The 115343-nt window shown below is 53.4% G+C and carries 99 protein-coding genes (2 of these 99 cut by a window edge); 56 read left to right on the top strand and 43 right to left on the bottom strand.

From position 1 onward, the window contains the following. On the top strand, nucleotides 1-296 hold the 3' end of the coding sequence (gene dacC, locus VH187_RS08835) for a serine-type D-Ala-D-Ala carboxypeptidase (RefSeq protein ID WP_329701088.1). 913 nt of this gene lie to the left of the window's left edge; 296 of the gene's 1209 nt are visible here — the last part of the coding sequence; the start codon falls outside the window, past its left edge; it ends in the stop codon at nucleotides 294-296. A gap of 103 nt (nucleotides 297-399) precedes the next feature. Here dacC and deoR read toward each other — a convergent pair whose 3' ends face one another. Together deoR and ybjG are read right to left on the bottom strand one after the other, a co-directional pair. Beyond that, nucleotides 400-1164, bottom strand: coding sequence for a DNA-binding transcriptional repressor DeoR (deoR, locus tag VH187_RS08830; RefSeq protein WP_329701087.1), 765 nt, complete (start codon nucleotides 1162-1164; stop codon nucleotides 400-402). A 74-nt stretch (nucleotides 1165-1238) separates the two neighbouring features. Beyond that, on the bottom strand, nucleotides 1239-1847 hold the full coding sequence (gene ybjG / locus VH187_RS08825; RefSeq protein ID WP_329701086.1) for an undecaprenyl-diphosphate phosphatase: 609 nt from the start codon (nucleotides 1845-1847) through the stop codon (nucleotides 1239-1241). Nucleotides 1848-2123: 276 nt separating this feature from the next. On the opposite strand from ybjG, the gene VH187_RS08820 reads away from it, so the two are divergent. Then, entirely contained in the window at nucleotides 2124-3353 is a 1230-nt protein-coding gene (locus VH187_RS08820) for an MFS transporter (protein WP_329701085.1), read from the top strand. A 34-nt stretch (nucleotides 3354-3387) separates the two neighbouring features. On the opposite strand, the gene VH187_RS08815 is transcribed toward VH187_RS08820, so the two are convergent. Both VH187_RS08815 and VH187_RS08810 read right to left on the bottom strand, forming a co-directional pair. Next, nucleotides 3388-4200: a Cof-type HAD-IIB family hydrolase gene (locus VH187_RS08815; RefSeq protein ID WP_329701084.1), complete on the bottom strand. Its 813-nt coding sequence runs from the start codon at nucleotides 4198-4200 to the stop codon at nucleotides 3388-3390. Next, nucleotides 4200-5402, bottom strand: a complete 1203-nt coding sequence (locus VH187_RS08810; RefSeq protein WP_329701083.1) for an MFS transporter — start codon at nucleotides 5400-5402, stop codon at nucleotides 4200-4202. The genes VH187_RS08815 and VH187_RS08810 overlap by 1 nt, the downstream gene beginning before the upstream one ends. Nucleotides 5403-5485: 83 nt before the next feature. On the opposite strand from VH187_RS08810, the gene VH187_RS08805 reads away from it, so the two are divergent. Beyond that, nucleotides 5486-6028 carry a TetR/AcrR family transcriptional regulator gene (locus VH187_RS08805; RefSeq protein WP_329701082.1) on the top strand — a complete coding sequence of 181 codons (543 nt, stop codon included), beginning with the start codon at nucleotides 5486-5488 and terminating at the stop codon, nucleotides 6026-6028. Between the two features lie 9 nt (nucleotides 6029-6037). Here VH187_RS08805 and VH187_RS08800 read toward each other — a convergent pair whose 3' ends face one another. Next, nucleotides 6038-7606, bottom strand: coding sequence for an EAL domain-containing protein (locus VH187_RS08800; RefSeq protein ID WP_329701081.1), 1569 nt, complete (start codon nucleotides 7604-7606; stop codon nucleotides 6038-6040). 153 nt (nucleotides 7607-7759) lie between these two features. On the opposite strand from VH187_RS08800, the gene VH187_RS08795 reads away from it, so the two are divergent. Further along, nucleotides 7760-8122, top strand: a complete 363-nt coding sequence (locus VH187_RS08795) for a VOC family protein (RefSeq protein WP_329701080.1) — start codon at nucleotides 7760-7762, stop codon at nucleotides 8120-8122. A 203-nt stretch (nucleotides 8123-8325) separates the two neighbouring features. Here VH187_RS08795 and VH187_RS08790 read toward each other — a convergent pair whose 3' ends face one another. After that, entirely contained in the window at nucleotides 8326-10011 is a 1686-nt protein-coding gene (locus VH187_RS08790; RefSeq protein ID WP_329701079.1) for an aspartate:alanine antiporter, read from the bottom strand. A 260-nt stretch (nucleotides 10012-10271) separates the two neighbouring features. Here VH187_RS08790 and VH187_RS08785 point away from each other — a divergent pair, with 260 nt between their 5' ends. Next, entirely contained in the window at nucleotides 10272-10646 is a 375-nt protein-coding gene (locus tag VH187_RS08785) for an inner membrane protein YbjM (RefSeq protein ID WP_329701078.1), read from the top strand. Nucleotides 10647-10661: 15 nt separating this feature from the next. On the opposite strand, the gene VH187_RS08780 is transcribed toward VH187_RS08785, so the two are convergent. After that, nucleotides 10662-10925, bottom strand: coding sequence for a GrxA family glutaredoxin (locus tag VH187_RS08780; protein ID WP_110509961.1), 264 nt, complete (start codon nucleotides 10923-10925; stop codon nucleotides 10662-10664). A 163-nt stretch (nucleotides 10926-11088) separates the two neighbouring features. Here VH187_RS08780 and VH187_RS08775 point away from each other — a divergent pair, with 163 nt between their 5' ends. The 10 genes from VH187_RS08775 (at nucleotide 11089) to rlmC (ending at nucleotide 19986) form a co-directional block, all read left to right on the top strand. Continuing rightward, a complete protein-coding gene (locus tag VH187_RS08775) occupies nucleotides 11089-11376 on the top strand; it encodes a DUF1418 family protein (RefSeq protein ID WP_329701077.1) in 288 nt (95 codons plus the stop codon). Further along, complete coding sequence (gene nfsA, locus VH187_RS08770) at nucleotides 11360-12082, top strand: oxygen-insensitive NADPH nitroreductase (protein WP_329701076.1); 723 nt, start codon at nucleotides 11360-11362, stop codon at nucleotides 12080-12082. Before VH187_RS08775 ends, nfsA begins: the two co-directional genes overlap by 17 nt. Before the next feature lie 57 nt (nucleotides 12083-12139). Next, complete coding sequence (gene rimK / locus VH187_RS08765; protein ID WP_329701075.1) at nucleotides 12140-13042, top strand: 30S ribosomal protein S6--L-glutamate ligase; 903 nt, start codon at nucleotides 12140-12142, stop codon at nucleotides 13040-13042. Nucleotides 13043-13148: 106 nt separating this feature from the next. Beyond that, complete coding sequence (locus tag VH187_RS08760; RefSeq protein ID WP_329701074.1) at nucleotides 13149-13637, top strand: type III secretion system chaperone family protein; 489 nt, start codon at nucleotides 13149-13151, stop codon at nucleotides 13635-13637. A gap of 405 nt (nucleotides 13638-14042) precedes the next feature. After that, nucleotides 14043-15155, top strand: coding sequence for a spermidine/putrescine ABC transporter substrate-binding protein PotF (gene potF / locus VH187_RS08755; RefSeq protein WP_329701073.1), 1113 nt, complete (start codon nucleotides 14043-14045; stop codon nucleotides 15153-15155). A 171-nt stretch (nucleotides 15156-15326) separates the two neighbouring features. Beyond that, nucleotides 15327-16460, top strand: a complete 1134-nt coding sequence (potG, locus tag VH187_RS08750; RefSeq protein WP_329701072.1) for a putrescine ABC transporter ATP-binding subunit PotG — start codon at nucleotides 15327-15329, stop codon at nucleotides 16458-16460. An 11-nt stretch (nucleotides 16461-16471) separates the two neighbouring features. Next, nucleotides 16472-17425, top strand: coding sequence for a putrescine ABC transporter permease PotH (gene potH / locus VH187_RS08745; RefSeq protein WP_329701071.1), 954 nt, complete (start codon nucleotides 16472-16474; stop codon nucleotides 17423-17425). After that, entirely contained in the window at nucleotides 17422-18267 is an 846-nt protein-coding gene (potI, locus tag VH187_RS08740) for a putrescine ABC transporter permease PotI (protein WP_329701070.1), read from the top strand. The genes potH and potI overlap by 4 nt, the downstream gene beginning before the upstream one ends. A 75-nt stretch (nucleotides 18268-18342) precedes the next feature. Next, the gene (locus VH187_RS08735) at nucleotides 18343-18816 is read left to right on the top strand and encodes a YbjO family protein (RefSeq protein ID WP_329701069.1); all 474 of its coding nucleotides are present in this window, start codon (nucleotides 18343-18345) and stop codon (nucleotides 18814-18816) included. Between the two features lie 42 nt (nucleotides 18817-18858). Beyond that, nucleotides 18859-19986: a 23S rRNA (uracil(747)-C(5))-methyltransferase RlmC gene (rlmC, locus tag VH187_RS08730; RefSeq protein WP_329701068.1), complete on the top strand. Its 1128-nt coding sequence runs from the start codon at nucleotides 18859-18861 to the stop codon at nucleotides 19984-19986. A gap of 87 nt (nucleotides 19987-20073) precedes the next feature. Here the strand turns inward: rlmC and VH187_RS08725 are convergent, their stop codons facing one another. From VH187_RS08725 to VH187_RS08715, 3 genes are read right to left on the bottom strand one after another with little or no spacing between them, the layout of a single operon-like run. Then, nucleotides 20074-20367 carry a hypothetical protein gene (locus tag VH187_RS08725; RefSeq protein WP_329701067.1) on the bottom strand — a complete coding sequence of 98 codons (294 nt, stop codon included), beginning with the start codon at nucleotides 20365-20367 and terminating at the stop codon, nucleotides 20074-20076. Between the two features lie 39 nt (nucleotides 20368-20406). After that, on the bottom strand, nucleotides 20407-21177 hold the full coding sequence (locus VH187_RS08720; RefSeq protein ID WP_329701066.1) for a molybdopterin-dependent oxidoreductase: 771 nt from the start codon (nucleotides 21175-21177) through the stop codon (nucleotides 20407-20409). A gap of 10 nt (nucleotides 21178-21187) precedes the next feature. After that, the gene (locus VH187_RS08715; protein ID WP_329701065.1) at nucleotides 21188-21787 is read right to left on the bottom strand and encodes a cytochrome b/b6 domain-containing protein; all 600 of its coding nucleotides are present in this window, start codon (nucleotides 21785-21787) and stop codon (nucleotides 21188-21190) included. A gap of 139 nt (nucleotides 21788-21926) precedes the next feature. Between VH187_RS08715 and VH187_RS08710 the strand changes: the two genes are divergently transcribed. Both VH187_RS08710 and VH187_RS08705 read left to right on the top strand, forming a co-directional pair. Continuing rightward, on the top strand, nucleotides 21927-22649 hold the full coding sequence (locus tag VH187_RS08710; RefSeq protein WP_329701064.1) for a response regulator transcription factor: 723 nt from the start codon (nucleotides 21927-21929) through the stop codon (nucleotides 22647-22649). After that, a complete protein-coding gene (locus tag VH187_RS08705; RefSeq protein ID WP_329701063.1) occupies nucleotides 22646-24118 on the top strand; it encodes a sensor histidine kinase in 1473 nt (490 codons plus the stop codon). Before VH187_RS08710 ends, VH187_RS08705 begins: the two co-directional genes overlap by 4 nt. 114 nt (nucleotides 24119-24232) lie before the next feature. Here VH187_RS08705 and artJ (VH187_RS08700) read toward each other — a convergent pair whose 3' ends face one another. From artJ (VH187_RS08700) to VH187_RS08675, 6 genes are all read right to left on the bottom strand, one after another. Further along, complete coding sequence (artJ, locus tag VH187_RS08700) at nucleotides 24233-24964, bottom strand: arginine ABC transporter substrate-binding protein ArtJ (RefSeq protein ID WP_329701062.1); 732 nt, start codon at nucleotides 24962-24964, stop codon at nucleotides 24233-24235. Between the two features lie 175 nt (nucleotides 24965-25139). Continuing rightward, nucleotides 25140-25808, bottom strand: coding sequence for an arginine ABC transporter permease ArtM (gene artM, locus VH187_RS08695; RefSeq protein ID WP_329701061.1), 669 nt, complete (start codon nucleotides 25806-25808; stop codon nucleotides 25140-25142). Next, a complete protein-coding gene (gene artQ / locus VH187_RS08690) occupies nucleotides 25808-26524 on the bottom strand; it encodes an arginine ABC transporter permease ArtQ (protein WP_329701060.1) in 717 nt (238 codons plus the stop codon). The genes artM and artQ overlap by 1 nt, the downstream gene beginning before the upstream one ends. Nucleotides 26525-26530: 6 nt before the next feature. Continuing rightward, nucleotides 26531-27262 (bottom strand): arginine ABC transporter substrate-binding protein, encoded by a 732-nt coding sequence (gene artJ / locus VH187_RS08685; RefSeq protein WP_329701059.1) that lies wholly within the window; start codon nucleotides 27260-27262, stop codon nucleotides 26531-26533. A 20-nt stretch (nucleotides 27263-27282) separates the two neighbouring features. Then, entirely contained in the window at nucleotides 27283-28011 is a 729-nt protein-coding gene (gene artP / locus VH187_RS08680) for an arginine ABC transporter ATP-binding protein ArtP (protein ID WP_329701058.1), read from the bottom strand. 208 nt (nucleotides 28012-28219) lie between these two features. Then, a complete protein-coding gene (locus tag VH187_RS08675) occupies nucleotides 28220-28732 on the bottom strand; it encodes a lipoprotein (protein ID WP_329701057.1) in 513 nt (170 codons plus the stop codon). A gap of 110 nt (nucleotides 28733-28842) precedes the next feature. Here VH187_RS08675 and VH187_RS08670 point away from each other — a divergent pair, with 110 nt between their 5' ends. After that, nucleotides 28843-29166: a heavy metal-binding domain-containing protein gene (locus VH187_RS08670; protein ID WP_329701056.1), complete on the top strand. Its 324-nt coding sequence runs from the start codon at nucleotides 28843-28845 to the stop codon at nucleotides 29164-29166. Then, nucleotides 29163-30005, top strand: coding sequence for an N-acetylmuramoyl-L-alanine amidase (locus VH187_RS08665; RefSeq protein ID WP_329701055.1), 843 nt, complete (start codon nucleotides 29163-29165; stop codon nucleotides 30003-30005). Before VH187_RS08670 ends, VH187_RS08665 begins: the two co-directional genes overlap by 4 nt. A gap of 3 nt (nucleotides 30006-30008) precedes the next feature. Here the strand turns inward: VH187_RS08665 and VH187_RS08660 are convergent, their stop codons facing one another. From VH187_RS08660 to poxB, 4 genes are all read right to left on the bottom strand, one after another. Further along, nucleotides 30009-31022, bottom strand: coding sequence for an NAD-dependent epimerase/dehydratase family protein (locus VH187_RS08660; protein ID WP_329701054.1), 1014 nt, complete (start codon nucleotides 31020-31022; stop codon nucleotides 30009-30011). 87 nt (nucleotides 31023-31109) lie between these two features. Continuing rightward, the gene (locus tag VH187_RS08655; RefSeq protein WP_329701053.1) at nucleotides 31110-32552 is read right to left on the bottom strand and encodes an SDR family oxidoreductase; all 1443 of its coding nucleotides are present in this window, start codon (nucleotides 32550-32552) and stop codon (nucleotides 31110-31112) included. 9 nt (nucleotides 32553-32561) lie between these two features. Further along, a complete protein-coding gene (gene ltaE, locus VH187_RS08650; RefSeq protein ID WP_329701052.1) occupies nucleotides 32562-33563 on the bottom strand; it encodes a low-specificity L-threonine aldolase in 1002 nt (333 codons plus the stop codon). A 153-nt stretch (nucleotides 33564-33716) separates the two neighbouring features. Beyond that, nucleotides 33717-35435 carry a ubiquinone-dependent pyruvate dehydrogenase gene (gene poxB, locus VH187_RS08645; RefSeq protein WP_329701051.1) on the bottom strand — a complete coding sequence of 573 codons (1719 nt, stop codon included), beginning with the start codon at nucleotides 35433-35435 and terminating at the stop codon, nucleotides 33717-33719. 152 nt (nucleotides 35436-35587) lie between these two features. Here poxB and VH187_RS08640 point away from each other — a divergent pair, with 152 nt between their 5' ends. Further along, the gene (locus VH187_RS08640) at nucleotides 35588-36022 is read left to right on the top strand and encodes a DoxX family protein (protein ID WP_329701050.1); all 435 of its coding nucleotides are present in this window, start codon (nucleotides 35588-35590) and stop codon (nucleotides 36020-36022) included. A 39-nt stretch (nucleotides 36023-36061) separates the two neighbouring features. On the opposite strand, the gene hcr is transcribed toward VH187_RS08640, so the two are convergent. From hcr to aqpZ, 4 genes are all read right to left on the bottom strand, one after another. After that, nucleotides 36062-37030 (bottom strand): NADH oxidoreductase, encoded by a 969-nt coding sequence (hcr, locus tag VH187_RS08635; protein WP_329701049.1) that lies wholly within the window; start codon nucleotides 37028-37030, stop codon nucleotides 36062-36064. Nucleotides 37031-37040: 10 nt separating this feature from the next. Further along, a complete protein-coding gene (gene hcp, locus VH187_RS08630) occupies nucleotides 37041-38693 on the bottom strand; it encodes a hydroxylamine reductase (RefSeq protein WP_329701048.1) in 1653 nt (550 codons plus the stop codon). A gap of 144 nt (nucleotides 38694-38837) precedes the next feature. Then, entirely contained in the window at nucleotides 38838-39737 is a 900-nt protein-coding gene (locus tag VH187_RS08625; protein ID WP_329701047.1) for a LysO family transporter, read from the bottom strand. A 124-nt stretch (nucleotides 39738-39861) separates the two neighbouring features. Then, entirely contained in the window at nucleotides 39862-40557 is a 696-nt protein-coding gene (gene aqpZ / locus VH187_RS08620) for an aquaporin Z (RefSeq protein ID WP_329701046.1), read from the bottom strand. Between the two features lie 397 nt (nucleotides 40558-40954). Between aqpZ and VH187_RS08615 the strand changes: the two genes are divergently transcribed. After that, nucleotides 40955-42613 (top strand): ATP-dependent endonuclease, encoded by a 1659-nt coding sequence (locus VH187_RS08615; RefSeq protein WP_329701045.1) that lies wholly within the window; start codon nucleotides 40955-40957, stop codon nucleotides 42611-42613. Here the strand turns inward: VH187_RS08615 and VH187_RS08610 are convergent. Continuing rightward, nucleotides 42610-43566: a VirK/YbjX family protein gene (locus VH187_RS08610; protein WP_329701044.1), complete on the bottom strand. Its 957-nt coding sequence runs from the start codon at nucleotides 43564-43566 to the stop codon at nucleotides 42610-42612. The genes VH187_RS08615 and VH187_RS08610 overlap by 4 nt on opposite strands. A gap of 150 nt (nucleotides 43567-43716) precedes the next feature. On the opposite strand from VH187_RS08610, the gene macA reads away from it, so the two are divergent. Together macA and macB are read left to right on the top strand one after the other, a co-directional pair. After that, the gene (macA, locus tag VH187_RS08605; protein WP_329701043.1) at nucleotides 43717-44832 is read left to right on the top strand and encodes a macrolide transporter subunit MacA; all 1116 of its coding nucleotides are present in this window, start codon (nucleotides 43717-43719) and stop codon (nucleotides 44830-44832) included. Further along, nucleotides 44829-46772, top strand: a complete 1944-nt coding sequence (macB, locus tag VH187_RS08600; protein WP_329701042.1) for a macrolide ABC transporter ATP-binding protein/permease MacB — start codon at nucleotides 44829-44831, stop codon at nucleotides 46770-46772. The genes macA and macB overlap by 4 nt, the downstream gene beginning before the upstream one ends. Nucleotides 46773-46840: 68 nt before the next feature. Here the strand turns inward: macB and cspD are convergent, their stop codons facing one another. Continuing rightward, nucleotides 46841-47068, bottom strand: a complete 228-nt coding sequence (gene cspD / locus VH187_RS08595) for a cold shock-like protein CspD (protein ID WP_329701041.1) — start codon at nucleotides 47066-47068, stop codon at nucleotides 46841-46843. A gap of 337 nt (nucleotides 47069-47405) precedes the next feature. Here cspD and clpS point away from each other — a divergent pair, with 337 nt between their 5' ends. Next, nucleotides 47406-47726, top strand: coding sequence for an ATP-dependent Clp protease adapter ClpS (clpS, locus tag VH187_RS08590; RefSeq protein WP_329701040.1), 321 nt, complete (start codon nucleotides 47406-47408; stop codon nucleotides 47724-47726). Between the two features lie 30 nt (nucleotides 47727-47756). Beyond that, the gene (gene clpA, locus VH187_RS08585) at nucleotides 47757-50033 is read left to right on the top strand and encodes an ATP-dependent Clp protease ATP-binding subunit ClpA (protein WP_329701039.1); all 2277 of its coding nucleotides are present in this window, start codon (nucleotides 47757-47759) and stop codon (nucleotides 50031-50033) included. 141 nt (nucleotides 50034-50174) lie between these two features. On the opposite strand, the gene infA is transcribed toward clpA, so the two are convergent. The 5 genes from infA to trxB form a co-directional block, all read right to left on the bottom strand. After that, a complete protein-coding gene (gene infA / locus VH187_RS08580) occupies nucleotides 50175-50393 on the bottom strand; it encodes a translation initiation factor IF-1 (RefSeq protein WP_002211347.1) in 219 nt (72 codons plus the stop codon). 273 nt (nucleotides 50394-50666) lie between these two features. Then, nucleotides 50667-51371, bottom strand: coding sequence for a leucyl/phenylalanyl-tRNA--protein transferase (aat, locus tag VH187_RS08575; RefSeq protein WP_329701038.1), 705 nt, complete (start codon nucleotides 51369-51371; stop codon nucleotides 50667-50669). A 98-nt stretch (nucleotides 51372-51469) separates the two neighbouring features. After that, nucleotides 51470-53191: a heme ABC transporter ATP-binding protein/permease CydC gene (gene cydC / locus VH187_RS08570; protein WP_329701037.1), complete on the bottom strand. Its 1722-nt coding sequence runs from the start codon at nucleotides 53189-53191 to the stop codon at nucleotides 51470-51472. Then, nucleotides 53192-54958: a heme ABC transporter permease/ATP-binding protein CydD gene (cydD, locus tag VH187_RS08565; RefSeq protein ID WP_329701036.1), complete on the bottom strand. Its 1767-nt coding sequence runs from the start codon at nucleotides 54956-54958 to the stop codon at nucleotides 53192-53194. Between the two features lie 115 nt (nucleotides 54959-55073). Next, nucleotides 55074-56042 (bottom strand): thioredoxin-disulfide reductase, encoded by a 969-nt coding sequence (trxB, locus tag VH187_RS08560; protein ID WP_329701035.1) that lies wholly within the window; start codon nucleotides 56040-56042, stop codon nucleotides 55074-55076. A 549-nt stretch (nucleotides 56043-56591) separates the two neighbouring features. Between trxB and lrp the strand changes: the two genes are divergently transcribed. The 10 genes from lrp (at nucleotide 56592) to VH187_RS08510 (ending at nucleotide 71055) form a co-directional block, all read left to right on the top strand. Beyond that, nucleotides 56592-57086, top strand: coding sequence for a leucine-responsive transcriptional regulator Lrp (gene lrp / locus VH187_RS08555; protein WP_000228473.1), 495 nt, complete (start codon nucleotides 56592-56594; stop codon nucleotides 57084-57086). Nucleotides 57087-57206: 120 nt separating this feature from the next. Then, a complete protein-coding gene (locus tag VH187_RS08550) occupies nucleotides 57207-61055 on the top strand; it encodes a DNA translocase FtsK 4TM domain-containing protein (protein WP_329701034.1) in 3849 nt (1282 codons plus the stop codon). A gap of 129 nt (nucleotides 61056-61184) precedes the next feature. Further along, entirely contained in the window at nucleotides 61185-61796 is a 612-nt protein-coding gene (gene lolA, locus VH187_RS08545; protein WP_329701033.1) for an outer membrane lipoprotein periplasmic chaperone LolA, read from the top strand. A 9-nt stretch (nucleotides 61797-61805) separates the two neighbouring features. Then, entirely contained in the window at nucleotides 61806-63149 is a 1344-nt protein-coding gene (gene rarA / locus VH187_RS08540; protein ID WP_329701032.1) for a replication-associated recombination protein RarA, read from the top strand. A gap of 91 nt (nucleotides 63150-63240) precedes the next feature. Next, nucleotides 63241-64533 carry a serine--tRNA ligase gene (gene serS, locus VH187_RS08535; RefSeq protein WP_329701031.1) on the top strand — a complete coding sequence of 431 codons (1293 nt, stop codon included), beginning with the start codon at nucleotides 63241-63243 and terminating at the stop codon, nucleotides 64531-64533. A 202-nt stretch (nucleotides 64534-64735) separates the two neighbouring features. Then, nucleotides 64736-67180, top strand: coding sequence for a dimethylsulfoxide reductase subunit A (dmsA, locus tag VH187_RS08530; protein ID WP_329701030.1), 2445 nt, complete (start codon nucleotides 64736-64738; stop codon nucleotides 67178-67180). A gap of 10 nt (nucleotides 67181-67190) precedes the next feature. Then, nucleotides 67191-67808, top strand: coding sequence for a DMSO/selenate family reductase complex B subunit (locus tag VH187_RS08525; RefSeq protein ID WP_329701029.1), 618 nt, complete (start codon nucleotides 67191-67193; stop codon nucleotides 67806-67808). 1 nt (nucleotide 67809) lies between these two features. Further along, nucleotides 67810-68673: a dimethyl sulfoxide reductase anchor subunit family protein gene (locus VH187_RS08520; RefSeq protein ID WP_329701028.1), complete on the top strand. Its 864-nt coding sequence runs from the start codon at nucleotides 67810-67812 to the stop codon at nucleotides 68671-68673. Between the two features lie 275 nt (nucleotides 68674-68948). Beyond that, complete coding sequence (locus tag VH187_RS08515) at nucleotides 68949-70097, top strand: MFS transporter (protein ID WP_329701027.1); 1149 nt, start codon at nucleotides 68949-68951, stop codon at nucleotides 70095-70097. Between the two features lie 85 nt (nucleotides 70098-70182). Then, a complete protein-coding gene (locus VH187_RS08510) occupies nucleotides 70183-71055 on the top strand; it encodes a LysR family transcriptional regulator (protein ID WP_329701026.1) in 873 nt (290 codons plus the stop codon). Between the two features lie 27 nt (nucleotides 71056-71082). Here VH187_RS08510 and pflA read toward each other — a convergent pair whose 3' ends face one another. The 4 genes from pflA to ycaO all read right to left on the bottom strand — a co-directional run bounded on the left by pflA (nucleotide 71083) and on the right by ycaO (nucleotide 77383). Further along, the gene (pflA, locus tag VH187_RS08505; RefSeq protein ID WP_329701025.1) at nucleotides 71083-71823 is read right to left on the bottom strand and encodes a pyruvate formate lyase 1-activating protein; all 741 of its coding nucleotides are present in this window, start codon (nucleotides 71821-71823) and stop codon (nucleotides 71083-71085) included. A 204-nt stretch (nucleotides 71824-72027) separates the two neighbouring features. Continuing rightward, the gene (gene pflB, locus VH187_RS08500) at nucleotides 72028-74310 is read right to left on the bottom strand and encodes a formate C-acetyltransferase (protein WP_329701024.1); all 2283 of its coding nucleotides are present in this window, start codon (nucleotides 74308-74310) and stop codon (nucleotides 72028-72030) included. A 51-nt stretch (nucleotides 74311-74361) separates the two neighbouring features. Continuing rightward, nucleotides 74362-75219, bottom strand: coding sequence for a formate transporter FocA (gene focA / locus VH187_RS08495; RefSeq protein ID WP_329701023.1), 858 nt, complete (start codon nucleotides 75217-75219; stop codon nucleotides 74362-74364). A 397-nt stretch (nucleotides 75220-75616) separates the two neighbouring features. Further along, complete coding sequence (ycaO, locus tag VH187_RS08490; RefSeq protein ID WP_329701022.1) at nucleotides 75617-77383, bottom strand: 30S ribosomal protein S12 methylthiotransferase accessory factor YcaO; 1767 nt, start codon at nucleotides 77381-77383, stop codon at nucleotides 75617-75619. 137 nt (nucleotides 77384-77520) lie between these two features. Here ycaO and VH187_RS08485 point away from each other — a divergent pair, with 137 nt between their 5' ends. The 13 genes from VH187_RS08485 to VH187_RS08425 all read left to right on the top strand — a co-directional run bounded on the left by VH187_RS08485 (nucleotide 77521) and on the right by VH187_RS08425 (nucleotide 92460). Beyond that, nucleotides 77521-78213 carry a DUF421 domain-containing protein gene (locus VH187_RS08485; RefSeq protein ID WP_329701021.1) on the top strand — a complete coding sequence of 231 codons (693 nt, stop codon included), beginning with the start codon at nucleotides 77521-77523 and terminating at the stop codon, nucleotides 78211-78213. 178 nt (nucleotides 78214-78391) lie between these two features. After that, nucleotides 78392-79480, top strand: a complete 1089-nt coding sequence (serC, locus tag VH187_RS08480; protein ID WP_329701020.1) for a 3-phosphoserine/phosphohydroxythreonine transaminase — start codon at nucleotides 78392-78394, stop codon at nucleotides 79478-79480. Nucleotides 79481-79548: 68 nt separating this feature from the next. After that, on the top strand, nucleotides 79549-80832 hold the full coding sequence (aroA, locus tag VH187_RS08475) for a 3-phosphoshikimate 1-carboxyvinyltransferase (RefSeq protein WP_329701019.1): 1284 nt from the start codon (nucleotides 79549-79551) through the stop codon (nucleotides 80830-80832). Nucleotides 80833-81016: 184 nt separating this feature from the next. After that, a complete protein-coding gene (cmk, locus tag VH187_RS08470; RefSeq protein ID WP_329701018.1) occupies nucleotides 81017-81700 on the top strand; it encodes a (d)CMP kinase in 684 nt (227 codons plus the stop codon). A gap of 126 nt (nucleotides 81701-81826) precedes the next feature. Continuing rightward, nucleotides 81827-83500, top strand: coding sequence for a 30S ribosomal protein S1 (rpsA, locus tag VH187_RS08465; RefSeq protein WP_329701017.1), 1674 nt, complete (start codon nucleotides 81827-81829; stop codon nucleotides 83498-83500). A gap of 129 nt (nucleotides 83501-83629) precedes the next feature. After that, the gene (ihfB, locus tag VH187_RS08460; RefSeq protein ID WP_329701016.1) at nucleotides 83630-83914 is read left to right on the top strand and encodes an integration host factor subunit beta; all 285 of its coding nucleotides are present in this window, start codon (nucleotides 83630-83632) and stop codon (nucleotides 83912-83914) included. Nucleotides 83915-84149: 235 nt separating this feature from the next. After that, nucleotides 84150-86411 carry a ComEC family protein gene (locus VH187_RS08455; RefSeq protein ID WP_329701015.1) on the top strand — a complete coding sequence of 754 codons (2262 nt, stop codon included), beginning with the start codon at nucleotides 84150-84152 and terminating at the stop codon, nucleotides 86409-86411. A 36-nt stretch (nucleotides 86412-86447) separates the two neighbouring features. Then, nucleotides 86448-88196 (top strand): lipid A ABC transporter ATP-binding protein/permease MsbA, encoded by a 1749-nt coding sequence (gene msbA / locus VH187_RS08450; RefSeq protein WP_329701014.1) that lies wholly within the window; start codon nucleotides 86448-86450, stop codon nucleotides 88194-88196. Continuing rightward, complete coding sequence (lpxK, locus tag VH187_RS08445; RefSeq protein WP_329701013.1) at nucleotides 88193-89173, top strand: tetraacyldisaccharide 4'-kinase; 981 nt, start codon at nucleotides 88193-88195, stop codon at nucleotides 89171-89173. Before msbA ends, lpxK begins: the two co-directional genes overlap by 4 nt. A gap of 41 nt (nucleotides 89174-89214) precedes the next feature. Further along, a complete protein-coding gene (locus tag VH187_RS08440; protein ID WP_329701012.1) occupies nucleotides 89215-90444 on the top strand; it encodes a winged helix-turn-helix domain-containing protein in 1230 nt (409 codons plus the stop codon). Nucleotides 90445-90497: 53 nt separating this feature from the next. Beyond that, nucleotides 90498-90680, top strand: coding sequence for a protein YcaR (gene ycaR / locus VH187_RS08435; protein ID WP_097163568.1), 183 nt, complete (start codon nucleotides 90498-90500; stop codon nucleotides 90678-90680). Continuing rightward, nucleotides 90677-91423 carry a 3-deoxy-manno-octulosonate cytidylyltransferase gene (kdsB, locus tag VH187_RS08430; RefSeq protein ID WP_329701011.1) on the top strand — a complete coding sequence of 249 codons (747 nt, stop codon included), beginning with the start codon at nucleotides 90677-90679 and terminating at the stop codon, nucleotides 91421-91423. The genes ycaR and kdsB overlap by 4 nt, the downstream gene beginning before the upstream one ends. A 143-nt stretch (nucleotides 91424-91566) precedes the next feature. Further along, entirely contained in the window at nucleotides 91567-92460 is an 894-nt protein-coding gene (locus VH187_RS08425; RefSeq protein WP_329701010.1) for a YcbJ family phosphotransferase, read from the top strand. Here VH187_RS08425 and elyC read toward each other — a convergent pair. Then, complete coding sequence (elyC, locus tag VH187_RS08420) at nucleotides 92440-93216, bottom strand: envelope biogenesis factor ElyC (RefSeq protein ID WP_329701009.1); 777 nt, start codon at nucleotides 93214-93216, stop codon at nucleotides 92440-92442. The two genes, VH187_RS08425 and elyC, sit on opposite strands and share 21 nt — an antisense overlap. A 122-nt stretch (nucleotides 93217-93338) precedes the next feature. Here elyC and cmoM point away from each other — a divergent pair, with 122 nt between their 5' ends. The 7 genes from cmoM to VH187_RS08385 all read left to right on the top strand — a co-directional run bounded on the left by cmoM (nucleotide 93339) and on the right by VH187_RS08385 (nucleotide 103976). Further along, entirely contained in the window at nucleotides 93339-94133 is a 795-nt protein-coding gene (gene cmoM / locus VH187_RS08415) for a tRNA uridine 5-oxyacetic acid(34) methyltransferase CmoM (RefSeq protein ID WP_329701008.1), read from the top strand. Next, nucleotides 94126-95448 carry a chromosome partition protein MukF gene (gene mukF, locus VH187_RS08410; RefSeq protein WP_329701007.1) on the top strand — a complete coding sequence of 441 codons (1323 nt, stop codon included), beginning with the start codon at nucleotides 94126-94128 and terminating at the stop codon, nucleotides 95446-95448. The genes cmoM and mukF overlap by 8 nt, the downstream gene beginning before the upstream one ends. Further along, the gene (gene mukE, locus VH187_RS08405) at nucleotides 95429-96139 is read left to right on the top strand and encodes a chromosome partition protein MukE (protein WP_329701006.1); all 711 of its coding nucleotides are present in this window, start codon (nucleotides 95429-95431) and stop codon (nucleotides 96137-96139) included. The genes mukF and mukE overlap by 20 nt, the downstream gene beginning before the upstream one ends. Further along, nucleotides 96139-100587: a chromosome partition protein MukB gene (mukB, locus tag VH187_RS08400; protein ID WP_329701005.1), complete on the top strand. Its 4449-nt coding sequence runs from the start codon at nucleotides 96139-96141 to the stop codon at nucleotides 100585-100587. Before mukE ends, mukB begins: the two co-directional genes overlap by 1 nt. Nucleotides 100588-100772: 185 nt before the next feature. Continuing rightward, a complete protein-coding gene (gene ldtD, locus VH187_RS08395; protein WP_329701004.1) occupies nucleotides 100773-102581 on the top strand; it encodes a L,D-transpeptidase in 1809 nt (602 codons plus the stop codon). Between the two features lie 180 nt (nucleotides 102582-102761). Further along, the gene (gene mepK, locus VH187_RS08390; protein WP_329701003.1) at nucleotides 102762-103313 is read left to right on the top strand and encodes a peptidoglycan L,D-endopeptidase MepK; all 552 of its coding nucleotides are present in this window, start codon (nucleotides 102762-102764) and stop codon (nucleotides 103311-103313) included. A gap of 15 nt (nucleotides 103314-103328) precedes the next feature. Continuing rightward, nucleotides 103329-103976 carry an MBL fold metallo-hydrolase gene (locus VH187_RS08385; RefSeq protein WP_329701002.1) on the top strand — a complete coding sequence of 216 codons (648 nt, stop codon included), beginning with the start codon at nucleotides 103329-103331 and terminating at the stop codon, nucleotides 103974-103976. A 55-nt stretch (nucleotides 103977-104031) separates the two neighbouring features. On the opposite strand, the gene VH187_RS08380 is transcribed toward VH187_RS08385, so the two are convergent. From VH187_RS08380 to pncB, 4 genes are all read right to left on the bottom strand, one after another. Then, nucleotides 104032-105222 carry an amino acid aminotransferase gene (locus tag VH187_RS08380; protein ID WP_329701001.1) on the bottom strand — a complete coding sequence of 397 codons (1191 nt, stop codon included), beginning with the start codon at nucleotides 105220-105222 and terminating at the stop codon, nucleotides 104032-104034. Nucleotides 105223-105406: 184 nt separating this feature from the next. Beyond that, complete coding sequence (locus tag VH187_RS08375) at nucleotides 105407-106585, bottom strand: porin (protein ID WP_414713919.1); 1179 nt, start codon at nucleotides 106583-106585, stop codon at nucleotides 105407-105409. 607 nt (nucleotides 106586-107192) lie between these two features. Continuing rightward, nucleotides 107193-108593: an asparagine--tRNA ligase gene (gene asnS, locus VH187_RS08370; protein ID WP_329700999.1), complete on the bottom strand. Its 1401-nt coding sequence runs from the start codon at nucleotides 108591-108593 to the stop codon at nucleotides 107193-107195. 170 nt (nucleotides 108594-108763) lie between these two features. After that, nucleotides 108764-109966, bottom strand: a complete 1203-nt coding sequence (gene pncB / locus VH187_RS08365; RefSeq protein WP_329700998.1) for a nicotinate phosphoribosyltransferase — start codon at nucleotides 109964-109966, stop codon at nucleotides 108764-108766. Between the two features lie 264 nt (nucleotides 109967-110230). Here pncB and pepN point away from each other — a divergent pair, with 264 nt between their 5' ends. Beyond that, complete coding sequence (pepN, locus tag VH187_RS08360) at nucleotides 110231-112843, top strand: aminopeptidase N (RefSeq protein WP_329700997.1); 2613 nt, start codon at nucleotides 110231-110233, stop codon at nucleotides 112841-112843. Nucleotides 112844-112929: 86 nt separating this feature from the next. On the opposite strand, the gene ssuB is transcribed toward pepN, so the two are convergent. The 3 genes in view from ssuB to ssuD are tightly spaced (at most 9 nt apart) and all read right to left on the bottom strand, a layout consistent with a single transcriptional unit that may run on beyond the window. After that, nucleotides 112930-113697 (bottom strand): aliphatic sulfonates ABC transporter ATP-binding protein, encoded by a 768-nt coding sequence (ssuB, locus tag VH187_RS08355; RefSeq protein ID WP_329700996.1) that lies wholly within the window; start codon nucleotides 113695-113697, stop codon nucleotides 112930-112932. Beyond that, the gene (ssuC, locus tag VH187_RS08350) at nucleotides 113694-114485 is read right to left on the bottom strand and encodes an aliphatic sulfonate ABC transporter permease SsuC (protein WP_329700995.1); all 792 of its coding nucleotides are present in this window, start codon (nucleotides 114483-114485) and stop codon (nucleotides 113694-113696) included. Before ssuC ends, ssuB begins: the two co-directional genes overlap by 4 nt. A 9-nt stretch (nucleotides 114486-114494) precedes the next feature. Continuing rightward, nucleotides 114495-115343, bottom strand: the 3' portion of a protein-coding gene (gene ssuD, locus VH187_RS08345; protein WP_329700994.1) for an FMNH2-dependent alkanesulfonate monooxygenase. 297 nt of this gene lie beyond the right edge of the window; 849 of the gene's 1146 nt are visible here — the last part of the coding sequence; the start codon falls outside the window, past its right edge; it ends in the stop codon at nucleotides 114495-114497.

The following is a 115343-nucleotide window of genomic DNA, read 5'->3' as shown; positions in this document are numbered from 1 at the left end:
GGTACGGTGACAGCAGTCAGGCAAAACTGGGCGCAGGGGACGCGGGGTCGATTACGTTACCGCGCGGACAGCTGAAAAACCTGAAAGCGAGCTACAGTCTCAATGAACCGCAATTGACCGCGCCGCTGACCAAGGGGCAGGTGGTTGGCACCATCGACTTCAAGCTGAACGATAAAACCATCGAACAGCGTCCGCTGATTGTGATGGAAGCGGTGAATGAAGGCGGTTTCTTCAACCGGATGGTTGATTTTGTGCTGATGAAATTCCACCAGTGGTTTGGTAGCTGGTTCTCATAATTGCGCAGTCTGTATTGCCCGGTGGCGGCTACTCCTTACCGGGCCTACGGGGTTTTGGTTTGCTGTTGTAGGCCTGCGCAAGCGTAGCGCCGCCAGGCAAGTATTATTTGTCGAACAGCAGCGTGATCCCACGCTGCTTCGCCAGCGCCGTCAGTTCATCATCCGGACGGCGGTCGCTGGCAATCACATCAAAGGCGCTTAAATCGCCCATCTTCGCCGGTCGTACCTTGCCAAATTTACTGTGATCGACCACCAGCACATGTTGCTGCGCACTGGCTAACGCCCAGTGTTTCACCGGCAATTCATCGAGATTAAAACAGGTTGCGCCGTGTCCGGGGTGAACGCCCGCCGCGGAATAGAAAGCAACATCCGGGCACAAATGGCTCAGGGTATCTTGTGGGCTGAGTGGTTTAAAAATGGCGTTGCTGGCATGGAATTCCCCGCCGCAGAGAATGGCGCGACACAGCGGTTTTTCCTGCAATGAGAGAAATGTATTCAGCGAATAACACACTGCGGTAAACGGCAGGTCGTCATCAATGGCGTCGATAATCCACGGGGTGGTGGTGCCGCAATCAAAAAAGGCCATCTGATGGGCTTTCAGTAATTTTGCCGCAAGGCGTGCGGCCTGACGCTTTTCGTCAACCAGCCGTGTTTTTTGGTCACTCAGCAGATAATGGCTGCCGCTGCGCGGTTCAAGTACCACGTAACCGCCGAGTAACACCACGGGCCCGCTGATGCTGTTAAGGTCACGGCGAATGGTCATTTCAGAAACGCCGAGTAACGCCGCCGCTTCTTTCAGATGGAGCTTATCGCTACGTTTAAGAGCCTGAATAAGCTGGCTGATTCGCTCTTCGCGCCGTGTTTCCATAAAACCCCTGTTAGCCGCAACGCCCTCTGCGTCAGGCAGAGGGTCTGGCTGCAATTTTACCTGCGCAATGGGTCTTAGTCACGTACCCAGCCTTTACGGATTGGCAATGAGAAGCAAAAGCGGTAGGCCGCTTGCAAACGGCGGTAGAGCGCTTGGCCGAAAAGATGCCACAGTAACTGCGCTGTCAGACACCCGCTGAGCCCTGCGAGGAACCCTCCAACCATATCCAGTGGCCAGTGTACGCCAAGGTAAACGCGTGACCAGGCAATCGCGCCGCCAATGACCAGTAACAGCACACCAGACCACAGGCGATGCCAGAAGATAAAGGCCAGTGCAAAGGTGAAAATCACCGTGCCGTGATCGCTTGGGAAAGAGTCATCCGCCGAGTGATGCAGGAAGTTATAGCCCACGCCGTCAACAAAGGGTCTGTCATGCGGGAAAATATGCCCGACAATCCAGGAGAGCAGCAGGCTGATGCCGATTGCCATCGCGACTTTGATAACCAACTGACGCTGAGCGCAGACCTGACCACGAGGACCCCACAACCACAATATCACCGCCAGCAATGGGACGATGGAGATGAGATCTTTGGCGATAAAGGTCGCCATAGCAATCATCCACTGCGGCGAGGCTGGCGTGGCGTTAATCCAGTAAAACAGCGAGTAATTCAAATTTTCCAGCATAGCGTGCGGACTCTTACCATTTGATGACGATGTTCACCTTAAAAATCGCAGCCGGAGCGGTAAAGGGGGATTGTCTTAATTGTCCGGATGTTACGATTTCTGTTCAGGCAACGTTTACAATTCTGCTTTCTGAAACGGCAGTATAGGGGGCGCAACTTAAGCGAACCTTAAACGAGTAAAATTGTGCTGTAACAGGGTGTTTCCCCCACTTTTCGCTATCGTCGTTCGATATCATTTATTACACTTCTCGCGATTTTTTCACCTTTAAGAGATTGCATGCACAACCCTTCATTATCTGGTAAACGCCTCGGTCGTCAGGCGTTACTTTTCCCGCTCTGTCTGGTGCTTTACGAATTCTCTACTTATATCGGCAACGACATGATCCAACCGGGCATGTTGACGGTGGTAGAACAGTTCAACGCCGGAATGGAATGGGTGCCGACGTCAATGACCGCCTATCTGGCTGGCGGTATGTTCTTGCAGTGGCTGTTAGGGCCGCTGTCGGATCGTATTGGACGTCGTCCGGTGATGTTGACGGGTGTGGTGTGGTTTATCATCACTTGTTTGGCAACGCTGCTGGCGCAGAACATCGAGCAATTCACGGTACTGCGTTTCCTGCAAGGGATAAGCCTGTGCTTTATCGGGGCGGTAGGGTATGCCGCGATCCAGGAATCTTTTGAAGAGGCGGTGTGCATTAAAATCACCGCGCTGATGGCGAACGTGGCACTGATTGCGCCATTGCTCGGGCCTTTGGTGGGCGCGGCTTGGGTTCACGTCGCGCCGTGGGAAACCATGTTTGTGCTGTTCGCCGTTCTGGCGCTGATTTCGTTCTTTGGTCTGCAACGGGCGATGCCAGAGACAGCGACGCGTCTGGGCGAAAAACTGTCATGGAAAGAGCTGGGGCATGACTACGGTCTGGTGCTGAAAAACCTGCGTTTCGTTGCCGGCTCACTGGCAATCGGCTTCGTTAGCCTGCCGCTGTTGGCGTGGATAGCACAATCGCCCGTGATTATTATCAGTGGCGAGCAGGCCACAACGTATGAATACGGAATGTTGCAGGTGCCGATTTTTGGCGCGTTAATTCTCGGCAATCTGGTGCTGGCGAAGCTGACATCCCGCAAAGCCGTACGCTGGCTCATTATTGCGGGCGGCTGGCCGATTATGGCGGGGCTTATTTTAGCTGCGGCGGCAACGGTGGTATCTTCGCACGCCTATCTGTGGATGACGGCGGGCCTGAGTGTGTATGCCTTTGGTATCGGTCTGGCGAATGCGGGTCTGGTGCGTCTGACACTGTTCGCAAGCGACATGAGTAAAGGCACCGTTTCGGCAGCGATGGGCATGTTACAGATGCTGATTTTCACCGTTGGTATCGAGGTGAGCAAACACGCGTATCAGTTTGGTGGTAACGGTCTGTTCAGCGTGTTTAACCTGGCAAGCGGCATTCTGTGGCTGGGGTTGACGTTCTACTTCCTGAAAGATAAAACGGTCGGCAGCTCGCAGCAGTAGTCTTTGAAAGTGCCCGGCGTATTGCCGGGCAGTGCTAGTTAAACGGCGCTTCCCGCTTCAACACCTTGTCGATCACCTGCAACACGCCTTCGTCGTTATTGTGTGGCGCGCGATGATTTGCTGCCTCAACGGCGGCTTCACAGGCATTTTGCATCGCAAAACCAAAGCCGGCCTGACGTAGCATTTCCAGATCGTTTCCGCTGTCGCCAAATGTGACCACTTCACTGTCATCAATGCCCCAGCGTTGCTGCAAAATGCGCAAGCCGTTGGCTTTGTGTACGCCAGGAATAATCAGGTCAATGTTGCCGTGGCCGGTGGTGACGGCGGTCATCACGTCGCCGATGCCTTCATGCAGTGCTTTCTGCACTTCTGGCACTAATCTGTCGGGTAGATTCAGGCCAAATTTCAGGAACGTATCGTCAATATTATCGAAGCTATCGACCAGCTCCAGGCGATGGTAATAAAGCGCGGCCATTGCCTTGAGTTTATCGTCATAGCGATTCAGGGTATAAGCACTACGCTTCCCGCAGGCGATGATTTCCACATCCGGCAGGGTATGCAGAAAATCGACCACTTTTTTGAAATGCTCTTGTGGCAACTCGCAGTTGAACACGTCTTCACCCGCGTCTTGCACCCAGCCGCCGTTTTCGGCAACAAACGCGATTTCATCAGCAATTTCAGGAAAGAAGGAGATCAGTTGCCAGTACTGATTACCGCTGGCAACCACAAAGCGAATGCCTTGTTCCTTCATCTGCTGATATTGAGCCAGAAAACGCGCCCGGTTGTAGCGTTTCTCATCGCTGAGAAAGGTGCCATCCATATCGACGGCAATCAGTTTAATGCTCATCACGCACTCTCCCTCACAGATTCAGATTCGGGTTTTGCTACTGCACGAGCCACCAGTGCGGCGACGATGACCAGCGACAGCACTGCCAGCATGGCGAAGCGCAGGCCATAATGTTCGCCGAGGAAACCGAGTAACGGTGGGCCGACCAGAAACGCCAGATAGCCAGTGGTGGCGACCACGCTGACGCGGGTTGGCGCATCCGGGCCGGTGTCGCTGGCGGCAGAAATAGTGAGCGGGAAACCAAGCGATGCGCCGAGCCCCCAGAGAATGACGGACACGCCCGCGACCCAATCCACATCGACGAAAATAATCAGCGCGATGCCGATAGCGCCCATAATCGCGCTGGCGCGAACCACAGCGACGCGGCTGTAACGGTCGATAAACCAGCCGCCGGTAAAGCGCCCAACGGTCATGCCGAGCGTGAAGCCTGCATAAATCAGTGAACCGGAAGTGGGGCTAAAGCCATGCCCGTCAACCATCAGCAGCGGCAGCCAGTCATTGGCGGAGCCTTCGGCAAACGCCATTGCCAGCACCACAACGCCAATCAGCATCAGTTGCCCGTCGCGATAAAATGGCACGCCCTTTTCATGATGAGCGCTATTTTCAGCCGAGTTTTTGCCGGTCCCATCCGGAATGGCCTTGATGGCGATAACGATAGGCGCAATGCCCACCAGCGCGGCGAGCAGAATATGAAGGGTTGCGGAAAGTCCAAACGCCGTCAGCGCCATGCCGATACCTGCGCCAACCAGCGTGCCGAGGCTGTAAAAACCGTGCATCATGGGTAGCACGGTCTTGTTCATCTCGCGCTCTACCGCTGCGCCTTCGACATTAATCGCGACTTCTGCAGAACCGAAACTGGCACCAAACACCATTAAACCCATAGCGAAAAACAGCGGCGAAGCACACCACAGCGCCAGGCTGAGCATTACCATGCCAACCAGCGCGCAGGACATGGTGGTACGAATGACTTTCCGTGTGCCAAAACGCTTCACCAGCCACGCGGAACAGAGAATGCCGCTCATCGACCCAATCGACAGGCCAAACAGCACGATGCCCATTCCGGCAGTATTAACGGAGAGAATGTCACGGATGGCGGGCGTACGCGTGGCCCACGAAGCCATCAACAGGCCCGGCAAAAAGAAGAACATAAACAGCGCCCACATGCGCAACTGCAGGGCCCGGCGGGAGGAAAGCGACGTCATCCGTAAACTGCCTGTAAAAAAGAGGGAGAGACAACACTAGCAAGCTTGTGTACATTTGTACACAAACAGCAGAAGGAAAATGTATGGCTCGCAGACCGAACGATCCGCATCGCCGTGAAAGGATCCTAAACGCGACGCTGGAGACCATTTCCCGCCACGGTATTCAGGCGGTGACGCACCGTAAAATTGCCAGCAGTGCTGATGTGCCGCTTGGTTCAATGACCTATTATTTCCGTGGCATAGATGCGCTGCTCGAAGAGGCGTTTACCAGTTTTACGGACGAAATGCTGATTCAATATAAGGCGTTTTTTGCTGAGGTGACTTCGCCGCAGCAGGCGTGCGATGCGATAACGCAATTGATTTTCGGTGCTCAGGTGACGACGACCCGCAATATGGAACTGATGTATCAGCTATATGCGTTTGTCGGCTGCAAACCGGCATTGAAAAACGTCATGCAAAACTGGATGCAGCGCAGCCAGCAGGTACTGGAACAATGGTTCGACCCGGCAACGGCCCGCGCGCTGGACGCGTTTATCGAAGGGATGACGCTACATTTTGTGACTGACCGCGCGCCGCTAGGCGAAGCAGAGATCCGCCAGATGGTGGGGAGAATTGCGGCGATTTAACCGCCACTGTTACGTGGCAGAGGCGTCTTTTAAATTCGTTTCGGCCCACAGGATAAATTCCGTTTTAGGGCGTGCTTTACTGAATAACCAACCTTGCCCAAACTGTACTCCATGTTCAGACAGCCACTGACGTTGTTCGTCTGTTTCAACGCCTTCTGCGACCATTTCCATCTGCAGTGTTTTCGCCATTTCAATAATATGGGGTGTAACCGGTTGATGCTTGAGGGTGCCGATAAATGACTTATCGATTTTGAGCACGTCAATATTCAGGTCTTTCAGGTAACTCAGGCTGGAATATCCGGTTCCAAAATCATCCAGATAAATGGAGTGTCCTTCAGTACGATAAGCGGCAATGAGCGGCTGGCTGATCTCTGGCGCCGCAAACTGTCGTTCGGTGAGTTCTAGCGCGATTTGCGAAGGCTGAACTTTCCATAATTGCAGATTGTGTCGAATGAGTTCATGAAGTGCCGTTGAGTCGAGATCTTCAGGCGCAAGGTTGATAGAGATATGCATATTTGGATGCTTATGGAGCCATTTGCCGAGATCGTTGAAAACGTTGGTGACAATATATTCCGTTAACGTCGTAATTAGCCCTGTTTGTTCCGCTAATGGGATAAAAATATCGGGCGAAAGGAAAGAACCATCGGCTAATTTCCAGCGTGACAATGCTTCTGCGCCAACGATTTTTCCCGTTTTGAGGCAGACAATCGGCTGGTAGTGAACACAGATCTCTTTTGCAGCCATGGCATCCTCCAATTGAAAGCGAGGAGACCTTAATCGGCGTAGTAAGCGAATCAGCAACAACACGCTCAGCAGGCTCAGTAGTGCGCTGAATGGCAACCAAATCATCAATTGTTGATACCAGAATTTATCAATCGGAACCACCGATGACCAACTGACGATCGCCAGATTCAGGTCATGATAGTACCGGATGGTATACACAGAATGATTGATATGGAGTGTGGGGGCTGATTGCTGCTTCAGGCGTTTTAAAATGGCCGTATCAAGGTGATGACTCGATGAAAAAATGGTGTCATTTTTTAAACCAACAATCGCCAAATCAATCGGTGCTGCGCTTTGGGGCACTACATCAATAAATGAATCCGGGTTGATCATGACGACAGAATTGCCCAGCCCTAATGCCACCATATAGTGGTCTAACCCCAGATCATTCACGGTGGTATACCAGCCGCTTTCGCCATTTTGGGTGATACGCATAGGCGCCGGAAAAGTCACAGGAAGGCTGATACTCTGCATTGATGAGCATTTCGCGACCGAATTCTCAAGCCATACAACTTCCTGAATATAGCTATGAGAGAAGGCGACTTGACGCATCAACTGCAAGTGTTCCGGGCTACAAGGATTGCCTTGCCAGTTATTGGCTTCGGAGAGTGCCGTCGCGGCCTGCGAAACAATGGATTTCGTTCTGACCAGCACACGCGATGCGTAAGTATCGACATTCTGCGCAAATTGTTTTTCGGCCTGACGATGTGTCAGCCAAATGCTGAGTCCTGTCGGTAAGCAAATTGCAAGAATGAGCACGCCTGCGATGGTGAGTACTCTACATTGCCTGGACATAATGATTCCTGTTCACTCTGATAATAGGCTAAGTGTAACGGGTAAGAAGATAAACGAAACGGTCTACCTGAATGAAGGGTAAGTTGGAAATTCCTGCATCATACTGAAAGTTCGTTTGTACGAAAATGACTCACTTAAATTGAGGGCATACGAATGAAGACAACAATGAATGGTGGAATCGATATCGCGCTTAAAGTGCCGTCGCACCAATACCAACAGACGCTCGATTTTTACCGCAACACGATTGGGCTTGAGGAAATCACAGATAAAGCACCCGCGACGGGTTTTATCCTCGGACCAAACAGGCTGTGGATTGATGAAGCTCCAGCCATGAGTCAGGCCGAAATTTGGCTGGAACTCTATACGCCGGACTTTGCGCAGGCAGAAAAGCGCCTCCAACAACAGGGCGTGATTCGCTGTGACACCGTTGAACCGCTACCCGAGGGCTTTAAAGGCGGCTGGATCATGAGTCCGTGCAATATCGTACATATGGTGAGGGAAGAGGGGGCGTGGTGATCCATTTTAAGGCATTGATAAAAAAGGATAGTGAATTTCAGGCAACAAAAAACCCATCAACCTTGAACCGAAGAGCGGCGGGGTTGATGGGCTCCACAAAATGGGGACATCAAAGAAAAGCAGTGGCATAACTTATGACTGACGCCCATTCAAAAAGTTCTGCGCGTCACAGTTTATTTTTCTGCTTATTGCATTCTTCCGATTTATCCTAGTCCCGGCCAGATGACGATAATCAACGTACCCGCCAGGGTTAACAACACGTTAGCTATAGCGTAGGTGCCTGCGTAGCCCAGTGCCGGAATATTACTGCGTGCGGTATCGCTGATGATTTCCATTGCGGGTGCACAGGTACGCGCCCCCATCATTGCGCCAAACAGCATTGCGCGGTTCATGCGTAAAACGTATGCACCGAACAGGAAGCAGATAACCACCGGGACCAGACTCACCAGTAAACCGGCGACCAGCATTTGGCCACCGACGGCTCCCAGACCGTGACCGATGCCGCTGCCTGCGCTTAAACCGACGCCTGCCATAAACACCATCAAGCCGAACTCTTTCACCATATTTAGCGCGCCTTGCGGGATATAACCGAACGTTGGGTGGTTGGCGCGCAGGAATCCGAGCATGATCCCGGCGAACAGCAGACCTGCCGCGTTGCCAACGCCAAAGCTGAACGAGCTGAACTGGAAGGTGATCATGCCGATCATCAGGCCCACAATGAAGAAGGCGCAGAAGGCGAGCAGATCGGTCACCTGACTGTGAATCGAGATGAAGCCAATGCGGTCGGCGATGGTTTTCACACGGCGGGCATCGCCGCTGACCTGCAACACGTCGCCTTTGTTTAGCACGATATTGTCGTCAATCGGCATTTCAATCTGGCTGCGGATCACGCGGTTAAGGAAACAACCGTGGTCGGTGAGTTTGATTTGCGCCAGACGACGGCCGACGACGTTGTGGTTTTTGACCACCACTTCTTCGGTGACGATACGCATGTCGAGCAGATCGCGGTCAAAGACTTCTTTGCCGTTACGGAAACTGGGATCGAGACGGGCGTGTGCGTCCGGGTAGCCCACCAGCGCAATTTCATCGCCCATTTGCAGCACTGCATCGCCGTCCGGGTTCGCCAGAATACCGTTGCGGCGAATACGTTCTATGTAACAACCGGTTTGGCGATAAATGCCCAACTCACGCAGGTTTTTGCCATCGGTCCAGGCGACCAGCTCCGGGCCGACGCGATAAGCACGAATAACGGGCAGATAAACTTTACGGTTGGAATCGGTGTCCAGGCCGCGTTCGCGCGCGATTTGTTGGGCGCTGGTCTGCAAGTCCTGATGCTGGAGTTTGGGCAGATAGCGCGCGCCGACGATCAGACTGACCAGGCCAATCAAATAAGTCAGGGCATAACCGAGGCTCAGATGGTCGAGCGCAGAGGCCAGTTCGTTGCCCGCCATGCCGGAGTGACGCAGCGTATCGCCTGCACCCACCAGAACCGGCGTGGAGGTCATCGCACCCGCCAGCATCCCGGCGGTAAGGCCAATATCCCAGCCAAATAGTTTGCCAAGTCCTAGCGCCATCACCAGCGCTGAGCCGACCATCACCAGCGCCAGCATCAGATAATTTTTGCCATCGCGAAAAAATATGGAAAAAAAGTTAGGTCCCGCTTCGACGCCGACACAGAAAATAAACAGCATAAAGCCCAAATTTAACGCATCAGTGTTAATACTAAAATGTTGTTGGCCTAATAACAGAGAGACCACTAAAACGCCAATGGAATTACCGAGTTGGATGGATCCTAAGCGTATTTTGCCCAGACACAGGCCCAATGCCAGTACAACAAATAATAACAGGATGTAATTCCCATTTAACAAGTCTGCGACGTTTATATTCACGGAAGCTAACTTCTTGTTTACGAGTAAGTTGTTGAAAGGAATGGTAATTTGGGCTAATGTTTTCCCCGGCTGCTCGCTAAGATCAATAATACAGCAGCCTGTTTCACCATCTAATTAAGGCCGCTAGTTTAATCGTTCCTGATAGCTGCGGCTAGTCACAATCGTTTGTCCTTATGTAGGTGCTTGACGGCAGGGAATGCCGGAAACTTTATCCAACTGGGCGTAATTGAAGGTTGATAGAGACAAAGTCAGGAGGAATTTTGAGATCTGAACGAGGTTGGGCGGGCGTTATCTGCTGTTTTGTCCTCTTTATTGTGGTGTGCCTTTTTCTGTTACTGAATATGAAAGGCGCTATTCGCGCGTCTGGACATCCTGAACTGGGCTTGTTGTTCTTTGTTATCCCTGGTGCCGTGGCGAGTTTTATGTCGTCGAAACAGCGGGTGCTGGTGCCTTTATTGGGCGCGATCCTTGCGACACCGGTTTGTCTGGTGGTGATGCGGTTTTGGATATTTTCGAACAGATCGTTTTTGCAGGAACTGGCGTGGATTTTCAGTGCGGTGTTTTGGTGTGCGCTGGGTGCGCTGTTTTTCTTGTTTATTAGCGGGTTGATTGAGGCGAGGCGTGGGCGCGGTTAACGCCCACGTAGAGACTTAAGCGTAGAGACCGAGGTTCTCTTTGGCCCAGGCTTCAAATTCGGTAAAACCACCGATGTGAGTCTGATCCACGAAAATCTGCGGTACGGTTTCTACAGGCTTGCCTACGGTCTGCTCGAGGTCGGCTTTGCTGATCCCTTCGGCATGAATATCGATATAACGGAAGTTAAAATCATCACGCTCGGCGGTCAGTTTTTCTGCCAGTTCTTTCGCGCGAACGCAGTATGGGCAACCCGGACGACCAAAAATAACGGTAAACATTGTTCTCTCTCCTGAAACTTAGCCTGACGGCGAATGACGCTATGATGCCCGTCTCGGCGATGTGTGGAAAGAAGGTTCTGCCTTTCGTTCTGATTCCTTAAGACTTGTTTCGCTAAACACAGTTGCTATCCTCCCCGCTATACTCGACGACCGGAGACTGACTATGCGCACACTCGGCTCAATGCCTAAAAGCGTGTTGATCCTCGAAGCCATTGGCATGGTCCTGCTGGTGCTGGCCTGGCTTTCACTCAAACACTACGTCACTTTGCCCGCGCCGTTCGCAAGCCCAATGGCCGGAGTAATAATGATTTTTGCGGGGATCGTATTGATGCTTCCCGCCGCCGTTGCGCTGTTTCGCGGCATGGCACACACCATTGCCCCACAGCTGATGCAACGTAACGATAAACCGACTTTGCCTGACCAGGAAAAACGTGATGACGCCGACCATTGACTTGCTTTTAAGCCACCGTTCCATTCGCCATTTCACTGATGAACCGATAACGCAGGCGCAGCGTGAGGCGATTATCGCCAGTGCGCAGGCCGCTGCGACCTCCAGCTTTTTACAATGCAGTTCTATTATTCGCATAACCGATCCGCAGATGCGTGAACAGCTGGTGACGATGGCTGGTGGACAACAGCACGTGACACAGGCCGCCGAGTTCTGGGTATTCTGCGCCGATTTTAACCGTCATTTACAGATTTGCCCGGACGCCCATTTAGGCCGCGCGGAACAGTTGCTGCTTGGAGCCGTCGACACGGCGCTGATGGGGCAGAATGCAATGGTTGCGGCGGAATCGCTGGGTCTGGGCGGCGTCTACATCGGCGGGATCCGTAATAGCATTGAAGCGGTGACTGAACTGCTGAAATTGCCGCAACACGTGCTGCCGTTGTTCGGTCTGTGCCTCGGCTGGCCCGCTGACCATCCGGATGTGAAGCCGCGTCTGCCTGCCAGCATTGTGGTGCACGAAAATCATTATCAGCCGGTCGATAAAGCAGAGCTGGCGCGCTATGACGAAGAGATAGCCAACTACTATCTTTCACGCGGCAGCAACACCCGGGCAGATACCTGGAGCGATCATATCCGTCGCACTATCGTTAAAGAGTCGCGTCCGTTTATTCTCGACTACCTGCACAAGCAGGGCTGGGCTATCCGGTAGAAGAAGCGACAGATATAATGTCTGTCCGCTATTCAGGCGGTCACAGTGAGGTGCAGGGTGAAAATAGCCATTTTGTCCCGAGACGGAACCCTCTGGTCCTGTAAACGTCTGCGTGAGGCCGCCGCAAAGCGCGGCCATCAGGTCGAAATTCTCGATCCACTTTCCTGCTATATGAACATCAGCCCGGCGGCTTCGTCGATTCACTACAAAGGCCGTCAACTGCCGCAATTTGATGCGGTGATCCCGCGTATTGGTTCCGCCATCACTTTCTACGGCACTGCCGCGCTGCGCCAGTTTGAAATTCTCGGCAGCTATCCGCTTAATGAATCCGTCGCTATTACGCGTGCTCGCGACAAGTTGCGTTCATTGCAATTGTTGGCGAGGCAGGGGATTGATTTGCCGATCACCGGCATTGCGCATTCACCGGATGATACCCGTGATCTGATCGACATGGTTGGCGGTGCGCCGCTGGTGGTGAAGCTGGTAGAAGGCACGCAAGGCATTGGCGTGGTATTGGCTGAAACGCGACAGGCGGCTGAAAGTGTGGTCGATGCGTTTCGCGGGCTGAACGCACACATTCTGGTGCAAGAATATATTCAGGAAGCCAAAGGCTGCGACATTCGCTGTCTGGTTGTGGGCGACGAAGTGGTAGCGGCGATTGAACGTCGCGCAAAAGAGGGCGATTTCCGGTCGAACTTGCATCGCGGCGGTGTGGCGGCGGTGGCAGACATCACGCCACTCGAACGCGATATTGCGATCAGGGCCGCACAAACGCTGGGGCTTGATGTTGCCGGGGTGGATATTCTACGTGCCAACCGCGGGCCTTTGGTGATGGAAGTGAACGCCTCGCCGGGGCTAGAAGGGATCGAGAAAACCACTGGCGTCGATATCGCGGGCAAAATGATCCAATGGATCGAACGTCACGCCCGGCCAGGCTTTTGCCTAAAAACGGGTGGATAGCACAGGATTTCACCTGTTTCATAGCATCTGAGCGCGTTTTTGCGTAACCTGTTACGCGTTTCATTCAGGTTACGCTTTTATTTCACAGCAAGAGGTTTCACGGTTTATGGATTCACTCGTCGTTCCGGGTCTGGATACGCTACGTCAATGGCTCGACGAAATGGGCATCAGCTTCTATGAGTGTGATACCTGTCAGGCCCTGCACTTGCCGCATATGCAGAATTTTGAGGGCATTTTCGACGCTAAACTCGATTTACTGGATAACGTGGTGCTGTTCTCCGCGCTGGCGGAAGTGAAGCCTTCTGCGTTGTTGGCGCTGGCGGGTGACCTCTCCTCTATCAATGCCAGTTCGCTGACGGTGAAAGCGTTCCTCGATATTCAGGATGATAACCTGCCTAAGTTGGTCGTGTGTCAGTCGCTGTCGGTGACTGTAGGCGTGACCTACGAGCAGTTTGAATGGTTCTTCCGTCAGAGCGAAGAACAGGTGTCGATGGTCATCCTCGAAGCCGCTTCCCATCAGTTGCTGTTTAAAGGCGACGAAGAGGAAGATGAAGAGCAGATTGGCGAAGAGACAACATTCCACTTTCTCCACTAAATTCCGCTGCAATGCACGCAGTCGCCACCCGGGCGGCTGCGTAAAACCCATCAATATTCTGCCGTTAACCTCTTCTTAAAGAATTATTCACCACTCCAAAGCCATTGATGGCTTATGCAATAAAGTGATCTTGCATAAAAAATTGATAAAAGGCGTTTTTTAACCCGAGCTATAGCCGCGAACCCTGGCTAAAGTTATTCTTGCGAAGCCTTAACAGGGCGCGTGAAACACTGCGTTTATCGGGATGCGGCGCGTAATATCCTGAGGCGATCGCCAGCAGTGCCGGCCGGGAGAGAAACTTTCTCCTTTTCTTTGCAGACTGACAAAATATGCATGAATTTTGCATGCATCGATGTGCGTATATTTTGGTCCAAATGTTAACGGACGTTGAGAAGGAAAAGAGATATGACCGCTTTGAGCAAGAAATGGTTAACGGGTCTGGTGGCGGGTGCGCTGATGGCAGTCTCCGCAGGTGCGCTCTCCGCTGAACAAAAAACGCTGCATATTTATAACTGGTCTGATTATATCGCCCCGGACACGCTGGCGAATTTCACCAAAGAAACCGGCATTAAAGTGGTGTATGACGTGTTTGATTCCAACGAAGTGCTGGAAGGCAAACTGATGGCGGGCAGCACCGGTTATGACCTGGTGGTGCCATCGTCGCAATTCCTTGAGCGTCAGGCGCAGGCGGGTATTTTCCAGCCGATTGATAAGAGCAAATTGCCGAATTACAAAAACCTCGATCCGGAAATGCTTAAGTTAGTTGCGCAAAACGACCACGATAATAAATACGGTATTCCGTACATGATGGTCACCACCGGCATTGGCTATAACGTCGATAAAGTGAAAGCCGCACTCGGAAAAGATGCGCCAGTGAACAGCTGGGATCTGATCCTGAAGCCTGAAAATCTCGAAAAACTGAAAAGCTGCGGTGTCTCGTTCCTGGATGCGCCAAGCGAAGTTTATGCCGCTGTGCTGCATTATCTCGGCAAAGATCCTAACAGTTCAGACCCGAAAGATTACAGCGGGGCCGCCAACGATCTGTTGTTGAAGCTGCGTCCTTTTATCCGCTATTTCCACTCTTCTCAATACATTAACGATCTGGCGAATGGCGACATTTGCGTGTCGATTGGCTGGTCGGGCGATATCCTGCAAGCGGCTAACCGCGCGAAAGAAGCCAAAAATGGCGTGAACATTGCCTACACCATTCCGAAGGAAGGGGCGATGGTTTACTTCGATATGTTCGCCATTCCTAAGGATGCGAAAAATACCGACGAAGCGTATCAGTTCCTGAACTACCTGTTGCGCCCGGATGTGGTGGCGAACATCAGTAATCATGTTTATTACGCTAATGCTAACAAAGCCGCGACACCGCTGCTGAATGCCGAAGTGCGTGACAACCCAGGCATTTATCCGCCAGCGGATGTGCGTGCGAAGTTGTTCACCCAATCTGTGTTATCGCCAAAAATTGACCGTGTCGTCACCCGTTCGTGGACCACGGTGAAAAGCGGTAAGTAAGGCTGACTTGCCCGGTGGCGCGATGCTCACCGGGCCTACAAAGTGGCGTAGGCCGGGCAAATGAAGTGCCGCCCGGCAAGCATAAAGCGCACCAGGTCAGTGCATCTGCACTGTGAAGTTCTTTGTATGGCACCGGACCATACAAATGTTTTTTTGCCGGAGAGCAACACCGTGAACGATGCTATCCCACGCCCACAGGCGAAAACGCGTAAAGCGCTAACCCCGCTGCTTGAAATCCGCAATCTGACTAAATCTTTCGACGGGCAGCATGCTGTGGATGACGTCAGCCTCACTATTTATAAAGGCGAACTGTTTGCTTTGCTCGGCGCGTCGGGCTGCGGGAAATCGACGCTGCTGCGTATGCTTGCCGGGTTTGAAACGCCCACCACCGGGCAAATCATGCTCGATGGCGTTGATCTGTCGCACGTCCCGCCTTACCAGCGCCCAATTAACATGATGTTCCAGTCGTATGCTTTGTTCCCGCACATGACCGTTGAGCAAAACATTGCCTTTGGCCTGAAACAGGACAAATTGCCGAAAGCGGAAATTGCCGCGCGAGTCAGCGAAATGCTTGCCATCGTGCACATGCAGGAGTTTGCCAAACGCAAGCCGCACCAGCTTTCGGGCGGGCAGCGTCAGCGTGTGGCATTGGCCCGTAGTCTCGCAAAACGCCCGAAATTACTGCTGCTCGACGAGCCTATGGGCGCGCTGGATAAAAAACTGCGCGACCGGATGCAGCTCGAAGTGGTGGATATTCTCGAACGCGTCGGCGTGACTTGCGTGATGGTGACGCACGATCAGGAAGAAGCAATGACCATGGCCGGGCGTATCGCGATCATGAACCGCGGTAAGTTTGTGCAGATTGGCGAGCCGGAAGAGATTTATGAGCACCCGACCACCCGCTATAGCGCGGAGTTCATCGGTTCAGTGAATGTGTTCGAAGGGCTGCTGAAAGACCGTCAGGAAGACGGACTGGTGATTGATTCGCCGGGCCTGGTGCATCCCCTGAAAGTGGATGTCGACACTTCGGTGGTGGATAACGTGCCGGTGTATGTGGCGCTGCGTCCGGAGAAAATCATGCTCTGCGAAGAGCCGCCAGCCGATGGCTATAACTTCGCGGTCGGCGAAGTGGTGCATATCGCCTATCTCGGTGATTTGTCGATTTATCACGTTCGCCTGAAAAGCGGCCAGATGATCAGCGCTCAGTTACAGAATGAACACCGTTATCGCAAAGGTCAGCCGACCTGGGGCGATGAAGTGCGTCTGTGCTGGGATGCCGACAGCTGTGTGGTCCTGACGGTTTAGGGGAGGGCGCGATGAGTACATTAGAACCTCCGGTTCGCCCAAGACAGCCAGGCGGTGTGTCTGTGTGGCTGGCGAAAATGCAGATGAAGCACGGGCGCAAGCTGGTGATCGCTTTACCGTACATCTGGCTTATTCTGCTGTTTTTACTGCCGTTCCTGATTGTTTTTAAAATCAGTTTCGCCGATCTGGCGCGGGCGATACCGCCGTATACTAATCTTTTTGATTGGGCTGACGATCAGCTGACATTAACGCTCAACATCGGGAACTACCTGCAACTGACGGGCGATCCGCTCTATTACGAAGCCTATTTGCAGTCGCTTCAGGTGGCGGCGATTTCAACATTTTTCTGTCTGGTGCTCGGTTATCCGCTGGCGTGGGCGGTGGCGCACAGCAAACCGTCTACGCGTAATATTTTGCTGCTGCTGGTGATTTTGCCTTCATGGACGTCATTCCTGATCCGCGTGTATGCGTGGATGGGGATCCTGAAAAGTAATGGCATCCTGAATAATTTCCTGATCTGGACCGGGATTATCGATCAGCCTCTGGAGATCCTGCACACCAACCTGGCGGTCTATATCGGCATCGTGTACGCCTATTTGCCTTTTATGGTGCTGCCGATTTATACCGCGCTGACGCGAATTGATTATTCGCTGGTGGAAGCTTCGCTTGATCTCGGTGCCAGGCCGCTGAAAACCTTCTTTAGCGTGATTGTACCCTTGACCAAAGGCGGGATTATCGCCGGGTCGATGCTGGTATTTATTCCGGCGGTAGGGGAGTTTGTTATCCCGGAACTGCTCGGCGGACCAGACAGCATCATGATTGGGCGCGTGTTGTGGCAGGAGTTCTTTAACAACCGTGACTGGCCAGTGGCGTCTGCCGTGGCTGTGGTGATGCTGTTACTGCTGATTGTACCGATCATGTGGTTCCACAAACATCAGCAAAAACAGATGGGGGATCACGGATGAACAATTTACCTGTCGTTCGCTCACCGTGGCGCATTTTGATTCTGGTGCTCGGCTTCACGTTCCTCTACGCGCCGATGCTGATGCTGGTTATCTACTCGTTCAACAGCTCCAAACTGGTGACGGTGTGGGCGGGCTGGTCAACTCGATGGTACGGCGAATTGTTTCACGACGACGCGATGATGAGCGCCGTAGGATTAAGCCTGACCATTGCCGCCTGTGCGGCGACGATGGCGGCGATCCTCGGCACTATTGCCGCCGTCGTGATGGTGCGTTTCGGGCGCTTCCGTGGATCAAACGGTTTTGCGTTTATGATTACCGCCCCGCTGGTGATGCCGGATGTGATAACCGGTCTTTCGTTGCTGTTGCTGTTTGTGGCGTTGGGGAATGCGACGGGCTGGCCTTCGGAACGCGGCATGTTCACCATTTGGCTGGCGCACGTCACGTTCTGTACCGCCTATGTGGCGGTGGTGATTTCGTCGCGACTGCGTGAACTGGATCGTTCGATTGAAGAGGCGGCGATGGATCTCGGCGCGACGCCGTTGAAAGTCTTTTTCATCATCACGTTGCCGATGATCATGCCCGCCGTGATCTCCGGTTGGCTGCTGGCGTTTACGCTGTCGCTTGATGATCTGGTTATCGCCAGCTTCGTTTCCGGGCCGGGGGCGACTACATTGCCGATGCTGGTGTTCTCAAGCGTACGAATGGGGGTCAATCCGGAAATTAACGCCCTGGCGACGCTGATCCTCGGCGTTGTGGGAATTGTTGGTTTAATCGCCTGGTTTCTCATGGCAAGGTCTGAAAAGCAGCGTGTGCGCGATATCCAGCGTGCAAGACGCGGCTGAACCGCATAAAATCACTGGCGTTGTGTCATCGTCTCCTCGGCGTTCCCGGGGAGACGTTTTCATGGAAGGCCACAATTGCGATTTTTTTCTAAAACGTCACATTCTCATGCCCGTCTGAACGTTCCTGCGCTGGTGCAGGTGGCGGCGCTCGCTATTATTTTGATTCGTGCTCTCGATTTAATCATGCTCTTGAATCTGCTTGGTCCAATGGGCATGGTGGAGTTCGTCCGTCGCAGCGTACAAACCTGGGCACTGACGCTGGTCTTTATGGCGAGTCTGGGGTTGGTGTTCGTTGAAATCTGGTGTGCGTTTTCGTTGGTAAAAGGGCGAAACTGGGCGCGCTGGCTCTATTTGCTGACGCAGGTGATCGCCGCGGGTTATCTGTGGACCGCGTCACTAGGCTATGGTTATCCTGAACTGTTCAGCATTGCGGGTGAGTCGAAACGGGAAATATTCCGCTCGCTTGTGATGCAAAAATTGCCGGATATTCTGGTGCTGTTGCTGCTTTTTGTGCCGGCTTCCAGCCGCCGGTTTTTCCGTCTGCGATAACGGTGCTACAATCCCGGACCCTGAAATATCAAAGGTCAATCTATGCAGTGCGCACTCTATGATGCCGCTCGCTGTCGCTCCTGTCAGTGGCTCGAACAGCCGGTATCCGAACAGCTTGCCGCCAAAATGGCGGATCTTCAGCAACTGCTGTCCGCTTCGGCGGTAGAGTCGTGGTGCGCTCCGGTCAGTGGCCCTGAGACGGGTTTTCGCAATAAAGCCAAAATGGTGGTCAGTGGCAGCGTAGAAAAACCGCTGCTCGGCATGTTGCACCGCGATGGCACGCCGGAAGATTTATGTGATTGCCCGCTGTATCCCGCATCGTTTGCCCCTGTATTTGCCGCCCTGAAACCCTTTATCGCTCGTGCAGGGCTGACGCCGTACAACGTCGCTCGCAAACGTGGCGAGCTGAAATATTTGCTGCTGACTGAAAGCCAGCTCGACGGCGCAATGATGCTGCGTTTTGTGCTGCGTTCAGACGCCAAGCTGGAACAATTCCGCGCCGCGCTTCCGGCGTTGCAGGCGCAGTTGCCGCAGTTGAAAGTGATTTCGGTGAACATTCAGCCGGTGCATATGGCGATCATGGAAGGCGAGCAGGAAATTTTCCTGACCGAACAACACGCGCTGGCCGAGCGTTTTAACGACGTGCCGCTGTGGATCCGTCCGCAAAGTTTCTTCCAGACCAATCCCTCCGTTGCCAGCCAACTGTACGCTACCGCGCGCGACTGGGTGCGCGAGTTGCCGGTGCAGCATATGTGGGATCTGTTTTGTGGTGTAGGCGGTTTTGGTCTGCACTGCGCGACGCCAGAAATGAAACTCACCGGGATAGAAATTGCGCCGGAAGCCATCGCTTGCGCAAAACAATCGGCAGCGGAATTGGGGTTACACAATCTGCATTTTCAGGCGCTGGATTCAACCCAGTTCGCCACCGCACAAGACGCCGTGCCCGAACTGGTGTTGGTGAACCCGCCGCGCAGGGGGATTGGCAAAGCGCTGTGTGATTATCTAAGCGAAATGGCACCGCCGTTTATTATCTATTCCAGTTGTAATGCGAAAACGATGGCACAGGATATTGGGCATTTAACGGATTACCGTGTGGTACGCGTGCAGTTGTTCGATATGTTCCCGCATACCGCGCACTATGAAGTGCTGACTTTACTGGTCCGCAGATAGAAAAAGCCGGGTGGCGGCTACGCCTGACCCGGCTTACAAGGGAGCGACAGGCCGGGCAAACAACGTGCGGCCCGGCTGACTGACGGATTAATGGCTCATCGCGTCTTTTTTCATGCCGTCTTTTGACATGTTATCCATTTTTCCCATGCTGTCTTTTTTCATCTCGTCCTTCTTCATTTCATCCTTTTTCATTCCGTCTTTGCACATGCCGTCTTTGCACATTTTATCGTGCGATTTCGCCATGCCATCTTTTGCCATGCCATCGTGAGACATCGCCATTCCGTCTTTGGACATATTGTCTTTGCTCATGCTGTCGGCGGCCTGAACGTTGAACATCATCAGGGCGGAAACGGCAGCGGCTGCAAGCATCAATTTTTTCATGGTCATTCCTCGTTTTTACGTTGTGGACTGCGTCGTGTTTTAACTGCCACCAAACCAGTTGTAGCCTTGATCTTCCCAGTAGCCGCCAGGGAACCGATTGGTGACCTCAATGGATAAAACGTGTTTAGGGTTTTTGTATCCGAGCTTGGTCGGGATACGGATTTTCATCGGGAAGCCATATTTGGGCGGCAGGATTTGACCATCCCAGGTCAACGCCAGCAGCGTTTGCGGGTGTAGCGCTGTCGCCATATCGATGCTGGTGTAATAGTCATCTGCACAGCGGAAGCTGACGTACTTTGCGCGCGTATCAGCACCAATGAGCTTTAAGAATTGATGGAACGGCACACCACCCCATTTGCCGATGGCACTCCAGCCTTCGACGCAAATATGTCGCGTGATTTGGCTGACCTGCTGCATGTGATACAGCTCCGGCAGCGTCCAGCTTTTGGTCTGGCTGACCAGGCCGCTAATGGCTAATTGATAGTCGCGCCCATCAACCTGCGGAATGTCTTCCGGGCCGTAAAAGGCGTTAAACGGGAAAGGGCGAGTAATCTCAGATTCGCTGTATTCCGGGGCCAGATTGTGATGGCTGAAAAGGAACCCCTGCACGCGATCGTTAAAGCGGGACATGCGGGAGAGTGCCGTTTCTACGCTTTCGTTATCGCTGATATCGCAGCCGGTCAGCATCATCACGCCACCGAGTGTCAGCCCCTGACGCAGCAGGCGACGTCTGTCCGGAAGAAGTAATTTTTCGGCGTCTTTAACGAAATCTCGCGCATCGCTCTCAGAAAGAAAAGTCGGCTTTTTCATAATGTTCTCCTTAACGGCCCCGCAGCATGGCGAGTAAAGTGCGTGGAACCAGCAGCACCATTAGCAAATGGATAACCACGAACAGTGCCATCGCGCTCATGCAGAAAAAGTGGATATAGCGCGCGGTTTCATAGCCGCCCAATAACTCGCGTAATAGCGGAAACTGTACCGATTTCCACAACACGAGGCCGGAAAGCACCAGCCCGATACCCAGCAGAATCACCCCGACATAGGCCAGTTTCTGCACCATGTTGTAGTGGCTGAGATCGGCGTGCGCGAGTTTGCCACGCAGTGCCTGACGCAAGTCGTTAAAGAGTTCGCGGGGAGATAACGGAAAGAATTTACGTTTGAAACGACCGCTGATAACGCCGAGCGTCAGGTAGACTGCGCCGTTAATGCCCAGCACCCACATCATCGCGAAGTGCCACTGCAATGCGCCGCCAAGCCAGCCGCCCAGGGTGATTTCTCGTGGAAACGTAAAATCGAACAGGGGAGAGGCGTTATAGATGCGCCAGCCGCTGAACATCATCCCCGCAATGGCGATAGCATTAACCCAGTGACAGCAGCGCACCCATAGAGGGTGAATCGTTTTGGAACGCTCTGAAGACATGGTCGTCTCTCCGTGAATGATATGTCCTCAGCATGCGCTGCCATTGGTCACCACATCCTCACGGAAGTTTAAATAAAATGTGATAACTCACGGCGGCTTGCTGCGTTAAGCTTGGATAAAATACTGTTGGTGAAAAGCGATGAATAACCCAAAGAAAATACTGCTAGTGGAAGACGATCAGGATATCGCCACGCTGCTGAGACTGAACCTACAGGATGAGGGTTATCAGATTGTCCACGAAGCAGATGGCAATCAGGCATTGGTACAGCTAGAAAAACAGGTGTGGGATGCGGTGATCCTTGATTTGATGCTCCCGGGCGTCGATGGCCTGGAGATTTGTCGTCGTATTCGCCAGATGACGCGCTATTTACCGGTGATCATCATCAGTGCGCGCACCAGTGAAACGCACCGCGTGCTGGGCCTTGAAATGGGGGCCGACGACTACTTGCCGAAACCTTTCTCGGTGCTGGAACTGATCGCGCGCGTAAAAGCGCTTTTTCGCCGCCAGGAGGCGATGGGGCAAAACATCCGCATGGAAGGCGGGTTGATTACCTGCCATGGGCTGAGTATCGATCCGCTGGCCCGCGAAGTGCGTCTGCGCGATGAATTAATCGAGCTAACGCCGCGTGAGTTTGACCTGTTGTACTGGTTCGCTCGCCATCCGGGCGAAGTGTTTTCCCGTTTGTCATTGCTGGACCGCGTATGGGGTTATCAGCATGAAGGCTACGAACACACCGTCAATACGCACATTAACCGGCTGCGCATCAAAATTGAACGGGATGCCGCCGAGCCCGAAATTATTCTCACTGTCTGGGGCAAAGGCTACAAGTTCGCCAGCACGAAAACCGAGGGCACGCCATGATCCGTCGTTTAAGCCTCAGCCAGCGATTGACGCTGGTGTTTACCGCCATACTCCTGATGTGCGCGGTGGCGGCGTGTAGCGTGCAACTTTACAGCACCTCTCAGTACGGAAGTGCGATGGTGCAGCGGCTTTCGGCCGGTCTTGCACAGCAAATTGTGAACAGCGAACAGCTGTTTGATAAAGAGGGCAAGGTCAATCGCCCGGCCTTACAAACGCTGTTTAGCCGCCTGATGACGCTGAACCCAAGCGTTGAGCTGTATCTGGTTTCTCCCGAAGGGGATTTGCTGGCAGACGCTGCGCCGGAAGGGCACGTCAAACGACAGAAAATCGATATCGCGCCGTTACAAACCTTTTTGGGCGGCGCGGCGTGGCCGATATTTGGTGACGATCCACGCAGTCTGGAAAAACAGAAAGTGTTCAGCGTGGCACCCGTCAGGCTGAACGGTGAACTGCACTGCTATCTGTATATTATTTTGCAGGGTGAAGACTTAAATGCGCTTTCTGATAGCGCCTGGCAGAAAGCCCTATGGAGCACCGTGCTATGGTCATTGTTGCTGGTGGCGCTGTTTGGCACGCTGGCGGGGGTGATGGTTTGGTATTGCGTGACGCGCCCGGTGAAACAGCTTACCGCGGATGTGCGTGGGCTGGATCAAGACAGCATCAGTGCCATTAAACAGTTGGCGCAACAAACGCCAGATGCTGAAGCGGCCAATGAAGTGGCTATTCTGCACAACACCTTTATCGAATTAGCCCGCAAAATCGCCAGCCAATGGGATGAGCTTTCTGACAGCGATCGCCAACGCCGCGAATTTATCGCCAATATTTCACATGATTTACGCACGCCGCTGACGTCATTGCTCGGTTATCTGGAAACGTTGTCGATGAAAGCTGACACGCTTTCCCCGGAGGATAACCGTCAGTATCTTGCCATTGCACTGCGTCAAGGGCATAAAGTACGTCATCTGTCGCAGCAGTTGTTCGAACTGGCGAAACTGGAGCATGGTGGTATCAAGCCACAACTGGAACGTTTTGCGATCGGTGAGCTGATTCAGGATGTGGCGCAGAAATTTGATCTCGCCATCGAGACTCGTAAATTGAAACTGCAAGTTGAGATGCCGCGCTTATTGCCACTGGTCAATGCTGATGTGTCGATGATTGAGCGAGTGGTAACCAATCTTCTCGATAACGCCGTGCGCCATACGCCACAGGGTGGCACGATCCAACTGCGCGTCTGGCAGGAAAATGCGCAACTGCAGGTAGAAGTGGCAGATAGCGGACCGGGTGTTGAACAGGAATTACGCGAACAATTGTTCCAGCGTCCTTCAGCGCTTAGCGCGAGAAGCGCGCGTGAAGACAGAGGCGGGCTGGGGTTGTTGATTGTGCGTCGAATGCTTGAGTTACACGGCGGGGGTATTCGTTTAATGGATGTAACGGCAGGGGCCTGTTTCCGCTTCTTTGTGCCGTTGTAAAGGTTCGATAAGCCGCTTTTTGCCCGGTGGCGCTTCGCTTACCGGTTCTAAACGGTGGTCAAACCCGAGGGTGTTGTAGGCCCGGCAAGCTTGCGCCGCCGGGCGAAACCAAACTTACTGCGGGAACCACTGCTGGCTGATTTTTTGATATGTGCCATCCGCTTTAATTGCTTTCAGCGCGGCATTCAATTTTTCCAGCAGGGCTTTATTATCCGGACGAACCGCGATGCCCAGGCCGGTGCCAAAATATTGTGCATCGGTCACTTTCGGTGTTGCCGTGCCCAGTTGTGGATTGGTTTTCAGCCATTCATTCACCACCGCCGTATCGCCAAACACCCCATCAATACGGCCATTTTTCAGGTCGATAATCGCATTCTGGTAGCTGTCATAGGCCACGGTTTTCACTTCCGGGTGTTTGTCCTGCAAATATTTCTGGTGCGTTGTCCCGTTTTCCATGCCGATACGCTTGCCTTTGAGCTGCTCGAAAGAGGTGAACTCACCCTTTTTCGCAATCACCAGCGCCGAGTTGGCGTAGTACGGGTCGGTAAACGCCACCTGCTTGCTGCGCTCAGGGGTGATGTCCATACCGGAAATGACGGCATCATATTTTTTGAATTTCAGCGACGGGATCAGGCTGTCAAAAGCGTGATTGGTGAAGGTGCAATTCGCCTGGATCTGTTTGCATAACGCTTTCGCCAAATCGATATCAAAACCGGTGATTTGGTTGTTAGCATCGAGGGATTCAAACGGTGGATAGGTGGCGGAGACGCCAAAGCTGATTTTATCTGCCGCGTTAGCGCCTGCGGCAACAGTAGCAAGCAGTGCAGCCAGAATAAGTTTCTTCATGGTAAAACTCCCGTCGGTCAATCTTATGATGTTGTGCCCCGTGTAAGGTATAGGAATAACCTTGCCATTTTGTGAATTTATATGCAATTAAATTGATTAAATATATTTTGTCGATTGAAAAAAAAAGCGGGCTGTCTGGTGATAGCCCGCTTTGTTGTCGATATTTTATGCAGGATCAGTTGCGGCGTTCAAACGCCAGCGCTTTACGCTCGATAAGGCGCATCATCAACGTCAACAGGCCGTTGACCACCAGATACACCAGACCGGCGGCACCGAACACCATCACATCGTAGGTACGTCCGTAAAGCAGTTGTCCGTGACCCATCACTTCCATCAATGTGATGGTGTAGGCCAGCGAGGTGCTTTTGAACACTAGCACCACTTCGTTGGAATACGAGGAGAGGGCGCGTTTAAACGCATACGGCAGCAAAATGGCGAGCGTATCTTTCTTGCTCATCCCCAACGCGCCGCAGGATTGCCACTGGCCTTCCGGTATTGCTCGGATCGCACCATAGAACAATTGCGTGGTATAGGCGGCGCTATTAAGCGAGAGGGCAATCATGGCGCACAGCCACGGCTCAGACAACAGATGCCACAGCACCGGATAGTTCTGCAACTGCGGAAACTGGCCCGGGCCGTAGTAAATCAGGAAGATCTGTACCAGCAGCGGCGTGCCGGTAAAGAGCGTGATGTAGGCGCGAACAATCCACACCAACACGGGCGTTTTCAGCGTCAGGATGATGGTGAAAATCAGCGACATAATTAGCGCCAGCACAATAGACGCGACGGTCAGCGTCAGGCTGGTGTGCAGCCCTTTCAGCAGTTCGGGTAAATACTCAAGCATCAGCCTGGTCTCCGTTCAAAGCGAGTCGCGCGCAGGTCAATGCGTTTGAGAATGTACTGACTGAGCAGGGTGATAACGAGGTAAATTGCCGCCGCCACGATGTACCAGGTGAACGGTTCCTGAGTGCGGGTGGCGATGCTTTTAGTCTGCAACATTAAATCGTTCACGCTGATGAGCGACACCAGCGCGGTATCTTTCAGCAGCACCAGCCACTGATTACCGAGCCCAGGCAGCGCATGACGCCACATTTGCGGCATCACCAGACGGAAGAAGATTGCCGCTTTGGACAACCCGAGCGCCTGACCGGATTCCCACTGGCCCTGCGGCACCGCTTTCAGCGCACCGCGCAGCGTCTGCGAGGCGTAGGCGGAATAAAGCAGGGATAGTGCAATCACCCCACAGAGGAACGGGCTGACGTCGAAGTTTTCAATCTGCACCTGAACCGGGATTTGCGCAAAACCGAGGTTTAACGTAAAGCCATCCGAAAGCAGAAGCAGCAACTGCGACGAGCCAAAATAGATGAACAGGACCACCAGAATTTCCGGTAATCCACGCAGAACGGTGACCAGACCGGTGCCGACCCACGCGACAGGACGCCATTTAGCTGACTCCCACATCGCAAAGATCATCGCCAGTACCAGGCCAATCGCCAGAGCACAAACGGCAAGGCCGACGGTCATCCCGGCGGCACTTGCTAATGGAAACATTTCGTTCATCAAGGCTTACTTCTGGAACCATTTGCTGTAGATGGTCTGGTAAGTGCCGTCTTTCTTCACTTGATCCAGCGCCGTATTCAGCTTCTGTTGCAGATCGGCATTACCCTGACGCACGGCGATACCGAGGCCAGTGCCAAAGTAGTCTTTGTCCGTCACTTTATCGCCAATAGCGGCCAGTTTCGGATCGGCTTTCAGCCACTCGGTCACCACGGCGGTGTCACCGAAGACCGCATCGATACGACCATTCTGCATATCCAGCTTGGCGTTCATATAGCTGTCGTAAGGCACGACGGTGATTTCCGGGTGCTTATCGGTGATGAATTTCTGGTGTGTAGAGCCGTTTTGCATGCCGACTTTTTTGCCTTTCAGCCCAGCGATGTCTGCCACTTTGCCTTTCTGGCCGACGAACAGCGCGGAGTTTTCATAGTACGGCTGGGTGAACAGCACCTGTTTTTCACGCTCTGGCGTGATGTCCATTCCGGAAATCACGGCGTCGAAACGACGGAATTTCAGGCTTGGGATCAGGCTGTCGAACGCCTGATTGGTGAACGTACAGGTGGCGTCAATCTGTTTGCACAGTGCGTTCGCCAGATCCACATCGAAGCCGACAATCTTATTGCTGGCATCCATGGATTCAAACGGAGGGTAAGAAGCTTCCATCGCAAAACGAATAGTCTGAGCGGCACCGGCAGAAAGGCTGACGCTTGCAAGCAGCGCGGCAATCACGATTTTTTTCATTGTCATTGTTCCTGAAAACATCAGTGTGAAAGATAGTTTTTAAAGGCTTCGGTCTGCGGATTGGCAAAGCAGTCCGCGTTCCCTTGTTCGACGATGTGACCGTTTTCCATATACACCACACGGCTGGCGGTTTTACGCGCCACTTCGACTTCATGGGTGACGATCACTTGGGTAATCTGGGTTTGCGCCAGCTCGCGAATAATGCTGACAATCTGGGCGGTGATTTCCGGATCAAGCGCGGCGGTTGGCTCATCAAACAGCAGAACCTGCGGTTCCATCATCAGCGCACGGGCAATCGCCACTCGCTGCTGTTGACCGCCGGACAAATGCAGCGGATAGCGGTCGCTGTAGGGTTTCAGGCGCAGACGCTCCAGCAGTTTTTCAGCACGGTCCAACGCTTGCTCTTTGGATAAACCGAGCACGCGGCAAGGGGCTTCAATCAGGTTTTGCAGCACGGTCAGGTGCGGCCACAGATTGTACTGCTGGAAGACCATCCCGACGTTTTGACGCAAGTCGCGGATAGCCTTCTCGGAAGGGGGTTTGCTGAAATTGAACTGATTACCAGCAATAGCAAGCGTGCCGGAACGCGGCATCTCCAGCAGGTTAAGCACACGCAATAGCGAACTTTTTCCCGCGCCGCTTGGGCCTAGCAGTACCAGCGTTTCACCTTGCGGGCAATGCAGATTGATGTCGAACAGCGCCTGATGTGCGCCGTAAAAGCAGTTAATGCCTTCTAGTTTTATACTCATCCGGGAAATCTGACACCGATAGCTATTGAGGCCGCAAATAGTAACGTTCACAGAATAGTTATGCAATATTTCTGCGTTAAAACTTATATGTAAACCGTGTTTACACTTAAAGTTAGCACAAAATAGCGAGGGTGCAGGGGCGGAGGAATAAATGTCGGCATTCGTCACAGAATGCCAGACATTTACCCTGAGTGATTAGAGGGAGATTTTACTTAGTGAGCGTCTGGCGCAGCGTACCCGCCGGGGCGTGGACTGTGCCGCCGAGATAACGTACGTCATCTACAGCCCAGCACTGACCTTCACGGATCATCAGGACTTCATCCTGCCAGCGGTCCGAACCCTGTTTCAGTTCAACGCGTAGCGGAATGTTACGGGCATCGGTATTCGGGATGGTCGAGCTGCTCGCGACATCAGCGCTGTCAGGTGGCGTTGAGCGGCTGAAGAACGGTTCTTGCTGCAACAGGGCACGCTTGTTCGGATCGTTATTCGCATCGTTAAGCACTTTCGCGAGGTCATCGCTCAGATAAGGACGCAGAGCAGTCAAATCAGTAGTACGGTGCTGGATGCTATAGTCGTAAAATTTCTGGGCGACGGCGTCCGGGCCGCCTTCCATGCAAGAGCCTGAACGCGTACCGATGTCCTTAAAGGCAGGCGTGACGGTGGTACAGGCGCTGAGCAGAAGTGCGCAAGGGACAAGAAGTGCAGCGGCAGAATAGCGCATGAGTGATTTCCTTATAGACTGACTACGGTATTTAGATGTTTTCAAGCATAGCGTATCGGGACGATAATGTGTTTGATTAACCGAGCTAAGGTATTGAAGAAGGAGGACGAATGCAATTTTCAACCACACCGACCCTGGAAGGGCAAACCATCGTGGAATACTGCGGCGTAGTGACGGGCGAAGCCATTTTGGGCGCGAATATCTTCCGTGATTTTTTCGCTGGGATCCGCGATATCGTTGGCGGCCGTTCTGGCGCGTATGAGAAAGAACTACGCAAAGCGCGTGAAATCGCCTTTAAAGAATTGGGAGAACAGGCGAAAGCGCTGGGCGCGGATGCCGTAGTCGGCATCGACATCGATTATGAAACCGTCGGCAAAGACAGCAGTATGCTGATGGTCAGCGTGAGCGGCACCGCCGTTAAAGTCCGTCGATGAAGCGTTTACTCCCCCTTGTTCTGGCGCTGTTGCTGGCGGGATGCTCCGGTGAGAAAGAAGCCGCGCGGCAGGGCATCGTCAGCAAACCGGGCTACTTGCTCGACACCAACCATCCTGCCCCGAACGCGTACCCGCGCATCAAAGTGCTGGTCATTCATTACACCGCAGGTGATTTTGAGAACTCGCTCGATACGCTGACGGGCAGAGAGGTCAGCACCCATTATCTGATCCCGGAAGTTCCGCCGATGCGCAAGGGCAAACCGCTCATCTGGCAACTTGTACCGGAGCAGGACCTGGCCTGGCATGCTGGCGTCAGTTTCTGGCGTGGGGCTACGCGTATAAATGACACCTCGATTGGTATCGAGCTGGAAAATCACGGCTGGCAGAAAACGGCGGGGGTGAAAAGCTTCACGCCGTTTGCCGAGGCGCAAATTAACGCGCTGATCCCACTGGCGAAAGACATCATTGCCCGGTATCACATTGAGCCGCAGAACGTGGTGGCGCATGCGGATATTGCCCCGCAGCGTAAAGACGACCCGGGCCCCGAGTTTCCGTGGCGCGAGTTGGCGCAGCAGGGAATCGGTGCGTGGCCGGAACCCAGTCGGGTAGCATTTTATCTCAACGGACGCGCACCATCGCAGCCGGTAGCGATGTTCTCGGTACTGGATTTGCTGTCACGCTATGGCTATGAGGTGACGCCCGGCATGAGCTACACCCAGAAAAAACGGGTGATCATGGCCTTCCAGATGCACTTCCGTCAGTCTCGTTGGGACGGCGTGGCCGATGCTGAAACTCAGGCCATCGCCGAAGCGCTGCTGGAAAAATACGGTCAGGGCTGACGGTTAACGCGGCAGCTTGCCGTGATCTTTCAGCCAAAGGGCCGTTTGCGTGATCCCTTCATCGAGGGTCACGATGGGCTGATAGCCCAGCTCTTGCTCGGCGCGGCTGATATCCAGGGTGAAATCAAAGTTCAGCTTCGACACGCCATAATGGGTGAACGACGGTTCTTTTGCCGCTTTATTGCCAAACTTCTCCATGCTTCGGGCCACCATATCCAGCATCGGATAAGGCACCGAACGGATGCGGCATGGGATATCCAGCTCGTCGATAAGTTTCTGCACGATGCTTTTCAGGCTGCGCGGTTCGCCGTTGGTGATGTTATAGACTCGCCCAGAGGGCAGTGAATCACACAGCGGCTGGCTGGCGAGCCACATCGCATGAACGGCGTTTTCGTAATAGGTCATATCCACCTGCGCCGCACCGCCGCGCGGCAGCAGCACGCTACCGTAGTGGTGCATCATTTGCGCCAGACGCGGAATAAACACTTTATCGTGTGGCCCGAACAGGCTTTGTGGGCGCAAAACGGTAAAGCGGGTATTCGGGTTCGCCTGCGCCAGCAGCTCAACCACTTCTTCGCCTGCGGCCTTGCTGCGGGCAAATTCATTGGCAAAACGCTGAGGGCGGAACTCCTCTTTGATGTCACGGTGATGGTGATAATCAAAATAGAGCGACGGTGATGATATATGCACGAAATTGCGCACCCCCCAGGCCACGGCCCATTCGCCCAGGCGGCGGGTGGCGCGAACATTCGCTAAATCAAAGGCTTTCTGGGTGCCCCACGGGGAGGTAAAACTGGAGCAGTGCCACAGCGTATCAATGCCGGCGAGCATCACTTTCGCCTGTGAAGATACCAGCTCGGTCAGATCCGCGTGGACAAACTCAGCGCCCATTTTTTCCAGCAGTCGACCCATCGCTTCGTTGCGACCGGTTGCTCTGACGCTGATGCCTTTACGGCGCAGATATTCCACCGCGTTGCGGCCTAAACCGCTGGTGGCCCCGGTGACCAGTACCTTCATATCAATCCACTGTGTCTGAAAAGAATTTCGTGCGCATTTTTCCGTGAATTACGCTGAGTTGCAATGGGAAACTGCGAAGAAAAATTCTCATTTTGCTGATTTATGCGTGATTTCTTCGGCGAGTTTTGCCATGCGCCTGGCCATGCCTTTAAAAATGAACAGATGTGCCGGGATCATCAGCAACCAATAGAATAAGCCTGGCATACCGTGCGGATGCCACCAGGCGCGAACGTCAATTTCGCGATGATCGCCTTTATCTTTCAGGCTAAAAGTGAGACGTCCGAGGCCCGGCGCTTTCATGCCGAACAGCAATGACAGCTGTTTCTGCGGCTCGACGATGATCACCTTCCAGCTATCTACCGCATCACCGGTTTCCAGCATGTCACGTTCCGGACGGCCTTTGGCGAGCTTATGCCCGATCATGCGGTCCAGCGAGGCGCGAATATCCCACAGGATATTGCCGAAGAAATAACGCTCTTTACCGCCGAGTTGGTTGGCGACTTGCCACAGTGCTTCGAGGCTGGCGGACGTCTTGACGGTACAGCCTGCCTGTTTAGGAAAGTATCCATATTCAGGCCGCCAGCGGGCAAACGCCTGCGCGTCATAACCCCAGTCGCTGGAGTTCATCAACTGCTCTTCTTCTTTCAACGTGCTCTGCACGGCATCGTCAAAAGAGATCAATTTTTGCGGGATAAGCTCACGCAGTTCACGATCGTCCGCCAGCAGATCGTGCTTCAGACCCTGGATCAGCGCTTTGGCCGTCGTCGGCGGTACGGAGGTGATGACATTTAAAAACCACACCGAAATCCAACTGGTGGGGAAGGGAATAGGGATCAGCCAGCGATGGCGACCGCTGATACGCATGAAATGTTCGAATTGTTCCTGATAGCTCAGCACGTCTGGCCCGGCGGCTTCCAGAACACGATGCTTTTCTGCCGGATGATTGAGTAACTCCACCAGATAATGCAGCAGATTTTCCAGCGCAATCGGCGTGGTCCGTGAGCGCACCCAGCGCGGCGGCGTGAGCACCGGCAGGTTATACACCATGTCTCGCATCACTTCGAACGCCGCAGAACCTGCGCCGACGATAATACCGGCCCGCAGTTCAGTCACCGGGATTTCCGCTTCACGCAGAAGCTCACCGGTTATTTGACGAGCACGCAGGTGATCCGATTGTTCATTTTCGGGCGCTTGCAGAGAACTTAAAAAGATAACCTGTTTCACCGGCTGTTGCCGCAGGGCATCGCGCACGTTGAGCGCCACCTGACGTTCATGGGCGACAAAATTCCCGCCTTCGCCCATGCCGTGAACCAGAAAATAAACCGTATCCACACCTTCGAGCAGCGCGGGCAGTTCTTTCGGCCAGTTGAGATCAACGTGATGACAGCTGACGCCGGGCAGCGCCAGTTTTTGCAGACGATCCGTGTTTCGTGCCGCAGCCCGCACGGTGTATCCGCGCGCGCTCAGTTCGGTGACCAGATGCTGGCCGATATAGCCGCTGGCGCCGAGCACCAGAATTGTTTGCGACACGCTCACTCCTTAGCGATGTAAAAAGGTTTTCCAGTGGCTGACAACTTCCGCCAATTGCTGACGATTCACGTCCAGATGCATCACCAGGCGCACAATCGGCGAGGCGTTGATCAGCACGCCGTTAGCACGAAAATGTTCGCCCAGCGCCGCCGCATTTTCTTCACCCACTCGCACGAACAGCATATTGGTGTCATGACGCATTACGTCAGCGCCAATTTCTTTCAGTTGCTCAGCCATCCATGCTGCATTGTCGTGATCGTCCTGTAAACGCTGGACGTTATTTTTCAGAGCATACAGGCCCGCAGCGGCCAAAATACCCGCCTGACGCATACCACCGCCGGTCATTTTACGCCAGCGGTTGGCACGTTTGATGTAATCCGCGTTACCGACCAGCAGCGAACCAACAGGCGTGCCGAGGCCTTTGGAGAGACAAATCGTGAAGGAGTCACAATATTGCGTGACGTCTTTCAGTTCACAGCCATACGCCACAATCGCATTAAAAATACGCGCGCCGTCCACGTGCAAACCCAATCCACGTTCACGAGTGAAATCCCACGCCTGTTTCAGATATTCGCGCGGCAGCACTTTGCCGTTATGGGTATTTTCGAGGCTTAACAGTTTGGTGCGGGCGAAGTGAATATCGTCGGCTTTAATTTTGGCAGCGACTTTATCGAGCGGTAGCGTGGCATCGCTGGCGGCATCAATCGGTTGTGGCTGGATGCTGCCTAATACAGCCGCACCGCCGGCTTCGTACAGATAGTTATGCGCGCCCTGGCCGACAATATACTCCTCGCCACGCTCGCAGTGGCTCAGTAACGCCACCAGGTTGGCCTGGGTGCCGGTCGGCAGAAACAGGGCGGCTTCTTTACCGCCGAGTTCTGCCGCATAGCGTTGCAGTTCATTAACGGTTGGGTCATCTCCATACACATCATCCCCGACCGGGGCGGCCATCATCTCTTCCAGCATGGCGCGACTCGGGCGGGTAACGGTATCACTACGTAAATCGATCACGGCATTTCCTTTTACACTTCATCCTTCACGCTGCCTCTGTGTTGGCTGCGTGCGAAAATCCCAGTCACATAGTTATCTATGCTCCTGGAATTTTCGCACTTGCCGCCTTGATGCAACATGAATGATTTTGTGTCTTTAATTAAAAGGATACTTTTACCTGAGCCAGTTGGTTTTCGCCAGTTCGATAACTTCATCGCCGCGTCCACTGATGATCGCGCGCAGCATATACAGGCTGAATCCTTTGGCCTGTTCGAGTTTAATTTGTGGCGGAATAGCCAGTTCATCTTTCGCGACGACGACATCGACCAGCACCGGACCATCGATACTGAATGCGCGTTGTAACGCCTCATCCACATCGGCAGATTTTTCAACGCGGATCCCGGTTATGCCGCAGGCTTCGGCAATATTGGCGAAGTTGGTGTCATGCAGTTCGGTGCCGTCGGTCAAATAGCCTCCGGCTTTCATTTCCATCGCCACGAAGCCGAGCACGCTGTTGTTAAACACCACGATTTTCAGCGGTAGTTTAAGCTGGATGACGGACAGAAAATCCCCCATCAACATGCTGAAACCACCGTCGCCGCACATTGCGACCACCTGGCGATTCGGCATGGTTGCTTTCGCGCCTAACGCTTGCGGCATGGCGTTTGCCATCGACCCGTGGTTGAACGAGCCAAGCAGGCGGCGTTTACCGTTCATTTTCAGATAACGTGCGGCCCACACCGTTGGCGTGCCGACATCGCAAGTGAAAATGGCGTCATCGTCGGCGAAATGGCTGATCTGCTGCGCCAGATATTGCGGGTGGATCGCTTTTTCGCTCGGCTTCGCCAGATCGTCGAGCCCTTTGCGCGCGTCACGGTAATGCTCCAGCGCTTTATCCAGAAACGCCCGGTCAGTTTTCTCTTCCAGCAGCGGCATCAGGGTGGCGAGCGTAGCTTTGATATCGCCTATCAGCGCCATGTCGACCTTGCTGTGCGCACCAATGCTTGCGGGGTTAATGTCTATCTGAATGATTTTGGCGTCGGTCGGGTAGAAAGGACGATACGGGAACTGCGTGCCGAGGAGCACTAACGTATCGGCGTTCATCATGGTGTGGAAACCTGAAGAAAATCCGATAAGCCCGGTCATGCCGACATCGTAAGGGTTATCGTATTCGACATGCTCTTTGCCGCGCATGGCGTGAACGATCGGTGATTTCAGCTTAGCGGCGAATTCCAGTAGCTCTTTATGTGCTCCGGCGCAGCCGCTGCCGCACATCAGCGCGATGTTATTGGAGTAGCGCAGCAGTTGGGCGAGTTTACGCAGTTCTTCCATTTCCGGCACCACAACGGGCTGCGGCGCGTGATACCAGTGGGTGGTCGCGGATTCCGGGGCGGCTTTCAGCGCCACATCACCGGGTAGCACGATCACCGACACGCCGCGGTTAAGCACCGCTTTGCGCATCGCAATAGCTAACACCTGTGGGATTTGTTCCGGCGTAGAAACCAGTTCGCAATAATGGCTGCATTCGCGGAACAACTCCGCTGGATGGGTTTCCTGGAAATACCCGCTGCCGATTTCGCTGGAAGGAATGTGCGCGGCGATGGCAACCACCGGCACGTGATTGCGGTGGCAATCGAACAAACCGTTTATCAGGTGCAGGTTGCCTGGCCCGCAAGAACCAGCGCACACCGCCAGTTCGCCGGTCAGTTGCGCTTCCGCGCCTGCGGCAAAGGCGGCGACCTCTTCGTGGCGCGTTGCCATCCAGTCGATCGTGCCCATTTTGTTCAGGCTGTCACTCAGCCCATTGAGGGAATCTCCCGTGACGCCCCAAATTCTTTTTACCCCGGCTTGTTCAAGCGTTTTCGCAATGTAAGCAGCAACCGTTTGTTTCATGGGTTTCCTTCTCCTTTTTGTGATACCGCTTACAAGCTTAGATGAAACTCACTGGCGTGCCCGACTAAATCCCCTTATTTTCAGCAGGTTTATTGGCATCATTCTTCGGCGTAAGCTGATTTTGGTTTAGGGAAAATAAGGAATAACTTCAAATGGTTAAATCTATGTTAATGGGCAGCCGAAAACCGCGATCGTATGACGATCTCGGTAGGCTGTTGCTGCGCCTGGCGGTGGGCGGGTTAATGCTGTTTCACGGACTTCATAAATTGTTTCACGGCGTGGATGGCATTAGCGCCATGTTGGTGGCGAAAGGGTTGCCGGGGTTTATTGCTTACGGTGTGTTAGTGGGGGAAGTGGTTGCGCCGTGTCTGATTATTCTCGGCATTTTCACGCGGCCTTCCGCGCTGGTGCTGGCATTCACGATGGTGGTGGCGTGGCTGATGGTCGGCACAGGAAAAACCTTCGCGCTGGATGCGGTAGGGGCCTGGGCGATTGAAAGCCTGGTGTATTATTTTGTCGCCGCGCTCGCGATAGTTTGTCTCGGAGCCGGGCGTTACGCGTTCGGCAGTCAGTCTTCACTCAATTAAAAATGCCCGGCGGCGCTGAGCGCTTGCCGGGCGTTTTGATCAGGCCAGAACCAAATCGCTTTGAGGATGACAGGAACAGGCCAGCACATAACCCTGTTTCTGCTCTTCATCGCTCAGCGTCATGGTGCTGCTGACGCTGTACTCTCCGCTGACTACGCGCGTTTTACAGCTGCCGCAAACGCCCGCACGACAGGCTGCATTCACCGCAACTTTATTGCTTTCCAGCGCTTCCAACAGCGTGGTGCCGACCGGCGCATAAAACTCCTTCGCCGGTTGCAGCTTGGTGAATTTCAGCCCGCTGGTGGCTGCTTCGGCGACAGGCGTGAAGAACTTTTCTTTGTAAAAGCGCGTGACGCCAAGCGCTTTCACATTCTCTTCCACCCATTCCATGTACGGCGCAGGGCCACAGGTCATGACGGTGCGAGCGGCCAAATCGGGGACGCTTTGCAGAATGGACTGACTCAGTCGCCCGGCGACAAAGCCGTGCGTGGCGTTATTTTCCGCAACCAGCGTCACCGGATAATTGCGCCACTCCTCGGCGAAAATTACATCCTCAGGCGAACGGACGCTGAAAATCACCTGTACATCGGTTTCCGGGCGATTTTTTGCCAGCCAGCGACGCATCGACATCACAGGCGTGACACCGCAGCCTGCGGCCAACAACAGCAGTTTATCGGTAGGTTTGTCTTCGCAGGTGAAATCACCTTGCGCATCCGACAGCCACAGATAATCACCGCGTTTAACGTCGCGGGTTAGCCATTCAGAGCCTGCGCCGTTATTAATACGACGAACGGTCAGCGTAATGTATTCGCTCACACCCGGCGTGGATGAGAGCGTATAGGCGCGCAGCGTATCCGCAGAGTTGCGAATACTCACCAGCGCATACTGCCCGGCGCGATAGGAGTAAGAGTCGTGACACAGCAGCGACAGCGTCCACACATCCGGCGTTTCCTGCTGAATGTGGTGAACCTGCATCCGCCATGGGCATTGAGCCGTAGGCATCGTCATTATTTTCTCCTTACGCACACAGCATCTGTTGCAGATCTTGTTCTACGGTGGTGATGGCACGCAGACCGAATTTTTCGTTTAGCACAGCCAACAGATCCGGCGTCAGGAAGCCCGGCGCTGTTGGGCCGGTGACGATATTTTTCACGCCGAGCGACAGCAGGGTCAGCAGAATGACAATCGCTTTTTGCTCGAACCAGGAAAGCACCAGCGACAACGGCAAATCGTTCACGCCGCAGCCGAGTTTTTCAGCCAGCGTGACCGCCAGAATAATCGCCGAGTAGGCATCGTTACACTGACCGGCATCGACCAGACGCGGCAGGCCTTCGATGTCGCCGAAATCCAGTTTGTTGAAACGGTATTTACCGCAGGCCAGAGTCATCACCAGACAGTCGTCCGGCACGCTGGTGGCGAAATCCGTGAAGTAGCTGCGCTCGGTGCGTTCGCCGTCACAACCGCCGACGAGGAAGATGTGGCGCAGTTTTTCACGGCTGACCAGATCGATAAGCGTATCCGCCGCGCCGAGCAACGTCTGGCGACCGAAGCCGACGGTGATCAGGTGTTCGATTTCATCATACGGGAAGCCAGCTAGCTTCTGTGCCTGTTCGATAACTGGAGTGAAATCGTCGCCTTCAAGATGGCTGACATTCGGCCAGCCGACGATGCTGCGCGTCCAGATGCGATCGTCATAGTCGCCGACGGTAGGGTCGATAATGCAGTTAGAGGTCATCACAACGGGGCCAGGGAAACGGGCGAATTCCACCTGCTGATTCTGCCAGCCGCTGCCGTAGTTGCCGACCAGATGCTTAAATTTACGCAGTTCCGGGTAACCGTGCGCAGGCAACATTTCACCGTGGGTATACACGTTAATGCCGGTGCCTTCGGTTTGTTGCAGAAGGTTGTAGAGGTCTTTCAGGTCGTGGCCGGAAATCAGGATCGCTTTACCGGCAACGGATTTTACGTTGACCTGCGTTGGCGTCGGGTGACCGTAAGCGTTGGTTTCGCCTGTATCCAGAATGCTCATCACTTTGAAGTTCATCTGGCCGATTTCCATCGAACATGCCAGAAGCGCCTCCATGTCGGCAGGCCAGGTGCCGAGCCACGCCATGATTTTATGGTATTGCGCGTAAATGTCGTTGTCGTATTGGCCGAGCACGTGGGCGTGTTCCATATACGCCGCCGCCCCTTTCAGGCCGTACAGGCACAGCAAGCGCAGACCGAGAATATTGTCGCCAATCGTGGCTTTGTCTTTGTTTGGGGTGAACATTTCGGCCTGACGCTGTAAATCACCCAGATCATCACTCACCAGCTGTAAACCGGCCATTGGGTTATCGACTGCGGCAGTGGCGTCTTTCGCCTGACACTGCGCTTTCAGCGCTTCTCGCAGGGCGATGGCTTCACGCGCATAACCGACGATGCGGGGGGAATCAAAGTTAACGTTGGTCAGGGTAGAGAAGAATGCGCGCGGGGCAAAACTGTCGACTTCGTGGCTGATGATGCCAAACTCACGGGCTTTCAGCGCCCAGGCAGAGAGCCCTTGCAGCGTGGCGATCAGCAGATCCTGTAGGTCAGACGTTTGCGCGGTTTTGCCGCACATTCCTTGCGAATAAGCACAACCGTTACCGGCTGGAGTACGAATGGTTTGTTCACATTGCACACAGAACATGGTCACACCTTTAAAGTTATATTTGAAATACATGTTTAAGGGTATGCCTGTGGTGGAAGGGTGAAAAGAGAATTGTCGGGCAATTTAAAGGGAGATTGATTTAACGCAATTTTGGCGGCAGAAGGCTCTACCGCCATGGGAGTATTACGCGGAGAAAAACGCCATCAGCAGCGGCACCAACAGGCTCAGGATAAAGCCGTGGACGATAGCCGCAGGGACAATTTCCAGCCCGCCGGAGCGTTGTAAGACCGGTAGCGTGAAGTCCATTGAGGTCGCTCCGCAGAGGCCAAGCGCCGTTGAACGGCTGCGCAACACCAGGCCTGGAATTAACATAATGGCGATAAGTTCACGCGCCAGATCGTTAAAGAACGCGGCGCTGCCAATCACCGGGCCGAAAGATTCGGTGAGCAAAATACCGGAAAGCGAATACCAGCCAAAGCCCGATGCCATGGCGAGACCGGTTTTCAGCGGCAGGTCGAGAATAAAGGCATTGATAACACCGCCCGCTAATGAACTCGCGGCGACAACAACGGCCACAATCATTCCCCGGCGATTAAGGACAATTTGTCTGAGGGTCATGCCATTATTGCGAAGCTGAATACCAATCAGGAATAACAGGAATATCAGGGTATATTCACTGGCTTCGGTGGCATGTTGTAAAATCGGCCAGCCTGTAAGGCCAAGCAGAAAGCCCAGTAATACCACACCGCACAGCTGTAATGATTCCAGTGCCATCGCGATGCGTGAGGGTAATTTCTCCTGGCTGTGATTATGTCGCCAAGGAAGGGTTCGCTCGAGCCACAGCAGGGCAATAATATTGCACAGCAGAATAACCACAATACTGACAGCAGAATAATGGAAAATGGCGAGAAGGTTGCTGGCCAGGTTATCGAGAAAGGCCAGGCTGATGCCCATAAAAAAGAGAATGACGTACACGATCCAGCTCAGCAGGCGATTAATCAACTGCAGCGCATGACGCTGGCGAAGTGGAATCAAATAACCCGCAATCAGCGGCACAAGAATAATCAGCAATCCCGAAAACATGAACGGCCCGGTCCTTTAGAGTGTAAAAGCGCATCTGACACTACCGAAAGCGCGGAAGGGAGTAAAGCCACCAGAAAAAGAAAAGGCCCGGGAGTACCGGGCCTTTCGGGAAACTCAGTGAGGATTAGTCACGTTTTTCCAGCAGAGTGCGGTACAGCACGCCGCCAAGGATGCCGCCAATGATTGGCATTACCCAGAACAGCCAAAGCTGTTGCAGTGCCCAACCACCCTGGAAAATAGCGACCGCGGTGCTACGCGCCGGGTTCACAGAGGTGTTGGTGACAGGAATGCTGATCAGGTGAATCAGGGTCAGTGCCAGACCAATGGCAATGGGCGCGAAGCCTGCCGGTGCAAATTTGTCTGTAGAGCCCATGATAACCAGCAGGAAGCCGCAGGTCAGAACGATTTCAATCACGATAGCAGACAGCATAGAGTAGCCGTCCGGTGAGTGTTCACCGTAACCGTTGGACGCGAAACCGCTGGCTGCTGCGTCAAAACCGGTTTTGCCGCTGGCAATCAGATACAGTACCGCCGCAGCAATAATGCCGCCGATAACCTGAGCCACGATATAACCCACAATGTCTTTGGTTGGGAAACGACCGCCTGCCCACAGACCTAAAGTGACTGCCGGGTTAAAGTGACCACCGGAAATATGACCAACAGCATAAGCCATCGTCAAAACGGTTAAACCAAATGCCAGCGCGACGCCTGCAAAACCAATACCTAATTCCGGGAAGCCAGCTGCCAGTACTGCGCTACCGCAACCGCCAAATACAAGCCAGAATGTACCAAAACATTCTGCAGCAAGTTTTCTAAACATAACCACCTCAAAAAAATAACAGTGACGGTGTCAGGAAATCCTGCACCGGACATTATTTATCGCCACAAAGGGAAGACGACATAATTAAGAACCGTTATTTTAGAAACTAACGCCATCCCTTCACCAGTTAAATAAAACCGTTAACCTTGATTTAAGTTAATGTCTGGTCATTCCTTGTACGTAGCTGAAGTGTTTTGAGTATAGTTTACTTTTTTACAGACAAATCGTATGTAAGATTAAATTTATTGCGCTGGTTTATTAAGTGTAAGGCTATTAGTTTCAATAAGAAAAAGTCACGGGCGTTTTTGTCATAACATTACTTTTTCCTGGGTATCCCCCCTGTAAGCCTGTCGCTATACTCCTGTTAGGGAAAGGGAAGTTTTCAGGCGGAGGGCGTATGCTTCTCGAAAGAGTTGAGATTGTGGGTTTTCGGGGTATCAATCGGTTATCGTTGATGCTGGAACAAAACAATGTATTGATAGGCGAGAACGCCTGGGGCAAATCCAGCCTGCTGGATGCACTGACGCTATTATTATCGCCGGAATCCAGTCTCTATCATTTCGTTCGCGAAGATTTTTGGTTTCCGCCCGGCGATGTACAGGGGCGTGAACATCACCTGCATATCGTTCTCACGTTTCGTGAGCTGGAGCCGGGCCGCCATCTTGTGCGCCGTTACCGCCCTTTGGAAGACTGTTGGGTCAAAGGTGATGATGGTTATCAGCGGATCCATTACCGGCTCGAAGGTGAGCTGGCAGAAGACGACAGCGTGCTGACCCTGCGCAGTTTTATCGATGGTGCAGGCCGCGCGCTACCGCTTGACGACATCGATGCTCAGGCGCGCCATCTGGTGCGGCTCATGCCGGTTTTGCGCCTGCGTGATGCGCGTTTTATGCGCCGCATTCGTAACGGTACGGTGCCGAATGTGCCGGATATTGAAATTACAGCACGCCAGCTCGATGTGCTCTCCCGCGAACTCGTTGCCAGCCCACAAAATTTATCCGACGGACAAATTCGTCAGGGGCTGTCGGCGATGGTGCAGCTTCTGGAACACTATTTTTCTGAACAGGGCACCGCCGAATCACGTCATCGTTTGATGCGCCGTCGCTCCCATGATGAACAACGCAGCTGGCGTTATCTCGATATTATCAACCGTATGATCGACAAACCTGGCGGGCGCAGTCATCGCGTTATCCTGCTGGGCCTTTTCTCTACGCTGTTGCAGGCCAAAGGGGCGGTGCGCCTTGATAAAGACGCGCGCCCGTTGCTGCTGGTGGAAGATCCGGAAACACGGTTGCATCCGATCATGCTGTCGGTGGCGTGGAATTTGCTGAATCTGCTGCCGCTCCAGCGCATCACCACCACCAATTCGGGTGAACTGCTGTCGATGACGCCTGTCGAGCATGTCTGTCGGCTGGTGCGCGACTCTTCACGTGTCGCCACCTGGCGGCTCGGGCCGGGTGGCCTCAGCGCAGAGGACGGGCGTCGTATCGCGTTTCATATTCGCTTTAATCGTGCGTCGTCGCTGTTTTCCCGCTGCTGGTTATTGGTCGAGGGGGAAACCGAAACCTGGGTTATAAACGAACTGGCGCGCCAGTGCGGGCATCACTTTGATGCGGAAGGCATTAAGGTGATTGAGTTTGCCCAGTCTGGCCTCAAGCCGCTGATTAAGTTTGCTCGCCGGATGGGCATCGAATGGCATGTGTTAGTCGATGGCGATGAGGCCGGAAAAAAATATGCATCAACGGTGCGCGGCCTGTTGAACAACGATCGTGAGTTGGAGCGTCATCATCTCACCACGCTGCCTGCGCTGGATATGGAACACTTTATGTACCGGCAAGGGTTTAACGATGTTTATCACCGGGTGGCGCAGCTCCCCGTTGGCGTGCCAATGAATATGCGACGGGTGATCATCAAAGCCATACACCGTTCATCGAAACCCGATCTGGCAATTGAAGTGGCGATGGAAGCGGGAAGGCGGGGGATTGAAGCCGTTCCGACGCTGTTACGTCAGATGTTTTCCCGCGTGCTGTGGCTGGCACGCGGGCGGGCAGATTAACGCTGGCACACCGCGACGGTCTGCGCCTGTAGACCGTCAAGCAATTCATAGCGGCGACGGTATTCGGCGCGCTTCTTGCTGGCGATCTCTTCCATCGGCTTACGCGGCATTGTCAGCGGGAGCCGATAATCGCCATTCGCCTCGAGGCTGCCGCCGACTGATTCCCAGAAGCTATTGTAATCCGCATGCAGCTTGTCCTGCTTTTTACGGCGGTAGCGCATGCTGCGGTAAATATGCGTTTCGTTACTGACCGCGCGGAGTGTTTCAACATTCATCTCCTTGCCGAACACCATCGCCGCTTCCACTAACAGGCGTTTCGGGAATAACCCATTGCAGGATTTCGTCGCCGCCTGAATCATTTCGTGTGGAACGTCAGATTTCGCACCCTGCATGCCGCCGATGTACAGCGTTGATTTCCCCTCGAACAGGCAAAGGGTAAAGGTCAGTACCGCCAGCACGGTATTATTCGTATCACTGAATATCAGCGTCGCTTCACCTTCTTTATCGAGAAACGCATCTGCAATCAGGCGGATGGTAAAGATCTGCTCGTCACGTCCGGTCAGGGTTGCAAGCGTCATACCCCGACCGCTCAGCCAGGCATTCATCACCTGCATTGGTAAGCGCTCGGCCATCATCTGGTAGTGCGAGGTCAGCGCCACGGCGGCATTCTGGCGAGGCATATTCATTGATAACCAGGGGCGATGCAGACGGCATGGCAGGCCTGGCTGAATCTGCAGCATCTCAAGCAGTTGCGGCTGTACGGCAAGGCGCGAGAGCAGGGTTGCGGTGGTGAATGGCGTCGCCAGCGATCGCAGCATAAACTTGCGGCGATAAGCGGGATTTTTCCATGCAAGTCCTGGCATCAACTGGCCGCTACTCAACAGGCGAAACAGTTGCCAGCCGCTTTTTAGGATCGGTTGTTCTGAATAAGAAAGTTCTGCGTTGAGTGACATAGTTAAAGCCCTGCCGGAGTGAAAAGGCGACTTTATCAACGCATTTTTCAACGCCGGTACAACGAAGCAGCGGCTGCCTGAAATGAGAGGGTTTCGTTGAGGACATGTTTAGATACAATCGATGGCAGACGATAAACGTATAGGATTTTTATGAAGCTGAAGGGAAAGCGCAAAAAGAGTTATCTGATCCTCGCGGTGTTAGCGCTGCTGGTGGGCGTTTGGTTGTGGCGAACGCTGAACGCGCCGCTGCCGAGCTATCAGACGTTGATTGTGCGTAAGGGCGACCTGCAACAAAACGTGCTGGCTACCGGTAAACTGGATGCGGTTCGCAAAGTTGACGTGGGCGCGCAGGTCAGCGGGCAGCTCAAAACGCTGTCGGTGGCGATTGGCGATAAGGTGAAAAAAGATCAGCTTCTGGGCGTTATCGACCCTGAGCAGGCGCAAAACCAGATCAAAGAAGTCGATGCAACGCTGAAGGAGTTGCGAGCCCAGCGTTTACAAGCACTGGCAGAGCGCAAACTGGCACAGGTCACTTACGCCCGTAACCTGCAACTGGCGCAAAAGCAGCTTATTTCCCGTCAGGATCTCGACACCACCGCGACCGATGTGGCGGTTAAAGACGCGCAGATTGGCACCATTGACGCGCAGATCCAGCGCAATCAGGCAACGCTCGACACCGCCAAAACTAACCTTGATTACACCCGCATCGTGGCCCCGATGGCGGGCGAAGTGACGCAAATTACCACCCTGCAAGGCCAGACGGTCATTGCCGCACAGCAGGCGCCGAACATTCTGACGCTGGCCGATCTCAGCACCATGCTGGTGAAAGCGCAGGTGTCCGAAGCGGATGTGATCCATCTTAAGCCGGGCCAGAAAGCCTGGTTTACGGTGCTCGGCGATCCGCTCACCCGCTATGAAGGCACGCTGAAAGACATTTTGCCGACGCCGGAAAAAGTCAACGACGCCATCTTCTATTACGCGCGTTTTGAGGTTCCGAACCCGCAAGGCGTGCTGCGTCTGGAGATGACCGCGCAGGTTCACATTCAGCTTTCCGGTGTGACAAACGTGTTGAGTATTCCGCTTTCCGCTTTGGGCGATGCCACGGGCGATAACCGCTACAACGTGCGTCTATTGCGTAACGGCGAAGTGAAAGAGCGTGAAATCACCATTGGTTCGCGCAACGACACCGATGTGGAAGTGGTGAAAGGGCTGGAAGAGGGCGACGAAATCATTACCGGTGAGGGCAAACCCGGAGCGGCGAAATGACGGCGTTGCTGGAACTTCGTGATATTCGGCGGAGTTATCCTTCTGGCGATCTCAGCGTTGACGTGCTGAAAGGGATTACGCTCGATATCAACGCCGGGGAAATGGTGGCGATTGTCGGTGCGTCCGGTTCAGGGAAATCGACGCTGATGAATATTCTCGGCTGTCTCGATAAACCGACCGGTGGCACTTATCGCGTGGCGGGCACCGACGTAGCGACGCTGGATGGCGATGCGCTGGCGCGTCTGCGGCGTGAGCATTTCGGCTTTATTTTCCAGCGCTATCATCTGTTATCGCACTTAACGGCGGCGCAAAACGTGGAAGTGCCTGCGGTTTATGCCGGGGCGGAACGCAAGCGCCGTCTTGAGCGGGCACAGCAACTATTACAGCGTCTCGGAATGGGCGACCGCGTCGATTATCAGCCGTCGCAGCTTTCCGGCGGGCAGCAGCAGCGTGTGAGTATCGCCCGTGCGTTGATGAACGGCGGACAAGTGATCCTTGCCGATGAGCCGACCGGTGCGCTCGACAGCCATTCCGGCGAAGAAGTGATGGCTATTCTTCATCAGCTTAAATCGCAAGGGCACACGGTGATTATTGTCACCCATGACCCGGCGGTGGCGGCGCAGGCCGAACGCATTATCGAAATTCGTGATGGCGAAATCATCAATAATCCTGCGCCAAAAGGGGCGATGACGACGGCGAAGAAAATGACCGCTGTCGAAGAGTTATCGGGCTGGCGTCAGTTTATCAGCGGTTTTCGAGAGGCGCTGACGATGGCCTGGCTGGCAATGGCAGCCAATAAAATGCGCACGCTGCTGACGATGCTCGGGATAATCATCGGCATCACCTCGGTGGTGTCCATTGTGGTCGTCGGCGATGCGGCGAAACAGATGGTGCTGGCTGACATTCGGGCGATTGGCACGAATACGATTGATGTTTATCCCGGCAAAGATTTCGGTGACGACGATCCGCAATACCAGCAGGCGTTGAAATACGACGATTTGCTGGCGATTCAAAAGCAGCCGTGGGTACGCTCAGCGACGCCTGCGGTCTCTAAAAGTCTGCGTTTGCGGGTGGGGAATAGCGATGTTTCCGCCAGCATCGAAGGGGTTGGCTCGCAGTATTTTAACGTCTACGGCATGACCTTTAGCGAAGGTAACACCTTCAACGATGTGCAGTTGAATGGCCGCGCGCAGGTGGTGATTCTGGATAGCAATACGCGCCGTCAACTCTTCCCGCACAAAGCCAGCGTCGTCGGCGAAATTCTGCTGGTGGGCAACATGCCCGCGACCATTATCGGCGTGGCAGATGAAAAACAGTCGATGTTTGGCAGCAGCAAAATTCTACGCGTCTGGCTGCCTTACACCACCATGGCGGGGCGCGTGATGGGCCAGTCGTGGCTCAATTCGATAACCGTGCGGGTCAACGAAGGTTACGACAGCACAATTGCGGAACAACAGCTGACGCGGTTGCTCAATTTGCGCCACGGGAAGAAGGATTTCTTCACGTGGAATATGGACAGTATCTTGAAAACTGCCGAACGGACCACACATACACTACAGTTGTTTTTAACGTTGGTGGCGATTATCTCGCTGGTCGTCGGCGGCATCGGGGTGATGAATATCATGCTGGTGTCGGTCACAGAACGCACGCGTGAAATCGGCATCCGTATGGCGGTCGGCGCACGCGCCAGCGACGTACTGCAACAGTTTTTGATTGAAGCGGTGCTGGTGTGTCTGGTCGGCGGGGCGTTAGGCGTAAGTCTCTCGCTCATCATCGCGTTCACGTTGCAGCTTTTCCTCCCTGACTGGGGCATTGGTTTTTCACCATTGGCGCTATTGTTGGCGTTTATCTGTTCAACGCTGACCGGTGTATTGTTTGGCTGGTTACCCGCACGCAATGCGGCCCGGCTTGACCCGGTGGATGCGCTGGCGAGGGAATAGCAGGCATAAAAATGCCAGTCGACAGGACTGGCATTTTGACTGCGGGATGTACACAATGAAGTGGAACGCTACGCGACGGCGGCGGTTTCTGCTTCAACAGGAACAATCACGCTGGCGTGGTTGCCTTTTGGTCCCTGGTGCACATCAAACCGAACGGGTTGTCCGGCTTTTAACGTTCTGTAGCCATCCATCTGGATGGTGGAGTAATGAGCGAAGATATCTTCGCCACCGCCTTCAGGGCAGATGAAGCCGAACCCCTTAGCATTGTTGAACCACTTAACAGTACCCATTTCCATACATCGACATCCTTCGAGAATCTTTATAATCAGATGGAAAGAACCGGTGGTGAAATCAGCGGGCTGTTCAAAACCTCGCCAACTCTCGCCTGTACAATTTAGAGAAATCGGGCAACGCGTCAAGCGGCAGAGTGCGAAGTTTGCTGAAAAATGCATCAAAATTTGAAGCAGTTAACGCTATTGCAAGGAATGTGACAGAGGTCGCGAATAGCAGGAATAGCGAATGGCAGTAATAGAGGATAGTTATCTACGCTTTACTGTAGATTCAATTGAACTTGCTCTGGTAACCCGACGGGATGCTTCCCGCCGGAGCAGCAACCAAAGATGAACACTGACAATGGGTAAGACGCGAGATTGGCTGGACTTCGACCAGCTTGCAGAAGACAAAGTGCGCGACGGGCTACAGCCGCCGTCAATGTATAAAGTGCTATTACTTAATGATGATTACACGCCAATGGAGTTTGTTATTGACGTGTTACAGAAATTCTTTTCTTATGATGTAGAACGTGCAACGCAGTTGATGCTCGCCGTTCACTATCAGGGGAAAGCGATTTGCGGGGTGTTTACCGCCGAAGTCGCTGAAACCAAAGTTGCGATGGTGAACACGTACGCGAAAGAGAACGAACATCCGCTGTTGTGTACGCTGGAACAGGCCTGATATCAGGTCTTCAAATTGGGGGAGGTGCCTATGCTCAATCAAGAACTGGAACTCAGTTTAAACATGGCTTTCGCCAGAGCGCGCGAGCACCGTCATGAGTTTATGACCGTCGAGCATCTGTTGCTGGCACTGCTCAGCAACCCATCTGCCCGCGAAGCGCTGGAAGCCTGCTCCGTGGATCTGGTGGCGCTGCGTCAGGAACTCGAAGCCTTCATCGAACAGACCACGCCGGTATTACCCGTGAGTGAAGAAGAGCGCGACACACAGCCGACGCTTAGCTTCCAGCGCGTATTACAGCGCGCCGTCTTCCATGTTCAATCGTCCGGTCGTAGCGAAGTGACCGGCGCGAATGTGCTGGTCGCCATCTTCAGCGAGCAGGAGTCCCAGGCGGCTTATCTGCTGCGCAAACACGAAGTGAGCCGTCTTGATGTGGTGAACTTCATCTCCCACGGCACGCGTAAAGACGAGCCAACCCAGTCTTCCGACTCCGGAAGTCAACCGAATACAGAAGAGCAAGCAGGCGGGGAGGATCGTATGGAAAACTTCACCACCAATCTGAATCAGCTTGCTCGCGTAGGCGGCATCGACCCGCTGATTGGTCGCGATAAAGAGCTGGAACGCGCCATCCAGGTCCTGTGCCGTCGTCGTAAAAATAACCCGTTGCTGGTCGGTGAATCCGGCGTCGGCAAAACCGCGATTGCGGAAGGTCTCGCCTGGCGTATTGTGCAGGGTGACGTACCGGAAGTGATCGCCGATTGCACCATCTACTCGCTGGATATTGGCTCGCTGCTGGCCGGCACCAAATACCGTGGCGATTTTGAAAAACGCTTTAAAGCGCTGCTGAAACAGCTGGAGCAGGATACCAACAGCATCCTGTTTATCGACGAGATCCACACCATCATCGGTGCGGGTGCGGCGTCGGGCGGCCAGGTAGATGCGGCAAACCTGATTAAACCGCTGCTCTCCAGCGGTAAAATTCGGGTCATGGGTTCGACTACTTATCAGGAATTCAGCAATATTTTCGAAAAAGACCGTGCGCTGGCGCGTCGCTTCCAGAAAATTGATATTACTGAGCCGTCGGTAGAAGAAACCGTGCAAATCATTAACGGCCTGAAACCGAAGTACGAAGCGCACCACGACGTGCGTTATACCGCCAAAGCGGTGCGTGCGGCGGTGGAGCTGGCAGTGAAGTACATCAACGATCGTCATCTGCCGGATAAGGCGATTGACGTTATCGATGAAGCGGGCGCGCGTGCGCGTCTGATGCCGGTCAGCAAACGCAAGAAAACGGTTAACGTCGCGGATATTGAATCCGTGGTGGCGCGTATCGCGCGTATTCCGGAGAAAAGCGTGTCGCAGAGCGATCGTGACACGCTGCGTAATCTCGGCGACCGCCTGAAAATGCTGGTCTTCGGACAAGATAAAGCCATTGAGGCCTTAACCGAAGCCATCAAGATGAGCCGTGCGGGTCTCGGTCAGGATCACAAACCGGTCGGTTCCTTCCTGTTCGCCGGGCCAACCGGGGTCGGGAAAACCGAGGTGACCGTGCAGCTGTCGAAAGCGCTCGGCATTGAGCTGCTGCGTTTCGATATGTCGGAATACATGGAACGCCACACGGTAAGCCGCCTGATTGGTGCGCCTCCGGGCTATGTGGGCTTTGATCAGGGCGGGTTGCTGACGGATGCGGTGATTAAACATCCGCACGCGGTACTGCTGCTCGATGAAATCGAGAAAGCGCACCCGGACGTCTTCAACCTATTGTTGCAGGTGATGGACAACGGCACGCTGACCGACAACAATGGGCGCAAAGCGGACTTCCGCAACGTGGTGCTGGTGATGACCACCAACGCCGGGGTGCGTGAAACCGAGCGTAAATCCATTGGCCTTATCCATCAGGATAACAGCACCGATGCGATGGAAGAGATTAAAAAAATCTTCACGCCGGAATTCCGCAACCGTCTGGACAACATCATCTGGTTCGATCACCTGTCGACCGATGTCATCCATCAGGTTGTCGACAAGTTCATCGTCGAACTGCAGGTGCAGCTTGATCAGAAAGGCGTGTCGCTGGAAGTGAGTCAGGAAGCCCGCAACTGGCTGGCCGAGAAAGGCTACGACCGTGCGATGGGTGCGCGCCCAATGGTGCGTGTGATTCAGGACAATCTGAAAAAACCGCTCGCCAACGAACTGCTGTTTGGTTCGCTGGTTGACGGCGGGCAGGTGACAGTCGCACTCGATACCAAAAACAACGCGCTGACGTACGACTTCCAGGCTGCGCAAAAACGCAAAGCCGAAGCCGCACACTAGCAAGATGTGAAATGCAAAACCAAACCGGGCACTGCCCGGTTTTTTTGTCTAAATCATTCTCGACTGAATAACAGACACAAAAAAGGCCGGGATGCCCGACCTTTATGCATTCAGTCGCCCTTAATGAGGGCCTGAAAGTGATTAGCGACTACGGAAGACAATGCGGCCTTTGCTCAGGTCGTACGGGGTCAGCTCAACAGTCACTTTGTCGCCCGTCAAAATGCGGATGTAGTTTTTACGCATTTTACCGGAGATATGCGCAGTTACCACGTGACCGTTTTCCAGTTCTACGCGGAACATAGTGTTAGGTAACGTATCGAGAACGGTACCTTGCATTTCAATATTGTCTTCTTTGGCCATCTAGTCCTCGGGGGGTATCACTACCATAGTTTTGAACCGGCAAGATAATGCCGAAATTCAGCCATTAAGTAAAGATTTACCCGCCATCTTTCGGCCTAATACCGGCGTGGAGGGTAAAAAAGAGATCGTTTTTGCGCATTACCCGTCTGCCACAGATGAAGACTGTGACGAGCGCAAACGTAGAGGGGATATTCCTGAAACGATGGCGGGGCAACAGGCAGAAACGACTTCAGGCACAATTATATCACCCTGACAAAAAATGTGCCGAAACATTTACGCTCCAGGTGAAAAGAGCGTGCGTGGTACCCAGAAATGCCCTGGCAGCGGTTGCGCCCGAAACTCCGCGAGATGTTCAAGATACTCACGACGAGGGATTTCAACTGCGCCAAGCGACGCCGTATGACTATTCAGCACCTGGCAATCCATCAGCTTGCCGCCGTGGGCTGCAAAAGCCTGACAGAAAACCAGCAGCGCGCTCTTCGACGCATTTTCCGCCCGGCTGAACATGGATTCGCCGCAGAACAATGCCCCTTGCGCCACGCCATACATGCCGCCAACCAGCTCGTTTCCGCACCAGACTTCAATGGAGTGCGCATGTCCCAGCTCGTGTAAGCGATGATAGGCTTGCACGATGCTCTCCGTTATCCACGTGCCTTCATCACGATCGCCCGAACAGCCTTCGATCACCTGACCAAAGGCGTGATTCAGCGTGATGCGATAGGGCGATGATTTATGAAATCGCTTCATACTGCGACTGATATGAAATGCATCAGGCCACAAAATGGCGCGAGGATCGGGCGACCACCACAAAATGGGGTCACCGGGTGAGAACCAGGGGAAAATACCGCGCTGATAGGCCATCAGCAGTCGCGCCGGGCTGAGATCGCCACCCAGCGCGAGCAAACCGTTAGGCTCACGCAGGGCACCTTCCGGCGACGGGAAGGTGATGGTGTGACGTGACAACTGGACCAGCCGCATACTTCGAGACTCCACGCCTGATAATAAATTGATATACCCGTTATTCTTTGAGCAACAGCCAACGCTCCTGCAACTCAAATTATATAGGGTAAAATAACTTACAGACGCTGTCTGAACTGATAATAACGCCCTTGCTGGGCCAGCAATTCTGCGTGATTACCATGCTCAATAATTTGGCCGTTGTCCATCACAATTATTTGCTCAAAACGCGCCAGCCCGCGCAGGCGATGGGTGACCATCAGTACGGTTTTGTCGCGCATTACATCAGCCAGCAAATCAAGAATTTGGCTCTCAGTAGTGGCGTCGAGTCCTTCGGTTGGTTCGTCGAGTAACATCAGTGGGGCGTCGTGCAGCAGGGCACGTGCAATGGCCAGACGACGCAGCTCTCCGCCAGAAAGCTGACGACCGCCTTCACCCAGCCAGCTATTAAGACCGCTATCTTCCAGTAATTTTTCAAGACCGGTGCGAATCAACACGGTTTCCAGCGCTTCGTCTGTGGCCGCAGGCGCTGCCAGCAGCAGGTTGTCGCGTAATGTCGCGCTGAACAGATGTACGCGCTGCGGTACGACGCTCATGCTGCGGCGCAGCGTCATTTCGTCGAGCGTCGCAATCGGCTGTCCGTTCAACAGTAATTCACCGTGTTGCGGATCCCACGCGCGGGTCAACAGCTGCAACAACGTTGATTTACCGCATCCGGTACGCCCGAGAATCGCAACATGCTCACCGGCATTCACCTGCAAATTGATGTTATCGAGTGCATTCTGCGTTTGTTGTGGATAGCTAAAACTGACGTTATTCAACGTCAGGCTCACCTGTTGCGGCACGTCTGAAACTGTTTGCGGGAATTCGACTTCCGGTTTCTGTCCGGTTAATTCGGTGATTCTGAACGCGGAGGCCATCACCTGACCCAGATGCTGGAATGCACCGATCACGGGAGCCAGCGCTTCAAACGCAGCCAGCGCACAGAAGACAAACAATGCAATGAGTGGTCCGGGTTGGCTGTTGCCACCCACACCGCCAGCAGCCATCCATAGCATCACGAGCACTGCGAACGCGCCGATCAGTAACATCAGCGCCTGAGAAAGGGCGGTGAGCTCGGATTGACGGCGCTGGGCTTCGTGCCAGCTCAGTTCCGTTTGCTCCATTTGCTCGCGATAGCGCGTGCTGGCGTCAAAAATCGTTAATTCGGCCTGGCCTTGCAGCCACGCTGTGAGCTGTTGGCGATAGTCACCGCGAAGTTTTGTCAGGCTTTCCCCGGTCGGTTTTCCGGCGCGATAAAACAGCGGCGGCAGGGCGACCAGTGTCAGCAGCATAATACCGCCCAGCGTCAGTGCCAACGTGACATCTAAGAAACTTAGGCCAAACGTGACCACCAGAATGACCACAAGGGCGCTTATCAGCGGCGAAATGACCCGCAGATAAAGATGGTCGAGCGTATCGACATCAGCCACCACGCGGTTGAGCAATTCGCCCTGACGAAAACGAGCCAGCCCGGCAGGGGAGAGCGGCAACAGCTTGCTGAACGCGAACACGCGCAGATGTTGCAGCACGCGGAATGTCGCATCATGGCTGACCAGTCGCTCGAAATAGCGTCCGGCGGTACGGACGATAGCGGCACCGCGCACGCCTGCGGCGGGTAACATATAGTTAAAGCTATAGGCTCCGGCAAATCCCACTGCGGCAGAGGCCGACAGGAACCAGCCGGAAAGGGTGATCAGGCCAATACTTGCTAACAGCGTGACAATGGCAAGCACAACGCCGAGAGACAGCAGCAAATAGTGACGTTTATAGAGGGCCAGGTAAGGGGCTAACACGCGCATTTAAATCTCCTCCTGACGGTGGGCAAGCAGGCGATAAAAATGCCCCTGCGCAGCCGCAAGCTGTTCAAATCGGCCTTGTTCGACGATCTGCCCTTGATGCATCACCCAAACCGCATCCCATTCGGCGAGATTTTCCAGCTGATGAGTAACCATAAGCGTGGTCTGATTGGCCGACGCTTCCATCAGCGCCTGCATCACGCGCTGCTCGCTGTGCGCATCAAGGCTGGCGGCGGGTTCATCCAACAGCAATAAGCGACAAGGAGAGAGCAGGGCGCGGGCAACGGCCACACGCTGCGCCTGCCCGACGGATAAACGGCTCGACTGATCGCCCACTGGCGTATCAATGCCTTGCGGAAGCTGGCTGGCAAATTCGTTAACCCAGGCGCGTTCGAGCGTGTGCTGTAACAGCGCTTCACTGGCTTTTGGATTGGCAAGCAACACATTGTCACGCAGCGTAGGTGCCGGGAGCTGCGGGTTTTGGCCGACCCAGCTCAGTAAGCGCCGCCATGCGTCGGGATCCAGGTCGCGCAGTTCTGTGCCGTTCACTTCCAGCGAACCTTCATAAGGCAGGAAACCTGCCAGCGTGTTGAGCAGTGAACTCTTTCCTGATCCGCTCTGACCTACCAGCACCACGCGTTCACCTGAACCAAGGCTGAAATTCATCGGCCCGGCGAGGATTTTTCCTTCCGGTGATTTAATCACCAACTCACGTGCCACAAGAGACACTTGCTGGTTCTCTTCGGGCATGACGTTTCCACGCTGTGCTTGCGCCAGCGGGGCTTCAAGGAAGGTTTTAAGGCTGTCGGCTGCGCCAACGGCTTGTGCTTTGGCGTGATAAAAGGTGCCGAGGTCACGCAGTGGCTGGAAAAATTCAGGGGCCAGGATCAGCGCCAAAAAGCCAGACATCAACGTCACCGGCACGCCGTAGCTGCCGAAGTTCAGTTGTCCGAGGTAGGAAAATCCAAAATACACGGCGACGACGGCAATCGAAAGGGAGGTGAAAAACTCCAGAACGCCCGAGGAAAGGAACGCGAGGCGCAGCACTTCCATAGTGCGCTGGCGGAAACTTTCGGAAGCCTGGCGAATGTTGTCGGTTTCGGCTTGACCGCGACCGAAAATACGTAAGGTGTCCATGCCGCGCAGGCGGTCAAGGAAATGGCCGCTCAGGCGAGCCAGCGCCTGGAAATTACGTCGATTGGCATCCGCCGCACCCATGCCGACCAGCGCCATAAACATGGGGATCAGCGGTGCAGTACACAACAGAATTAATGCTGCCATCCAGTTGGAGGGGAATATTGCCAGCACGATAAGCAGCGGGACCGATGTCGCCAGCGCCATTTGTGGCAGATAGCGAGCGTAGTAATCGTGCATATCGTCGATTTGCTCAAGAATAAGCGTCGCCCAACTGCCCGCAGGTTTTCCCTGGATCCACGCAGGCCCGGCTTGTTGAAGCCTGTCGAGCACCATTTTGCGGATTTCAAAGCGAATATGTTGTCCGGCATGGAAGCCGACACGCTCACGCAGCCAGACCACCCAGGCACGCAGAATAAACACCAGGATCAGCATCACAAAGGGCAGCAGCAGCGCCTCGCGTGGAATATTCTCCATGATCATATGATGCAGAATGCGGGCCAGGATCCAGGCCTGAGCGATAATCAGCACTCCGCTGACGGCGCCGAGCAGACGGGAAAGCATCAGCCAACGGCGGGAAATAACGCTTTGCTGTTTTAGCCAGCGGGTAAGCTCTTGTTGACGGGTTTTATTCATTGCGCGCTTAGCAGGTGTCTTATAAGAAATCATTAGGCGCAGCAATGTTACAACGAGGAAAAAATAAAGGCGACTTATCGTCGCCTTCTTTACCTTTGTTACTGACTTGTAAAGATTATTTGTGCTGATCGGCCAGACCGTCGAGATAACGCTCGGCATCCAGCGCGGCCATGCAGCCAGTACCCGCAGAGGTGATCGCCTGGCGGTAAATGTGGTCCATAACGTCGCCTGCGGCGAACACACCAGGAATGCTGGTTTGTGTCGCGTTGCCGTGAATGCCGGACTGTACTTTGATGTAGCCGTTTTCCAGTTCCAGCTGACCGTCAAAAATAGCGGTATTCGGGCTGTGACCGATAGCAACAAACAGACCGGCAACGTCGAGCGACTCAATGTTGTCAGTATTCTGCGTATCACGCAGGCGCAGACCGCTGACGCCCATCTGGTCGCCCGTGACTTCTTCCAGAGTGCGGTGGGTGTGCAGCACGATATTGCCGCTTTCCACTTTATCCATCAGACGTTTGATCAGGATTTTCTCTGCACGGAAGGTATCGCGACGGTGGATCAGATGCACTTCGGCAGCGATGTTTGCCAGATAAAGCGCTTCTTCAACGGCGGTATTCCCGCCGCCGATGACTGCGACTTTCTGGTTACGGTAGAAGAAACCATCGCAGGTTGCGCAGGCAGAGACACCACGGCCCTTGAAGGCTTCTTCGGAAGGCAGACCTAAATAACGAGCAGAAGCGCCAGTGGCGATAATTAACGCGTCACAGGTGTACTCGCCGCTGTCGCCCGTCAGACGAAACGGACGATTCTGCAAATCCACTTTGTTGATGTGGTCGAACAGGATTTCAGTTTCGAACTTCACCGCATGCTCATGCATACGTTCCATCAACAGTGGCCCGGTCAGGTCGCTCGGGTCACCTGGCCAGTTTTCCACTTCCGTGGTGGTGGTCAGCTGACCGCCTTTTTCCAGCCCGGTAATCAAAACCGGTTGCAGGTTAGCGCGTGCAGCATAGACCGCAGCGGTGTAGCCCGCAGGTCCTGAACCAAGAATAAGCAGTTTACTGTGTTTGGCCGTGCCCATGAGATCCCCATAAATGTTGGCAGACAATGGGCGCGATTGTAGGGAATTTGCCGAACTAATAAAAGAGTGCAGAAATTTTGTTAACGATATGTGTAATAGATTGCATCAATGAATTGGTGGTTTTATCAGCGCCAGTGATAACAAATTCTACTGCTATCGGGATGATTATAAGCAGATAACATGAGGATTGACCCTGGGTGATAATGAATATCTGGCATGTTGTACTAAAAATCGATGTTTTGCTTTGACAATCCCCTGTGCTTTTGCGAAAACAATGAAGGGAGAAAAAACAGTGTTTGTCGTGTGGTGAATTTTCATGCACGTAAATGCCATTTTTAACCGGGTCAGCATTATCGGCGCATGGCGTGGACAGACGCCATACGAGATAACGATGACTGCCGACAGGCAACGGCTTCTCAACACGTACCTTTGGGTTGAGCGTTACATCTGGTGACAGATTTTTAACGCAGACGACGGGTACAGGCTCTGAACAGTGAAGTGCACAGGGTCAAGACAGGAGTAGGGAAGGAATACAGAGAGACAATAATAATGGTAGATAGCAAAAAGCGCCCAGGCAAAGATCTCGACCGCATCGATCGCAACATTTTGAACGAATTGCAAAAGGACGGGCGAATTTCCAACGTCGAGCTTTCTAAACGAGTGGGACTTTCTCCGACGCCTTGCCTTGAGCGTGTACGTCGGCTGGAAAGACAAGGGTTTATTCAGGGCTACACCGCGCTGCTGAACCCGCATTATCTGGATGCATCGCTGCTGGTTTTTGTTGAGATAACTCTGAATCGTGGCGCCCCGGATGTGTTTGAACAATTTAATACCGCTGTGCAAAAACTTGAAGAAATTCAAGAGTGTCATCTGGTTTCCGGTGATTTCGACTACCTGTTGAAAACCCGCGTACCCGACATGTCAGCATACCGTAAACTGTTAGGTGAAACCCTGCTGCGCCTGCCCGGCGTGAACGACACCCGTACCTACGTGGTTATGGAAGAAGTCAAGCAGAGTAATCGTCTGGTAATTAAGACGCGCTAACACGGAACAGGTGCAAAATCAGCGTAAGTTGATTACACTCCTGTTAATCCATACAGCAACAGTGCCGGGGAGACCCGGCGCTGTTGTCCGTTTTAGCATCAAGGACCTGGAGAGCCTTTCTTGAGCCAGGAATACACTGAAGAAAAAGAAGTAACCATCAACAGATTGAGTAGCGGGCGCCGACTTCTGGAAGCGTTCCTGATCCTCTGTTCTCTTTTTGCCATCTGGTTGATGGCCGCATTGCTCAGCTTTAATCCTTCCGATCCCAGTTGGTCACAAACCGCCTGGCATGAGCCGATCCACAATCTCGGTGGAATGCCTGGGGCATGGCTCGCGGATACGCTGTTCTTCATATTTGGCGTAATGGCCTACACCTTACCGGTGATGATCATTGGTGCCTGCTGGTTTGCGTACCGACATAAAGAAACAGATGAGTACGTGGATTACTTCGCGGTTTCATTACGCCTGATTGGCGTTCTGGCGATGATCCTGACCATGTGTGGGCTGGCCGCTATCAACGCGGATGACATTTGGTATTTCGCCTCCGGCGGCGTGATAGGCAGCTTACTCAGCACCGCTCTACAACCTATGCTGCACAGCAGCGGCGGAACCCTAACATTATTGTGCATCTGGGCTGCAGGCCTGACGCTCTTTACCGGCTGGTCATGGGTCAGCATTGCTGAGAAAATTGGCAACTGGATCCTCAATATTCTCACCTTCGCCAGCAACCGTACTCGTCGCGACGATACCTGGGTTGACGACGAAGAGTACGAAGACGAAGAAGACGAACAGGAAGCTGTACCGCGTAAAGAAGGGCGTCGAGCCCGAATTCTGCGTGGTGCTTTAGCGCGTCGCCAGCGCATTGCCGATAAATTCAGTAACCCGATGGGACGTAAAACTGACGCCGCGCTGTTCTCTGGCAAGCGTATGGATGAGTCTGAAGAAGACATTCAGTACAGTGCACGTGGCCAGGCCGCCGACGCTGACGACGTCTTGTTCTCCGGCAATAGCGCAACGCGTCATGCGGATGCTGATGATGTTTTATTCTCGGGCAACAGCGCGACGCGACCACAAGCGTGGGATGAAAATGACCCGCTGATGAATGGTCAGTCTATCGCTGAACCTGTTGCCGCGGCAGCCGCTGCAACAGGAGCCGTTCAGGCTTGGGCAGAACATGCCGCACCGGCCATGGTTGCACCGTCCGTATCGGGCGCTGATATGGCACCGACAAATGTCGAATGGCAGGCTGCGCCAACACCGCACTCACCTGAGCCAGTCATTGCTCCGTCTCCGGACAATTGGCCGCCGCAGGCACCGGTTGCGAAACCTGAGTACGTAGAGCCAGAAGCCTTCCGTCATCTGCCTTCTGTCGATGATCTGTGGCAGGAGCCGGAGCCGCAATATGCGCAGCCGGAACAGCCATGGCAGCCAGAGCCGGAGTATCACGCTCAGCCTCAATATACCGCCCCTGTGGAGCAAGCTCCGCAGATGCCGGACGTAGCACCGGAAGCGGAAGAAGAAATCAAACCGCAGCGCCCGCCGCTCTACTATTTCGAAGAAGTAGAAGAGAAGCGCGCGCGCGAACGTGAGCAACTGGCAGCCTGGTATCAGCCAACGCCAGAACCTGCAACCGTGATGCCGACCATGCCGTCGGTCCCGACGCCGCCGGCCTCTCTTGTTGACCCGATGGCTGCTGTTGCACCTGTCGCTGCAAGCGTTCACCAGGCAACCGGTGTGGCTGCCGCCGCCACGGCTGCTGCGTCTGCCGCTCCGATGTTCAGCCCGGGAGAAGCGCCACGTCCGCAAATTAAAGAAGGTATTGGTCCACAACTTCCACGACCAAACCGTGTTCGTGTGCCTACGCGTCGCGAGCTGGCAAGGGCTTCTTTCGGTATTAAATTGCCTTCTCAGCGCATGGCTGAAGAACGTGAAGAAGAACGCCGTCAGCACTATTCCGATGAATTGATGGGTGACGAAGAAGGTAATGAGCTGCATCAGGACGAGCTGGCGCGTCAGTTTGCTGCCACTCAACAGCAGCGCTACGGCGAAGAATACGAAGATAACAGCTACGACGGTGCCTCAGAGAGCGAAGATGACGTAGAAGAAGCCGAACTGGCCCGTCAGTTTGCTTCTCAGCAACAACAGCGTTATTCGAGTGAACAACCGCAGGGTGCGAATCCATTCTCCCCGTCGGACTATGAATTCTCACCAATGAAAACGCTGGTTGACGATACGCCGAAAGCACCGTTATTTACGCCAAGTGTAATGCCGGAAGCGCCACAACAGGCCTACCAGCAGCCGCAGCAAATGCCACCACAGCAACCGGTGCATCAGCCGCAAACGCAGGCGTATCAACAACCGGCTCAGGTTGCGCCACAGCAGACATATCAACAACCTCAGCAGCAGCCTGCGGCTCAGCCACAGGAAAGCCTGATTCACCCGCTGCTGATGCGTAACGGTGACGATCGTCCGTTGCAGAGACCGACCTCGCCGCTGCCCTCGCTGGATCTGCTGACCCAGCCGCCAAGCGAAATTGAACCGGTTGATACCTTTGCACTGGAGCAAACCGCGCGTCTGGTTGAAACGCGTCTGGCCGATTTCCGCATTAAAGCGGATGTCGTGAACTACTCGCCGGGCCCGGTCATTACCCGTTTCGAATTGAATCTGGCTCCGGGTGTTAAAGCGGCGCGTATTTCAAACCTTTCCCGTGACCTCGCACGTTCTTTGTCGACCGTTGCTGTGCGCGTGGTTGAGGTTATCCCAGGCAAACCGTACGTGGGTCTGGAATTACCGAATAAAAAACGTCAAACCGTCTATCTGCGTGAAGTGCTGGACTGCGCTAAGTTCCGCGATAATCCATCGCCGCTGACCGTGGTATTGGGGAAAGACATTGCCGGTGAGCCAGTGATTGCCGATCTCGGTAAAATGCCGCACCTGCTGGTCGCGGGTACAACCGGCTCGGGTAAGTCCGTGGGCGTGAACGCCATGATCCTCAGCATGTTGTACAAGGCGACGCCGGATGAAGTTCGCTTTATTATGATCGACCCGAAAATGCTGGAGCTGTCAGTCTACGAAGGTATCCCGCACCTGCTGACAGAAGTTGTGACGGACATGAAAGATGCGGCCAACGCCTTGCGCTGGAGCGTCAATGAAATGGAACGTCGCTACAAACTGATGTCAGCGCTCGGCGTGCGTAACCTCGCGGGTTACAACGAGAAAATCATGCAGGCGGCGCAAATGGGCCGTCCGATTCCGGATCCTTACTGGAAACCGGGTGACAGCATGGATGCCGTCCATCCAACGCTGGAAAAACTGCCGTACATCGTGGTGCTGGTGGATGAATTTGCTGACCTGATGATGACCGTCGGTAAAAAGGTGGAAGAACTGATCGCCCGCCTGGCGCAGAAAGCCCGTGCCGCAGGGATTCACCTGGTGTTGGCAACGCAGCGTCCGTCGGTTGACGTTATTACCGGTCTGATTAAAGCCAACATCCCGACTCGTATCGCGTTTACCGTATCGAGCAAAATCGACTCCCGTACCATCCTTGACCAGGCAGGCGCGGAATCGCTGCTGGGAATGGGCGACATGCTCTACTCTGGCCCGAACTCAAGCGCTGCGCCGACCCGTGTTCATGGTGCGTTCGTGCGCGATGAAGAAGTGCATGCGGTGGTTCAGGACTGGAAAGCGCGTGGCCGTCCGCAATATGTTGATGGCATTACCTCCGATAGCGAAAGTGAAGGGGGTGGCGCAGGTCTGGCCGACGGTGAAGAACTGGATCAGTTGTTCGATCAGGCTGTGAACTTTGTGACCGAAAAACGCAAAGCGTCGATTTCGGGCGTTCAACGTCAGTTCCGCATCGGCTATAACCGTGCCGCGCGAATCATCGAACAGATGGAAGTGCAGGGGATTGTCAGCGAAGCGGGCCATAACGGTAACCGTGAAGTGCTTGCCCCACCGCCATTCGATTAAACGCAACATTTGAAAAGTTGCGTAAATAGCCAATAAATCAGTATTTTCTCCTGTCCTGCTGTAGGCGCTGAGCCTACAGTGGGGACAAAGAGACTCCCGCGTCGGGAGTGACGCATTTAAGGAATGAAGATGAAAAAATTTGCCATCACCTGTGCCTTACTGACCAGTTTTGTTGCCAGCAGCGTCTGGGCCGATGCCGCGAGCGATCTGAAAAGCCGTCTGGATAAAGTGAGCAGTTTCAACGCCAGCTTCACACAGAAAGTGACCGATGGCAGCGGAAACGCGGTGCAGGATGGGCAGGGCGATTTATCCGTGAAGCGTCCTAACTTGTTTAACTGGCACATGACGCAGCCGGATGAAAGCATTCTGGTGTCTGATGGCAAAACGCTGTGGTTCTACAACCCGTTTGTGGAACAGGCGACCGCCACCTGGCTGAAAGACGCGACCAGCAACACGCCGTTTATGCTGATTGCCCGTAACCAGTCCAGCGACTGGCAGCATTACAATATCAAGCAAAACGGTGATGACTTTGTCCTGACGCCAAAAGGCAGCAACGGTAACCTGAAAGAGTTCACCATCAACGTTAGCCGCGACGGGACTATTCATCAGTTCAGCGCCATTGAGCAGGACGATCAGCGCAGCAGTTATCAGCTGAAATCCCAGCAAAACGGTGCGGTGGATGCATCCAAATTTACCTTTACTCCGCCAAAAGGGGTAACGGTGGACGATCAGCGTAAATAAGAGGCATGCGTGAGCAATCTGTCGCTCGATTTTTCCGATAATGCGTTTCAACCTCTGGCCGCCCGTATGCGGCCAGAAAATTTAGCGCAGTACATCGGCCAGCAGCATTTGCTGGCTACCGGCAAACCACTGCCACGGGCCATTGAAGCAGGACATTTGCATTCAATGATCCTGTGGGGGCCGCCGGGGACCGGGAAAACGACGCTGGCTGAAGTCATTGCTCGCTATGCGAACGCCGATGTGGAGCGCATTTCCGCTGTCACATCGGGTGTGAAAGAAATTCGTGAAGCCATTGAACGCGCTCGGCAGAATCGCAACGCCGGGCGTCGTACCATCCTGTTCGTCGATGAAGTTCATCGCTTCAATAAAAGTCAGCAGGATGCCTTCCTGCCGCACATTGAAGACGGCACTATTTTCTTTATCGGCGCAACGACTGAAAACCCCTCTTTTGAACTCAACTCGGCGCTGCTTTCTCGTGCCCGTGTCTATTTGCTGAAATCGCTGACGGTTGAAGATATCGAACAGGTCTTAACTCAGGCGATGACTGACAGCGCCAGGGGTTACGGCGGCCAGGATATTGTTTTACCCGACGAGACGCGCAAAGCGATAGCCGAACTGGTCAACGGAGATGCCCGTCGTGCGCTGAATACGCTGGAAATGATGGCGGATATGGCTGAGCTCGATGCTTCCGGCAAGCGTGTATTAAAGCCTGAGTTGTTGACCGAAATTGCCGGCGAGCGCAGTGCGCGTTTTGATAACAAAGGCGATCGTTTCTACGATTTGATCTCAGCGCTTCACAAGTCAGTCCGTGGCAGTTCGCCGGATGCGGCGCTTTACTGGTACGCACGTATCATTACCGCTGGCGGTGACCCGCTGTACGTCGCTCGCCGCTGTCTGGCGATAGCCTCGGAAGATGTCGGTAATGCCGATCCCCGCGCGATGCAGGTGGCGCTTTCTGCATGGGATTGTTTTACGCGTGTGGGTCCGGCGGAAGGCGAAAGAGCGATTGCGCAGGCGATTGTCTATCTGGCCTGTGCCCCGAAAAGCAACGCTGTCTATACCGCATTCAAGGCGGCGATGGCGGATGCGCGTGAACGTCCGGATTACGACGTGCCGGTCCATTTACGTAATGCACCAACCAAACTGATGAAAGAAATGGGCTACGGTCAGGAATACCGTTACGCACATGACGAACCTAATGCCTATGCAGCGGGCGAAGTCTATTTCCCGCAAGAAATGTCGCAAACACGGTATTACCAGCCTTCTTCTCGCGGTATGGAAAGCAAGATTGGTGAAAAGCTCGCCTGGCTTACCGGACAGGATCAAAATAGCCCCATAAAACGCTACCGCTAAACAGGGCGTTGCGGTAAGGTTATCGCTAAATATCTAATGACCGCAGGCTGCGGTCATTTTCCCATTTTCATTCGATAAGCACAGGATAAGCATGCTCGATCCCAATCTGCTGCGTACCGAGCCAGACGCAGTCGCAGAAAAACTGGCACGCCGAGGCTTCAAGCTGGATGTAGATAAATTACGCGCTCTTGAAGAACGTCGTAAAGTTCTGCAGGTCAACACTGAAAATCTGCAGGCAGAGCGCAACTCGCGATCGAAATCCATTGGACAGGCGAAAGCGCGCGGGGAAGACATCGAGCCATTACGCCTGGAAGTCAACAAGCTGGGTGAAGAGCTGGATGCCGCGAAAGCAGAGCTTGATGCTTTGCTGGTTGAGATCCGCGACATCGCGTTGACTCTGCCTAACATCCCGGACGATTGTGTGCCGATGGGTAAAGACGACAGCGAAAACGTTGAAATCAGCCGCTGGGGCGAACCGCGTAAATTCGAATTCGAAGTACGCGATCACGTCACTTTAGGCGAAATGGCGAAAGGCCTGGATTTTGCGTCGGCGGTTAAATTGACCGGTTCTCGTTTTGTGGTGATGCAAGGGCAAATCGCACGTTTACATCGTGCCCTGAGCCAGTTCATGCTTGACCTGCACACCGAACAGCATGGCTACGTTGAAAACTACGTCCCGTATCTGGTTAACCATGAAACCCTGTTTGGCACAGGTCAGTTACCGAAATTTGGCGGCGATTTGTTCCATACGCGCCCGCTGGATGAAGAAGCAGACAGCAGTAACTACGCGCTGATCCCAACCGCAGAAGTGCCACTGACTAACCTGGTGCGTGACGAGATCATCGACGAAGATGAGTTGCCGATCAAAATGACCGCGCACACGCCTTGTTTCCGCTCAGAAGCAGGTTCGTATGGTCGTGATACTCGTGGTCTGATCCGCCAGCATCAGTTTGATAAAGTCGAAATGGTGCAAATCGTTCGTCCAGAAGATTCAATGAATGCACTGGAAGAACTGACGGGCCATGCTGAGAAAGTCCTGCAGTTGCTGGGTCTTCCTTACCGCAAAGTGCTGTTGTGCAGTGGCGATATCGGTTTCGGTTCGGCTAAAACCTACGATCTCGAAGTCTGGTTGCCCGCGCAAGACACGTACCGTGAAATCTCTTCTTGTTCAAACATGTGGGATTTCCAGGCGCGTCGTTTACAGGCTCGCTGCCGCAATAAGTCAGATAAGAAAACCCGTCTCGTTCACACCCTGAATGGTTCTGGTCTGGCTGTAGGGCGTACGCTGGTTGCGGTGCTGGAGAACTATCAGCAGGCTGACGGTCGTATCGAAGTGCCTGAAGTCCTGCGTCCTTACATGAAAGGCCTTGAGTTTATCGGCTAACTCAACCCCCTATCTTTCTGAAAAAGCGCCTAAGGGCGCTTTTTTTATACCTGGATTGATACTGAACAATAACCCTTCAGTCGAAAGCGTAGATACTCCCTTCGAATTATAAGCAGCATAAAACTCTAAAAAAGACTGATTTCGTTGTATACATAACTATATAACGGTAGGGTCATTTCAACGAGCAATGAAGTGAGTATCCATGAAAATTAAAGCCCCCGATGCCTTGTTGGCTGCGGAAGTCAGCCGTCGTGGTTTGATGAAAACCTCGGCGATTGGCGGTCTGGCCATCGCCAGTAACGCATTCACATTACCGTTTACCCGTATTGCCAACGCGGCAGAGGCCATTGCGCCCGTAGGCGTTGCTGGCAACGTCGTATGGAGTGCCTGTACGGTCAACTGCGGTAGCCGCTGCCCATTGCGTATGCATGTGGTTGACGGCGAAATCAAATATGTTGAAACCGATAATACCGGCGACGACAACTACGATGGCCTGCATCAAGTGCGCGCATGTCTGCGCGGACGTTCAATGCGCCGCCGTGTTTATAATCCGGACCGTCTGAAATACCCAATGAAACGCGTGGGTAAACGTGGCGAAGGGAAATTCGAGCGCATTAGCTGGGAAGAGGCGTATGACACTATCGCCAACAACATGCAGCGCTTGATCAAAGATTACGGCAACGAATCTATCTACCTGAATTACGGTACTGGTACGCTGGGTGGCACAATGACCCGTTCATGGCCACCGGGAAAAACCCTTATCGCACGTCTGATGAACTGCTGCGGTGGTTATCTGAACCACTACGGCGATTACTCTTCCGCACAGATTGCCGAAGGTCTGAACTACACCTACGGCGGTTGGGCCGACGGCAACAGCCCGTCTGATATCGAAAACAGCCAACTGGTGGTTCTGTTCGGGAACAACCCGGGCGAAACTCGCATGAGCGGTGGCGGGGTAACCTATTACCTCGAACAGGCGCGGCAGAAATCTAACGCACGTCTGATCATTGTCGATCCGCGCTACACCGATACCGGTGCAGGTCGCGAAGATGAGTGGATCCCAATTCGTCCAGGTACGGATGGCGCATTGGTTGCTGGCCTGGCGTGGGTGATGATCAGCGAAAATCTGGTTGATCAGCCATTCCTCGACAAATACTGCGTCGGTTACGACGAGAAAACGCTGCCAGCGAGTGCACCTGCTAACGGCCACTATAAGGCTTATATCCTCGGCCAGGGCAAAGACGGCACGGCAAAAACGCCGCAGTGGGCAGCATCTATCACCGGTATTCCAGCTGAACGTATTGTCCAGCTTGCGCGTGAAATCGCGATGGCGAAACCGGCGTTTATCAGCCAGGGCTGGGGTCCGCAGCGTCATGCGAATGGCGAAATTGCGACCCGCGCTATTTCCATGCTGTCGATTCTGACCGGCAACGTGGGCATCAACGGCGGCAACTCTGGCGCACGTGAAGGCTCGTACGATCTGCCATTTGAACGTATGCCGACGTTTGATAACCCGGTTGAAACCAGCATTTCGATGTTCATGTGGACCGATGCGATCGAGCGCGGCCCGGAAATGACCGCGAAACGCGATGGCGTACGCGGCAAAGATAAACTCGATGTGCCGATCAAAATGATCTGGAACTATGCCGGGAACTGCATCATCAACCAGCACTCCGACATCAACCGCACCCACGACATCCTCCAGGATGACAAGAAGTGTGAGCTGATTGTGGTGGTCGATTGCCATATGACCTCTTCAGCGAAGTATGCCGATATCCTGCTGCCAGACTGTACTGCGTCTGAACAGATGGACTTCGCGCTGGATGCTTCCTGCGGCAACATGTCCTATGTCATCTTCGCCGATCAGGTGATTAAGCCTCGTTTCGAATGCAAAACCATCTATGAGATGACCACCCAACTGGCAAAACGCATGGGTGTAGAGCAGAAGTTCACCGAAGGTCGCAGTCAGGAAGAGTGGATGCGTCATCTGTATGAACAATCACGTAAGGCGATCCCAGGACTGCCGTCATTTGATGAGTTCCGCAAAGCAGGCATCTTCAAACAGCGCGATCCGGAAGGTCATCATGTGGCCTACAAGGAATTCCGCGAAAACCCGGCCGCAAATCCACTGACGACACCGTCAGGCAAAATCGAAATCTATTCGGCGCAATTGGCTGAAATCGCGGCTTCCTGGCAGCTGACGGAAGGTGATGTTATCGATCCACTGCCGATTTATGCCGCTGGTTTCGAAAACTATGACGATCCGCTGACCAAAGATTATCCGCTTCAGTTGACCGGTTTCCACTACAAAGCGCGTTGCCACTCCACTTACGGCAACGTTGATGTCCTGAAAGCGGCTTGCCGTCAGGAAATGTGGATGAACCCGATGGATGCGAAAAAGCGTGGCATAGCCAATGGTGACCGAGTGAAGATTTTCAACGGTCGTGGCGAGATACACATCGAAGCCAAAGTGACGCCGCGTATGATGCCGGGTGTTGTGGCATTGGGTGAGGGTGCATGGTATGCGCCGGATGAGAAGGGTGTCGATCAGGCGGGTTGTATTAACGTTCTGACCACTCAACGTCCGTCGCCGTTGGCGAAGGGCAACCCGTCGCACACCAACCTCGTTCAGGTCGTTAAAGCGTAAGGAGTAACCGATGACCACTCAGTATGGATTTTTTATTGATTCCAGTCGTTGCACCGGTTGCAAAACCTGCGAACTGGCTTGTAAAGATTACAAAGATTTAACCCCGGACGTTAGCTTCCGTCGCATCTATGAATATGCCGGTGGCGACTGGCAGGAAGACAACGGGACCTGGAATCAGAACGTGTTTGCCTACTACCTGTCTATCGCCTGTAACCATTGCGAAGATCCGGCTTGTACCAAAGTGTGTCCGAGCGGTGCGATGCACAAGCGTGAAGACGGTTTTGTGGTAGTCAACGAAGATGTCTGTATCGGCTGCCGTTATTGCCATATGGCTTGCCCATACGGTGCGCCGCAGTATAACGAAGCGAAAGGTCATATGACCAAATGCGACGGCTGCCATGAACGCGTTGCCGACGGCAAAAAGCCGGTTTGCGTTGAGTCGTGCCCGCTGCGCGCGCTGGACTTCGGTCCGATTGAAGAATTGCGTAAAACACATGGTCAACTGGCGTCTGTTGCGCCGCTGCCGTCTGCGCACTTCACTAAACCGAGCATTGTTATCAAACCTAACGCCAACAGCCGTCCGACAGGTGACACCACCGGCTATCTGGCAAACCCGAAGGAGGTTTAAGATGGGAAGTGGATGGCATGAATGGCCGTTGATGATCTTCACGGTCCTCGGGCAGTGTGTGGCTGGTGGCTTTATCGTTCTGGCGCTGGCGTTGATGAAAGGGGCGCTCTCCCGCGAGCAGCAGCGCCTTGTTGTACTGAGCATGTTTGTTCTGTGGGTGCTGATGGGGCTGGGCTTTATCGCGTCTATCCTGCACCTCGGCTCGCCGCTGCGTGCGTTTAACTCCCTGAACCGCATCGGGGCTTCTTCGTTAAGTAACGAAATTGCCAGCGGTTCGGTGTTCTTCGCCGTCGGCGGTATCGGCTGGCTGCTGGCCGTCATCAACAAACTGCCACAGGCGCTGCGTACGTTATGGCTGGTGTTGACGATGGTGCTGGGCGTAGTCTTTGTCTGGATGATGGTGCGCGTCTATAACACCATCGACACCGTACCGACCTGGTATAGCGTCTGGACGCCGATGAGCTTCTTCCTGACGATGTTTATCGGCGGACCATTGCTCGGTTATCTGCTCCTGCGTGTGGCTGGCGTAGAGGGCTGGGCAATGCGTTTACTGCCTGTCGTTTCACTGCTGGCGCTGTTGGTTAGCGCGATTGTGGTGGTGATGCAGGGCAGTGAACTGGCGACGATCCATAGTTCCATCCAGCAGGCTTCCTCGCTGGTGCCAGAGTATGGTTCGCTGATGGCCTGGCGTCTGGTTGCCCTCGCGCTGGCGCTGGTGTGCTGGGTTGCTCCACAGCTGAAGGGGCGTCAGCCTGCGATCCCATTGCTGAGCCTGGCTTTCGTGCTGGTCTTTGTCGGTGAGCTGATTGGTCGCGGTGTGTTCTACGGTCTGCATATGACGGTAGGCATGGCGATTGCCAGCTAAATAAGTATTGAATGCGCCGGACTGCAACGGTCCGGCGTAACAAATAATGCTACTCGTCCATGAAATTTTTCAACTGAAACTAAGTCGCATTTTTCCCGATTAGCTAATAAAAACAATGGAATAATTTAATTATAAATTCCATTGCTGTTCCGCTGGATAAAAAACTTCTATTGTTACTCTGAAAACCGCGCCAGCTCTGGCCTGTAGGCAATTGACTTTGCCAATGGTGGTGGCATGATGCGCTCGAATTCTGAACTTCCTCACGGTTTTTATCCATGTCCACGTATTCCCGCCCAGTGCTTCTTCTGCTCTGTGGCTTACTTTTGCTGACGCTGGCGATCGCTGTGTTAAACACGCTCGTCCCGCTTTGGCTCGCCCATGAACACTTACCGACCTGGCAGGTTGGCATGGTGAGCTCGTCCTATTTCACCGGTAATCTGGTAGGAACGCTGCTGTGTGGGCGGCTGATTAAGCGCCTCGGTTTCAACCGCAGCTATTATCTTGCGTCGTTAATCTTTGCGCTGGGCTGCGTAGGCTTAGGCGTCAATGTGGGCTTCTGGAGTTGGCTAAGCTGGCGATTCCTGGCGGGCGTAGGCTGCGCGATGATCTGGGTCGTCGTCGAAAGTGCGTTGATGTCCAGCGGCACCTCCCGGAATCGAGGCCGACTGCTGGCAGCGTATATGATGGTGTATTACATCGGTACGGTATTGGGCCAACTGATGGTCAGCAAATTCCCAACCGACCTGATGAGCGTGCTGCCTTGGGTGACGGGCATGGTATTAGCGGCGATCTTGCCGTTACTGTTCACGCGTATCGTAAACCACTCTCATGAAGAACATGCGCCAACGCAGGTCTGGCCGATGCTGAAACTGCGCCACGCGCGTCTGGGTGTTAATGGCTGTATTATCTCCGGCATCGTACTGGGTTCCCTGTATGGGTTGATGCCGCTGTTCCTGAATCACCAGGGCGTTAGCGATGCCGGAATTGGTTTCTGGATGGCGGTCATGGTCAGTGCCGGGATCCTCGGTCAATGGCCGATTGGTCGTCTGGCCGATCGCTATGGTCGCCTGCTGGTGTTACGTGTGCAGGTGTTCGTGGTGATTCTCGGTTGTCTGGCGATGCTGAGCGGCGCGGCAATGGCGCCAACGTTGTTTATTCTCGGCGCTGCGGGCTTTACGCTTTACCCGGTTGCCATGGCCTGGGCCTGTGAGAAAGTTGAACATCATCAGCTGGTGGCAATGAATCAGGCGCTGTTGCTGAGCTACACCATTGGCAGTCTGCTAGGGCCGACATTTACCTCGATGCTAATGCAGAACTATTCCGACAACGTGTTGTTCGTGATGATTGCCAGTGTGTCATTTATCTACTTGTTGATGCTGCTGCGCAAAGCCGGACATCATCCGACGCCTGTGGCGCATGCCTGATTGCCAAAGCCTGTCATTCGACAGGCTTTTTTCTTTGGTTGCACTCCGGTAAGGTGTTTGCTTCTTTGCGAAGGAAGGACACCCGATGGAGTTGTTGCGTTTTACGCTAGCCCAGATTGAAGCCTTCGCCTGTGTGTGCGAAACCGGCACGCTGACTCAGGCGGCTAAAAAGCTGAAAAAAGATCGCACGACCGTGAGTGAACTGCTGGATTATCTGGAAGTAGATCTCGGCTATGCACTGTTCGATCGCTCAACGCGACCGCTCACCCAGACGCCCCAGGGTCAACTCCTCTATCGGCAGGCCAGGCTGTTTTTGCATGAGGCGGAAGCCTTTTCTCGCATCGCCAAACAAATCCCCGACAGAATCGAAACTCACCTGACGTTGTGCTATGACCTGTTCACCCCGCGCGCGCTGTTGTTGCGATTAGCGGAACAATTGCAGGCGCAACATATTCAACTGGATATGATTGCCTGTGAACGCATTCAGGCCGAACAATGGCTCGATGAAGGCAGTGTCGATCTTGGTCTGTTTCAGGCTGTGAATCGCTCCGTGAACGACCATCTGCACTGGCGAGCGGTGGGGAGTGTTTCATTGGCGGTTTATGCGCGGGAGGACTATTTCCCCAACCAGCCTGTTTCGCTGCTTCATTTGGCGTCACAGCCACAGCTGATGCCTTTTCGCGACTTGCCGCCTTCGCTGGCAGGGCGGATACGCATCGCTGACAGGCTGATTCATGTCAATGAAATCACACTGTTGGAAGGTCTGTTGCAAAGTGGCTGCGGCTGGGCATTTCTACCGGAACATTTTTCTGTAGAAAGACTGGAAGGTGTCAAACGAATAGACACCGAGATGGGCGCAAAGGGATTAACCCATCCGCTGGTGGCACTCTGGAAGCCTGGCGTAATCAGTGGCCCTATGTTGGCGCAAATCCTTTCGGTTACGGAAGAGGGAATGTAAAAACAGCCTCCGAAGAGGCTGTCAGGCTTAATACATGACTTTGTGACCGTACTGTTCAAGGATGCCCTTGACGCGTTCCATCGTTTCTTTCTTCGGTGGATGTACGCCATCCAGCTTGTACTCTTCGCCCATCGCCACCCATTTGTGCTTGCCCAGCTCGTGGTAGGGCAGGAGCTCGATTTTCTCGACATTACCCATATCGCGGGTAAATTCGCCCAGACGATGCGCAGAGTCGTCATCATCAGACCAACCCGGAACGACAACGTAACGGATCCAGACGTTAATGTTTTTATTCGCCAGATAGCGACAAAACTCCAGCGTACGGTGGTTCGACACGCCCACCAGATTCTGGTGGATTTCGTCGTTCATTTGTTTGAGGTCAAGCATGACCAGGTCTGTCACTTCCAGCAATTCATCGATAACCGGATCGTAACGACGGACAAAGCCGTTGGTGTCAAGACAGGTGTGAATACCTTCTTTACGACAGGCGCGGAACCAGTCGCGAACGAATTCGGCTTGCAGAATGGCTTCACCGCCGGACGCTGTTACGCCGCCGCCGGACGCATTCATAAAGTGGCGATAGGTCACCACTTCTTTCATAAGTTCTTCAACCGTAATTTCATTGCCGCCGTGAGTATCCCAGGTATCGCGGTTATGGCAGTACAGGCAGCGCATCAGACAGCCCTGGAAGAAGGTGATAAAGCGGATACCCGGGCCATCAACGGTGCCACAGGATTCAAAGGAGTGAATGCGACCAATTACTGACATTGCGGTGTTTTCTCCATATATGACCCATCCGGGGCCAGTGTATGCACAGCTCAAACCGGCTGTGTTAAGTCTGTTTTGACAGATATCCATAGTATAGATGGCTGGCAAAGCAGGCTGGGGCAGGAGAGGAGTTATTAAAAAGGCCCCACTAGTGTGGAGCCTTTATTGTACGCTTTTTACGGCGTGTTTTCAGTCAAAACCGAATTACATGGTCTGAGTGAAGGTACGGGTGATAACGTCCTGCTGCTGTTCTTTAGTCAGGGAGTTAAAACGTACTGCATAACCTGAAACGCGGATGGTCAGCTGCGGATATTTTTCCGGGTTTTCCATCGCATCAAGCAGCATTTCACGGTTCATAACGTTCACGTTCAGGTGTTGACCACCTTCGATGGACGCTTCGTGATGGAAGTAACCATCCATCAGACCCGCCAGGTTGGTTTTACGCACTTCGTCGTCTTTACCCAGCGCGTTTGGCACGATAGAGAAGGTGTAGGAGATACCATCTTTAGCGTAAGCAAACGGCAGTTTAGCAACGGATGTCAGAGAGGCAACAGCACCTTTCTGGTCACGACCGTGCATTGGGTTAGCACCTGGACCGAATGGTGCGCCAGCGCGACGACCATCTGGGGTGTTACCCGTTTTCTTACCATAAACCACGTTAGAGGTGATGGTCAGAACAGACTGAGTCGGGATTGCATCACGGTAGGTAGTGAGTTTCTGAATTTTCTTCATGAAACGTTCTACCAGGTCAACCGCCATGTCATCTACACGAGAGTCGTTGTTACCAAACTGCGGGTATTCGCCTTCGATTTCGAAGTCGATAGCCAGGCCGTCTTCGTCACGAACCGGTTTAACTTTCGCGTATTTGATAGCAGACAGGGAGTCAGCGGCAACGGACAGACCTGCGATACCACATGCCATGGTGCGAACCACGTCACGGTCGTGCAGAGCCATCAGAGAAGCTTCGTAGCTGTACTTGTCGTGCATGTAGTGAATCACGTTCAGCGCGGTGACATACTGCTTAGCCAGCCAATCCATGAAGTGATCCATACGATCCATCACTTCGTCGAACTTCAGAACGTCGCCTTTGATAGGCTCAGATTTCGGACCGACCTGGATTTTCAGTTTTTCGTCCACGCCGCCATTGATTGCGTAAAGCATGGTTTTCGCGAGGTTTGCACGCGCGCCGAAGAACTGCATTTGCTTACCAACAACCATTGGGCTTACGCAGCAAGCAATCGCGTAGTCATCGTTGTTGAAGTCAGGACGCATCAGATCATCATTCTCGTACTGCAGAGAAGAGGTATCGATGGAGACTTTAGCCGCATATTTCTTGAAGTTCAGTGGCAGTTTTTCAGACCACAGAACGGTGATGTTCGGCTCCGGAGACGGCCCCATGGTGTACAGGGTGTTCAGGAAACGGAAGCTGCTTTTGGTTACCAGAGTACGGCCGTCAACGCCCATACCTGCGATAGATTCAGTTGCCCAAATCGGATCACCAGAGAACAGTTCATCATATTCTGGGGTACGCAGGAAGCGAACCATACGCAGTTTCATGACCAGGTGGTCAATCATTTCCTGAGCGTCGTTTTCACTGATTTTGCCTGCTTTCAGATCACGTTCGATGTAAGCATCCAGGAAGGTGGATACGCGACCGAAGGACATTGCTGCACCGTTCTGAGACTTAACAGCGGCCAGGTAGCCGAAGTAGGTCCACTGAATTGCTTCCTGTGCGTTGGTCGCAGGTCCAGAGATATCGCAGCCGTATTTTGCTGCCATTTCTTTGATCTGACCCAGAGCACGGTACTGCTCGGAAATTTCTTCACGCAGGCGAATAGTCGCTTCCAGATTTACGCCGTTTTCAAGGTCAGACTGCAGGGAAACAAACTGAGCGTATTTGTCTTTCATCAGGAAGTCGATGCCGTACAGCGCAACGCGACGGTAGTCACCGATGATACGGCCACGGCCGTAAGCGTCTGGCAGACCAGTCAGAACACCGGATTTACGGCAGTTCAGAATGTCTTTAGTGTAAACATCGAAAACACCCTGGTTGTGGGTTTTGCGATATTCGCTGAAGATTTTTTTCAGCATCGGGTCCAGTTCGCGATCGTACGCTTTGCAAGAACCTTCAACCATTTTAATGCCGCCGAACGGGATAATCGCACGTTTCAGAGGCTTTTCAGTTTGCAGACCAACGATTTTCTCAAGGGCTTTGTTGATGTAGCCAGCGTCATGAGAAGTGATGGTTGAGGCAACAGAGGTGTCGAAATCAACTGGCGCGTGAGTGCGGTTTTCCAGTTTAACGCCTTCCATTACGTTATCCCACAGGGCAGTGGTCGCATCAGTCGCGCCAGCCAGGAAGGATTCATCACCTTCATATGGGGTGTAGTTTTTCTGGATGAAGTCACGGACGTTGACTTCTTTCTGCCAGTCACCTTTGGCAAAACCTTCCCAGGCTGTGGCTAATTTTTCATTGAGATCGGACATGTAACACCTACCTTCTTATGTGGATTTTTTATTTACTGCCTGAAACAACCTTTAGTGCTGGTCGTTGCCACGCAGGTAAATGACCCAGTACGTCAACCCGACTAACAGACCACCACCGATAATGTTGCCGATTGTCACCGGGATCAGGTTATCTGTGATGAAGTTCATGACAGTCAAGTGAGAGAAATTTTCCGGGGCTGAACCGTTAGCGGTCCAGAATTCCGGGCTGGCAAAGTGGCGAATGACGATACCCATCGGAATCATAAACATGTTCGCGATGCTGTGTTCAAAGCCGCTGGCGACAAACATCGCTACGGGCAGAACCATAATCATTGCTTTATCCATCAGGCTGCGGCCGGAATAGCTCATCCACACCGCCAGACACACCATCAGGTTTGCCAGGATACCCAGGCACACGGCCTCGATAAAAGTATGATGCATTTTGTGGTCTGCGGTTTGTAAGACGTTAAGCCCCCAACCCCCGTTGGCGGTCATATATTCGCCAGATAACCACATTAACAGGACAAACAGCAGAGCACCAATCAGGTTACCAACATAGACGTTGCACCAGTTCTTCGCTAGCTGACCCCAGGTGATTTTACCGCTCGCTTTAGCGACAACGATAAGCACCGTAGAGGTGAAGAGGTCTGCACCGCAAATCACACATAGGATAAGTCCCAGTGAGAAGCAGATACCGCCAATAAGTTTGGCAATACCAAACGGCATTCCCGCAGTGCCAGTCGTGGACGTAATGTAGAAGACGAAGGCAATGGAGATGAAGACACCCGCAGTAATCGCCAGGAAAAAAGTGGTGAGCGGTTGTTTCGTTGCTTTATAGACACCCGCTTCTTCGGCCACTTTGGCCATCTCAGCTGGGAGTAAAAGATCAAAAGGGTTGTCAGCTTTCACACTAACTCTCTCTTTATTAAGTCGGCGACGAGATACTAACAAAGCATTATAGAAGAGAAATTGATATAGATCATATCTCGCCTGGCTTATAGGCCCGCAGAACGCATGGTTTTTCAACGATCGCGGCGTAACTTTCTGATTATCAAAATAAAAATAAATTTTAAAATTTGCAATTTGAGTTGAATTTTTTCAGTCACCTCCTTTTTAACAGTTAATTAAAATGGAGTAATATGCATTAAAATTAACATCATTGGTAAGCTACTAATAATAGTGTTTACGCATGATTAACTTAATCATTACAAATAAACGAAGGGGCAAAAAGAATAAAAAAAGGGCCCCTTCCGAGGCCCCGTAATATAGCGCAGGCGAATAATTTCGCCATAAGTTATTTGTGGTTTTACGGCTGAGCGGTCCAGAAACTGGCTTTTGCGCGCTGCAACTTCTCGTAGGCTTTCAACAGCGACTGATGCGCCGGGAAAGCCACGAGATCGCTATCAACGGGCTGAAGTCCATAGAAAGCTTCTTCGCCGCACAAGGCCGCGCTGGCCGCTTCCACTGCATCTGCACCGTACATGCGCACGAAGGCGTTCAGATACTGAAGCGGCTCACGTTCTTCTTCCTGCGACAACAGCAACAGCGTTTGCAGGCAACGGTAGTAGTTAGCACGTTCCGCCGTGAAGATGGAAGCATTGAACTCCATGGTCCATTCAGTCCAGATCAGTGCCTGCTCAAGGTCGCCACCGGCCAGCGCCAGCATTGCTTTCAATTCGCCGATGCGCAGAGTGTACCAGCCGTTATCTTTGCCGGTTGCCATGCCCAACAGTTCGCGCACGCGAGTGAAGTCGTCCAGGCCTTCATCATCCATCTGCTCGATCAACGCCAGATAATCTTCTTTTTCCCACTCGCTGTTTGGCAGGGAAAGAATCGTTTCACGCAGATGGCTGCCCATGTTGTTATTTGCCAGCCACAAGTCCTCGGCTGGATAAATATCAGACATGCCCGGGACGATGATTCGGCAAGCATAAACACTCAGGTGTTCATAATCGGCAATATAAACTTCTTTATTTTCTGCCTGGAAAATCGCCATCAGCGTGGCAAATTCTTCATCAGTGGTTCCGGAGAAGTTCCAGTCCACAAACGGATAATCTGCATCCTGTTTGAACATATCCCAGGAGATCAAACCGCTGGAATCGATGAAATGCGTTTCGAGGTTGGCATGCTCGCCCACTTCTTCGTCATCAAATGTTGGCGGGGTAAACACGTCGAGATCTTTCAGACCACGACCCTGCAGCAGTTCGGTGACAGTTCGCTCAAGCGCGACGCCGAAATCAGGGTGTGCGCCGAAGGACGCGAAACAGGTTCCGTTCGCCGGGTTAAACAGCACCACGCAGATAACCGGATATTTGCCGCCCAGTGAACCGTCATAAGCAAAGATCGGGAAACCTTCCGCTTCGAGTTTAGCGATAGATTCCACCACGCTCGGGTAGCGAGCCAGCACGTCCGTTGGGATTTCCGGCAGGCTGATGCTTTCGGCGATGATGCGGTTTTTGATATGACGTTCGAACACTTCGGACAGGCCCTGAACACGCGCTTCGTTGCGGGTGTTCCCGGCAGACATGCCGTTAGAAACATACAGGTTGCCAACGATGTTCATCGGGATGTAAATGGTTTTCTGGTCAGACTGACGAGTGAACGGCAAACCACACACGCCGCGATCGTCATTGCCTGATTGCAGATCGACCAGCAGGCTGGCGGTCAGTTGATCGTCCGGATCGTAAAACGCGCGCAGGTGTTCATCGAGGATGCCTTCTGGTACTTCATCATCTTCGGTCAGCGAGAACCATTTTTCATTCGGATAATGAACGAATGGGCCATTGGCGATGGTTTCACCCAGCCAGAAATCCGCAAAGAAATAGTTGGTGGACAGACGCTCAAAATATTCGCCTAGCGCTGACGCCAGCGCCGCCTTCTTCGTGGCTCCTTTACCGTTGGTGAAACACAGCGCGCACTCTTTGTCGCGAATGTGTACAGACCAGACGTTAGGCACCGGGTTCAGCCAGGACGCTTCTTCGATGTTGAATCCAAGGTCCGTTAATTTTTGCTGGAAGCGGGCGATGGAGTCTTCCAGAGCGGCGTCTTTGCCGGGAATAAATGTTTGAGTCATGGCGGTCACTTTTATCGTACGGAAAGCGCGCAATCATACGGGTTTTGCGTGTCAGGCGCTATCGTCCCGGCGCAGGCGGCGAAAATAAAAGCCTCAGCTACGCTTAGAATCATTAACTCTCTGTAAAGGCATACAAAATGCAAGCTTTTGATCTGCATCGCATGGCGCTCGATAAAGTGCCTGTCGATTTTCTCTGGGAAGTGGCGCTGCGCAGTGTATATACCTTCGTGCTGGTGTTTATCTTTCTCAAAATAACCGGTCGTCGCGGCGTGCGGCAGATGTCGCTGTTTGAGGTGCTGATCATTTTGACGTTAGGATCGGCTGCGGGGGACGTGGCGTTTTACGATGACGTGCCACTGCTACCGGTAATGGTGGTCTTTGTCACGCTTGGCTTACTTTACCGGCTGGTAATGTGGCTCATGTCGCACAGCGAAAAGCTGGGGGATTTGCTCGAAGGAAAACCGGTGATTGTAGTGGCCGATGGCGAACTGGCGTGGGAGAAGCTGGCTGCCGAAAACATGACTGAATTTGAGTTCTTCATGGAATTGCGCCTGAGTGGCATTGAACATCTGGGGCAAATCAAACGGGCCATTATGGAAACCAACGGGCAAATTAGCGTCTATTACTTCAGTGATGATGAGGTCAAACCGGGCCTGCCGATCCTGCCGGGTAAGTGCGTAGAGCGCTTCACGGTCATGCCGGAAGAGAACGAATACGCCTGCACACAATGCAGCGCGATTTTTCAACTGCGAGCCGGTGATAAGCAATTATGTGAACGCTGCGGCAATCCTGAATGGGCGAAAGCCAGCCGGGCAAAACGCGTGACCTGACAGGCAAAATGTCGGTATTGTGTCGTCAAGCTGGCAGATTCTGTTGTGTGAGCTTCATTGCATTTTCCTGCTCACAAGTTTTAGCCATTGCGGCCTGTGTCACTGAATGGTAAAACCGATAGCCACAGGAAACACTTATGCCTGCGGGCAGATAACTTGTATAGCGTGGTGAGGGGAAATGACTCAGGTCTTTAATTTTAGTTCAGGTCCGGCAATGCTTCCGGCAGATGTGCTCAAACTGGCCCAACAGGAACTGTGTGACTGGCAGGGGCTGGGTACTTCAGTGATGGAAATCAGCCATCGCGGCAAAGAGTTCATCCAGGTGGCTGAAGAAGCAGAAAAAGATTTCCGTGACCTGCTCAATATTCCTTCCAACTATAAAGTGCTGTTTTGCCACGGCGGTGGTCGCGGTCAGTTTGCGGGTGTTCCGCTGAACCTGCTGGGCAACAAAACCACTGCAGACTACGTTGACGCGGGCTATTGGGCCGCAAGTGCGGTGAAAGAAGCCAACAAATATTGCACGCCAAACGTTATCGACGCTAAAACCACCGTTGACGGTCTGCGCGCGGTTAAACCGATGCGCGACTGGCAACTCTCGGACAACGCGGCCTATCTGCACTATTGCCCGAATGAAACCATCGACGGCATCGCCATTGATGAAATGCCAGACTTCGGTAAAGACGTGGTGGTTGCGGCGGATTATTCCTCAACGATTTTGTCGAGCCCAATTGATGTCAACCGTTTCGGCGTGATTTATGCTGGCTCACAGAAAAATATCGGTCCGGCTGGCCTGACGCTGGTTATCGTGCGTGAAGATCTGCTGGGTAAAGCCCATACAGCCTGCCCGTCGATTCTCGATTACACCGTGCTCAACGACAATGATTCAATGTTCAATACCCCGCCGACCTTCGCCTGGTATCTGGCCGGACTGGTCTTTAAATGGCTGAAAGAGCAGGGCGGCGTGGCGGTAATGGATCGTATCAACCAGCAGAAAGCCGACTTGCTGTATGGCACCATCGACAAAAGCGATTTCTACCGCAATGACGTGGCGGCGGCTAACCGTTCACGCATGAACGTGCCATTCCAGTTGGCGGATAGCGCACTGGACAAACTGTTCCTCGAAGAATCCTTCGCTGCAGGTTTGCATGCGCTGAAAGGCCACCGTGTGGTCGGCGGTATGCGCGCGTCTATTTACAACGCTATGCCGTTGGCTGGCGTACAGGTGCTGACCGACTTTATGAAAGAGTTCGAACGCCGCCACGGTTAAGATCTACGTTTTCATCCCCGCAGCGTGCCTGCGGGGTTTTTATTTTCTGCTTTTGAGAGTTGAGTTTCATGGAATCCCTGACGTTACAACCCATCGCGCGCGTAGACGGCACCATCAATTTACCCGGATCTAAAAGTGTTTCAAATCGCGCCTTGTTACTGGCGGCTTTGGGCCGAGGCACCACTGTACTGACCAATTTGCTCGACAGCGACGATGTGCGCCATATGCTCAATGCCCTGACCGCGTTAGGCGTTCAGTACACCCTTTCCGCTGATCGTACGCGTTGTGAAGTGGTTGGCAACGGCGGCCCGCTGAACGCGGATGCCTCGCTGGAACTGTTCCTCGGCAATGCCGGAACGGCGATGCGTCCACTGGCGGCGGCGCTGTGCCTTGGTGGCAATGATATCGTGCTGACCGGCGAGCCGCGCATGAAAGAGCGTCCGATAGGTCATCTGGTTGACGCATTGCGTCAGGGCGGGGCGCAGATTGATTATCTGGAGCAGGAAAACTATCCGCCGCTGCGCCTGAAAGGGGGCTTTACCGGCGGTGAAGTGGCGGTCGACGGCAGCGTCTCCAGCCAGTTTCTGACGGCGCTGTTGATGACGGCACCGCTGGCTCCGCAGGATACCCTTATCACCATCAAGGGCGATTTGGTGTCGAAACCGTATATCGACATCACACTGCACCTGATGAACACGTTCGGTGTGAGCGTGGATAACCAGAACTACCAGCGTTTCGTCGTGAAAGGTGGGCAGCATTATCAGTCACCGGGTGCTTATCTGGTGGAAGGCGATGCGTCTTCTGCGTCTTATTTCCTTGCGGCGGGCGCGATCAAAGGCGGCACGGTGAAAGTGACCGGTATCGGTCGCAACAGCGTACAGGGCGATATTCGTTTTGCCGACGTACTGGAAAAAATGGGCGCAACCGTGACCTGGGGCGATGACTTTATTGCCTGCACGCACGGTGAACTGAATGCTATCGATATGGACATGAACCATATTCCTGACGCCGCGATGACCATCGCCACCGCCGCGCTGTTTGCCAAAGGCACCACGACGTTGCGTAACATCTACAACTGGCGCGTGAAAGAAACCGACCGCTTGTTCGCGATGGCGACTGAGCTGCGTAAAGTCGGTGCAGAAGTGGAAGAGGGCGAAGATTACATTCGCGTAACGCCGCCTGCGCAGTTGAGCTTCGCGGAAATCGGCACGTATAACGATCACCGCATGGCGATGTGTTTCTCGCTGGTGGCTTTGTCCGACACGCCGGTCACTATTCTTGATCCGAAATGTACCGCGAAAACCTTCCCGGACTATTTCGAACAATTGGCGCGCATCAGCACCCTCGCATAATGCCTCTTGCGCTACGTTTGCAGACGTAGCGCAGAATTACGCTTCCTGACGTTACCTCTGTACATTTCTTCTACACTCACCTTCAAACAATCTGTAATTTGCACGCAACAGTAACGGTTACTGGCAATGGCGCGTATAATGCGCGGCGTTTATGTAACTGACGCCTTGAATGAAGGAGAGAACGATGACGGCAATTGCCCCGGTAATCACCATTGATGGGCCAAGCGGTGCGGGTAAAGGCACCTTGTGCAAAGCAATGGCGGAAGCATTGCAATGGCATCTGTTGGATTCAGGTGCGATCTATCGCGTGCTGGCTCTGGCGGCATTACATCATCACGTTGACGTGACCTCAGAAGAGGCGTTGGTGCCGTTGGCGGCACACCTTGACGTGCGTTTCGTGTCCACCGATGGCAACCTTGAAGTTATCCTGGAAGGTGAAGACGTTAGCGGCGAAATTCGAACTCAGGATGTGGCGAACACCGCCTCTCAGGTCGCTGCATTCCCCCGTGTGCGTGAAGCGCTACTGCGCCGCCAGCGTGCCTTCCGCGAAGCTCCTGGGCTGATTGCTGATGGCCGTGACATGGGCACTGTCGTTTTCACTGATGCACCGGTCAAAATTTTCCTTGACGCCTCCGCGGAAGAACGTGCTCAACGCCGCATGCTACAGTTGCAGGAAAAGGGCTTTAGTGTTAACTTTGAACGCCTTTTGGTCGAGATAAAGGAACGTGACGACCGCGATCGCAACCGTGCGGTGGCCCCGTTAGTTCCGGCTGCTGATGCTTTAGTGTTGGATTCAACACGATTAAGCATTGAGCAAGTGATTGAAAAAGCGCTACAATACGCGCGCCAAAAACTGGCTGCTGTCTGATTAAAAAGACAGGTGAGCCTCAGAATTTGTAGTACCCCCGCTGCAATGGATTGTGAGTGGGTATGTTAAACAACCCCATCCGACATGGTGTCAGGTGGACGTTAAATCTAACTTCGAAGATTAAACATGACTGAATCTTTTGCTCAACTATTTGAAGAATCCTTAAAAACAATCGAAACCCGTCCGGGTTCCATCGTTCGTGGTGTTGTTGTTGCTATCGATAAAGATATCGTACTGGTTGACGCCGGTCTGAAATCTGAATCCGCCATTCCGGCAGAGCAGTTCAAAAACGCACAGGGCGAGCTGGAAATCCAGGTCGGTGACGAAGTTGACGTTGCGCTGGACGCAGTAGAAGACGGCTTCGGTGAAACCCTGCTGTCCCGTGAGAAAGCTAAGCGTCACGAAGCTTGGATCACGCTGGAAAAAGCATACGAAGACGCTGAAACTGTTGTTGGTGTTATCAACGGCAAAGTTAAAGGTGGCTTCACTGTTGAGCTGAACGGTATTCGTGCGTTCCTGCCAGGTTCACTGGTAGACGTGCGTCCAGTTCGCGATACGCTGCACCTGGAAGGCAAAGAGCTTGAGTTCAAAGTTATCAAGCTGGACCAGAAGCGTAACAACGTTGTTGTTTCCCGTCGTGCTGTTATCGAATCTGAAAACAGCGCAGAACGCGATCAGCTGCTCGAAAACCTCCAGGAAGGCATGGAAGTTAAAGGTATCGTTAAGAACCTCACTGACTACGGTGCATTCGTTGATCTGGGCGGCGTAGACGGCCTGCTGCACATCACTGACATGGCGTGGAAACGCGTTAAACACCCAAGCGAAATCGTGAACGTTGGCGACGAAATCACTGTTAAAGTGCTGAAGTTCGACCGCGAGCGTACCCGTGTTTCTCTGGGTCTGAAGCAGCTGGGCGAAGATCCATGGGTAGCTATCGCTAAGCGTTACCCGGAAGGTACCAAACTGACCGGTCGTGTAACCAACCTGACTGACTACGGCTGCTTCGTTGAAATCGAAGAAGGCGTTGAAGGCCTGGTACACGTTTCCGAAATGGACTGGACCAACAAAAACATCCACCCATCCAAAGTTGTTAACGTTGGTGACGTAGTGGAAGTTATGGTTCTGGACATCGACGAAGAACGTCGTCGTATCTCCCTGGGTCTGAAGCAGTGCAAAAACAACCCATGGCAGCAGTTCGCAGAAACCCACAACAAGGGCGACCGCGTTGACGGTAAAATCAAGTCTATCACTGACTTTGGTATCTTCATCGGTCTGGACGGCGGCATCGACGGCCTGGTTCACCTGTCTGACATCTCCTGGAACGTTGCAGGCGAAGAAGCAGTACGTGAATACAAGAAAGGCGACGAAATCGCTGCAGTCGTTCTGCAGGTTGACGCAGAGCGTGAGCGCATCTCCCTGGGCGTGAAACAGCTGGCTGAAGATCCGTTCAACAACTGGGTTGCTGTGAACAAGAAAGGCGCTATCGTTAACGGTAAAGTCACTGCAGTTGACGCTAAAGGCGCAACCGTAGAACTGGCCGACGGCGTTGAAGGTTACCTGCGTGCTTCTGAAGCATCACGTGACCGCGTTGAAGATGCCACTCTGGTTCTGAACGTAGGCGACGACGTTGAAGCTAAATTCACCGGTGTTGACCGTAAGAACCGTGCAATCAGCCTGTCTGTTCGTGCTAAAGACGAAGCTGATGAGAAAGATGCTATCGCGACTGTTAATAACAAACAGGAAGAAAGCAACTTCTCTAGCGCAATGGCTGAAGCTTTCAAAGCAGCTAAAGGCGAGTAATCAGGTTACTCTTTACGAGTAACTTGACAGATTGCAGGATTCGTCCTGTAATCAACAACAAAGGGCGGCTACGGCCGCCCTTGTTTAAGTTGTCAGCTAATACTTTCCTGAAAGGAAACCGGAGGAATCATGACCAAGTCAGAGCTCATTGAAAGACTTGCAAGCCAGCAATCTCACGTCCCTGCGAAAGCGGTTGAAGATGCTGTGAAAGAGATGCTGGAGCATATGGCCTCTACGCTAGCCCAAGGCGAGCGCATTGAAATCCGCGGTTTCGGCAGCTTCTCTTTGCATTACCGTGCCCCACGCGTTGGGCGCAACCCGAAAACAGGCGATAAAGTTGAGCTGGAAGGTAAATACGTTCCACACTTTAAGCCGGGTAAAGAATTGCGCGATCGCGCCAATATTTACGAGTGAGTTACTGCGGGTCTCCCGCTAACTTGAACGTGAGAAAAGCACCTACGGGTGCTTTTTTCGTTTTTGCCCTCCGCGATGCGAAATCATTTCACCGGCTATTTCTGAACGCTTCTCGCAATTTATTGATTTCATCCAGCAACAACGCATTTTCCCTGGAACCGCGCTCGCAGGTCCCACTTTATCCTGGCGACTCTACTGCTTAAACCCGTGACACTTGGGATGACAAGGAGGTGTCATGCGGTTACCGACAATAGCTCTCAGTGCCATTATTGGCATTTCCCCACTGCTTTGGTTACCTGAATTACCCTCGGTTTTTGCAACAGGCGCGATAACGGTACTGGCGATTGTGCTTTGCATGAGAGAAGGCCGACTTAGAGTCTTAGGGCTGACGATGATCTTTTCCTGCTGGGGCATATTTGCGGCTCAGAAGATGGTGTTATCCGCGAATACGTTATCCGGGAAACGGGTTGAGGCAGAGGTCGTGATTACGGCAACAGACGGTGAAATGACCTATTACGGTAAAATGCAGCGTATTAATGGGGAGCGTCAGTTCCCAGCGCCAGGTATCGTCCTGTATGGTCAATCCCTGCCTCAGAGTGCGTGTGTGGGCCAGGTTTGGCAGATGAACATCCACACGCGAGCGGTACACGGGCAACTTAACGATGGCATGTTTGACAGCCAACGGCATGCTCTATCATTGCACCGCCCACTAACCGGACGCTTTACTCAGGCAAGTGTTCTGAAGTCTGAATGCAATCTGCGGTCGGTTGCTGTTGCGTCACTGACGAATGCTCTTGCTCCTTATCCCTGGCAGCAGGTGATGTTGGCATTGGCCGTTGGGGAGCGGGCAACGGTGCCCGCTGAAATTAAATTACTCCTGCAACAAACCGGTACTTCTCATCTCATGGCTATTTCCGGGCTGCATATCTCTTTGGTGGCCATGCTGGGATGGGCGATCATGCGAGGGTTGCAAAGTGTCCTGCCATGCCGATGGATTGGCTGGCGACTACCGTTACTTATTAGTGTAATCACTGCATCGAGCTATGCCTGGCTCAGCGGATTGCAGCCTCCTGCTTTGCGAACCATTATCGCGATGGTCATCTGGTTGTTGCTGCGCGTCAGTGGGCGTCGCTGGTCAGCATGGGATGTGTGGTTGTGCTGTATTGCAGCCATCCTTGTCATGGACCCTCTGGCTGTGCTGGCGCAAAGTTTATGGCTATCGGCCTTTGCCGTGGCGACACTCATTTTTTGGTATCAGTGGGTGCCGTACCGACGCGTACGACGCAGTGTGTTGCTTAATGCCATCGGAAGTTTGCTGCATTTGCAGTTGGGGTTAATGCTGCTCCTGCTACCGTTACAGGTCATTATTTTTCACGGTGCAACGTGGACATCTTTACCGGCTAATCTTGTCGCTGTCCCATGGGTAACATTGGGCGAGATCCCACTCTTATTAACAGGAATGGCCCTGCATCTTGTTGGGGCTGTTAGTGCGGAGAACTGTGTCTGGTTTTTAGCTGACCGATTGCTGGAAGGGGTGTTTTGGTTTTTGCGCATTTTGCCGCAGGGCTGGCAGGATATCGATAGTTGCTGGCAGGGTATCGTTATTGCGCCATGGGCGATGATTATTTTCTGGCGGTTAAACGGCTGGAGAAAGTGGCCTGCGTCGGCTGCGGCTTGTGGCGCAATCCTCACGCTGCCTTTTTGGCGCACGCAGCCAGCGGACGAGTGGTCACTGACGATGCTGGATGTCGGGCAGGGGTTGTCAATTGTCATCAGTCGCCATGGCAAAGCTCTCCTTTATGACACAGGGCTTGCCTGGCCGGGGGGAGACAGCGCTCAACAATTGATCGTCCCTTGGCTGCGTTGGCACCATCTACAGCCAGAAGGCATTATTCTCAGCCATGAGCATCTTGATCATCGGGGAGGACTGGAAACGCTACTGAAAACCTGGCCGTCTTTATGGGTCAGAAGCCCGCTCGGCTGGGAAAACCATCAACCCTGTTTTCGAGGTGAAAGCTGGCGCTGGCAGGGGCTCACGTTTCGTGCAGTTTGGCCGCTGCCGGGAACCATGGAAAAAGGGAATAACCGCTCCTGCGTGGTGAGGGTTGATGACGGGCGTCATAGCGTATTGCTGACGGGAGATATTGAAATTCCGGCAGAAATGTCCATGCTAAACCATTACTGGCAGCATCTTGCGTCTACAATTTTTCAGGTGCCACATCATGGCAGCTCGACCTCCTCCTCGCCCACATTATTACAACGGGTTGGAGGACAGGCGGCGCTGGCGTCAGCAGCGCGTTACAACGCGTGGCATTTTCCATCGAATAAGGTGAAAGCGCGTTATCTGCAGCGGCAATATCAGTGGTTCGATACGCCTCATCAGGGGCAGGTAACGGTCAATTTTTCAGCAGAAGGTTGGCGAATCCAGAGCTTACGCGATCAAATATTCCACCGCTGGTATCATCAGTGGTTTGGCGATGCCCGTGATAACGGGTAGAATGTGCGGCTATCTCAACATAAGCTGGTTTTTTGAATGCAGAACGACAAAGATCTTTCGACGTGGCAGACTTTCCGCCGACTTTGGCCAACGATTGCGCCTTTTAAAGCGGGCCTCATCGTGGCTGCGGTCGCGTTAATTTTTAATGCCGCCAGCGATACCTTCATGCTGTCGCTTCTTAAACCATTACTGGATGATGGTTTTGGTAAAACGGATCGCTCTGTGCTGCTGTGGATGCCGCTGGTTGTGATCGGGCTGATGATCCTGCGTGGTGTTACTAGCTACATATCCAGTTACTGTATTTCATGGGTGTCCGGTAAGGTTGTAATGACCATGCGCCGTCGCCTGTTTGGTCACATGATGGGCATGCCCGTCTCGTTCTTCGACAAACAGTCCACCGGCACGCTACTTTCTCGCATCACTTATGACTCTGAGCAAGTTGCCTCGTCTTCTTCCAGTGCGCTGATTACCGTGGTGCGTGAAGGGGCGTCGATTATTGGCCTGTTCATCATGATGTTCTGGTATAGCTGGCAGTTGTCGGTGATCCTCATCGTACTGGCGCCGATCGTCTCTATTGCGATCCGCGTGGTCTCCAAACGCTTCCGTAGCATCAGTAAGAATATGCAAAACACGATGGGGCAAGTGACCACCAGTGCAGAGCAAATGCTGAAAGGGCACAAAGAAGTGCTGATGTTTGGTGGCCAGGGCGTTGAAACCAAACGCTTCGATAAAGTCAGCAATAAAATGCGTCTGCAAGGGATGAAGATGGTTTCTGCGTCTTCCATTTCTGACCCGATTATTCAGCTGATTGCTTCTCTGGCACTGGCGTTCGTGCTTTATGCAGCCAGTTTCCCGAGCGTAATGGAAACACTGACTGCGGGTACGATCACCGTTGTTTTCTCGTCGATGATTGCCCTGATGCGTCCGCTGAAATCGCTGACTAACGTCAACGCCCAGTTCCAACGCGGGATGGCAGCCTGCCAGACACTGTTCGCTATCCTTGATACCGAACAAGAGAAAGACGAAGGCACCCTTGAAGTGAAGCGTGCGATTGGTAACGTTGAATTTAACGATGTGACGTTCACTTATCCTGGGCGTGAAGTGCCTGCACTGCGCAACATCAATCTGAGTATTCCTGCCGGGAAAACGGTGGCATTGGTGGGGCGTTCCGGTTCGGGTAAATCTACCATGGCAAGCCTGATCACTCGTTTCTACGATGTGGATAAAGGCGGCATCGTGCTCGACGGGCATGATATTCGTGAATATACCCTGGCTTCACTGCGCGATCAGGTGGCGTTGGTCTCACAGAACGTGCATCTGTTCAACGATACCGTGGCGAATAATATCGCCTATGCCCGCACTGATCTTTACAGCCGTGAAGATATCGAGAAGGCCGCCAAAATGGCTTACGCCATGGACTTCATCAGTAAAATGGATAACGGTCTGGATACCATTATTGGTGAGAATGGCGTCCTGCTTTCTGGCGGTCAGCGCCAGCGTATCGCGATTGCGCGTGCGCTGCTGCGTGATAGCCCAATCCTGATTCTGGATGAAGCGACCTCTGCGCTGGATACGGAATCCGAACGTGCGATTCAGGCCGCCCTCGACGAACTGCAGAAAAACCGTACTTCACTGGTGATTGCTCACCGTCTGTCTACTATCGAAAAAGCCGATGAAATCGTCGTTGTCGAAGATGGACAAATTGTTGAGCGCGGTAGCCATCAGGATCTGCTGGAACATCGTGGCGTGTACGCTCAACTGCATAAAATGCAATTTGGGCAATGATCGCACGCATCTGGTCCGGCGAATCTCCGCTCTGGCTGCTGTTGTTGCCGCTTTCCTGGCTATATGGCCTGGTCAGCGGCATCATTCGACTCAGCTATCGTTCAGGCATTAAAAAAGCCTGGCGTGCGTCCGTACCCGTTGTGGTGGTGGGAAATCTCACTGCAGGCGGTAACGGTAAAACGCCTGTTGCCATCTGGCTGGTCGAGCAACTTCAACAGCAGGGCATAAAAGCGGGTGTTGTATCCCGCGGCTATGGCGGGAAAGCCGCGCAGTATCCTTTGTTGCTCAATGCGCAAACCACAACAGCCGAAGCCGGTGATGAACCTGTTTTGATTTATCAGCGTACCGGTGCGCCTGTAGCGGTTTCTCCTAACCGCTGCGATGCCGTTCAGGCGTTACTTGCTGCTCACGACCTGCAAATTATTATCACCGATGATGGCCTCCAGCATTACCGCCTCGCCCGTGATATTGAAATTGTTGTGATTGACGGCGTTCGTCGCTTTGGTAACGGCTGGTGGTTACCAGCGGGGCCAATGCGTGAGCGGGCGTCACGTCTGAAAAGTGTGGATGCCATTATTGTTAACGGCGGTGTCCCTCGTGCAGATGAAATTCCAATGCAATTGCGTCCTGCGTTTGCCGTCAATCTCAAGACGGGGGAAAAACGCGATGTTTCAACCCTGACTGACGTTGTTGCAATGGCGGGTATTGGTCATCCACCGCGATTTTTTGCCACACTGGAAAGTTGTGGCGTGCAACCGGTGAAAACCGTTGCTCTGGCAGACCATCAGGTATTAAGCGCCACAGATGTACAGGCGCTGGCAACCAACAGACAGACACTGCTGATGACGGAAAAAGATGCGGTGAAATGCCGTGCCTTTGCGAGAGATAACTGGTGGTATTTACCCGTGGACGCCGTCTTTGACGACGCGCGTGCCCCACAATTGATTCAGCAACTTGTGAGTCTGGCGCAGCGCTAATTTATCGCGTGCGATGCAGGCAAAGCTGACGAGGGAGTCTAATGTCAGAAGCAACGCTTTCTCTAACTGCCGCACGCCACCTTCATCTTGCCGCACAGGGGTTGCTCAAAAAGCCCCGTCGACGCGCACAGCCCGACGATATTCTTTCTACCATTCAACGCATGTCGCTCCTGCAAATCGACACCATCAACGTTGTCGCCCGTAGCCCGTATTTGGTGCTATTCAGCCGCCTGGGCGGTTATCCGCAACAGTGGCTTGATGAGGCATTAAGTCGGGGCGATTTGATGGAGTACTGGGCCCATGAGGCCTGCTTCCTGCCAAAAACAGACTTTGCTCTGGTCCGTCATCGTATGCTCGCGCCCGATAAAATGGGCTGGAAATATCGCAAAGAGTGGATGGAAGAAAATGCCGCCGAAATTCAGGCGCTGCTTGAGCATATTCATCATAATGGTCCGGTTCGTTCAGCAGATTTCGAGCACCCACGCAAAGGGACAAGCGGCTGGTGGGAATGGAAACCGCATAAGCGGCATCTCGAAGGGCTGTTTACATCGGGCAAAGTGATGGTGATTGGTCGTCACAATTTTCAGCGCATTTATGATTTGACCACACGCGTGATGCCGCACTGGAATGATGAACGCGATCTCCTGTTGCAGGCGGAAGCCGAAGAGTTGATGTTACAAAACAGCGCACGCAGTTTGGGCATTTTCCGTGGACAGTGGCTGGCGGATTATTATCGTTTACGCCAGCCAGCGTTATCTGATTTGCTTGCGCGCTGGCAGGAAGAAGGAAGGGTCATTCCGGTTGAGGTCGAAAAACTGGGTTTGATGTGGTTGCACGCAGACTTACTCCCTCAGCTTGACGCAGCGCTGGCAGGGAAATTAACCGCGACCCATAGCGCGGTGCTATCACCGTTTGATCCCGTGGTTTGGGACCGCAAACGCGCCGAGCAACTGTTCGACTTTACCTATCGCCTGGAATGCTATACGCCCGCGCCAAAACGCCAGTACGGCTATTTTGTGTTGCCACTGCTGCATCAGGGAAGACTTGTCGGGCGTATGGACAGCAAAATGCACCGTAAGACGGGCGTACTTGAAATTTTTGCTGTCTATTTGCAAGACGGCGTTCGGGTGAGTCAGACGCTCGAAAAAGGGCTGATGCAGGCCATCAATGATTTTGCACGCTGGCAAGGTGCCACACGTATTGAACTTAACCACCGTCCAGGCGAACTTTTCAGCACTCAGCCGACGGGATGGGAAATTGACGTCGCATAAACGGCCTCTGTGCTATGCTGCGGCAATACTTTTTAGGTCCATCTGGAGGAACTATGGATCACCGCTTACTTGAAATCATCGCTTGCCCGGTTTGCAACGGTAAGCTCTATTACAGTCAGGATAAACAAGAGCTTATCTGCAAACTCGACAGCCTGGCTTTCCCGCTGCGCGACGGGATCCCCGTGTTGCTGGAAAACGAAGCCCGTCCATTGAGCGCAGAAGAGAGCCATCCATGAGTTTCGTTGTCATTATTCCCGCACGCTTTGCCTCCACCCGTCTGCCGGGTAAACCGTTGCAGGACATCAATGGGAAACCCATGATTGTCCATGTGCTGGAAAGAGCGCGCGAATCGGGCGCTGAGCGTATTATTGTCGCTACCGATCACGAGGAAGTGGCGCGTGCGGTCGAAGCGGCAGGCGGCGAAGTCTGTATGACTCGTGCCGATCATCAGTCAGGGACCGAACGCCTGGCGGAAGTGGTGGAAAAATGCGGTTTCAGCGATGACACGCTGATCGTCAACGTTCAGGGCGACGAGCCCATGATCCCTCCGGTGATCATTCGGCAGGTCGCTGATAATCTGGCTGCCAGCCAGTCCGGCATGGCGACACTCGCGGTGCCTATCCACGACGCGGAAGAAGCGTTTAACCCGAATGCGGTTAAAGTGGTGATGGATGCGCAGGGCTTTGCGCTCTATTTCTCCCGCGCGACCATCCCGTGGGACAGAGACCGCTTCGCCAAAAGTCGTGAAGTCATCGGTGATACGCTGCTGCGTCACATCGGTATCTACGGCTACCGCGCCGGGTTTATTCGTCGCTATGTCACCTGGACACCAAGCCCACTGGAGCAAATCGAAATGCTCGAACAGCTGCGTGTGCTGTGGTACGGCGAAAAAATTCACGTTGCCGTGGCGAAAGAAGTGCCGGGCACTGGCGTTGATACCCCGGAAGATCTCGCTCGCGTACGCGCCGAACTGCGCTAGTCGCTTCCTCCCCTCTGCCTTGAGGGGAGTTTTTCCCGCTCTGTTTTCCCTCGTTTTATTGCCTTGTTTTTGATCTTATCCGGTGACATCTCCGGCGTCGGCGCTCATTATAAAAACAGTAGTCTTCACAGGGGTAACCAGATATGGACCAACTGCGGGCCGAACTGAGCCACCTGCTGGGCGAGAAGCTAAGCCGGGTGGAGTGCGTGAGTGAGAAAACGGATTCATCACTGTGGTCTTTATACGATGCTCAGGGCCACCCAATGCCGCTACTGGCAAAAAGTTTCACCACGCCAGGACTGGCGCAGCAACTGGCGTGGAAGGTCTCGACTCTGGCCCGCAGCGGCACGGTTCGCATGCCGGTGGTTTACGGAGTGATAACGCATGATGAACATGCCGGGCCGGATATTCTTTTGCTGGAGCGTCTGCGTGGCGTACCGGTTGAAGCGCCCGCCAGAACACCCGACCGCTGGGAACAACTCAAAGATCAAATCGTCGAAGCGCTGCTGGGATGGCATCGACAGGATAGCGGGGGCTGCGTCGGCACCGTTGACAGCACGCAGGAAAATCTCTGGCCACTCTGGTATCGCCAGCGTGTGGAAATGCTCTGGAGCACGTTGAATCTCTACAACAACACCGGACTGACGATGCAGGACAAGCGCATTCTTTTCCGCTCCCGTGAATGTCTGCCCGCGTTGTTTGATGGTTTTAATGATAACTGCGTGCTGGTTCACGGGAATTTTACGTTACGCAGCATGCTAAAAGACTCCCGTAGCGATCAATTGCTGGCGATGGTTGGGCCGGGTATCACCCTGTGGGCCCCGCGTGAATATGAGTTATTCAGATTGTCGGAAAGCGGGTTGGCAGAGGGGCTGTTGTGGCATTATCTTCAGCGCGCGCCAGTTGCGGAAGCATTCATGTGGCGGCGCTGGTTGTATTTGTTATGGGATGAAGTTGCCCAGTTGGTGAACACCGGGCGTTTTAGTCGTGAAAATTTCGATTTGGCGACAAAATCGTTACTGCCCTGGCTCACCTGAGCTGCCTTTCAGCCATTGCCAAATACGGCCCAGAGTTTCATAACCCACGCGGTCGCTGTGCATTAACCAGACAGGGGACGGGATGAGTCGTTCCCACGGGTTTAATGGCGAATCTATAGCCAGCTGGTTTGCTGGCGCAGGTAACGGATGCAATCCCGCGTGGCGGAAGAAAATCATCGCGCGGGGCAAATGAGAAGCCGATGTCACCAACAGGAAGGGGGCGTCGCCAATCGCCTGCTTAACCGCAGCAGCCTCTTCTTCCGTGTCTTTCGGTTTATCCAGAACGATAATCTCGCTGCGCGGTACGCCAAGACTTTCTGCGACACGTGCACCGGCTTCCCCGGTACTCACAGGGTTGGTCAGCGCCGCAGCTCCGGTGAAGATAAGTTTGGCGCCAGGGTTTTGCTGCCATAAACGAATGCCTTCGGCGAGGCGGGGCAAACTGTTACTGATCAGGTTTGAGCTGGGGGCCCAATCAGGGTTCCAGGTATAGCCTCCGCCGAGCACCACAACGTACTCTACGCGATCTGTTCCTCGCCATGTCGGATAGGTGTTTTCGATCGGTTTTAGCAAACCGTCCGCGACCGGTTGCAGGCTTAAAAGCAGAAGCGCCAGCCAGCCAATGCTAAGACAAATCTTGCCACTGCGCTGGAATCGACTGAACCAAAGCAGCCCCAGGCCGAGCGCCATGAGCAACAGCAACAAAGGCAACGGTAGAATCATACCGCCGATGAACTTCTTTAGCGCAAAAAGCATCCGTATTGGTTCCTTTTTTAACCATCTGATAGGGGATATGCACGGATATTACACCAGATAGCTTCCCTCTCGCTGTGGGTATGACAAAATAGCGCCTTTGTAATGGGCAAACGGAGTCCGGCGTGCAGGATCGCAATTTTGACGGCATCGCGGAAAGATTTTCGCGCAATATCTATGGCACGACCAAGGGCCAGCTGCGTCAGGCGATCTTATGGCAAGATTTAGACATTTTGCTGGATTCCTTTGGTGACGAGCCATTGCAGGTGCTGGACGCGGGCGGTGGTGCCGGACAAACGGCAATTCGTATGGCAGAGCGGGGGCATCATGTTACCCTATGCGACTTGTCCGCTGAGATGATTGCGCTGGCAAAGCAGGCCGCCGAAGAGAAAGGTGTGAGCCACAACATGCATTTTGTACAATGTCCGGCGCAGGAAATTGCGGGGCATTTGGAAAGGCCGGTTGATCTGATATTGTGCCATGCGGTACTGGAATGGGTGGTTGACCCACAAGCGGTTCTAGACGCGCTGTGGTCAGCATTACGTCCCGGCGGTGCGTTGTCGTTAATGTTCTACAATGCTAACGGTCTGTTGATGCATAACATGGTCGTGACGAACTTTGACTACGTCGATGCGGGCATGCCGAAGACCCGAAAACGCAAGCTGTCGCCGAACTATCCAAGACAGCCGCAGCAGGTTTACGACTGGCTGCATGCCGCAGGCTGGCAAATTACTGGCAAAACAGGCGTACGAGTCTTTCACGATTATCTGCGTGAAAAACATAAGCAGCATGAGCGCTACGAACAACTGTTGGCACTGGAAACACGCTATTGCCGAGAAGAACCCTGGATTAGCCTGGGTCGCTATATTCATGTCACCGCGCGAAAACCGCAGGTAGATACAAGGACTAACGATGAGTGATTTTTCCCAGACAGTCCCCGAACTGGTTGCCTGGGCCAGAAAAAATGATTTTTCGATCTCGTTGCCGGTCGACAGGCTTTCATTTCTGATGGCCGTGGCAACGCTGAACGGCGAACGACTGGAAGGCGAGCTTACCGAAGGTGAGCTGATTGATGCTTTCCGTCACGTCAGTGATGCGTTTGAGCAAACCAGCGAAACCATCAGCGTGCGCGCGAACAACGCGATCAACGATATGGTGCGTCAACGTCTGCTGAACCGCTTTACCAGCGAAATCACCGAAGGCAACGCTATCTACCGATTGACACCTCTCGGCATCGGGATAACGGACTATTACATTCGCCAGCGTGAATTCTCAACGCTGCGCCTGTCAATGCAGCTGTCTATTGTCGGCGGTGAGCTGAAACGCGCGGCGGATGCGGCAGAAGAGGACGGGGATGAATTTCACTGGCATCGCAATGTCTATGCGCCTCTGAAGTATTCCGTTGCGGAAATCTTCGACAGTATCGATCTCACGCAGCGCCTGATGGATGAACAGCAACAAACGGTGAAAGATGATATCGCCCAGTTGCTGAACAAAGACTGGCGCGCGGCTATCTCCAGTTGTGAAATGTTGCTGTCAGAAACCTCCGGCACGCTGCGTGAACTGCAAGATACGCTGGAAGCCGCAGGCGACAAACTCCAGGCAAACCTGATGCGTATTCAGGATTCCACCATGACGCACGACAATCTGCATTTTGTCGATCGTCTGGTGTTCGATTTGCAAAGCAAACTCGATCGTATCGTCAGTTGGGGCCAGCAGGCTATCGACCTGTGGATCGGTTACGATCGCCATGTGCATAAATTTATTCGTACCGCTATCGATATGGATAAAAACCGCGTCTTCGCCCAGCGTCTGCGTGTGTCAGTACAGAACTATTTTGACGCCCCATGGGCGCTGACGTATGCCAACGCAGATCGTCTGTTCGATATGCGTGACGAAGAGATGATGCTGCGTGATGAAGAGGTGACCGGGGAGCTTCCGCCGGACCTGGAGTACGAAGAGTTTAACGAAATCCGCGAGCAGTTGGCGGCGCTCATCGAAGAGCAACTGGTTATCTACAAAAACAAAGGACTGCCACTGGATTTAGGTCTGGTCGCGCGCGAATACCTCGCGCAATACCCACGCGCCCGTCATTTCGACGTTGCGCGTATCGTGGTCGATCAGGCCGTCCGTTTGGGCGTAGCACAAGCAGATTTCACCGGACTGTCGCCTAAGTGGCAGCCGATTAATGATTACGGAGCCAAGGTACAGGCACATGTCATCGACAAATATTGAACACGTGATGCCAGTTAAGCTGGCACAGGCTCTGGCCAATCCGTTATTCCCGGCGCTGGATAGTGCTCTGCGTTCAGGCCGTCATATCGGTCTGGATGAACTGGACAACCATGCTTTCCTGATGGATTTCCAGGAATATCTGGAAGAGTTTTACACTCGCTACAACGTGGAGCTGATTCGCGCGCCGGAAGGTTTCTTCTATTTGCGCCCGCGTTCCACGACGCTTATTCCTCGTTCGGTGTTGTCCGAAGTGGACATGATGGTCGGCAAAATCCTCTGTTATCTCTATCTCAGCCCGGAACGTCTGGCGAATGAGGGGATTTTCACTCAGCAGGAACTGTATGACGAACTGCTGAGCCTCGCCGATGAAGCCAAGCTGATGAAGCTGGTGAATAACCGTTCCACCGGTTCGGACCTCGACCGGCAAAAACTGCAGGAAAAAGTGCGTTCTTCCCTGAGCCGTCTGCGCCGACTGGGCATGGTGTGGTTTATGGGTCACGACAGCAGTAAATTCCGCATCACCGAAGCCGTTTTCCGCTTTGGGGCGGATGTACGCTCTGGTGACGACGCCCGCGAAGCGCAGTTGCGCATGATCCGCGATGGTGAAGCGATGGCGATTGAAAACCATCTGCAGCTCAATGACGAGAACGACGATGCGCAGCCGGATACGGATAGCGGGGAGGAAGAATAATGATTGAACGCGGTAAATTTCGTTCATTAACCCTGATTAACTGGAACGGCTTTTTCGCCCGTACTTTTGATCTCGATGAACTGGTTACGACGCTTTCGGGCGGTAACGGGGCCGGTAAATCCACCACCATGGCGGCATTTGTCACGGCGCTGATCCCCGATCTGACGCTGCTGCATTTCCGTAACACCACCGAAGCCGGTGCGACCAGCGGTTCACGCGACAAAGGTCTGCACGGTAAGTTGAAAGCCGGTGTCTGTTATTCGATGCTGGACGTAATCAACTCTCGTCATCAGCGTGTGCTGGTGGGGGTGCGTTTGCAGCAGGTTGCCGGACGTGACCGTAAAGTGGACATTAAGCCGTTCGCGATCCAGGGTCTGCCGATGTCATTCCAGCCGACGGAGCTGGTGACTGAAACGCTGAACGATCGTCAGGCTCGCGTCCTGACCCTTCAGGAGCTGAAAGACAAGCTCGAAGGGATGGAAGGCGTCCAGTTCAAACAGTTTAACTCCATCACCGACTATCACTCGTTGATGTTCGATTTGGGCGTTGTCGCCCGTCGTCTGCGCTCTGCGTCTGACCGTAGCAAATACTACCGCTTGATTGAAGCCTCGCTGTACGGCGGGATTTCCAGCGCCATTACCCGCTCGCTGCGCGACTACCTGTTGCCAGAAAACAGCGGCGTGCGTAAAGCATTCCAGGATATGGAAGCTGCGCTGCGTGAAAACCGCATGACGCTGGAAGCGATCCGCGTAACGCAGTCGGATCGCGATCTGTTTAAACACCTGATTTCAGAAGCGACCGATTACGTGGCTGCGGATTACATGCGCCACGCCAACGAACGTCGCGTGCATCTCGACAAAGCGCTGGAGTTCCGCCGCGAATTATACACCTCGCGCAAACAGCTGGGGGCGGAGCAGTTTAAACACGTCGATATGGCGCGTGAACTGCAAGAGCACAGTGGGGCAGAAGGCGACCTGGAAGCGGATTACCAGGCCGCGAGCGATCACCTGAACCTGGTGCAGACCGCATTGCGCCAGCAGGAAAAAATCGAGCGCTACGAAGCGGATCTCGACGAACTGCAGATCCGTCTTGAAGAACAAAATGAAGTGGTGGCCGAAGCTGCCGAACAGCAAGAAGACAACGAAGGTCGTGCCGAAGCTGCTGAACTGGAAGTGGATGAGCTGAAAAGCCAGCTTGCCGATTACCAACAAGCGCTGGATGTGCAGCAGACGCGTGCGATTCAGTACAGTCAGGCATTACAAGCACTGCAACGCGCGAAAGAACTTTGCCACTTGCCGGATCTGAACCCGGAAAGCGCTGACGAATGGCTCGATACGTTCAAAGCGAAAGAGCAGGAAGCCACCGAAAAACTGCTGTCTCTCGAACAAAAAATGAGTGTGGCGCAAACTGCCCATAGCCAGTTTGAGCAGGCTTATCAGCTTGTCGCGGCAATCAATGGTCCGTTGGGCCGTGATGAGGCGTGGGATATCGCCCGTGACTTGTTGCGCGAGGGCGTGAATCAGCGCCATCTGGCGGAGCAAACCAACCCGCTGCGCGGACGACTGAACGAGCTGGAGCAGCGTCTGCGTGAGCAGCAAGATGCCGAGCGTTTGCTGGCTGAATTCTGCAAGCGTCAGGGCCGTCACATCGAAATCGACGAACTGGAAGCGTTGCATCAGGAATTAGAAGAACGCATCTCCGCTTTGTCGGACAGCGTTTCTTCTGCCAGTGAACAGCGCATGACGCTGCGTCAGGAACTCGAGCAGTTGCAGGGCCGGACGCAAACGTTGCTGCAACGCGCACCTGTCTGGCTTGCTGCACAAAGCAGCCTGACTCAGCTTTGCGAGCAGAGCGGCGAAGCATTCGAATCCAGTCAGGACGTGACGGAATTCATGCAGCAACTGCTGGAGCGTGAGCGCGAAGCGATTGTTGAACGTGATGAAGTCGGTAACCGCAAGCGCGCTGTTGATGACGAAATCGAGCGTTTAAGCCAGCCAGGCGGTTCGGAAGATCAGCGCCTCAATGCGCTGGCCGAACGTTTTGGCGGCGTGCTGTTGTCTGAAATTTATGATGACGTCAGCCTTGACGATGCGCCGTACTTCTCCGCGCTGTATGGCCCGTCGCGTCACGCGATTGTGGTACAGGATCTGTCGCTGATCGCTGATCAGCTTGAAGGCCTGGAAGATTGTCCGGAAGATCTCTATCTCATCGAAGGGGATCCACAATCCTTCGATGACAGCGTGTTCGCCGTTGATGAGCTTGAAAAAGCCGTGGTGGTGAAAACCGCCGATCGTCAATGGCGTTATTCACGTTTCCCTACGCTGCCGTTGTTTGGTCGTGCGGCACGTGAAAACCGTATCGAAACGCTGCATGCCGAGCGCGAAACTCTCTCTGAACGTTTTGCGACACTGTCGTTTGACGTGCAGAAAACTCAGCGTCTGCATCAGGCATTCAGCCGCTTTATCGGCAGCCATTTAGCTGTCGCGTTTGAAGCGGATCCGGAAGCGGAAATTCGCAAACTGAATACCCGCCGTGGTGAGCTGGAGCGTGCGCTCAGCAATCATGAAAATGACAACCAACAGAGCCGCGCTCAGTTTGAGCAGGCGAAAGAGGGCGTTGCACAGCTTAACCGTTTGCTGCCGCGCCTCAATCTGTTGGCAGATGAAACGCTGGCCGACCGCGTCGATGAAATTCAGGAACGTCTGGACGAAGCGCAGGAAGCCGCGCGCTTTATTCAACAGCACGGCAATCAGCTGGCAAAACTCGAGCCAATGGTTTCCGTTCTGCAAAGCGACCCTGAGCAGTTTGAACAGTTAAAAGAAGATTACGCGTATTCGCAGCAAGTGCAGCGTGACGCACGTCAGCAGGCGTTTGCCCTGACGGAAGTCGTTCAGCGTCGTGCGCACTTTGGTTATACCGACTCGGCAGAAATGCTCAACGGGAATACCGATCTCAACGAGAAACTGCGTCAGCGCCTTGAACAGGCAGAAGCGGAACGTGCTCGCGCGCGTGAAGCTCTGCGTAATCACGCAGCACAGCTGAGCCAGTACAGTCAGGTCATGGCGTCGTTGAAGAGTTCTTACGATACCAAAAAAGAGCTGCTGACCGATTTACATCGTGAACTGCAAGATATCGGTGTGCGTGCAGACAGTGGCGCGGAAGAGCGTGCGCGTTCACGCCGTGACGAGCTGCATACGCAACTCTCCAACAACCGTAACCGCCGTAATCAGCTTGAGAAAGCATTGACCTTCTGTGAAGCGGAGATGGATAACCTGACCCGTAAATTGCGCACCCTTGAGCGTAATTATCTTGAAATGCGTGAGCAGGTCGTCAGTGCGAAAGCGGGCTGGTGTGCGGTGATGCGTCTGGTGAAAGACAATAACGTTGAACGTCGTCTGCACCGCCGTGAGTTGGCTTACCTTTCTGCAGACGATCTGCGTTCAATGTCGGATAAGGCGCTCGGTGCGCTGCGTCTGGCGGTCGCGGACAACGAACACCTGCGCGATGTGCTGCGTATGTCGGAAGATCCGAAGCGTCCTGAGCGTAAAATCCAGTTCTTCGTGGCGGTTTATCAACACCTTCGCGAGCGTATTCGTCAGGATATTATCCGTACCGACGATCCAGTTGAAGCCATCGAGCAGATGGAAATCGAACTGGGCCGTCTGACGGAAGAACTGACGGCGCGTGAACAGAAACTGGCCATCAGCTCTCGCAGCGTGGCCAATATCATTCGCAAGACCATTCAGCGCGAGCAGAACCGTATTCGTATGCTCAACCAGGGTCTGCAAAGCGTGTCGTTCGGCCAGGTCAACAGCGTGCGTCTGAACGTCAATGTGCGTGAAGCTCACTCCACGTTGTTGGAAGTGCTTGCTGAACAGCACGAACAGCATCAGGACTTGTTCAAAAGCAACCGCCTGACCTTCTCCGAAGCGCTGGCGAAGCTTTATCAACGCCTGAATCCGCAGATCGATATGGGTCAGCGTACGCCGCAGACTATCGGTGAAGAACTACTGGACTACCGTAACTATCTGGAGATGGAAGTCGAAGTTAACCGTGGTTCCGACGGCTGGCTGCGTGCAGAGTCTGGGGCGCTTTCTACCGGTGAAGCTATCGGTACAGGTATGTCGATTCTGGTGATGGTCGTACAGAGTTGGGAAGATGAAGCTCGCCGTCTGCGTGGCAAAGATATTTCGCCATGCCGTCTGCTGTTCCTTGATGAAGCGGCACGTCTGGATGCCCGTTCCATCGCCACGCTGTTTGAACTGTGTGATCGTCTGGAAATGCAGCTCATTATCGCGGCACCGGAAAATATCAGTCCGGAAAAAGGCACCACCTATAAACTGGTGCGTAAGGTCTTCCAGAATACCGAACACGTTCACGTGGTCGGCTTGCGTGGTTTCGCACCACAACCCCCGGAAATCTTGCCTGGCACGGCCGATGCTTCGTAACAGTAAATAGGTATTTTTAAAAAAGGGCGACAACGATGTCGCCCTTTTTGTTATCCTTTTTCGCCGCAAGCGGAGTATTATCTTTAATCTTCTTTACATTTGGTCAGGCAAAACTATTTTTGTCTTTATATACTGAGAGTAAGCCCCGGTTGATGTGGGCGGTAATGACAAACAGGGGGCAAGGGATGTCACTCCATAAATTATATGGTCGTCAGCTGTCAGCGCTGAGTTTATGTCTGACACTTGCATGTGCTCCACTGTTTAGCGTTCAGGCCGATGAGCCTGAACTGGTGCCAACAGATGGCTCCGCCACGCTGGGTGAAACCTCACAGGCGTTGGTGCAGACGGAAGGGCAAACGCCTGCCGTTGCAATGATGGCGGGGATCCAACCGCTTCCAGAAGGTGCGGCAGCGAAAAGCCGCGCCGATATTCAATCACTTCTTCCCGCGAACTATACCCCGGTTTATATGAATCAACTGGCTGCTTTGTATGCCGCCAGAACGATGAAGCCGATGTGGGAAAATCGTGAAGCTGTGCAGGCGTTTCAGCAACAGCTTGCCGAAGTGGCTATCGCGGGTTTTCAGCCGCAATTCACGCAGTGGATTGAGCTACTGACCGATCCTGCCGTCAGCGGGATGGCGCGAGATGTCGTGCTTTCTGACGCGATGATGGGCTATCTCCAGTTCATCAGTAGCATTCCGGTGCAGGGCAATCGCTGGTTGTATAGCGATAAGCCTTATACGCTTTCCACGCCGCCTTTGTCAGTGATTAACCAGTGGCAACTGGCGCTGGATAACGGCGTTCTGCCGCAATTCGTTGCAGGCCTCGCGCCGCAGCACCCACAGTATGCGGCGATGCATCAGGCATTATTGACGCAACTTACAGATTCCCGCCCATGGCCGCAACTGACCAGTAGTGTAAAACTTTCCCCTGGCCAGTGGAGTAAAGATGTTCCGGCATTACGCGAGATTTTGCAGCGTACCGGGATGATGGATTCTGGCCCAGACATCGCGCTACCGGGAGATAATTCCGTAGTAAGTCCTTCCGCTGAACCGGTAACAAAAGTCAGAACCACCAGCACCAAGCCTGCCGTTTATGACCGTCAACTTGTGGACGCCGTGAAACGCTTCCAGACGTGGCAAGGATTGGGTGCGGATGGCGTTATCGGACAATCCACCCGTGACTGGCTGAATGTCAGCCCGGCGCAACGTGCAGGCGTTCTGGCGCTCAATATTCAGCGTCTGCGCCTGTTACCGGGTAAACTGTCCACCGGTATTATGGTGAACATTCCGGCTTATTCGCTGGTGTATTACCTCGATGGCAATCAGGTGCTGGCATCGCGTGTAATTGTGGGTCGTCCGGATCGCAAAACGCCGATGATGAGCAGCGCGTTAAACAATGTGGTGGTGAACCCGCCGTGGAATGTGCCGCCGACGCTTGCCCGTAAGGACATTCTGCCGAAAGTGCAGAACGATCCGGGCTATCTCGAGAGTCATGGCTATACGATGATGCGTGGCTGGAACAGCAATGAGGCCATCAACCCTTATAACGTAGACTGGTCAACGATTACCGCATCTAACCTGCCGTTCCGCTTCCAGCAAGCGCCCGGTGCGCGCAACTCGCTGGGGCGTTATAAGTTCAATATGCCAAGTTCAGATGCCATCTATCTGCACGATACGCCGAACCACAACCTGTTCCAGAAAGATACGCGCGCGCTGAGCTCCGGTTGTGTGCGTGTGAACAAGGCGTCAGAACTGGCGAACATGTTGCTGCAGGACGCAGGCTGGAACGACTCGCGGATTTCCGATGCCCTGAAAGAAGGGAACACCCGCTACGTGAATATCCGTCAGAATATCCCGGTTAACCTATATTATCTGACGGCCTTTGTGGGCGCGGATGGCCGGGCGCAATATCGTACAGATATTTACAATTATGATCTCCCTGCGCGATCTGGCGCACAAATTCTGCCTAAAGCGGAACAATTAATCAGGTAAATGAAGTAGTTCAGACAATTCAGGTGTCGTATGATTTAGTCACTTAGGGGCAGAAGAGCTGCAAGGCCCATATTGACTGGGGTTAGGGGACCTTGACGTCGCTTCTTTCGGCAGTTAAGGTGCCCTTCGTGCGCCAGAAGTGCATAAATAACGACCACTTTACTTGTAGACCTGATTACCATGGACAAATTCGACGCTAATCGCCGCAAATTGCTGGCGCTGGGTGGTGTTGCGCTAGGCGCAGCGGCCATCTTGCCGACACCAGCATTTGCTACCCTCTCGACACCACGCCCGCGTATTTTGACGCTGAATAACCTGCATACCGGTGAATCGCTCAAAGCGGAGTTTTTCGATGGCAGAGGCTATATTCATGATGAATTAGCAAGACTCAATCATTTTTTCCGTGATTATCGCGCGAATAAAATGACATCCATTGATCCGAAACTTTTTGACCATCTGTACCGTCTGCAGGGATTGCTAGGAACCAACAAACCTGTGCAATTGATTTCAGGGTATCGTTCATTAGATACCAATGATGAATTGCGCGCGCGTAGCCGCGGTGTAGCAAAACACAGCTATCACACCAAAGGCCAGGCAATGGATTTTCATATTGAAGGTGTTTCGTTAAGCAATATTCGCAAAGCTGCGTTATCTATGCGCGCAGGTGGTGTAGGATATTACCCACGTAGTAACTTTGTGCATATTGATACCGGGCCGGTGAGGACCTGGTAACGAAACAGGAGCATCATGAACTATCGTATTATTCCGGTTACGGCTTTCGCCCAGAATTGTTCACTCATCTGGTGTGAGCAGACCAAACTCGCCGCACTGGTGGATCCGGGCGGCGACGCTGAGCGTATTAAAGAAGAAGTGACCGCTGCGGGCGTGACACTCATGCAAATCTTGCTGACCCATGGTCATCTCGATCACGTGGGTGCCGCCGCAGAACTGGCCGAGCACTACGGTGTGCCAGTTATCGGACCGGAAAAAGAAGATGAGTTCTGGCTCACGGGACTGCCGGCACAAAGCAGGATGTTCGGTCTCGAAGATTGTCAGCCGTTGACGCCAGATCGCTGGCTAAATGAAGGCGAAACCGTCAGCGTCGGCAACGTCAGTTTGCAGGTTTTACATTGTCCGGGCCATACGCCGGGGCATATCGTCTTTTTCGACGCCGCTTCGCAGTTGCTGATTTCAGGTGATGTTATCTTTAAAGGCGGAGTAGGGCGCAGCGATTTCCCGCGCGGCGATCACAATCAGCTGATCGACTCAATTAAGCGTAAATTATTGCCGCTTGGCGATGCTGTGACGTTTATTCCTGGTCACGGTCCGATGTCAACGCTCGGTCATGAGCGGGTGCATAATCCTTTCCTGCAGGATGAAATGCCTGTCTGGTAAAGACGAAACATAAAAAAGGCCGCTAATATTTAGCGGCCTTTTTCGTTTCGCCAGATTACAGCACGGCGACGATGGCTTCGCATAACGGAGACATGTTGTCAGGCGTCATACCCGCCACGTTGATACGTCCGGATGCCACAGCATAAACCCCAAACTCTTCACGTAGACGCAGCACCTGATCTTTGGTCAGGCCGCTGAACGAAAACATGCCGTTTTGCTTGATGATAAAGCTGAAATCACGGTTAGCACCTTTCTCCGCCAGGGTGTTAACAAACAACTGACGCATGCGCTGAATACGCTGACGCATATCGGTCAGTTCTTGTTCCCAGATAGCGCGCAGAGCGTCATTACTGAGAATGGTTGCGACGACAGCCGCACCGTGCGCGGGAGGGTTTGAGTAGTTGGCGCGGATAACTGCTTTCATCTGGCTGAAAGCGCGGTCAACGGTTTCTGCATCGGCAGATACCAGCGTACAAGCACCGACACGTTCATTATACAAACCAAAGTTTTTCGAGAAGGAGCTGGCAACCAGCAACTCCTGGTGAACCGCAGCGAAGGCGCGCAGACCTTCCGCATCTTCTTCCAGACCACGAGCAAAGCCCTGGTAGGCGAAATCAAACAGCGGCAGCCAGCCTTTTTCAACAGAAAGCTGAGCGAGTTGTTCCCACTGCTCTAACGTCGGATCGATTCCGGTTGGGTTATGACAGCAACCATGGAACAGCACAACGTCACCCGCTTGGGCATCGTTCAGACTTGCTACCAGGCCATTGAAATCGAGCGCATGCTGCTCTGCGTCATAATACGTATATTCGCGAACTTCCAGCCCGGCGGAGTTGAACACGCCTTTGTGGTTCGGCCAGCTTGGGTTACTGACCCACACTCGCTTCACGTCAGTGTTTTTAGCGAGAAAATCTGCGGCCACGCGAAGAGCACCCGTACCGCCAGGCGTCTGCGCCGTTCGTGCACGTTTTTCGGACGCAATTGCGCTGCCTTTTCCGAACAACAGCTCCTGCGTGCAACGCCCAAATTCCGGAATGCCGTCAATGCCGAGATAGTTTTTGGTGGTTTCATTTTCCAGCAGATACAGCTCTGCTTTTTTCACGCTGGTCAGTACCGGTGTTTTACCGGTCTCATCTTTGTAAACACCAATCCCAAGGTTGATTTTCCCAGGGCGGTCATCGACACGAAACAGATCGGCCAGGCCCAGAATGGGGTCGGCAGGGGCAGCGGTAATGTTCTCAAACATGACGAGGTTCCATTGTGGTTACTGAAGGGAATTCCGCTATCAGGTTAACGGTAGAATTACGAAAAGCCAACCGTTTGCGACAAAAAGCGAGGGGCTTTTCAAAAGTCACTATTATTTACTGCCAGACATAAAAAAACAGGGCCGAAGCCCTGTCTTTCAAGCATATAACAAAGTGGCGTACTGATTAGAACTGGTAAACGATACCTACAGCAGCCTGGTCGTCGGTAGCCTGGCCAGATGCTTTCGCGTAGTCGTTGTCGTCCAGCAGGTTGAATTTGTATGCTGCGTAGACGTTCATGTTTTTGTTGAAGTAGTACCAGGTACCCACTTCTACGTATTTAACCAGGTCAGCATCGCCGCCAGCGAAGCCTGGGCGAGCCAGCAGGTCTTTACCTTTAGACTGGACGTAGCCCAGGGATGGACGCAGACCGAAGTCGAACTGGTACTGAACAACCGCTTCGATGTTCTGAGTTTTGTTCGCGAAGTTGTTGTCTGGCTCGCGAGTCATGTTGTAAGTCTGTGCATACATCAGAGCAGCGTAGACGTTGTTCGCGTCATATTTAGCCGCAGTTGACCATGCTTCAGCGCGGTCACCGCCAGCACTTGCGTTACCGTAAACGGTACCGTTCGGTGCAGTGAAGGTCGCTGGATTAACCTGATCGTTGGTACGGTCAGCTGTTTCGTAACCCGCAGCAACGCTGAAGCCTTCGAGGAATTCGTACTGAACGGAGGTGCTCACGCCGTCGCCGTTCGCTTTCGCGCCGTTACCGGTCAGTGTAGCGTTGGTTGCGGTGCCGTTATCGTCATAGTTAACGGTAACTGGGCTGCTACGGTCATTTTTACCCTGATACTGGAGAGCGAAGCTCAGGCCATCAACCAGACCGAAGAAGTTGTTGTTACGGTAGGTCAGAAGGCCAGTAGAACGACCGTTCATGAAGTTGTCAGTTGCAGCCCAGGAATCGCCGCCCCACTCAACCAGCATATCGGTGTAAGCCGCGACGTCATAGATGGCGCCGTAGTTACGGCCGTAGTCGATAGAACCCGCATCACCAAATTTCAGACCAGCGAATGCCAGACGGGTGTTAGTACCCTGAGAACCTTCTGCATTGGATGCGTTCAGGTTGTATTCCCACTGACCGTAACCAGTGATCTGGTCGTTGATCTGAGTTTCACCTTTGAAGCCGATACGCGCGTAGGTGGTGTCAGAGCTATCGGTGTCGCCGTTAGTCGTCCAGATGTGCTCGCCTACTGCTTTACCGTAAAAGTCCAGCTTGTTAGCGTTTTTGTTATAGATCTCTGCTGCGTTTGCCGCACCAGCTACCAGCAGTGCAGGGATAACCACTGCCAGAATATTGCGCTTCATCATTATTTATTACCCTCATTAGGTTTTTTTTATGAACACTTTCCACTTCCATCGATAAATTTCGTCAATAAATATTTACGGAACTATTGATGAGAGTTTGGTGTCTTTCTGTGTCTGAGAGGCATATTTCCATTCATAACAACGTTTCGCTAGCCTGAAAGTGCTACAAATATCGTAAATGAGTAACCAAAAGAAATTATGTGTAACATTTTATGTAAATGAGGGAACTTTGTGAACCACCTCAAACTTCCTTCATAGCTGCTGAATAAACAATCAACTCTATATCCATCTATATGAAAAGCTTATCTTTAATTCTTATAATAGCTTTTTCTTTCTAAGAACGCTTCTCATCTCACTTTTTTCGTTTGTCAAATCTAAGCTATTCGTGCGCGTTGCTGGTGGTTACTTTGTATGCTAAGCCCCACAGCTTTACTTAAATTCCATAGATGTATTGCTGCAAATATGTACAGAAGTATTGCAGGACATAGGGTGTAACATTTGGCTTTGAGAAGGGGGTTGATGTTTATCTTTGTAGAAATTTGTTCACAAATTCTGACAAAGACAAAAAAAAGCCAGCAGGGTTGCTGGCTTTCATCGGGATGTAAATTTAGAAGCTGGCGTTACGTGGTGTGCGTGGGAATGCAATCACGTCACGAACGTTTTGCACGCCGGTAACGTAAGCAATCAGACGCTCGAAACCAAGACCGAAGCCTGAATGTGGCACGGTGCCATAACGGCGCAGGTCGCGATACCAGCTGTAGTCTTCTTTATTAAGACCCATTTCTGCCAGGCGTGCATCGAGGACATCCAGACGCTCTTCACGCTGGGAACCCCCGATGATTTCACCAATACCTGGAGCCAGAACATCCATTGCGGCAACAGTTTTCCCGTCGTCGTTAAGGCGCATGTAGAAGGCCTTGATATCTTTCGGGTAGTTTTTGACCACGACCGGGGCCTGGAAGTGTTTCTCTGCCAGGTAACGCTCATGCTCAGAGGAGAGGTCAACGCCCCAGAACACTGGGTTTTCAAACGTCTGACCGCAGTTTTCCAGAATAGTGATCGCGTCGGTGTAATCCACCTGCGCGAAATCAGCATCGACAAAACGTTCCAGACGAGTAATCGCGTCTTTATCTACACGCTCAGCGAAGAATTTCATGTCGTCGGCACGTTCTTCCAGTACCGCTTTGAAGACGTACTTCAGCATGGCTTCCGCGAGTGCGGCGTTATCTTCCAGATCGGCAAACGCCACTTCCGGCTCCAGCATCCAGAACTCGGCCAGATGTCGGCTGGTGTTGGAGTTTTCAGCGCGGAAAGTAGGGCCAAAGGTGTAAATCTTGGACAGTGCACAAGCGTAAGTTTCACCGTTCAACTGGCCAGATACGGTCAGGAACGCTTCACGACCAAAGAAATCTTTGTCGTAATCCACTTTGCCCTGATCGTTACGCGGCAGGTTTTCCATATCCAGCGTGGAAACGCGGAACATCTCGCCTGCACCTTCGGTGTCGGAGGCGGTAATCAGCGGGGTAGAGACCCAGAAATAACCCTGCTCGTGGAAGAAGCGATGCAGCGCTTGTGCCAGGGTGTGGCGAACGCGTGCAACGGCACCAATCAGGTTGGTACGCGGGCGCAGGTGTGCGACTTCACGGAGGTACTCAATGCTGTGGCGTTTTGCCGCCATCGGATAGGTATCCGGATCTTCGACCCAGCCAGTCACTTCGACGTGAGAAGCCTGAATTTCAAAACTCTGGCCCTGGCCCTGAGACGCCACCACTTTACCCGTAATAATGACGGAGCAGCCGGTGGTCAGGCGCAACACTTCCTGATTGTAATTGGGCAGAGAATTACTGACGACGGCCTGTACTGGATCAAAGCAGGAACCGTCATAGACGGCGAGGAATGAAAAACCAGCTTTTGAATCTCGACGGGTACGCACCCATCCGCGCACGGTGACTTCGCTGTCAGCGGCTACGCGGCCCTGGAGTACGTCGGCTACAGGCACAACGCTCATATTAATCTCTCTGTTAGTAGTCCAGAATAAAGTTATTGTTTTCCGCCCTCAAAAAGGGGGATCCCTATGTTACCTGTCATCTTTCATCAGACAAGAGGAAATCGTAGCGAGACGGGGAGAATTCAGAAAATAATAAGAAGAAGGGAGCCGCTGAGGCTCCCTTTTGTCGATTAACTGGCCTTTTTAACCTGGGGCAGGTCAAAGGCTTTGCGCAAGGCGCGAACAAAAGCTTTATCGTGGCAGATGGTTTTGCCTGGGCTATCGGATAATTTCGCGACCGGCTTGCCATTACATTCCACCAGTTTGATCACGATATTCAGCGGTTTCACCTGCGGGATATCGCAGGTCAGGCGTGTGCCAATCCCAAAGCTCAAATTCACTCGCGAAGAGAAGTGGCGATACAACTCAACGGCTTTGTTCAGGTCGAGATTATCGGAGAACACCAGCACTTTGCTCATCGGGTCAATGCCGAGCTTTTTATAATGGGCAATGGCTTTCTCGCCCCACTCGAACGGATCTCCTGAGTCATGGCGCAGGCCTTGATAGCGCTCGGCAAACTCAGGGCCGAAATCACGCAAGAAGGCGTCCATCGTGATGCAGTCTGTCAGGGCTATCCCCAACTGATCCGGGTATTCTTCCAGCCACGCGGCAAGGGCTACACGTTGACTGGTGGCAAGGTCCGGGCTGATTTGCTGATGCGCCTGGAACCATTCGTGTGCCTGAGTGCCCATTGGCGTCAACGACAGACGGCGTGCCAAATCGTAATTGCTTGTACCGATAAACCACGGTTCTTGCTGCAAACGTTCGACAATGGCCTGCTGCACGTCGCGTGAGAAACGGCGGCGGGTGCCGAAATCCATCAGCCGAAAGCCAGACATGTCGATGTCCTGGGTCAACTGATTAAATTCGACGAGTTTGCGTTCCAGAGTCTCAAGCGCCAGTTCAACGCTGGCTTCAGGCGAACGGTAGCGATGAACGATTTCGCTGATCACCGCCAACAGCGGCACTTCCCACATAATAACTTCACGCCACGGGCCTTCGAGGCGAATGTTTAATTTGCCGTTATCGTTGCGGATGGAGACCTGCTGCGGGTTGTAGCGGAAATCGCGCAGCCACTCCAGGTAATCCTGCTGGAAGAACGGCAGGCCGGAGAGCCACTGAAACTCGTCGTCCTGCAGCCGTAGCGACTGCATCGCTTCGACTTGTTCGCGAATGGCGTCTGCGTAAATACCCAGCAGGTCGTCACCGCGGCAGCGGAATTCTGCAGCCACCTGTACATCATCATAATGATGGAAGACGGCCTGCTGCATGTGCAGCTTATAAGCATCTGTATCAAGCAGAGTCTGCAGAACAGGGGAAGCAAATGGTGTCATGGCGCGCAATAGCATCCTCATAAAGGAGCGTTTAGTACAATAAACAACGGCTGAAACCGCAGGAGTATACCTTGTTTATTGATTTATTGAACCCCGATCACACCACAAGGTGTTTGGCGGGTCGAGGGCAAAACGTGCCGCGTGTTACCAATATGTAGCAAAAAGCGTGTTTGCCTCTGAAAAGATGAACATTCTGCGTAGCGTGAACGTGACAACAGGAATAGACTGGACCGGACACTTTACAAAAGATGCTAAAGGTTTTTTATGACACAACAGCCCCAAGCCAAATACCGCCACGACTACCGTGCGCCGGAATACCTGATCAGCGATATCGACCTGACCTTTGACCTGGATGCCGCAAAAACCATCGTGACAGCCGTTAGCCAGGTTTCCCGTCACGCTGCGTCTGCCACGCCACTGCGTCTTAATGGTGAAGATTTAACGCTGATTTCACTGCACGTGAACGACCAGCCGTGGAGTGACTATAAAGAAGAAAACAATCAGCTGGTGATTGATGGGCTGCCAGAGCGTTTCACGCTTAGCATCGTCAACGAAATCAGCCCGGCGGCAAATACCGCCCTGGAAGGGCTATATCAGTCCGGTGAAGCGCTGTGTACCCAGTGTGAAGCGGAAGGTTTCCGTCATATCACCTGGTATCTGGACCGCCCGGACGTGCTGGCGCGTTTCACGACCAAAATCATCGCCGATAAAAGCAAATACCCATACCTGCTTTCCAACGGTAACCGTGTCGGGCAGGGCGAACTGGAAAACGGTCGTCACTGGGTACAGTGGCAGGATCCGTTCCCAAAACCGTGCTATCTATTTGCGCTGGTTGCCGGTGATTTCGATGTGCTGCGCGACAAATACATCACCCGCTCAGGCCGTGAAGTGGCGCTGGAGCTGTTCGTCGATCGCGGCAATCTCGACCGCGCGCCGTGGGCGATGACCTCGCTTATCAACTCCATGAAGTGGGATGAAGATCGTTTCGGTCTCGAATACGATCTCGACATCTATATGATCGTCGCCGTCGACTTCTTCAACATGGGCGCGATGGAGAACAAAGGCCTTAACGTCTTTAACTCTAAATACGTGCTGGCCCGCACCGACACCGCAACCGACAAAGATTATCTCGATATCGAACGCGTTATCGGCCACGAATATTTCCACAACTGGACCGGCAACCGCGTGACCTGCCGCGACTGGTTCCAGTTGAGCCTGAAAGAAGGCTTAACCGTGTTCCGCGATCAGGAGTTCAGCTCTGACCTCGGTTCCCGTGCGGTAAACCGCATCAGCAACGTGCGTACCATGCGCGGAATGCAGTTTGCGGAAGATGCCAGCCCGATGGCGCACCCGATCCGCCCGGACATGGTTATCGAAATGAACAATTTCTACACCCTGACGGTGTATGAGAAAGGTTCAGAAGTGATCCGCATGCTGCACACGCTGCTTGGTGAAGCGAATTTCCAGAAAGGGATGCAGCTGTACTTTGAACGTCATGACGGCAGCGCTGCTACCTGTGACGATTTCGTCCAGGCGATGGAAGACGCATCGAACGTGGATCTCTCGCATTTCCGCCGCTGGTACAGCCAGTCCGGCACACCGGTAGTCACTGTGCATGACGATTACAACCCGGAAACCGAGCAGTACACACTGACCATTAAACAGCACACGCCGCCGACCTCTGAGCAACAGGAAAAACAGCCGCTGCACATTCCGTTCGATATCGAACTGTATGACAATGAAGGCAATGTTATTCCGCTGCAAAAGGGCGGTCATCCGGTGCACAACGTGCTGAACGTGACCCAGGCGGAGCAGACGTTTATTTTCGATAACGTCTATTTCCAGCCTGTGCCTTCGCTGCTGCGTGAGTTTTCTGCACCAGTGAAACTGGAATACAAATGGAGCGATCAGCAACTGACGTTCCTGATGCGTCACGCGCGCAATGATTTCTCCCGCTGGGATGCCGCGCAGAGTCTGCTCGCGACGCACATCAAATTGAATGTGAATCGCCATCAGCAGCAACAACCGCTGTCGCTGCCAATCCATGTGGCTGATGCGTTCCGCGCAATTTTGCTGGACGAGAAAATTGACCCGGCGCTGGCGGCAGAAATCCTGACGCTACCCTCGGTGAATGAAATTGCCGAGCTGTTTGAGATTATCGATCCGGTAGCAATTGCAGCAGTGCGTGACGCGCTGACCCGCACGCTGGCGAAAGAACTGGCAGATGAATTCCTCGCGATTTACAACGCCAATAAACTCGATGTGTATCGCGTAGAGCACGCGGATATTGGCAAGCGTACGCTGCGCAATACCTGCCTGCGTTATCTGGCGTTTGGTGATGCTGAGCTTGCCGATAAACTCGTCACCCATCAGTACCATCACGCTGACAACATGACCGATTCGCTGGCGGCACTTGCTGCTGCGGTAGCCGCTCAGTTGCCGTGCCGCGATGCGCTGATGCAGGAGTATGACGATAAATGGCATCACGACGGTCTGGTGATGGACAAATGGTTCATTCTGCAATCCACCAGCCCGGCAACCAACGTGCTGGAAACCGTGCGTGGTCTGCTGAAACATCGCTCGTTTACCCTGAGCAACCCGAACCGTATTCGGTCGCTGATTGGTGCGTTTGCGATAAGCAACCCAGCGGCGTTCCACGCGGAAGACGGTAGCGGTTATCAGTTCCTTGCTGAGATGCTGACCGAGCTGAACAGCCGTAACCCGCAGGTAGCTTCCCGACTGATTGAACCGCTGATCCGTCTGAAACGTTACGATGCGAAGCGCCAGGAAAAAATGCGAGCGGCGCTGGAACAGCTGAAAGGGCTGGAGAATCTCTCCGGTGATCTGTTCGAGAAGATCAGCAAGGCGTTGGCCTGAGTGAATGCCCGGTGGCGTTAACGCTACCGGGCTACCCCTGCGCAATCCTCGTAAGCCGGGCAAGATGACATCACCGCCCGGCTTTTTTAACCGTGACGCCGGGCCTGCACTTCTGTTGCCCCGCGCTTCATCACTCTTTCCAGCACTTCTGCTTCCAGTTCTGCCAGGCGCGCCGATCCTTTGCGTCGTGGACGCGGAATGTCGACAGTCAAATCCAGGCCTATCTTGCCTTCTTCTATTAACAGCACCCGGTCGGCCATTGCCACCGCCTCGCTGACATCATGTGTCACCAACAGCACCGTAAAGCCCTGCGTTTGCCATAGTGACTCAATCAGATCCTGCATTTCCAGCCGTGTCAGGGCATCCAGCGCGCCAAGTGGCTCATCCAGTAATAACAAACCAGGGTGATGAATCAGTGCCCGAGCCAGCGCTACGCGCTGTTTTTGTCCACCGGACAACGCCGCAGGCCATTCACTTGCGCGGCTTTCCAGCCCGACGGCGGTGAGCGCTTCCCGTGCCGCATCGCGCCATTTGCCTTTCAACCCCAGCCCGACATTATCAATAACACTTTTCCACGGCAGAAGACGCGCGTCCTGGAACATCATGCGTGTTTCTTGCTGACTGGCGGCAAGCGGTCCATTACCTGCCAGTAACTCGCCGGAATTGGGCTTTTCCAGCCCAGCCAACAGGCGTAGCAGCGTACTTTTCCCGCCGCCGCTGCGCCCCACGACCGCGACAAACTGCCCGGCGGGAATGTGCAGATCGAGCCCATTGAGCACGGTGTTGCTGCCGTAGTGTTTGCCGATATTGTTGAGTAGTAATGGAATGCCAGGATTCAGACGGGCGGTATTCATACGGTGGCCTCCTTAACGTGATAAGCCGGGTTCCAGCGCAACCAGACGCGTTCCAGCAGTTGCGCGCTGATGTCTGCCAGTTTCCCCAACAGGGCATACAGAATGATGGCGACGACAACCACATCGGTTTGCAGGAATTCACGGGCGTTCATCGCCAGATAACCAATGCCCGAATTAGCCGAAATGGTTTCAGCCACAATCAGCGTCAGCCACATCAAACCCAGCGCAAAACGCACCCCCACCATAATCGAGGGCAGGGCACCGGGAAGGATCACATGCCAGAACAACTCAAAACCGGATAATCCATAACTGCGTGCCATCTCGACCAGGCCACGGTCAATGTTACGGATGCCGTGCCAGGTGTTGATGTAAATCGGAAATAGGGTGCCGAGGGCGACGAGGAATATTTTGGCGCTTTCATCAATACCGAACCATAAAATCACCAGTGGGATCAGCGCCAGATGCGGCACGTTGCGCAGCATTTGAATCGACGTGTCCAGCAAGCGTTCCCCCCAGCGAGATAACCCGCTAATCAGCCCCAAAACCAGACCAATCGAGCCGCCGATAGAAAACCCAACCAGCGCGCGCCATGAGCTGATCGCCAGGTGTTGCCACAGTTCACCGCTGGCAGAAAGTGACCAAAAAGCTTCCATCACGCCTTCTGGCGAAGGGAGAATACGGCTGGAAAGCCAGCCTGTTACGGAGGCAATTTGCCAGACGATGACGATGCCCACTGGCAAAAACCAGGGGGCAACGCGCAGCAGCCATTTATTTGCAGGCGTTGCCATAAGCGCTCCTTAACTCTGTGCGACTTTGCGGGGCAGGAACTCGTTTGCCACTGCTTCGCCCTGAATTTGCAAGGACTGCGGTTGCGGAACTTCCGGGATATTGACGTCTAAATGTGGGAACAGCAGTTCGCCCACTTTGTACGCTTCTTCCAGATGCGGATAGCCGGATAGCACGAAGCTGTCGATGCCAAGTGCGGCGTATTCATTAATACGCGCAGCAACCGTTGGGCCATCGCCAACCAATGCCGTTCCGGCACCGCCACGCGCCAGTCCCACGCCTGCCCAAAGATTAGGGCTGATTTCCAGTTTGTCGCGTTGACCACCGTGTAACGCCGCCATGCGTTGCTGCCCCACCGAATCGGTCCGGGCGAACGCCGCCTGTGCTTTGGCGATGGTGTCATCATCCAGACGGGAAATCAGACGATTAGCGGCTTCCCACGCTTCGGCATTGGTTTCACGCACGATCACATGCAGACGAATGCCGAACCGCACTTTGCGCCCGTGCTTTGCCGCTTTCTCGCGGACCTGCGCGATTTTCTCTTTTACCTGTTCAGGCGGTTCACCCCAGGTCAGGTAAAGATCGACCTGTTCTGCCGCCAGATCCTGCGCAACGTCAGAAGAACCGCCAAAGTAGAGCGGCGGTCGCGGTTGCTGAATGGGCGGGAATAACAGTTTTGCGCCGCGCACTTTTTGGTATTTGCCGTCAAAATCGACGGTTTCCCCTTCCAGCAAGCGCCGCCAGATATGAGTGAATTCCGCTGACGCTTCGTAACGTTCGGTGTGATCGAGGAACACCCCGTCGGCGGCCAATTCTTGCGGATCGCTGCCGGTTACGAGGTTGAACAGCGCTCGTCCATT

This window comes from Scandinavium sp. (assembly GCF_036271055.1).
In the GTDB taxonomy this organism is placed as follows: Bacteria; Pseudomonadota; Gammaproteobacteria; order Enterobacterales; family Enterobacteriaceae; genus Scandinavium.
This window is presented reverse-complemented; position numbering and strand designations above follow the sequence as displayed.

Coding starts and splice junctions, on each gene's coding strand:
- deoR (WP_329701087.1), bottom strand. CDS start 1,164: ATGGAAACACGGCGCGAAGAGCGAATCAGCCAGCTTATTCAGGCTCTT.
- ybjG (WP_329701086.1), bottom strand. CDS start 1,847: ATGCTGGAAAATTTGAATTACTCGCTGTTTTACTGGATTAACGCCACG.
- VH187_RS08820 (WP_329701085.1), top strand. CDS start 2,124: ATGCACAACCCTTCATTATCTGGTAAACGCCTCGGTCGTCAGGCGTTA.
- VH187_RS08815 (WP_329701084.1), bottom strand. CDS start 4,200: ATGAGCATTAAACTGATTGCCGTCGATATGGATGGCACCTTTCTCAGC.
- VH187_RS08810 (WP_329701083.1), bottom strand. CDS start 5,402: ATGACGTCGCTTTCCTCCCGCCGGGCCCTGCAGTTGCGCATGTGGGCG.
- VH187_RS08805 (WP_329701082.1), top strand. CDS start 5,486: ATGGCTCGCAGACCGAACGATCCGCATCGCCGTGAAAGGATCCTAAAC.
- VH187_RS08800 (WP_329701081.1), bottom strand. CDS start 7,606: ATGTCCAGGCAATGTAGAGTACTCACCATCGCAGGCGTGCTCATTCTT.
- VH187_RS08795 (WP_329701080.1), top strand. CDS start 7,760: ATGAAGACAACAATGAATGGTGGAATCGATATCGCGCTTAAAGTGCCG.
- VH187_RS08780 (WP_110509961.1), bottom strand. CDS start 10,925: ATGTTTACCGTTATTTTTGGTCGTCCGGGTTGCCCATACTGCGTTCGC.
- VH187_RS08775 (WP_329701077.1), top strand. CDS start 11,089: ATGCGCACACTCGGCTCAATGCCTAAAAGCGTGTTGATCCTCGAAGCC.
- nfsA (WP_329701076.1), top strand. CDS start 11,360: ATGACGCCGACCATTGACTTGCTTTTAAGCCACCGTTCCATTCGCCAT.
- VH187_RS08760 (WP_329701074.1), top strand. CDS start 13,149: ATGGATTCACTCGTCGTTCCGGGTCTGGATACGCTACGTCAATGGCTC.
- potF (WP_329701073.1), top strand. CDS start 14,043: ATGACCGCTTTGAGCAAGAAATGGTTAACGGGTCTGGTGGCGGGTGCG.
- potH (WP_329701071.1), top strand. CDS start 16,472: ATGAGTACATTAGAACCTCCGGTTCGCCCAAGACAGCCAGGCGGTGTG.
- potI (WP_329701070.1), top strand. CDS start 17,422: ATGAACAATTTACCTGTCGTTCGCTCACCGTGGCGCATTTTGATTCTG.
- rlmC (WP_329701068.1), top strand. CDS start 18,859: ATGCAGTGCGCACTCTATGATGCCGCTCGCTGTCGCTCCTGTCAGTGG.
- VH187_RS08725 (WP_329701067.1), bottom strand. CDS start 20,367: ATGAAAAAATTGATGCTTGCAGCCGCTGCCGTTTCCGCCCTGATGATG.
- VH187_RS08720 (WP_329701066.1), bottom strand. CDS start 21,177: ATGAAAAAGCCGACTTTTCTTTCTGAGAGCGATGCGCGAGATTTCGTT.
- VH187_RS08715 (WP_329701065.1), bottom strand. CDS start 21,787: ATGTCTTCAGAGCGTTCCAAAACGATTCACCCTCTATGGGTGCGCTGC.
- VH187_RS08710 (WP_329701064.1), top strand. CDS start 21,927: ATGAATAACCCAAAGAAAATACTGCTAGTGGAAGACGATCAGGATATC.
- VH187_RS08705 (WP_329701063.1), top strand. CDS start 22,646: ATGATCCGTCGTTTAAGCCTCAGCCAGCGATTGACGCTGGTGTTTACC.
- artJ (WP_329701062.1), bottom strand. CDS start 24,964: ATGAAGAAACTTATTCTGGCTGCACTGCTTGCTACTGTTGCCGCAGGC.
- artM (WP_329701061.1), bottom strand. CDS start 25,808: ATGCTTGAGTATTTACCCGAACTGCTGAAAGGGCTGCACACCAGCCTG.
- artQ (WP_329701060.1), bottom strand. CDS start 26,524: ATGAACGAAATGTTTCCATTAGCAAGTGCCGCCGGGATGACCGTCGGC.
- artJ (WP_329701059.1), bottom strand. CDS start 27,262: ATGAAAAAAATCGTGATTGCCGCGCTGCTTGCAAGCGTCAGCCTTTCT.
- artP (WP_329701058.1), bottom strand. CDS start 28,011: ATGAGTATAAAACTAGAAGGCATTAACTGCTTTTACGGCGCACATCAG.
- VH187_RS08675 (WP_329701057.1), bottom strand. CDS start 28,732: ATGCGCTATTCTGCCGCTGCACTTCTTGTCCCTTGCGCACTTCTGCTC.
- VH187_RS08670 (WP_329701056.1), top strand. CDS start 28,843: ATGCAATTTTCAACCACACCGACCCTGGAAGGGCAAACCATCGTGGAA.
- VH187_RS08665 (WP_329701055.1), top strand. CDS start 29,163: ATGAAGCGTTTACTCCCCCTTGTTCTGGCGCTGTTGCTGGCGGGATGC.
- VH187_RS08660 (WP_329701054.1), bottom strand. CDS start 31,022: ATGAAGGTACTGGTCACCGGGGCCACCAGCGGTTTAGGCCGCAACGCG.
- poxB (WP_329701051.1), bottom strand. CDS start 35,435: ATGAAACAAACGGTTGCTGCTTACATTGCGAAAACGCTTGAACAAGCC.
- VH187_RS08640 (WP_329701050.1), top strand. CDS start 35,588: ATGGTTAAATCTATGTTAATGGGCAGCCGAAAACCGCGATCGTATGAC.
- hcr (WP_329701049.1), bottom strand. CDS start 37,030: ATGACGATGCCTACGGCTCAATGCCCATGGCGGATGCAGGTTCACCAC.
- hcp (WP_329701048.1), bottom strand. CDS start 38,693: ATGTTCTGTGTGCAATGTGAACAAACCATTCGTACTCCAGCCGGTAAC.
- VH187_RS08625 (WP_329701047.1), bottom strand. CDS start 39,737: ATGTTTTCGGGATTGCTGATTATTCTTGTGCCGCTGATTGCGGGTTAT.
- aqpZ (WP_329701046.1), bottom strand. CDS start 40,557: ATGTTTAGAAAACTTGCTGCAGAATGTTTTGGTACATTCTGGCTTGTA.
- VH187_RS08615 (WP_329701045.1), top strand. CDS start 40,955: ATGCTTCTCGAAAGAGTTGAGATTGTGGGTTTTCGGGGTATCAATCGG.
- VH187_RS08610 (WP_329701044.1), bottom strand. CDS start 43,566: ATGTCACTCAACGCAGAACTTTCTTATTCAGAACAACCGATCCTAAAA.
- macA (WP_329701043.1), top strand. CDS start 43,717: ATGAAGCTGAAGGGAAAGCGCAAAAAGAGTTATCTGATCCTCGCGGTG.
- macB (WP_329701042.1), top strand. CDS start 44,829: ATGACGGCGTTGCTGGAACTTCGTGATATTCGGCGGAGTTATCCTTCT.
- cspD (WP_329701041.1), bottom strand. CDS start 47,068: ATGGAAATGGGTACTGTTAAGTGGTTCAACAATGCTAAGGGGTTCGGC.
- clpS (WP_329701040.1), top strand. CDS start 47,406: ATGGGTAAGACGCGAGATTGGCTGGACTTCGACCAGCTTGCAGAAGAC.
- clpA (WP_329701039.1), top strand. CDS start 47,757: ATGCTCAATCAAGAACTGGAACTCAGTTTAAACATGGCTTTCGCCAGA.
- infA (WP_002211347.1), bottom strand. CDS start 50,393: ATGGCCAAAGAAGACAATATTGAAATGCAAGGTACCGTTCTCGATACG.
- aat (WP_329701038.1), bottom strand. CDS start 51,371: ATGCGGCTGGTCCAGTTGTCACGTCACACCATCACCTTCCCGTCGCCG.
- cydC (WP_329701037.1), bottom strand. CDS start 53,191: ATGCGCGTGTTAGCCCCTTACCTGGCCCTCTATAAACGTCACTATTTG.
- cydD (WP_329701036.1), bottom strand. CDS start 54,958: ATGAATAAAACCCGTCAACAAGAGCTTACCCGCTGGCTAAAACAGCAA.
- trxB (WP_329701035.1), bottom strand. CDS start 56,042: ATGGGCACGGCCAAACACAGTAAACTGCTTATTCTTGGTTCAGGACCT.
- lrp (WP_000228473.1), top strand. CDS start 56,592: ATGGTAGATAGCAAAAAGCGCCCAGGCAAAGATCTCGACCGCATCGAT.
- lolA (WP_329701033.1), top strand. CDS start 61,185: ATGAAAAAATTTGCCATCACCTGTGCCTTACTGACCAGTTTTGTTGCC.
- serS (WP_329701031.1), top strand. CDS start 63,241: ATGCTCGATCCCAATCTGCTGCGTACCGAGCCAGACGCAGTCGCAGAA.
- dmsA (WP_329701030.1), top strand. CDS start 64,736: ATGAAAATTAAAGCCCCCGATGCCTTGTTGGCTGCGGAAGTCAGCCGT.
- VH187_RS08525 (WP_329701029.1), top strand. CDS start 67,191: ATGACCACTCAGTATGGATTTTTTATTGATTCCAGTCGTTGCACCGGT.
- VH187_RS08520 (WP_329701028.1), top strand. CDS start 67,810: ATGGGAAGTGGATGGCATGAATGGCCGTTGATGATCTTCACGGTCCTC.
- VH187_RS08515 (WP_329701027.1), top strand. CDS start 68,949: ATGTCCACGTATTCCCGCCCAGTGCTTCTTCTGCTCTGTGGCTTACTT.
- VH187_RS08510 (WP_329701026.1), top strand. CDS start 70,183: ATGGAGTTGTTGCGTTTTACGCTAGCCCAGATTGAAGCCTTCGCCTGT.
- pflA (WP_329701025.1), bottom strand. CDS start 71,823: ATGTCAGTAATTGGTCGCATTCACTCCTTTGAATCCTGTGGCACCGTT.
- pflB (WP_329701024.1), bottom strand. CDS start 74,310: ATGTCCGATCTCAATGAAAAATTAGCCACAGCCTGGGAAGGTTTTGCC.
- ycaO (WP_329701022.1), bottom strand. CDS start 77,383: ATGACTCAAACATTTATTCCCGGCAAAGACGCCGCTCTGGAAGACTCC.
- VH187_RS08485 (WP_329701021.1), top strand. CDS start 77,521: ATGCAAGCTTTTGATCTGCATCGCATGGCGCTCGATAAAGTGCCTGTC.
- serC (WP_329701020.1), top strand. CDS start 78,392: ATGACTCAGGTCTTTAATTTTAGTTCAGGTCCGGCAATGCTTCCGGCA.
- aroA (WP_329701019.1), top strand. CDS start 79,549: ATGGAATCCCTGACGTTACAACCCATCGCGCGCGTAGACGGCACCATC.
- cmk (WP_329701018.1), top strand. CDS start 81,017: ATGACGGCAATTGCCCCGGTAATCACCATTGATGGGCCAAGCGGTGCG.
- rpsA (WP_329701017.1), top strand. CDS start 81,827: ATGACTGAATCTTTTGCTCAACTATTTGAAGAATCCTTAAAAACAATC.
- ihfB (WP_329701016.1), top strand. CDS start 83,630: ATGACCAAGTCAGAGCTCATTGAAAGACTTGCAAGCCAGCAATCTCAC.
- VH187_RS08455 (WP_329701015.1), top strand. CDS start 84,150: ATGCGGTTACCGACAATAGCTCTCAGTGCCATTATTGGCATTTCCCCA.
- msbA (WP_329701014.1), top strand. CDS start 86,448: ATGCAGAACGACAAAGATCTTTCGACGTGGCAGACTTTCCGCCGACTT.
- lpxK (WP_329701013.1), top strand. CDS start 88,193: ATGATCGCACGCATCTGGTCCGGCGAATCTCCGCTCTGGCTGCTGTTG.
- VH187_RS08440 (WP_329701012.1), top strand. CDS start 89,215: ATGTCAGAAGCAACGCTTTCTCTAACTGCCGCACGCCACCTTCATCTT.
- ycaR (WP_097163568.1), top strand. CDS start 90,498: ATGGATCACCGCTTACTTGAAATCATCGCTTGCCCGGTTTGCAACGGT.
- kdsB (WP_329701011.1), top strand. CDS start 90,677: ATGAGTTTCGTTGTCATTATTCCCGCACGCTTTGCCTCCACCCGTCTG.
- VH187_RS08425 (WP_329701010.1), top strand. CDS start 91,567: ATGGACCAACTGCGGGCCGAACTGAGCCACCTGCTGGGCGAGAAGCTA.
- elyC (WP_329701009.1), bottom strand. CDS start 93,216: ATGCTTTTTGCGCTAAAGAAGTTCATCGGCGGTATGATTCTACCGTTG.
- mukF (WP_329701007.1), top strand. CDS start 94,126: ATGAGTGATTTTTCCCAGACAGTCCCCGAACTGGTTGCCTGGGCCAGA.
- mukE (WP_329701006.1), top strand. CDS start 95,429: ATGTCATCGACAAATATTGAACACGTGATGCCAGTTAAGCTGGCACAG.
- mukB (WP_329701005.1), top strand. CDS start 96,139: ATGATTGAACGCGGTAAATTTCGTTCATTAACCCTGATTAACTGGAAC.
- ldtD (WP_329701004.1), top strand. CDS start 100,773: ATGTCACTCCATAAATTATATGGTCGTCAGCTGTCAGCGCTGAGTTTA.
- mepK (WP_329701003.1), top strand. CDS start 102,762: ATGGACAAATTCGACGCTAATCGCCGCAAATTGCTGGCGCTGGGTGGT.
- VH187_RS08385 (WP_329701002.1), top strand. CDS start 103,329: ATGAACTATCGTATTATTCCGGTTACGGCTTTCGCCCAGAATTGTTCA.
- VH187_RS08380 (WP_329701001.1), bottom strand. CDS start 105,222: ATGTTTGAGAACATTACCGCTGCCCCTGCCGACCCCATTCTGGGCCTG.
- VH187_RS08375 (WP_414713919.1), bottom strand. CDS start 106,585: ATGAAGCGCAATATTCTGGCAGTGGTTATCCCTGCACTGCTGGTAGCT.
- asnS (WP_329700999.1), bottom strand. CDS start 108,593: ATGAGCGTTGTGCCTGTAGCCGACGTACTCCAGGGCCGCGTAGCCGCT.
- pncB (WP_329700998.1), bottom strand. CDS start 109,966: ATGACACCATTTGCTTCCCCTGTTCTGCAGACTCTGCTTGATACAGAT.
- pepN (WP_329700997.1), top strand. CDS start 110,231: ATGACACAACAGCCCCAAGCCAAATACCGCCACGACTACCGTGCGCCG.
- ssuB (WP_329700996.1), bottom strand. CDS start 113,697: ATGAATACCGCCCGTCTGAATCCTGGCATTCCATTACTACTCAACAAT.
- ssuC (WP_329700995.1), bottom strand. CDS start 114,485: ATGGCAACGCCTGCAAATAAATGGCTGCTGCGCGTTGCCCCCTGGTTT.